This window comes from Hyphococcus sp. (assembly GCF_041986965.1).
Lineage (GTDB): Bacteria > Pseudomonadota > Alphaproteobacteria > Caulobacterales > Parvularculaceae > Hyphococcus.
This window is the reverse complement of record NZ_JBHIXB010000004.1, coordinates 1-111153: the sequence shown is the minus strand read 5'-3', so window position 1 is coordinate 111153 and position 111153 is coordinate 1. Positions and strand designations below refer to the sequence as shown.

The 111153-nt window shown below is 58.9% G+C and carries 115 protein-coding genes; 70 read left to right on the top strand and 45 right to left on the bottom strand.

The features are described 5' to 3' along the window. The first annotated feature begins 211 nt into the window (after positions 1-211). Positions 212-622, top strand: a complete 411-nt coding sequence (locus tag ACFC5L_RS17015) for a RidA family protein (RefSeq protein WP_375203889.1) — start codon at positions 212-214, stop codon at positions 620-622. 217 nt (positions 623-839) lie between these two features. Here ACFC5L_RS17015 and katG read toward each other — a convergent pair whose 3' ends face one another. After that, positions 840-3008, bottom strand: coding sequence for a catalase/peroxidase HPI (gene katG, locus ACFC5L_RS17010; protein WP_375204074.1), 2169 nt, complete (start codon positions 3006-3008; stop codon positions 840-842). 470 nt (positions 3009-3478) lie between these two features. Between katG and ACFC5L_RS17005 the strand changes: the two genes are divergently transcribed. Continuing rightward, entirely contained in the window at positions 3479-4282 is an 804-nt protein-coding gene (locus ACFC5L_RS17005; protein ID WP_375203888.1) for a glutathione S-transferase family protein, read from the top strand. A 22-nt stretch (positions 4283-4304) separates the two neighbouring features. Here ACFC5L_RS17005 and ACFC5L_RS17000 read toward each other — a convergent pair whose 3' ends face one another. After that, entirely contained in the window at positions 4305-4991 is a 687-nt protein-coding gene (locus tag ACFC5L_RS17000) for a glutathione S-transferase family protein (protein ID WP_375203887.1), read from the bottom strand. A gap of 93 nt (positions 4992-5084) precedes the next feature. Between ACFC5L_RS17000 and ACFC5L_RS16995 the strand changes: the two genes are divergently transcribed. Both ACFC5L_RS16995 and ACFC5L_RS16990 read left to right on the top strand, forming a co-directional pair. Continuing rightward, the gene (locus ACFC5L_RS16995; protein WP_375203886.1) at positions 5085-5648 is read left to right on the top strand and encodes a TetR/AcrR family transcriptional regulator; all 564 of its coding nucleotides are present in this window, start codon (positions 5085-5087) and stop codon (positions 5646-5648) included. Then, positions 5649-5954, top strand: coding sequence for a GFA family protein (locus tag ACFC5L_RS16990; protein WP_375203885.1), 306 nt, complete (start codon positions 5649-5651; stop codon positions 5952-5954). Positions 5955-5966: 12 nt separating this feature from the next. On the opposite strand, the gene ACFC5L_RS16985 is transcribed toward ACFC5L_RS16990, so the two are convergent. The 5 genes from ACFC5L_RS16985 to ACFC5L_RS16965 all read right to left on the bottom strand — a co-directional run bounded on the left by ACFC5L_RS16985 (position 5967) and on the right by ACFC5L_RS16965 (position 10021). After that, positions 5967-7454 (bottom strand): replicative DNA helicase, encoded by a 1488-nt coding sequence (locus ACFC5L_RS16985; RefSeq protein WP_375203884.1) that lies wholly within the window; start codon positions 7452-7454, stop codon positions 5967-5969. Positions 7455-7567: 113 nt separating this feature from the next. Beyond that, positions 7568-8167 (bottom strand): 50S ribosomal protein L9, encoded by a 600-nt coding sequence (rplI, locus tag ACFC5L_RS16980; protein WP_375203883.1) that lies wholly within the window; start codon positions 8165-8167, stop codon positions 7568-7570. Positions 8168-8172: 5 nt separating this feature from the next. Next, complete coding sequence (rpsR, locus tag ACFC5L_RS16975; RefSeq protein ID WP_375204073.1) at positions 8173-8400, bottom strand: 30S ribosomal protein S18; 228 nt, start codon at positions 8398-8400, stop codon at positions 8173-8175. 15 nt (positions 8401-8415) lie between these two features. Next, positions 8416-8808, bottom strand: coding sequence for a 30S ribosomal protein S6 (gene rpsF / locus ACFC5L_RS16970; RefSeq protein ID WP_375203882.1), 393 nt, complete (start codon positions 8806-8808; stop codon positions 8416-8418). 184 nt (positions 8809-8992) lie between these two features. Further along, a complete protein-coding gene (locus ACFC5L_RS16965) occupies positions 8993-10021 on the bottom strand; it encodes a glycosyltransferase family 4 protein (protein WP_375203881.1) in 1029 nt (342 codons plus the stop codon). 238 nt (positions 10022-10259) lie between these two features. Between ACFC5L_RS16965 and fabD the strand changes: the two genes are divergently transcribed. The 8 genes from fabD (at position 10260) to ACFC5L_RS16925 (ending at position 17035) form a co-directional block, all read left to right on the top strand. After that, positions 10260-11195, top strand: coding sequence for an ACP S-malonyltransferase (gene fabD / locus ACFC5L_RS16960; protein ID WP_375203880.1), 936 nt, complete (start codon positions 10260-10262; stop codon positions 11193-11195). A 221-nt stretch (positions 11196-11416) separates the two neighbouring features. Further along, the gene (gene fabG / locus ACFC5L_RS16955) at positions 11417-12154 is read left to right on the top strand and encodes a 3-oxoacyl-[acyl-carrier-protein] reductase (protein WP_375203879.1); all 738 of its coding nucleotides are present in this window, start codon (positions 11417-11419) and stop codon (positions 12152-12154) included. Positions 12155-12339: 185 nt separating this feature from the next. After that, positions 12340-12576: an acyl carrier protein gene (locus ACFC5L_RS16950; protein WP_104832297.1), complete on the top strand. Its 237-nt coding sequence runs from the start codon at positions 12340-12342 to the stop codon at positions 12574-12576. A 141-nt stretch (positions 12577-12717) separates the two neighbouring features. Next, positions 12718-14004 (top strand): beta-ketoacyl-ACP synthase II, encoded by a 1287-nt coding sequence (gene fabF, locus ACFC5L_RS16945; RefSeq protein WP_375204072.1) that lies wholly within the window; start codon positions 12718-12720, stop codon positions 14002-14004. A 39-nt stretch (positions 14005-14043) separates the two neighbouring features. Continuing rightward, entirely contained in the window at positions 14044-15096 is a 1053-nt protein-coding gene (mltG, locus tag ACFC5L_RS16940) for an endolytic transglycosylase MltG (RefSeq protein WP_375203878.1), read from the top strand. 13 nt (positions 15097-15109) lie between these two features. Further along, positions 15110-15997, top strand: coding sequence for a YicC/YloC family endoribonuclease (locus ACFC5L_RS16935; RefSeq protein ID WP_375203877.1), 888 nt, complete (start codon positions 15110-15112; stop codon positions 15995-15997). A gap of 9 nt (positions 15998-16006) precedes the next feature. Then, the gene (gene gmk, locus ACFC5L_RS16930; RefSeq protein ID WP_375203876.1) at positions 16007-16651 is read left to right on the top strand and encodes a guanylate kinase; all 645 of its coding nucleotides are present in this window, start codon (positions 16007-16009) and stop codon (positions 16649-16651) included. Positions 16652-16690: 39 nt separating this feature from the next. Further along, the gene (locus ACFC5L_RS16925; protein ID WP_375203875.1) at positions 16691-17035 is read left to right on the top strand and encodes a hypothetical protein; all 345 of its coding nucleotides are present in this window, start codon (positions 16691-16693) and stop codon (positions 17033-17035) included. Positions 17036-17238: 203 nt separating this feature from the next. Here ACFC5L_RS16925 and ACFC5L_RS16920 read toward each other — a convergent pair whose 3' ends face one another. The 4 genes from ACFC5L_RS16920 to carB all read right to left on the bottom strand — a co-directional run bounded on the left by ACFC5L_RS16920 (position 17239) and on the right by carB (position 22547). Next, positions 17239-17715, bottom strand: coding sequence for a nuclear transport factor 2 family protein (locus ACFC5L_RS16920; RefSeq protein WP_375203874.1), 477 nt, complete (start codon positions 17713-17715; stop codon positions 17239-17241). A 21-nt stretch (positions 17716-17736) separates the two neighbouring features. Next, a complete protein-coding gene (locus ACFC5L_RS16915; protein WP_375203873.1) occupies positions 17737-18357 on the bottom strand; it encodes a DUF1579 family protein in 621 nt (206 codons plus the stop codon). Between the two features lie 201 nt (positions 18358-18558). Further along, positions 18559-19032 (bottom strand): transcription elongation factor GreA, encoded by a 474-nt coding sequence (gene greA / locus ACFC5L_RS16910; protein WP_375203872.1) that lies wholly within the window; start codon positions 19030-19032, stop codon positions 18559-18561. A gap of 209 nt (positions 19033-19241) precedes the next feature. Beyond that, positions 19242-22547 carry a carbamoyl-phosphate synthase large subunit gene (gene carB / locus ACFC5L_RS16905; protein WP_375203871.1) on the bottom strand — a complete coding sequence of 1102 codons (3306 nt, stop codon included), beginning with the start codon at positions 22545-22547 and terminating at the stop codon, positions 19242-19244. 237 nt (positions 22548-22784) lie between these two features. On the opposite strand from carB, the gene ACFC5L_RS16900 reads away from it, so the two are divergent. The 4 genes from ACFC5L_RS16900 (at position 22785) to ACFC5L_RS16885 (ending at position 25144) form a co-directional block, all read left to right on the top strand. Beyond that, positions 22785-23108 carry an ArsR/SmtB family transcription factor gene (locus tag ACFC5L_RS16900; protein ID WP_375203870.1) on the top strand — a complete coding sequence of 108 codons (324 nt, stop codon included), beginning with the start codon at positions 22785-22787 and terminating at the stop codon, positions 23106-23108. Continuing rightward, complete coding sequence (locus tag ACFC5L_RS16895; RefSeq protein WP_375203869.1) at positions 23105-23527, top strand: SRPBCC family protein; 423 nt, start codon at positions 23105-23107, stop codon at positions 23525-23527. The genes ACFC5L_RS16900 and ACFC5L_RS16895 overlap by 4 nt, the downstream gene beginning before the upstream one ends. A 97-nt stretch (positions 23528-23624) precedes the next feature. Next, complete coding sequence (locus ACFC5L_RS16890) at positions 23625-24623, top strand: Vgb family protein (RefSeq protein ID WP_375203868.1); 999 nt, start codon at positions 23625-23627, stop codon at positions 24621-24623. A 5-nt stretch (positions 24624-24628) separates the two neighbouring features. Beyond that, positions 24629-25144, top strand: a complete 516-nt coding sequence (locus ACFC5L_RS16885; protein ID WP_375203867.1) for a choice-of-anchor V domain-containing protein — start codon at positions 24629-24631, stop codon at positions 25142-25144. A 153-nt stretch (positions 25145-25297) separates the two neighbouring features. On the opposite strand, the gene ACFC5L_RS16880 is transcribed toward ACFC5L_RS16885, so the two are convergent. From ACFC5L_RS16880 to carA, 5 genes are all read right to left on the bottom strand, one after another. Continuing rightward, entirely contained in the window at positions 25298-26029 is a 732-nt protein-coding gene (locus ACFC5L_RS16880; RefSeq protein ID WP_375203866.1) for an MBL fold metallo-hydrolase, read from the bottom strand. Between the two features lie 38 nt (positions 26030-26067). Continuing rightward, complete coding sequence (locus ACFC5L_RS16875) at positions 26068-26487, bottom strand: PaaI family thioesterase (RefSeq protein ID WP_375203865.1); 420 nt, start codon at positions 26485-26487, stop codon at positions 26068-26070. Between the two features lie 49 nt (positions 26488-26536). Beyond that, the gene (locus ACFC5L_RS16870; RefSeq protein WP_375203864.1) at positions 26537-26785 is read right to left on the bottom strand and encodes a hypothetical protein; all 249 of its coding nucleotides are present in this window, start codon (positions 26783-26785) and stop codon (positions 26537-26539) included. Between the two features lie 6 nt (positions 26786-26791). Next, a complete protein-coding gene (locus ACFC5L_RS16865; protein WP_375203863.1) occupies positions 26792-27271 on the bottom strand; it encodes a hemerythrin domain-containing protein in 480 nt (159 codons plus the stop codon). 64 nt (positions 27272-27335) lie between these two features. After that, positions 27336-28502, bottom strand: a complete 1167-nt coding sequence (carA, locus tag ACFC5L_RS16860; protein ID WP_375204071.1) for a glutamine-hydrolyzing carbamoyl-phosphate synthase small subunit — start codon at positions 28500-28502, stop codon at positions 27336-27338. Between the two features lie 249 nt (positions 28503-28751). Here carA and ACFC5L_RS16855 point away from each other — a divergent pair, with 249 nt between their 5' ends. Then, positions 28752-29219 (top strand): GatB/YqeY domain-containing protein, encoded by a 468-nt coding sequence (locus ACFC5L_RS16855; protein ID WP_375203862.1) that lies wholly within the window; start codon positions 28752-28754, stop codon positions 29217-29219. Here the strand turns inward: ACFC5L_RS16855 and ACFC5L_RS16850 are convergent. The 3 genes from ACFC5L_RS16850 to ACFC5L_RS16840 form a co-directional block, all read right to left on the bottom strand. After that, positions 29216-31750: an HWE histidine kinase domain-containing protein gene (locus ACFC5L_RS16850; protein ID WP_375203861.1), complete on the bottom strand. Its 2535-nt coding sequence runs from the start codon at positions 31748-31750 to the stop codon at positions 29216-29218. The two genes, ACFC5L_RS16855 and ACFC5L_RS16850, sit on opposite strands and share 4 nt — an antisense overlap. Beyond that, complete coding sequence (locus tag ACFC5L_RS16845; protein WP_375203860.1) at positions 31743-32330, bottom strand: biliverdin-producing heme oxygenase; 588 nt, start codon at positions 32328-32330, stop codon at positions 31743-31745. Before ACFC5L_RS16845 ends, ACFC5L_RS16850 begins: the two co-directional genes overlap by 8 nt. A gap of 93 nt (positions 32331-32423) precedes the next feature. Further along, on the bottom strand, positions 32424-33281 hold the full coding sequence (locus tag ACFC5L_RS16840) for a LytR/AlgR family response regulator transcription factor (RefSeq protein ID WP_375203859.1): 858 nt from the start codon (positions 33279-33281) through the stop codon (positions 32424-32426). Positions 33282-33489: 208 nt separating this feature from the next. Between ACFC5L_RS16840 and ACFC5L_RS16835 the strand changes: the two genes are divergently transcribed. Then, positions 33490-34659: an acyltransferase family protein gene (locus tag ACFC5L_RS16835; RefSeq protein WP_375203858.1), complete on the top strand. Its 1170-nt coding sequence runs from the start codon at positions 33490-33492 to the stop codon at positions 34657-34659. Between the two features lie 154 nt (positions 34660-34813). Next, on the top strand, positions 34814-35998 hold the full coding sequence (locus tag ACFC5L_RS16830; RefSeq protein WP_375203857.1) for an FAD-dependent oxidoreductase: 1185 nt from the start codon (positions 34814-34816) through the stop codon (positions 35996-35998). 25 nt (positions 35999-36023) lie between these two features. Here ACFC5L_RS16830 and typA read toward each other — a convergent pair whose 3' ends face one another. Continuing rightward, positions 36024-37862, bottom strand: a complete 1839-nt coding sequence (typA, locus tag ACFC5L_RS16825; protein ID WP_375203856.1) for a translational GTPase TypA — start codon at positions 37860-37862, stop codon at positions 36024-36026. A 219-nt stretch (positions 37863-38081) separates the two neighbouring features. On the opposite strand from typA, the gene dnaG reads away from it, so the two are divergent. The 7 genes from dnaG (at position 38082) to ACFC5L_RS16790 (ending at position 46673) form a co-directional block, all read left to right on the top strand. Beyond that, positions 38082-40085 carry a DNA primase gene (gene dnaG / locus ACFC5L_RS16820; RefSeq protein ID WP_375203855.1) on the top strand — a complete coding sequence of 668 codons (2004 nt, stop codon included), beginning with the start codon at positions 38082-38084 and terminating at the stop codon, positions 40083-40085. A gap of 12 nt (positions 40086-40097) precedes the next feature. Then, positions 40098-42092 (top strand): RNA polymerase sigma factor RpoD, encoded by a 1995-nt coding sequence (gene rpoD / locus ACFC5L_RS16815; protein ID WP_375203854.1) that lies wholly within the window; start codon positions 40098-40100, stop codon positions 42090-42092. Between the two features lie 132 nt (positions 42093-42224). After that, a complete protein-coding gene (locus ACFC5L_RS16810) occupies positions 42225-42659 on the top strand; it encodes a hypothetical protein (protein ID WP_375203853.1) in 435 nt (144 codons plus the stop codon). 202 nt (positions 42660-42861) lie between these two features. Then, entirely contained in the window at positions 42862-44130 is a 1269-nt protein-coding gene (locus ACFC5L_RS16805; protein ID WP_375203852.1) for a serine hydrolase domain-containing protein, read from the top strand. A gap of 74 nt (positions 44131-44204) precedes the next feature. After that, positions 44205-44684: a nuclear transport factor 2 family protein gene (locus ACFC5L_RS16800; RefSeq protein WP_375203851.1), complete on the top strand. Its 480-nt coding sequence runs from the start codon at positions 44205-44207 to the stop codon at positions 44682-44684. Between the two features lie 145 nt (positions 44685-44829). Next, on the top strand, positions 44830-45129 hold the full coding sequence (locus ACFC5L_RS16795; RefSeq protein ID WP_375203850.1) for an aspartate decarboxylase: 300 nt from the start codon (positions 44830-44832) through the stop codon (positions 45127-45129). Between the two features lie 98 nt (positions 45130-45227). Beyond that, entirely contained in the window at positions 45228-46673 is a 1446-nt protein-coding gene (locus ACFC5L_RS16790; protein WP_375203849.1) for a M48 family metalloprotease, read from the top strand. Positions 46674-46677: 4 nt separating this feature from the next. Here the strand turns inward: ACFC5L_RS16790 and ACFC5L_RS16785 are convergent, their stop codons facing one another. Both ACFC5L_RS16785 and ACFC5L_RS16780 read right to left on the bottom strand, forming a co-directional pair. Beyond that, the gene (locus ACFC5L_RS16785) at positions 46678-47811 is read right to left on the bottom strand and encodes an alpha/beta fold hydrolase (RefSeq protein WP_375203848.1); all 1134 of its coding nucleotides are present in this window, start codon (positions 47809-47811) and stop codon (positions 46678-46680) included. Continuing rightward, entirely contained in the window at positions 47812-48684 is an 873-nt protein-coding gene (locus ACFC5L_RS16780; protein ID WP_375203847.1) for a MerR family transcriptional regulator, read from the bottom strand. Between the two features lie 199 nt (positions 48685-48883). On the opposite strand from ACFC5L_RS16780, the gene ACFC5L_RS16775 reads away from it, so the two are divergent. From ACFC5L_RS16775 to ACFC5L_RS16765, 3 genes are read left to right on the top strand one after another with little or no spacing between them, the layout of a single operon-like run. Continuing rightward, the gene (locus ACFC5L_RS16775; RefSeq protein ID WP_375203846.1) at positions 48884-49180 is read left to right on the top strand and encodes a hypothetical protein; all 297 of its coding nucleotides are present in this window, start codon (positions 48884-48886) and stop codon (positions 49178-49180) included. Between the two features lie 8 nt (positions 49181-49188). Further along, on the top strand, positions 49189-50568 hold the full coding sequence (locus tag ACFC5L_RS16770; protein WP_375203845.1) for a hypothetical protein: 1380 nt from the start codon (positions 49189-49191) through the stop codon (positions 50566-50568). Continuing rightward, positions 50565-51350: a PepSY domain-containing protein gene (locus ACFC5L_RS16765; RefSeq protein ID WP_375203844.1), complete on the top strand. Its 786-nt coding sequence runs from the start codon at positions 50565-50567 to the stop codon at positions 51348-51350. The genes ACFC5L_RS16770 and ACFC5L_RS16765 overlap by 4 nt, the downstream gene beginning before the upstream one ends. On the opposite strand, the gene ACFC5L_RS16760 is transcribed toward ACFC5L_RS16765, so the two are convergent. Continuing rightward, positions 51347-51694: a hypothetical protein gene (locus ACFC5L_RS16760; RefSeq protein WP_375203843.1), complete on the bottom strand. Its 348-nt coding sequence runs from the start codon at positions 51692-51694 to the stop codon at positions 51347-51349. The genes ACFC5L_RS16765 and ACFC5L_RS16760 overlap by 4 nt on opposite strands. Positions 51695-51881: 187 nt before the next feature. Continuing rightward, positions 51882-52997: an alanine dehydrogenase gene (gene ald / locus ACFC5L_RS16755; protein WP_375203842.1), complete on the bottom strand. Its 1116-nt coding sequence runs from the start codon at positions 52995-52997 to the stop codon at positions 51882-51884. Positions 52998-53133: 136 nt separating this feature from the next. Here ald and ACFC5L_RS16750 point away from each other — a divergent pair, with 136 nt between their 5' ends. From ACFC5L_RS16750 to lipA, 3 genes are all read left to right on the top strand, one after another. Continuing rightward, entirely contained in the window at positions 53134-53586 is a 453-nt protein-coding gene (locus ACFC5L_RS16750) for an Lrp/AsnC family transcriptional regulator (protein WP_375203841.1), read from the top strand. Positions 53587-53823: 237 nt separating this feature from the next. Further along, positions 53824-54549, top strand: a complete 726-nt coding sequence (locus ACFC5L_RS16745; RefSeq protein WP_375203840.1) for a hypothetical protein — start codon at positions 53824-53826, stop codon at positions 54547-54549. A gap of 78 nt (positions 54550-54627) precedes the next feature. Beyond that, complete coding sequence (gene lipA, locus ACFC5L_RS16740) at positions 54628-55581, top strand: lipoyl synthase (protein WP_375203839.1); 954 nt, start codon at positions 54628-54630, stop codon at positions 55579-55581. Between the two features lie 76 nt (positions 55582-55657). On the opposite strand, the gene ACFC5L_RS16735 is transcribed toward lipA, so the two are convergent. After that, complete coding sequence (locus tag ACFC5L_RS16735) at positions 55658-56302, bottom strand: hypothetical protein (RefSeq protein ID WP_375203838.1); 645 nt, start codon at positions 56300-56302, stop codon at positions 55658-55660. Positions 56303-56362: 60 nt separating this feature from the next. Next, positions 56363-56590, bottom strand: a complete 228-nt coding sequence (locus ACFC5L_RS16730) for a hypothetical protein (RefSeq protein ID WP_375203837.1) — start codon at positions 56588-56590, stop codon at positions 56363-56365. Between the two features lie 181 nt (positions 56591-56771). Between ACFC5L_RS16730 and ACFC5L_RS16725 the strand changes: the two genes are divergently transcribed. From ACFC5L_RS16725 to ACFC5L_RS16715, 3 genes are read left to right on the top strand one after another with little or no spacing between them, the layout of a single operon-like run. Beyond that, positions 56772-57458: a glutathione S-transferase N-terminal domain-containing protein gene (locus tag ACFC5L_RS16725; RefSeq protein WP_375203836.1), complete on the top strand. Its 687-nt coding sequence runs from the start codon at positions 56772-56774 to the stop codon at positions 57456-57458. After that, positions 57455-57907 (top strand): type II toxin-antitoxin system RatA family toxin, encoded by a 453-nt coding sequence (locus ACFC5L_RS16720; RefSeq protein ID WP_375203835.1) that lies wholly within the window; start codon positions 57455-57457, stop codon positions 57905-57907. Before ACFC5L_RS16725 ends, ACFC5L_RS16720 begins: the two co-directional genes overlap by 4 nt. 50 nt (positions 57908-57957) lie before the next feature. Next, entirely contained in the window at positions 57958-58401 is a 444-nt protein-coding gene (locus ACFC5L_RS16715) for a hypothetical protein (RefSeq protein WP_375203834.1), read from the top strand. A 20-nt stretch (positions 58402-58421) separates the two neighbouring features. Here ACFC5L_RS16715 and ACFC5L_RS16710 read toward each other — a convergent pair whose 3' ends face one another. From ACFC5L_RS16710 to ACFC5L_RS16695, 4 genes are read right to left on the bottom strand one after another with little or no spacing between them, the layout of a single operon-like run. Further along, the gene (locus ACFC5L_RS16710; RefSeq protein WP_375203833.1) at positions 58422-58919 is read right to left on the bottom strand and encodes a CinA family protein; all 498 of its coding nucleotides are present in this window, start codon (positions 58917-58919) and stop codon (positions 58422-58424) included. Then, on the bottom strand, positions 58916-59158 hold the full coding sequence (locus ACFC5L_RS16705) for a putative signal transducing protein (RefSeq protein ID WP_375203832.1): 243 nt from the start codon (positions 59156-59158) through the stop codon (positions 58916-58918). The genes ACFC5L_RS16710 and ACFC5L_RS16705 overlap by 4 nt, the downstream gene beginning before the upstream one ends. 7 nt (positions 59159-59165) lie before the next feature. Continuing rightward, positions 59166-59399, bottom strand: coding sequence for a hypothetical protein (locus ACFC5L_RS16700; protein ID WP_375203831.1), 234 nt, complete (start codon positions 59397-59399; stop codon positions 59166-59168). Between the two features lie 3 nt (positions 59400-59402). Beyond that, positions 59403-60590: a bifunctional 2-C-methyl-D-erythritol 4-phosphate cytidylyltransferase/2-C-methyl-D-erythritol 2,4-cyclodiphosphate synthase gene (locus tag ACFC5L_RS16695; protein WP_375203830.1), complete on the bottom strand. Its 1188-nt coding sequence runs from the start codon at positions 60588-60590 to the stop codon at positions 59403-59405. 259 nt (positions 60591-60849) lie between these two features. Here ACFC5L_RS16695 and dusB point away from each other — a divergent pair, with 259 nt between their 5' ends. From dusB to ACFC5L_RS16645, 10 genes are all read left to right on the top strand, one after another. After that, positions 60850-61857, top strand: a complete 1008-nt coding sequence (gene dusB, locus ACFC5L_RS16690; protein WP_375203829.1) for a tRNA dihydrouridine synthase DusB — start codon at positions 60850-60852, stop codon at positions 61855-61857. 207 nt (positions 61858-62064) lie between these two features. Then, entirely contained in the window at positions 62065-64350 is a 2286-nt protein-coding gene (locus ACFC5L_RS16685) for a sensor histidine kinase (protein ID WP_375203828.1), read from the top strand. A 27-nt stretch (positions 64351-64377) separates the two neighbouring features. Next, on the top strand, positions 64378-65766 hold the full coding sequence (gene ntrX, locus ACFC5L_RS16680) for a nitrogen assimilation response regulator NtrX (RefSeq protein WP_375203827.1): 1389 nt from the start codon (positions 64378-64380) through the stop codon (positions 65764-65766). A 44-nt stretch (positions 65767-65810) separates the two neighbouring features. Continuing rightward, positions 65811-67184, top strand: coding sequence for a Trk system potassium transporter TrkA (trkA, locus tag ACFC5L_RS16675; protein WP_375203826.1), 1374 nt, complete (start codon positions 65811-65813; stop codon positions 67182-67184). A 6-nt stretch (positions 67185-67190) separates the two neighbouring features. Then, positions 67191-68582, top strand: coding sequence for a potassium transporter TrkG (locus ACFC5L_RS16670; protein ID WP_375203825.1), 1392 nt, complete (start codon positions 67191-67193; stop codon positions 68580-68582). A 4-nt stretch (positions 68583-68586) separates the two neighbouring features. After that, complete coding sequence (locus ACFC5L_RS16665; protein ID WP_375203824.1) at positions 68587-69441, top strand: D-amino-acid transaminase; 855 nt, start codon at positions 68587-68589, stop codon at positions 69439-69441. Between the two features lie 137 nt (positions 69442-69578). Beyond that, a complete protein-coding gene (gene hfq, locus ACFC5L_RS16660) occupies positions 69579-69818 on the top strand; it encodes an RNA chaperone Hfq (RefSeq protein WP_375203823.1) in 240 nt (79 codons plus the stop codon). Between the two features lie 93 nt (positions 69819-69911). Further along, positions 69912-71279, top strand: a complete 1368-nt coding sequence (hflX, locus tag ACFC5L_RS16655) for a GTPase HflX (RefSeq protein WP_375203822.1) — start codon at positions 69912-69914, stop codon at positions 71277-71279. Next, positions 71276-72085 (top strand): inositol monophosphatase family protein, encoded by an 810-nt coding sequence (locus tag ACFC5L_RS16650; protein ID WP_375203821.1) that lies wholly within the window; start codon positions 71276-71278, stop codon positions 72083-72085. The genes hflX and ACFC5L_RS16650 overlap by 4 nt, the downstream gene beginning before the upstream one ends. Before the next feature lie 77 nt (positions 72086-72162). Then, positions 72163-72915 carry a MauE/DoxX family redox-associated membrane protein gene (locus ACFC5L_RS16645; protein WP_375203820.1) on the top strand — a complete coding sequence of 251 codons (753 nt, stop codon included), beginning with the start codon at positions 72163-72165 and terminating at the stop codon, positions 72913-72915. Here ACFC5L_RS16645 and ACFC5L_RS16640 read toward each other — a convergent pair. From ACFC5L_RS16640 to cysD, 3 genes are all read right to left on the bottom strand, one after another. Continuing rightward, positions 72912-74039, bottom strand: a complete 1128-nt coding sequence (locus tag ACFC5L_RS16640; RefSeq protein WP_375203819.1) for a serine hydrolase domain-containing protein — start codon at positions 74037-74039, stop codon at positions 72912-72914. The genes ACFC5L_RS16645 and ACFC5L_RS16640 overlap by 4 nt on opposite strands. Positions 74040-74136: 97 nt before the next feature. After that, positions 74137-76041 (bottom strand): sulfate adenylyltransferase subunit CysN, encoded by a 1905-nt coding sequence (gene cysN, locus ACFC5L_RS16635; protein ID WP_375203818.1) that lies wholly within the window; start codon positions 76039-76041, stop codon positions 74137-74139. Next, positions 76041-76946: a sulfate adenylyltransferase subunit CysD gene (gene cysD, locus ACFC5L_RS16630; protein ID WP_375204070.1), complete on the bottom strand. Its 906-nt coding sequence runs from the start codon at positions 76944-76946 to the stop codon at positions 76041-76043. The genes cysN and cysD overlap by 1 nt, the downstream gene beginning before the upstream one ends. A gap of 440 nt (positions 76947-77386) precedes the next feature. On the opposite strand from cysD, the gene ACFC5L_RS16625 reads away from it, so the two are divergent. From ACFC5L_RS16625 to ACFC5L_RS16525, 21 genes are all read left to right on the top strand, one after another. Further along, a complete protein-coding gene (locus tag ACFC5L_RS16625) occupies positions 77387-77962 on the top strand; it encodes a GbsR/MarR family transcriptional regulator (protein ID WP_375203817.1) in 576 nt (191 codons plus the stop codon). A 105-nt stretch (positions 77963-78067) separates the two neighbouring features. Continuing rightward, positions 78068-78583, top strand: a complete 516-nt coding sequence (locus tag ACFC5L_RS16620; RefSeq protein ID WP_375203816.1) for a DUF3429 domain-containing protein — start codon at positions 78068-78070, stop codon at positions 78581-78583. Between the two features lie 123 nt (positions 78584-78706). Further along, on the top strand, positions 78707-79075 hold the full coding sequence (locus tag ACFC5L_RS16615) for a hypothetical protein (RefSeq protein WP_375203815.1): 369 nt from the start codon (positions 78707-78709) through the stop codon (positions 79073-79075). Between the two features lie 90 nt (positions 79076-79165). Next, entirely contained in the window at positions 79166-79498 is a 333-nt protein-coding gene (locus ACFC5L_RS16610) for a hypothetical protein (RefSeq protein WP_375203814.1), read from the top strand. A 109-nt stretch (positions 79499-79607) separates the two neighbouring features. Beyond that, positions 79608-80351: a sulfite exporter TauE/SafE family protein gene (locus ACFC5L_RS16605; protein WP_375203813.1), complete on the top strand. Its 744-nt coding sequence runs from the start codon at positions 79608-79610 to the stop codon at positions 80349-80351. A gap of 79 nt (positions 80352-80430) precedes the next feature. Continuing rightward, positions 80431-81474 carry an acyltransferase family protein gene (locus ACFC5L_RS16600; RefSeq protein ID WP_375203812.1) on the top strand — a complete coding sequence of 348 codons (1044 nt, stop codon included), beginning with the start codon at positions 80431-80433 and terminating at the stop codon, positions 81472-81474. A gap of 182 nt (positions 81475-81656) precedes the next feature. After that, positions 81657-83198, top strand: a complete 1542-nt coding sequence (locus tag ACFC5L_RS16595; protein WP_375203811.1) for an MmgE/PrpD family protein — start codon at positions 81657-81659, stop codon at positions 83196-83198. A 19-nt stretch (positions 83199-83217) separates the two neighbouring features. Next, positions 83218-84393: an acyltransferase family protein gene (locus tag ACFC5L_RS16590; RefSeq protein WP_375203810.1), complete on the top strand. Its 1176-nt coding sequence runs from the start codon at positions 83218-83220 to the stop codon at positions 84391-84393. Further along, positions 84390-84848: a nuclear transport factor 2 family protein gene (locus ACFC5L_RS16585; protein ID WP_375203809.1), complete on the top strand. Its 459-nt coding sequence runs from the start codon at positions 84390-84392 to the stop codon at positions 84846-84848. The genes ACFC5L_RS16590 and ACFC5L_RS16585 overlap by 4 nt, the downstream gene beginning before the upstream one ends. Then, complete coding sequence (locus tag ACFC5L_RS16580) at positions 84845-85342, top strand: YybH family protein (protein WP_375203808.1); 498 nt, start codon at positions 84845-84847, stop codon at positions 85340-85342. Before ACFC5L_RS16585 ends, ACFC5L_RS16580 begins: the two co-directional genes overlap by 4 nt. A 33-nt stretch (positions 85343-85375) precedes the next feature. Then, positions 85376-85864 (top strand): DUF3291 domain-containing protein, encoded by a 489-nt coding sequence (locus tag ACFC5L_RS16575; RefSeq protein WP_375203807.1) that lies wholly within the window; start codon positions 85376-85378, stop codon positions 85862-85864. 33 nt (positions 85865-85897) lie between these two features. Then, positions 85898-86809, top strand: a complete 912-nt coding sequence (gene prpB / locus ACFC5L_RS16570; protein ID WP_375203806.1) for a methylisocitrate lyase — start codon at positions 85898-85900, stop codon at positions 86807-86809. A 193-nt stretch (positions 86810-87002) separates the two neighbouring features. After that, positions 87003-87338: a hypothetical protein gene (locus ACFC5L_RS16565; RefSeq protein WP_375203805.1), complete on the top strand. Its 336-nt coding sequence runs from the start codon at positions 87003-87005 to the stop codon at positions 87336-87338. A 318-nt stretch (positions 87339-87656) separates the two neighbouring features. Then, positions 87657-87989 (top strand): antibiotic biosynthesis monooxygenase family protein, encoded by a 333-nt coding sequence (locus ACFC5L_RS16560; RefSeq protein ID WP_375203804.1) that lies wholly within the window; start codon positions 87657-87659, stop codon positions 87987-87989. A 14-nt stretch (positions 87990-88003) separates the two neighbouring features. Beyond that, positions 88004-89140 carry a bifunctional 2-methylcitrate synthase/citrate synthase gene (locus tag ACFC5L_RS16555; RefSeq protein ID WP_375203803.1) on the top strand — a complete coding sequence of 379 codons (1137 nt, stop codon included), beginning with the start codon at positions 88004-88006 and terminating at the stop codon, positions 89138-89140. 8 nt (positions 89141-89148) lie between these two features. Continuing rightward, a complete protein-coding gene (gene folE, locus ACFC5L_RS16550; protein WP_375203802.1) occupies positions 89149-89745 on the top strand; it encodes a GTP cyclohydrolase I FolE in 597 nt (198 codons plus the stop codon). 24 nt (positions 89746-89769) lie between these two features. Further along, on the top strand, positions 89770-90546 hold the full coding sequence (locus ACFC5L_RS16545; RefSeq protein ID WP_375203801.1) for an enoyl-CoA hydratase: 777 nt from the start codon (positions 89770-89772) through the stop codon (positions 90544-90546). 22 nt (positions 90547-90568) lie between these two features. After that, the gene (locus ACFC5L_RS16540; protein WP_375203800.1) at positions 90569-92488 is read left to right on the top strand and encodes a cation:proton antiporter; all 1920 of its coding nucleotides are present in this window, start codon (positions 90569-90571) and stop codon (positions 92486-92488) included. 91 nt (positions 92489-92579) lie between these two features. Beyond that, positions 92580-93488 (top strand): sensor histidine kinase, encoded by a 909-nt coding sequence (locus tag ACFC5L_RS16535; RefSeq protein ID WP_375203799.1) that lies wholly within the window; start codon positions 92580-92582, stop codon positions 93486-93488. Then, a complete protein-coding gene (locus tag ACFC5L_RS16530) occupies positions 93475-95187 on the top strand; it encodes an ATP-binding protein (RefSeq protein ID WP_375203798.1) in 1713 nt (570 codons plus the stop codon). Before ACFC5L_RS16535 ends, ACFC5L_RS16530 begins: the two co-directional genes overlap by 14 nt. Positions 95188-95245: 58 nt before the next feature. Beyond that, positions 95246-96259: an isoaspartyl peptidase/L-asparaginase family protein gene (locus ACFC5L_RS16525; RefSeq protein WP_375203797.1), complete on the top strand. Its 1014-nt coding sequence runs from the start codon at positions 95246-95248 to the stop codon at positions 96257-96259. 9 nt (positions 96260-96268) lie between these two features. Here the strand turns inward: ACFC5L_RS16525 and ACFC5L_RS16520 are convergent, their stop codons facing one another. The 6 genes from ACFC5L_RS16520 to sfsA form a co-directional block, all read right to left on the bottom strand. Beyond that, entirely contained in the window at positions 96269-97378 is a 1110-nt protein-coding gene (locus ACFC5L_RS16520; RefSeq protein WP_375203796.1) for an endonuclease/exonuclease/phosphatase family protein, read from the bottom strand. A gap of 61 nt (positions 97379-97439) precedes the next feature. After that, positions 97440-98366, bottom strand: a complete 927-nt coding sequence (locus ACFC5L_RS16515; RefSeq protein WP_375203795.1) for a 1-phosphofructokinase family hexose kinase — start codon at positions 98364-98366, stop codon at positions 97440-97442. Positions 98367-98378: 12 nt separating this feature from the next. Further along, the gene (radC, locus tag ACFC5L_RS16510; RefSeq protein ID WP_375203794.1) at positions 98379-99104 is read right to left on the bottom strand and encodes a RadC family protein; all 726 of its coding nucleotides are present in this window, start codon (positions 99102-99104) and stop codon (positions 98379-98381) included. Positions 99105-99185: 81 nt separating this feature from the next. Further along, entirely contained in the window at positions 99186-100433 is a 1248-nt protein-coding gene (locus ACFC5L_RS16505) for a PAS domain-containing protein (RefSeq protein ID WP_375203793.1), read from the bottom strand. A 151-nt stretch (positions 100434-100584) separates the two neighbouring features. Then, entirely contained in the window at positions 100585-101430 is an 846-nt protein-coding gene (gene map, locus ACFC5L_RS16500) for a type I methionyl aminopeptidase (RefSeq protein WP_375203792.1), read from the bottom strand. Next, complete coding sequence (gene sfsA, locus ACFC5L_RS16495) at positions 101427-102152, bottom strand: DNA/RNA nuclease SfsA (protein WP_375203791.1); 726 nt, start codon at positions 102150-102152, stop codon at positions 101427-101429. Before sfsA ends, map begins: the two co-directional genes overlap by 4 nt. Positions 102153-102331: 179 nt before the next feature. Between sfsA and ACFC5L_RS16490 the strand changes: the two genes are divergently transcribed. After that, the gene (locus ACFC5L_RS16490; RefSeq protein WP_375203790.1) at positions 102332-103708 is read left to right on the top strand and encodes a TadE/TadG family type IV pilus assembly protein; all 1377 of its coding nucleotides are present in this window, start codon (positions 102332-102334) and stop codon (positions 103706-103708) included. A gap of 32 nt (positions 103709-103740) precedes the next feature. Here ACFC5L_RS16490 and ACFC5L_RS16485 read toward each other — a convergent pair whose 3' ends face one another. Further along, positions 103741-103953, bottom strand: a complete 213-nt coding sequence (locus ACFC5L_RS16485; protein ID WP_375203789.1) for a hypothetical protein — start codon at positions 103951-103953, stop codon at positions 103741-103743. On the opposite strand from ACFC5L_RS16485, the gene ACFC5L_RS16480 reads away from it, so the two are divergent. Then, the gene (locus tag ACFC5L_RS16480; RefSeq protein ID WP_375203788.1) at positions 103928-104686 is read left to right on the top strand and encodes a competence/damage-inducible protein A; all 759 of its coding nucleotides are present in this window, start codon (positions 103928-103930) and stop codon (positions 104684-104686) included. The two genes, ACFC5L_RS16485 and ACFC5L_RS16480, sit on opposite strands and share 26 nt — an antisense overlap. Then, positions 104687-106063 carry an L-serine ammonia-lyase gene (locus ACFC5L_RS16475; protein WP_375203787.1) on the top strand — a complete coding sequence of 459 codons (1377 nt, stop codon included), beginning with the start codon at positions 104687-104689 and terminating at the stop codon, positions 106061-106063. On the opposite strand, the gene ACFC5L_RS16470 is transcribed toward ACFC5L_RS16475, so the two are convergent. The 5 genes from ACFC5L_RS16470 to ACFC5L_RS16450 form a co-directional block, all read right to left on the bottom strand. Further along, entirely contained in the window at positions 106064-106582 is a 519-nt protein-coding gene (locus ACFC5L_RS16470; RefSeq protein ID WP_375203786.1) for a PH domain-containing protein, read from the bottom strand. It abuts the gene before it with no gap. A gap of 26 nt (positions 106583-106608) precedes the next feature. Further along, entirely contained in the window at positions 106609-107043 is a 435-nt protein-coding gene (locus tag ACFC5L_RS16465; protein ID WP_375203785.1) for a phasin family protein, read from the bottom strand. 91 nt (positions 107044-107134) lie between these two features. Next, entirely contained in the window at positions 107135-108370 is a 1236-nt protein-coding gene (locus ACFC5L_RS16460; protein WP_375203784.1) for an oxidoreductase, read from the bottom strand. 103 nt (positions 108371-108473) lie between these two features. Next, positions 108474-109022: a VPLPA-CTERM sorting domain-containing protein gene (locus ACFC5L_RS16455; protein WP_375203783.1), complete on the bottom strand. Its 549-nt coding sequence runs from the start codon at positions 109020-109022 to the stop codon at positions 108474-108476. 206 nt (positions 109023-109228) lie between these two features. After that, on the bottom strand, positions 109229-109645 hold the full coding sequence (locus ACFC5L_RS16450) for a group II truncated hemoglobin (RefSeq protein ID WP_375203782.1): 417 nt from the start codon (positions 109643-109645) through the stop codon (positions 109229-109231). Between the two features lie 660 nt (positions 109646-110305). Between ACFC5L_RS16450 and ACFC5L_RS16445 the strand changes: the two genes are divergently transcribed. Continuing rightward, positions 110306-110698, top strand: a complete 393-nt coding sequence (locus ACFC5L_RS16445; protein ID WP_375203781.1) for an endonuclease domain-containing protein — start codon at positions 110306-110308, stop codon at positions 110696-110698. The last annotated feature ends 455 nt before the right edge of the window (positions 110699-111153 follow it).

The following is a 111153-nucleotide window of genomic DNA, read 5'->3' as shown; positions in this document are numbered from 1 at the left end:
CGCACACTGCGATCCGGATTAGTGGGAAGGGCAGGCCTACCGCCTCTCAATATCCGGACTAGGGGCAGTATAAGGCCGTCAGAAAAGTCGTGAAATTTTATCCACGGGGTTCGGTTTGGCCTTATACTACGGCCCGCCGCCGTTCGCCGGAGGGCGGCGCATGCCGAACGATCGCTTCGGCCCTTTTCGCAAAGCCAGAAGGAGCCCGTTCATGGCGTCTCATTCTCCTGCCGCAACTTTCTCCAATCCGCCCGGCCTCATCGACCCGACGCGATTTCATTTCTCGCAAATGGCGGTGGTCGAACCTGGCGCCCGGATGATTTTCCTCGCCGGGCAGGGAGGGTTTTCGGCGGATGGAAGTTTGTCGCCGGATTTCGGCGACCAGGCAAAGCAGGTCTTTGAGAATATAGCTGTTGCGCTGGAAAGCGCCGGCGCGCGCAGTGAAGACATCGTTCGCCTTACAGTCTTCATCGTCGGTTACGACATGGAGCGTATGAAGGTTTATCATGACGCGCAGCTTGCGGCGCTTGGCGAACACCGTCCGGCGGCGACGCTGATCCCGGTGACGCAGCTCGCCTCGCCGGAGATGCTGATCGAGATTGAGGCGACGGCGGCGGCTTGAGTTTTCCTCCCCCGCTTGCGGGGGAGGTGTCCGCGAAGCGGACGGAGGGGGCTCTGCGCGACACTTGCCCCCATCCCCGGCTTCGCCGGTACTTCCCCCGTAAACGGGGGAAGAGAAACCACACTGCGTGAGTTTAGCATCGCAAAAGTCCATATAAAGAAAACGCCCGGCGTAAGTTGCGCCGGGCGTTCTTCAAGCTCGTCGCGTTGATCGCGCGTTAGCTGCGGTCAAAGCGGTCGGCGTTCATCACCTTGGTCCAGGCGTCGACAAAGTCATTGACGAATTTGTCCTCTGCGCCATCGAAGGCGTAGACTTCAACCACGGCCCGGAGTTCAGCGTTGGAACCGAAGACAAGGTCGTTCTCTGTCGCCGTCCATTTGAGATCGCCGGTCTGGCGGTCGCGGCCTTCGAACACATAAGGTTCATTCGACGGCGCCCATTTGGTCGACATGTCGAGGAGGTTGACGAAGAAATCATTCGTCAATGTTCCCGGCGTGTCGGTGAAGACGCCGTAGTCAGTTCCGCCGGCATTGGCGTCGAGGGCGCGCATACCGCCGACCAGCACCGTCATTTCAGGCACGGTGAGGTCCAGAAGGCTCGCCCGGTCCACCAGAAGCGCCGACGGCGACTTGTCCTGCGCGCCGCCGATATAGTTGCGGAAGCCGTCCGCCTTGGGTTCCATAACGGAGAATGAGCTCACGTCCGTCTGGTCTTGCGAGGCGTCCGTACGGCCGGGCGTGAAGGGCACGCTGACCGGATTGCCCGCATCTTGCGCGGCCTTTTCAATGGCGGCGTTGCCGCCGAGGACGATGACGTCGGCAAGAGAGACTTTTTTGCCGCCGCTTTGCGCCGCGTTGAAGTCCGTTTGAACCTTCTCCAGCGCGGTGAGAACCTTCGACAGCTCGGAAGGATCATTGACCGCCCAGTCTTTTTGCGGGGCGAGGCGGATGCGCGCGCCATTGGCGCCGCCGCGCATGTCCGTGCCGCGGAAGGTCGAGGCGGACGCCCAGGCCGTGCGGACAAGCTCAGGAACCGTCAGGCCGGAAGCGAGGATGTCAGCCTTGATCGCCGCGGCGTCGCTCGCGTTGATCAGCGGGTGATCGACGGCCGGGACCGGGTCCTGCCAGATCAGTTCTTCAGCAGGAACTTCCGAACCGAGATATCGCGCGCGCGGGCCCATATCGCGGTGGGTCAGCTTGAACCAGGCTTTCGCAAAAGCCAGTTCGAACTCTTCCGGATTTTCAAAGAAGCGCTGTGAAACTTTCCGGAATTCCGGATCCTCTTTCAGCGCAAGGTCGGTTGTGAACATGATCGGTGCGTGACGCTTGGTTGGATCATGGGCGTCGGGCGCCAGTTGCGCCGCCGCTTCATCGGTCGGCACCCATTGAATGGCGCCGGCGGGGCTGCGGGTTTGCTCCCATTCGAAGTTGAACAGGTTGCTGAAATATTGATGCGTCCACTCGGTCGGATTCATCGTCCATGAGCCTTCGAGGCCGCTGGTGATCGTGTCTTCCGCATTACCCTTTCCGCACTTGTTCACCCAGCCGAGGCCTTGTTGCTCCACGCCGGCGATGGCGGGTTCGGGGTCAAGACATTCATCCGGTTTGTGCGCGCCATGGGCCTTGCCGAAAGTGTGACCGCCGGCGATGAGCGCAATCGTTTCTTCATCCGTCATCGCCATGCCGCGGAAGGCCTGGCGGATGTCATGAGCGGCAGCGAGCGGATCGGGATTGCCGTTCGGCCCTTCCGGATTGACATAGATGAGGCCCATCTGTGTCGCCGCCAGCGGTTTGGCGAGTTCCCGGTCGCCATGGAAGCGCTGATCGCCGGCGAGCATGGTGTCTTCCGTACCCCAATCGACGACTTCGGCTTCCCAGTCGTCTTCGCGGCCACCTGCAAAGCCGAAAGTTTTGAAACCCATGGATTCCATCGCGACGTTGCCGGTCAGCACCATGAGGTCCCCCCAGGAAAGGGCGCGGCCATATTTCTGCTTCACCGGCCAAAGGAGGCGCCGCGCTTTATCGAGGCTGACATTGTCCGGCCAGCTGTTCAGCGGCTCGAAACGCTGCTGTCCGCCGCCGGCGCCGCCGCGGCCATCATACATGCGGTATGTGCCGGCTGCGTGCCAGGCCATGCGAATGAAAAACGGTCCGTAATGTCCGTAATCCGCCGGCCACCAGTCCTGCGAGTCCGTCATGACGGCTTCGATATCTTGTTTCACTTCGGCGAGGTCGAGTTTCTGGAACTCGGCGGCGTAATCGAAATCATCGTCGAGGGGATTGGAGGCGGCGGCGTTGTGACGAAGGGGGCTGAGATCGAGCGCATCCGGCCACCAGAATTCATTTGTTTTTGATTCGCCTTCCATCGGCGCCGCATCGTCGTTCATGGAAACGGTTTCGCCGGCGTCGTCTTCGACCGCTTCAGGCGTCGGGGTGGTGACTTCGCGCGATTCATTCTGACCGCCGCAGCTTGCCGCCAGGGCTAGCGTGAAGACGGCCGCCGTCGTCAGCAAAACAGATTTGGGGGTTGTTTTCATGTTTCCTCTCCGGTGCAGGATTCAGAAGACGCGATCTGGATGCGCGGTAACGCCGCCAAACTTTGTCTTCGACAAATGGGACAACTACGTTCGAGACCAAATTTCACACAATTGTCACGGCTGTTTCAGGCTCACCGCGCCAGTGACGATCGCATTACGAGAGGGAACCTACGGGCGTCCGATTTATATGTAAAAAAGATAATATTCATGGCCGAAATTAGGAAAATCGATCACCCGGAAAGCAGCGCACAATAACGGCTTCGGGAATAGTGTGGCGGCCCGGTTATTTTTCGTATGATTTGAGTCAAAAGGAATCTGCTTTGCTTGAACTTTATCATCACGGCTCGTCAGCCTGCGCCGCGAAGGTGCGTTTCGCACTTGCAGAAAAGGGCCTCGCCTGGACTGGCCGCTATGTGGATATTCTTAAAGGCGAGCAATTCGATCCGTCTTACTTGAGAATCAATCCTAAGGCGGTGGTGCCGGTGTTGGTGCACGACGATGTGGTGATTCCGGAATCGACAATCATCTGCGAGTATCTGGAAGACGCCTTTCCCGAGGCGCCGCCTCTTTATCCGCGGACCCCGCTTGGGCGAGTAAAAGCGCGGCTCTGGACCAAAGCGGTGGATGAGGAGCTTCATCCCGCCTGTTCGGCGCTCACCTATGTGCTTTCCCATCGTCACACCATTCTGCGCAACGGCGCCGGTTCTTTCGACGACTTTCTGAAAGGGGCGGGCCCCGACGGGCGCGCCGCGCGCGAGCTTAAATGGAAATGGATTCATGAAGGGCTCGCGGCGCCCGGCGCGGCGGACAAGATCCGCGTCTATGACAGCTATCTGAAAAAGATGGAGACGGCGCTTGAGCGTCATCCATGGCTCGCCGGCGAGGAGTTCACCATCGCTGATGTGGCGCTGGCGCCATATCTCAACCGGCTGGCCGCGCTTTCCTGTGAGGGCGTTTGGCGTGACGGTCGTTTGCCGCGCGTCGAAGATTGGTTCGAACGCGTAAAGGCGCGCCCGACTTTTCACCCGGCGTTTGTCGAATGGATGCCGCAAGAGCTGACGGCGCAGATGCGCGCCAATGGCGCGGCGTCCTTGCCGGAAGTGAAAGCGCTGCTCGATTTTTGAGGATCGAGCATGAGCCTCAAAGTTATTGTTTCCGCCGGCTGATGTCTTCGGGCAGGAAATCCTGGCCGCTTCGCGTCTTCACCGCGGGCAAATCCTTGACGCGTGATCGCCATCCCGCAAGTGCTGCAAGATTGGGTGCGATCTTGAGGCCTGCGCCTTTCGCAAAATCCAGAGCGGCGAGCAAGGTGATGTCCGGCATGGAAAAGCGCCCGCCCGCGAGGAAAGGGGTCTCGTTCAAAATCCCATCCCAGTAAGGGAGGTTCGCAACGGCGTAGGATCCGCGCCGTTCGGCCCAGTCTTTTGCGCCCGCCCAGTCGGGCATGCGCCACGGTTTCAGAGCCGCTCCGAGCCCTGGTGTCGCATAGTGAAAATAATCGTCGATTGGCTCCATGAGCATGATCTCCACGCGCCGCTGCATCATGTGAATGACAGCTTTTTCTCGCGGCGTCGCACCGGTCAGCGAGGGCGCGCCATCGAGATTGTCGAGATATTCCGTGATGGCGGTGCACTCGCTGATGCAGAGCCCGTCTTCGAGTTCAAGCACCGGCGTCTTGCCGATCGGGTTCATTTTCAAAAACGCGGGCTGCTTCTGTTCCGCCGCGATGAGGTCCACGGTGACGAAGTCGACGGCGTCATCCAGATTTTTCTCGGCGAGCACAATGCGAATGCGGGCCGCGTTCGGCGTTCCCTGACGGTCATAAAGTTTCATGGCGGATACCTATCAAGTGATAGGTAGATATATTCATTTTGCCTTTACGCTGTCAATGTCTATCTATCGGTAGATTGATGAAGGAGCAGGCAAGTGCACGATAAGCGTGAGGAGATCCTGACGGTTGCAAGGGCGGCAGCGCAAGCTCATGGTTACAATGGTCTCAATTTTCGCGAACTCGCCAAGGCGGTTGGCGTCAAAAGCGCAAGCGTTCACTATCATTTCCCGACAAAGGCCGATCTCGGCGCCGAACTGGCGCGGCGCTACCGAGAGGAAGCGGAAGCGACGCTGGAAAGCATCTCGGCGTCTTCCGCCGATCCTGCCCGGCGTTTGCGCAACTATGTGGGCGTGTTCCGTCTCGCGCTTGAGAATAACAACCGCATGTGCATGTGCGGTCTTATGGCGGCGGAAGTCGACGATCTGCCGGATGCGGTGAAGGCTGAAGTGAAGTTGTTCGGTGACGTCAATGCCGCATGGCTCGCCAAAACCCTGGGTGAAGCGTCTGAAGGGCGCAGTTCGAAAGCGAACAGGCGGCGCGCGCTCGCTGTCTTCGCTGCTGTGAGCGGCGCTCAACTCATCGCGCGCGGCCGAGGCGACGTTGCTGTCTATGACGACATCGTCAACGCCTATCGCGCGTCCGGCCTGATCCCTGCGTAGATGACAGACTTAATATCCGCCGCCATAACGGTCGTCGGCGAGGTCAAAAGCTACGCCCATCCAGCCGATAGAGGCAATAAGGTTGCGCGATCGTCCTGTCCGGAATGCGGCTGCGCGATCTATTCGAAAAACTCCGGCGTGCCGGGAATGATCTTCCTGCGGGCGTCGAGCTTGGATGATCCCGATCAGGTGACGCCGCAAATGATTGTCTATGCCAGCCGCGCGCCGAAATGGGATGTGATGGACGCATCTCTGACAAGTTTCCCGGAAATGCCGGAAGGCGGTGCGCAAGCGGCGATGAAATAAACCCTGTGCGGGTTAGTACCCGCCGCCGCCGCCATAACGGTCGTCGACAAGGTCGGAGAACTTCGTGAATTTTTCTTCGAAGTGGAGATCGACCTTGCCGATAGGGCCATGGCGCTGTTTGCCGATGATGACTTCGGCCGTGTCGCCGACCTCATCAAGACGCGCAAGCCATTTCATATGTTCTTCGGTGCCTTCGCGCGGCTCCTGACGGCCGAGATAATATTTCTCACGATAAACGAACAGGACAACATCGGCGTCCTGTTCGATGGAGCCTGACTCGCGGAGGTCGGAGAGCTGCGGACGTTTATCGTCGCGCGCTTCGACCTGACGTGAAAGCTGGGAGAGGGCGATGACCGGCACGTCGAGTTCTTTCGCCAGCGTTTTCAGCCCCTGCGAAATTTCGGTGATTTCCTGAACGCGCCCGTCATTGCGGCGGCCCGACCCGGTGAGGAGCTGAAGGTAGTCGACGACAAGCAGGCCAAGCCCGTGCTGGCGTTTGAGGCGGCGGGCGCGGGCCGCGAGCTGGGCGATGGAAAGGCCGCCGGTGTCGTCGATATGGAGCGGCAGTTTTTCCAGCTCGCGCGCGGCATGGTAAATCTTGTCGAACTGTTCCTGATCGACCTCGCCGCGGCGGATCGCCGAGGACGAGACTTCCGCGACTTCCGCGATAATGCGCGTCGCAAGCTGCTCGGCGGACATTTCCAGCGAGAAAAAGCCGACAACCGCGCCTTCGACCGTTTTCATTGTGCCGTCGGGCTGTTTTTCGGTCTTGTGCGCTTTCGCCGCGTTCAGTGCGATGTTGGTTGCCAGCGAGGTTTTGCCCATGGATGGGCGGCCTGCGAGAATGATGAGGTCCGACGGATGAAGCCCGCCGAGCATGCGGTCAAAATCCCGCAGCCCTGAGGAGACGCCCGCCAGCCCGCCATCGCGTTTGACGGCGGCGTTTGCAAGTTCAATCGCTTCGGTGATGGCCGAACGGAACGTTTTGAAGCCGCCGCCATATTTTCCGGTTTCCGCGAGTTTGTAGAGCGCCTGTTCCGCGTCCTGCAATTGCTGCGACGGAGAATCTTCGAGCGTTGCGATTTTCGCCCGCTCGGACATTTCCGACCCGATGGACATAAGCCCGCGACAGACGGAGAGGTCGAAAACAATCTTGGCGTAGTCGGTTGCGCCGGCGGTTGATGGTACGTTCGCCGCGAGCGATTCAAGATACCGTTTGCCGCCTGCGTCGAGATAGCCTTGCTTGGTCGCCAGATAGGTGTCGATCGTCACCGGCGAGCCGAGCCGGCCGGAATTGATCAGATCGCCCGCCGCTTCAAAGATCAGCTGATGAACAGGGTCGAAAAAATGTTCGGGCTTTAAGAAGGTCGAGACGCGGTAATAGATTTCGTTATCGAAAAGGATCGCGCCCAGGATCGCTTGCTCAGCATCGAGGCTGACGGGGAGTTTATCCTCCGTACCCTGATTTTTCGTAGGTGCATTGGTTGCGCCGTCGGCCATCTGAGACTTAGATCAAAAAAAACGCCGGCTGAGAAGCCAGCCGGCGTTTATATTTTTCCACCTTGAGGGTGGGGAGAGCGTTCGCTGTTGCAAACGCTCTTTATGTTATTTTGTTATTCTTCGGTTTTTTCTTCGTCCGACGCTTCAACAGCATCGCCGGCGCCTTCGTCGAAGAATTCAGGCGCGGCTTCCGCCGCTTGTTCTTCTTCGGCCTGATCTTCAGGGCGGGCGAGGACGTTTTCACCGCGGGCCTGACGTTCGGCTTCATCTTCCGAACGCGCGACGTTGATGTTGATCTTCACGTCGACTTCCGGATGGAGGACGACGCGGACCAGGGTCAGGCCAAGCGCTTTCAAAGGCTTGTCGAGACGCACTTGTGCGCGTTCGATGCTAAAGCCGCCTTCGGAAGCGGCTTCTGCGATATCGCGGCTCGAAACCGAGCCGTAAAGAACGCCCAACTCCGAAGACTGGCGAATAATGACAAAGGATGCGCCGTCGATTTTTTCGGCGACCTGTTCAGCTTCCTTCTTGCGCTCGAGGTTGCGCGCTTCAAGATCGGCGCGTTGAGCCTCAAACACTTGTTTGTTGTCATCATTGGCGCGCAGCGCCTTTTTCTGGGGCAACAGGAAGTTCCGGGCGTAGCCGGCCTTCACTTTGACGACGTCGCCCATCTGGCCGAGATTCTCGACCCGTTCGAGGAGAATGACTTCCATCGTGCTTACTCCGATACGTAAGGAAGAAGCGCAAGGAAACGGGCGCGCTTGATGGCGCGCGCGAGTTCGCGCTGCTTCTTGTGAGAGACGGCGGAAATCCGCGACGGAACGATCTTGCCGCGTTCGGAAACGAAGCGTTGAAGCAGCTTCGGATCCTTGTAGTCGATCTTCGGCGCGTTGTCGCCGGAGAACGGGCAGGTTTTGCGGCGGCGGAAAAACGGTTTAGCCATGATTGATCCCTTTCCTCGTTACCGGCGGTCGCCGCGGTCGCGGCGGTCGCCACGATCTCCGCGATCACGATCGCCGCGGTCATTGCGGTCGCGGCGCGACAGCACCGGGGACGGCTCTTCATTATGTTCTTCGACACGCACGGTGAGGGCGCGCAGAATATCGTCATTGAGCTTTTCCTGGCGCTCAAGTTCGAAAATGGCGTCCGCAGGCGCTTCGATATTGAAGAGGCTGTAATGGCCTTTGCGGTTTTTCTTGATTTTGTACTGGAGATTGCGAAGGCCCCAATATTCGGACTTTGCAATCTTGCCGCCATGGTCGGTGACGACCTTGGCGAGCGTTTCGGTCAGACCCTCGACCTGCGCGGGCGAGATATCCTGACGCGCAACAAAGATGTGTTCGTAAAGCGGCATGTAGCCAGCTCCTTATAGGGCGACGGAGACTCTCTGGATCTGCTGGCGATCCGGCAAAGCCTGTGGCTCATGAAGCTAAGGGACCATCCCTTGAACCCGACCCGAAAGCCGAGCGCCCATGACCATCGCTCGTGAAGGCGCGGGAGATAGCCGAGCAAGGGGGGCTTTGCAAGGTTAAACGCCCTTATTTTTCGCCGAACCAGCGGGTGAGGACGGCTTCGAAAAAGGCGATGGTTCGGGCCTCGCTGCATTTGGCCTCGGCGTAGTCCTGGGCGGCCTCGCCAAGCCGGGCGGCGAGCGCCGGGTCGGCCTCAAGCCGCCGTACCGCCGCGGCGAGGGCGGCGGCGTCTCCTGCGGGAACTAAAAGCCCCGTCTCGCCGTCTCTGAGATAGTCTGCGGCGCCAGCAGCATCAGTGACGATCTGGGCCTTGCCGAGATGCATGGCTCCCACAAGGCTCACAAGCCCGCACGGGGTCTCCCGCGAGCGCAGGGGCACAATCGCGGCTCTTGCATGCTGGATGACGCCCCACGCCTCCTCGAAAGGCAGGTTGAAGCGGACCTCGAGGTTTTCAGGCGGGGCCAGCCCGTCGAAATTATGGGGCCGGGCGACGGCGACAAAGCGGGTCTCGGGAAGGGCCCGGGCCGCCTCGCACAGCACCGCATAGTCCCGCGCCTCACCGCCGAGGGCGGCGAAATAGTCCCCCTCGATCAGCCGGGGCTGTACAGCCTTCAAAGGTGGGGCGACCCCCCAGGGCGCGCGCAGGAATTTGGCTCGATCAATTCCGAAATAATTGGCGTAAAGCCCTTGTTCCGCATCGGTAAAGACAGAGAAAGCATCAACCTGCCTGAAGGCGCGGCCCATAACCGCCTTGCGCGGACCGGTGGGCAGATCCGTAAAGTTGAAGGAGAAGGCGAGGTGCTTTGCGCCGTTCTTTTTCGGTCCGGCCATCCATTCCGTCCAGGCGGTGATCCAGGGGCCGTGGCTGACGATCAGGTCATAGGGCGTTCGGGCAGAATCACGGGCCAGCATCCGTGCGCCGCGCCAGCGGGCGCGAAACCGCGGATCGCTCCCCTGCTGCGCCATGGAATAGGCGGTCCACTCAAGCCGCCTTCCCCCGATCTCGAAATCGGCGGGCATCAGGTCCCGGATCCACGCCCAGTCTGGGGCCGGGGTCTCGGAAACATTGGCGATGCGAAGGGGCGGCTTGGTCATTTGCTGGTCAATCTCGGCGGCTTGCACCCTCTTCCCCCGTTTACGGGGGAAGTGTCCAGCCGCATCTTGTTGATGCGGATGGACGATGGGGGTGTTTGCACCGAAAAGGCCCCCTCCGTCAGCTTCGCTGACACCTCCCCCGCAAGCGGGGGAGGAAGTTCTTTCTGCGCCTTGCCCTTGCGGGCCAGCGTCGCTATGTCCGCGGGCCTGATTAACTTTAAGGAGCGGCGGCGCGGCGATGACGCGAGCTTTTGTATTTCCCGGACAAGGCAGCCAGGCGGTGGGCATGGGCGCGAGCCTAGCCGACGCCTTTCCGGCGGCGCGTGAAGTCTTTGAAGAGGTGGATGAGGCCCTCGGCCAGAAACTGTCCAAGCTGATGCGCGAAGGCCCCATGGAGGAGCTGACGCTGACCGCCAATACGCAACCGGCGCTCATGGCTCATTCCATCGCGGCGATGCGCGTTCTGGAGACTGAGGCCGGCGCTGACATTTCCAACGCTATGTTCGTCGCCGGACATTCTCTCGGCGAGTATTCCGCCCTGTGTGCTGCGCGGGCGATCAGTCTTTCGGATACGGCGAAGCTCCTGCGCATTCGTGGCGAGGCGATGCAGGCGGCCGTTCCTGTCGGCGAAGGCGCCATGGCGGCGCTGATCGGCGTCGATCTCGAAGCGGCGCAAAAAGCCATAGACGCCGCCGAAGGCGAGGGCGTGTGCGAAATCGCCAATGACAATGCGCCCGGACAGGTCGTGATTTCCGGAGAGAAAGCCCGCGTCGAAGCGGTTTGCGCCGGCGCGAAAGAATTCGGCGCCAAGATCGCGAAATTGCTGCCGGTTTCGGCGCCGTTTCACTCGTCATTGATGACGCCCGCCGCCGAGCGCATGAAAGAAGCGCTGGCTGAGGTGAAGATTGTTGCGCCTGCGACGACCCTGGTCGCCAATGTCACGGCGAAAGACGTCGCCAATCCGGCGTCCATCCGCGATCTTCTGGTAAAGCAGGTGACGGGCCGTGTGCGCTGGACCGAAAGCGTCAATCATATGGCTAAAGACGGTTGCGAACTCTTTGTCGAAGTCGGCGCCGGCAAGGTTCTTTCCGGGCTTATCAAACGCATCAACCGCGATGTGCAGAGCCTCAATGTGAGCGAGCCGGGCGATATAGAAGCTTTCGTAAAAGCTTAAGAGCCCAAGCGACAATGCAACAATGGAGCAGATATCAGATGGTCAGACGTCAGCCAGCCTCAACACGATAAGGGCGCGGGTTCTTATTCTTTGATTATAGAGCCCGAGACGCATCGTGTTCGGGCGGTCGAACGTCTGATAAACCCCGTTTCCAGGGTGTTGTTGAATAGGAATTCGGGCTCTGAAGCGAAGTTCTCCGTACTCAAAAGAAAGGATGCGGAATGTTTGATCTTTCGGGCAAGCGGGCGCTTGTCACCGGCGCCACCGGCGGCATCGGCGAAGCGGTCGCCAGAGCGCTGCACGCACAAGGCGCCGCCGTCGCTATTTCCGGCACGCGGGCGGAAAAACTTGAAGCGCTGGCCGGCGACCTTAAAGAGCGCGTTCATGTGACGCCATGCAATCTTTCCGATCTCGATGCGGTGGATGCGCTGCCGAAAACGGCGTCCGAAGCCATGGGCGGGCTCGACATCGTCGTCTCCAATGCGGGCGTCACCCGCGACACCCTGATGATGATGATGAAACCCGACATGTGGGAAGAGGTCATCAAGATCAATCTCACGGCCTATTTCCGTCTGGCGAAGGCGTCTCTGCGCGGCATGACCAAGCAGCGTTTCGGCCGCATCATTGGCGTGACGTCGGTTGTCGGCGTCACCGGCAATGCGGGCCAGGCGAATTACGCCGCCTCGAAAGCCGGGATGATCGGCATGTCGAAATCGCTCGCGCAGGAAGTCGCAAGCCGCAATGTCACCGTCAATTGCATCGCGCCGGGCTTCATCGCCACCGCCATGACCGACGCCCTCAATGATCAGCAGAAAGAAGCGATTCTCGGCAAGATTCCGGCAGGCGCCATGGGCGCGCCCGAGGACATTGCTGCAGCTGCGATTTACCTCTCCTCGGACGAGGGGCGCTATGTCACCGGCCAGACTCTCCATGTAAATGGCGGTATGGCGATGTTATAGATCACAGAAATGGCTTTGCCTGCGGCGGTTTTGGCGTTGCAACAATCTGCAATATGCCGTAATCCGCCCTCCGAACCCGCTCCAAGGGAGTTTTCCCGGGCGGCCCCGTTTAACCCCCGATGAGAAACCGTCTTTCAGGTTTCATCTGAAAATCGTAAATAACCGTTTTTACCAAGGAGCGTTGAATGTCTGATCTTGCAGAACGCGTGAAGAAAATTGTTGTCGAGCATCTTGATGTGGATGCGGCCAAGGTTGAGCCGAAAGCCAGCTTCATCGACGATCTCGGCGCCGACAGTCTTGATATTGTCGAACTCGTGATGGCGTTCGAAGAAGAATTCGATGTTGAGATTCCCGATGACGCCGCCGAGACCATCCAGACGGTCGGCGACGCCATCAAATTTATCGAAGAACAAAAGTCATAATCGACTGTTCTTCCCGATAACGAGCCGACAGGGCCGTTTCGCCTGGCGGCGCCGTTGACGGGTTTTCAAGAAAACCGCATCGGCGTCAGCCATTCCCAGCGCAAAGGCCCGTCGGCTTCCCCAAGTCCGGAGTTGGTCTTTATGCGCCGCGTTGTCGTTACAGGAATGGGATTGGTCACGCCTTTAGGGGCGGGGCTCGATTCCGTATGGCGTCGTCTCATCAATGGCGAAAGCGGCGCCGGACCCATCGAACAGTTTGACGCGTCAAACCTTCCCTGCCGCATCGCCGCCTCCGTTCCGCTGACGGACGGAACCCGCGGCGGCGACAAGGCGGGCGACGCGGCGTTTAACGCCGATGAATGGGTCGAGCCGCGCGAACAGCGCCGCATGAATCCGTTTATCGTCTTCGGCATGGCCGCCGCGCAGATGGCGTTTAAGGATTCAGGCCTGGAATTCAAAAACGAAGAAGAGCGCGAACGCGCCGGTGTTATGACCGGCTCGGGCATTGGCGGTCTTTCGGGCATCGAAGACGAAGTGCTGGTCCTGAACAATAAAGGCCCGCGCCGGGTCTCCCCGTTCTTCATCACCGGCAATCTTATCAATCTCGTGTCGGGTCAGGTCTCGATCAAGCTTGGCATGAAAGGCCCGAACCACGCGGTGGTGACGGCTTGTTCATCGGGCGCACACGCGATCGGTGACGCGGCGCGGCTGATTGCGCTGGGCGACGCAGACGCCATGCTGGCAGGCGGCGCGGAAGCTGCGATCTGTCCGATCGGCATTGCAGGCTTTTCGTCCTGCAAGGCGCTCACAACGCACTTCAATGATACGCCGGAAAAAGCCTCGCGTCCTTATGATAAGGACCGCGACGGCTTCCTCATGGGCGAAGGCTCCGGGTTCGTCATGCTTGAGGAATATGAAAAGGCGAAAGCGCGTGGCGCGAAGATCTATGGCGAGATCATCGGCTATGGCCTTTCCGGCGACGCCTATCACATCACTTCGCCTGCCGAGGACGGCAATGGCGGTTACCGCTCCATGGAAATGGCGCTGAAACGCGCCGGCGTTTCTCCCAAAGATATCGACTATGTCAACGCGCATGGCACATCGACGCCCGTTGGCGATGAAATTGAGCTGAAAGCGGTGGAGCGGCTTTTCGGCGATGCGGCGGACGGGCTCGTCATGTCTTCCACCAAATCCTCTATCGGCCATCTGCTCGGCGCCGCCGGCGCGGTGGAGGCGATTTTCTGCCTCCTCGCCATGCGTGACGGCGTCGCCCCGCCGACCCTTAATCTTGATAACCCTTCAGTGGCGACGCCCATCAATCTCGCCGCCAAAGAGGCGGTCAAAAAGCCGATTAACGTGGCGTTATCCAATTCCTTCGGTTTTGGCGGCACAAACGCCTCTCTGGTGATGCGGCGCGTTGACGGCTAAACTCCCTCATGAATCGAGCGGGAGCTGGCGGGAGACGGGATGTCCAGTAGAGATCAGGCAGGGAGCGCCCAGCGCAGAACAAGTCAGCGTGGGGGCGCGGTGAAAAGCTTTCTCTTTTTTATCGGCGGGCTTGGCCTGCTGGCGGCCATCGCGCTCGGCGTGGGCGGCTATCTCGGCTATCGCGAGGCTGTGAAGCCCGGCCCCTTGCGCGAGAGCGCGATCGTTCTCTTGCCGCAGGGAAGCGCGGTCTCGACCATTGCGCACCAGCTGGAGGACAAAGGCGTCATCGAGCACCCGGAAATCTTCATCGCCGCGGTGCGCCTCCGCGGCGTGCAGAGCGAAATCAAGGCGGGAGAATATGAAATTCCGGCGCGCTCAAGCGTGATTGAAATCATCGATCAACTGCGCGAAGGCAAAAGCATTCTCCATTATTTCACGGCGCCGGAAGGGCGCACCACAGCGCAGATCATCCGCCTGTTGAATGAGAACGAAGTTCTTGAAGGCGACATCACGATTGAACCGGGTGAGGGCGAGCTCTTGCCGGAAACCTTCGCCTTCACCCGCGGCGAAACGCGGGACAATCTCGTGCGCCGGATGATGAAGGATCAGGATGCGCTGATCGACGCTCTCTGGGACGGGCGCGCCATGGAGCTTCCTTTTTCAACGCCGGCCGAAGCGATCATTCTTGCTTCCATCGTTGAAAAGGAAACAGGCGTCGCCGAGGAGCGTCCGCGCATCGCCGCCGTCTTTGTGAACCGCCTTAAAAAGGGTATGCGGCTGGAATCCGATCCGACCATCATTTACGGGCTGACGGGCGGCGAACCTCTGGGACGCGGCATTCGGCTGAGCGAGCTACGCGGTGAAACGCCTTACAACACCTATGTTATTCGCGGACTGCCGCCGACGCCTATCGCCAATCCCGGTGAGGCGTCGATTGCGGCCGTTTTGAACCCGGCGGAAACGGACGATCTGTTCTTTGTCGCCGATGGAACGGGCGGCCACGCCTTTGCCGCCACCTTGCGCGAGCATCAGGCCAATGTGTCGGCCTGGCGCCGGGTGGAGCGCGACCGGGCCGCGCAGGGCGGCAGATGATGGGCGGTCGTTAGTGGTTGGCAATATTTCTTCCATGACCGGCTTCGCCCGGATCGAAGGCGCATATGACGGCTGGCGTTACATCTGGGAAGTGCGTTCGGTCAACGGCCGCGGTCTTGAATGGCGCGCCCGTCTGCCCGCCGGCTTCGATGCGCTTGATCCGGAGATGCGCAAGCTCGCAAAACAAAAACTGGCGCGCGGCACGCTCAATATCGGCCTGACCCTGAACAAGGACGGACAGGACGCCGGATATACGATCAATGAGGCGATGCTCGACAATGTTGTCGCCATGATCGATAAAATCCGCCTGCGGATTGATTGCGCGCCGCCGCAGGCGGAAGGATTGCTGGCGCTGAGGGGCGTCATCGAGCAGGCCGAAGATGAAATGAGCGTAGAGACGCGCGAAGCCTTGTCGGCCGCGCTCCTCAAATCCTTTGCCGAAGCGCTGGACGGCCTCGCCGCCGCCCGCCGCAAGGAAGGCGTCGCCATGGGCGAGGTGCTCGCGGGGCATTTCGACACGATCGAGAAATTGACCGGCGCGGCCGCCGCCAACGCCGACGCCATGCCGGGCGCCATTCGTGACCGCATCGCCGCGCAGTTGAAGGAATTGCTGGACGGCGCTGTCCCTGAGGATCGCCTTGCGCAGGAGGCCTCGCTCCTCGCCATCAAGGCCGATGTGCGCGAGGAGCTCGACCGGCTGTCCTCCCATGTGGGCGCCGGCCGCGCGCTTCTCGCGAAATCAGGTCCCGTGGGTCGCGATCTCGACTTTCTGACGCAGGAGCTCAATCGCGAGGCGAATACGCTCTGCTCCAAGGCGCAGGATATGGAGTTGAAGCGTATCGGCCTTGACCTCAAGCGCGTGATCGATCAGGTCCGGGAGCAGGTTCAGAATATCGAATAGGGAAGACCAATGATCGGCGGCGATCTTAAAGTGGCCCGCAGGGGCCTGATGTTCATCCTGTCGAGCCCGTCGGGCGCCGGCAAGACGACGCTGGCCGAGCGGCTCCTCACCAAGGACGGGGAGATGGTCTTGTCGATCTCGGCCACAACCCGTCCGCGCCGCCCCGGGGAAGCCCACGGCAAGGATTATTTCTTCGTCTCCGAAGACGAATTCAAACGCATGCGCGACAATGGCGAGTTCATGGAATGGGCGAATGTCTTCGGCCACTATTACGGCACGCCGCGCTCACTCGTCGAGGACACGCTTCGTCAGGGCAAGGACGTTCTGTTCGATATTGACTGGCAGGGTGCGCAACAACTGGATGAGGTTGCGGGCGAGGATGTCGTGAAGGTCTTCATCCTTCCGCCGTCACGCGAAGAGCTTGAGCGCCGCTTGCGCCAGCGCGCCCAGGACCCTGAAGAGGTCGTGCAAAAACGCATGGCGAAAGCCGACGCCGAAATGTCTCACTGGGCCGAATATGACTACGTCATCGTCAATTACGATTTGAACGAGTCGGAAGAGTTACTGCGCTCAATCCTCTTCGCCGAACGCCTGAAACGCCGCCGCCAGGTCGGCCTCGCCGCCATCGTCAAGGAGATGATCGGCGAGGGGTAAAAAGCATATTCAGTGTGATTAAGTTGATAGAATATGAGAATGGACACGCTCTATCGAATGATCAAGGTTTTGTGGCCGCATACAATATCGGTCACTGACGGCGTGATATACGATCAGAAGCGGGGCCTATTCCCCACATTATCCAATATTTGGGAGAAGATTGAGATATCAGTGCCGTATTCGGACCATTGGCGACAACTTGGTGTTTTTGCGTTTTTCCAAGCGCTTCACGAAGAAGCAATTCGCGCTCGTTCTATGGGCCGTGTCGAGATTAAATCTAGCGAGATCGGTGTTGCTAGGTTTGACTATTATCTCAGACGCAGCCTTGAAAGCGAAGACTGGCGACTTGAGAGGCGCATATACGAAAAATCAAATGCTATTTAGTGATAAATCTATGTGAGTTACATGCTATAAAACGCGCCTCTCATTCGAAAAGCGCGTTTCCATTAGCGCAAAATTATCGGCGCGCAGCGCTTAGTTGAACACGACTTTCGCGATTTCATAGGACCGGGCGCCGCCGGGCGCTGAGCCGCCGCCAAGTTGGTCTCGCCGCCACCGTCAAGGAGATGATCGGCGAGGGGTAGGCGCTATTCTTCGCTTTCTTCGTCTGGGGGCGTAAACGCGACGGTCGTCGCTCTGATTTTCCACTGACCATCGACTTTGATCAGATAGTCCGTACCGGCATAATAAACAGTGCGCGGAGAGCCGTCCGGATTGCGTAACTCTTCAACCGCATTGAAGCGCGCGAAGGCCGTATTCCCGTAGACGGTGATGTCAGCGAACTGCGCAGTGTAAGAAATGACTTTGGCGCCTTGGCCGATAAAGTTGCGCACGCTTTCCATATGTTCGGGCTTTTTCCGAACCGAAGGCTGTCCGGCGAACCAGACTGTCCACTCTTCATGAAACTTGTCATCCCAGTCCTCGAAATTGGTCTCGATATTCATCGGGCCGTTTTCAAGGAGCTCGGCAATCGCCTGTTGTTCCGGCGTCCATTTTTGCTGTTCCTGCGCCAGCGAGGGGGAGAAAAATAGTATCGTTGCAGCCAACAGGGCGAGAATGCGCATGGTTTTGCGGCCTTTTTGAAGTTATTGGACGGGCGTATATTTCATTTCGAAATAGGGCAGCCATGTTGCGCCGCCGTCCGAAGTCATCAAGACATCGAAAGTCTTCACTGGTGAGTTGAGCGACCACTGCAGCATGAAATGCAGCCGTCCGCCGTCGTCGCCAAAAGGAAAGTAGGTGTCTGCGCGGAGATTGGTGACAGAGAGAACGCCCTTATCGTTGAAACGGCCTTCATAAATATCCAACAGGCCGAATGTGTCGTCCAAAACGCTGACACGATAGAGTTGCCGATAGGGATCATAGCTAAAAGTGGTGAGCAAAGTGACGGGCTCTTCCATGCCCATATCGACTTTTACTTTTTCCTCCAGGCCAAAGCCGTTCAGGATATAGTCGATCTTTGCAGTATTTTCCTGAAGCGGTATTTCGCCATCCTGCGTGTAGCGGACGCCTCCAGCCGTATATTCCCCGACAAGGGGCGCTAGCCGCTGCATGGCGGCTTTATGAAGATCTTCGGGCGACTCTTCAGAAAATGCCGGAGCAGCGAAAAATGCGCATAGGGACAGACCAAAGACGAATACAGCTCGGCGCAAGCGAAATGCGGCTGATAGAAATGCGGCTGATAGAAATGACATGAAATCCCCCATCTCGGTTCAGAACGATCTGGTCTGGTCATACTGGCCCAGACCCATCCGGGGGAGCATGGATTCCATCAGCTAGACGCGAAAACGGGGCAACTGATCTCAAATCAAGGCAGGCGCCGGGAGATTGTTCTTCCGACATGAAAAAACGCGCCTCTCTTGCGAAAGGCGCGTTTTCAGTAACTCAAAATTCTTGGCGAGCAGCGCTTACTTGAACACCACTTTCGCGATTTCATAGGACCGCGCGCCGCCGGGGGCCGCGACTTCGACGCTGGCGCCTTGCTCCTTGCCGATCAGGGCGCGGGCGATGGGCGAAGAAACGGAGATGCGGCGTTGTTTCACGTCAGCTTCAAGGTCGCCGACGATCTGCCAGATCTTTTCTTCCTCGGTGTCCTCGTCGATGAGCGTGACGATGGCGCCGAACTTGACGCTATTGCCGTCGAGTTTCGACACGTCGATCACTTCGGCGCGGGTGTATTTGTCTTCCAGATCGAGGATCTGGGATTCAATCCAGCCCTGTCGCTCTTTCGCGGCGTGATATTCGGCGTTCTCGGAGAGGTCGCCATGGGCGCGGGCTTCCGCGATCGCCTGGATCACGGCCGGGCGTTCTTCATTCTTCAGTTTTTTCAGGTCGGCTTCGAGCTTTTGATAGCCGCCGAGGGTCATTGGAAATTTTTCCATCGCTGGCCCCTTTCTCTCCTCAAATGGGGCGAACCCGGATTGGCTCGCCTGACCGGTCCTCTTGACCGTAAAACGAAAAAAATAGCGCGGCCGGGCGGTTTCGCCGGGCCGTCGCTCATTTTCGGACCGGTTATTTAAGCTCGCTATGCGGGAAATTCAAGGGGATTCTGGTTGAAATCCGCGTAACTTGTTGAAATTTAATAGATTTTCTATATCGCCGCGAAGTAGGCCTGAAGCGGCGCAACCTCCAGGCTGCCGGTCCGCATGGCCTCAATGGCGCGGACCGCAGCCCGGGCGCCGGCGGCCGTGGTGATGCAGGGGATCTTCTGGGCGAGGGCTGTGGTCCGGATGGAGCGCGAATCCTTCACCGACTGCGCGCCTTCGGTGGTGTTGAAGACGAGATGGACTTCGCCGTTTTTAAGGGCGTCGACGATATGCGGGCGGCCTTCAAGCACCTTGTTGACCTTGGCGACGTCTAACCCTTGCGCTTTCAGGTAATCCGCCGTGCCGCCGGTGGCGATAATGGTGAATCCCATATCGAGGAGCTTGCGCGACGCGTTCACCATCTGCGCCTTGTCTGAGTCTTTCAACGAAACGAACACGCAGCCCTTCATGGGGATGCGCGCGCCGGCGGCGATCAGGCTTTTCGCCCGCGCCTTGTCGAAATTGACGTCGATGCCCATGACTTCGCCGGTGGAGCGCATTTCAGGGCCCAGCACCGTATCGACGCCCGGAAAACGGGAAAACGGAAAGACGACTTCCTTCACCGCCACATGGGTGAATTCCGGCCATTTGAGATCGAGGTCCTTGATCTTTGCGCCCGCCATCACTTTTGCGGCGATGCGCGCCACGGGAAGGCCGACGGCTTTCGCAACGAACGGCACCGTGCGCGAGGCGCGCGGGTTCACTTCGAGCAGATAGATGACGTCATCCTTGATGGCGTATTGCACGTTCATCAGGCCGACAACGCCAAGCTCCAGCGCCATGCGCGTGGTCTGTTCTTTCAACGCCTCGATCATGGCGTCGGAGAGTGTGTAGGGCGGGAGCGAGCAGGCGCTGTCGCCGGAATGGATGCCCGCTTCCTCGATATGCTCCATCACGCCGGCGATGAAGACACCCTCACCGTCGCAAATGGCGTCGACATCGACCTCGACCGCGTTTTGCAGATAATGGTCGAGCAGCAGCGGTTCGTCTTCGTTGATTTCGATCTGGGCTGTGGCGAGGTAATGGGCGAGCCCGGCCTTGTCGCGCACGATCTCCATGGCGCGCCCGCCAAGGACGTAAGAAGGACGCGTCACCAGCGGATAGCCGACTTCTTCGGCGGCTTCGGCGGCCGCCTCGCGGCTCGGGGCCGTGGCGTTTTTCGGCTGCACCATCCCGAGTTTTTGAACGAGTTTCTGGAAACGCTCGCGGTCTTCGGCGAGGTCGATAGCGTCATAAGGCGTGCCGAGAATGGGAACGCCTTCATCTTCAAGGATGCCGGCGAGTTTCAGGGGCGTCTGTCCGCCATATTGCACGATGACGCCGAGAAGGTCGCCTTTCTCGCGTTCTTTTGCGACAATCTCAAGGACGTCTTCGGCGGTCAGGGGTTCGAAATAAAGACGGTCTGACGTGTCGTAATCGGTGGAGACGGTTTCCGGGTTGCAGTTCACCATGACCGACTCGACGCCGATATCGGCGAGCGCAAACGCGGCGTGACAGCAGCAATAATCGAACTCGATGCCCTGACCGATGCGGTTCGGGCCGCCGCCGAGAATGATGACTTTCTTCCGGTCAGACGGACTGGCTTCGCAAGCTGGCGCGCCGGCGAAAGACGGTTCGTAGGCGGAATACATATAAGGCGTTTTGGCGGCGAATTCCGCGGCGCAAGTGTCGATGCGTTTGAAGACGGGATGGACCTTGCGCGTGCGCCGGTGGTCGCGCACTTCTTTTTCTGTTCCCTCGCACAATTGCGCGAGGCGCTTGTCGGAAAAGCCCATGGCTTTGAGCGTGCGAAGCGCCTCGGCGTCATCGGGCAGGCCTTCGCGCTCAATCTGGCGTTCGGCGGCGACGATTTCTGCGATTTGCTCCAGAAACCACGGATCATACTGAGTGATGGAGCGAATCTGCTCCAGCGGTAGTTCATGGCGGAACGCCTGCGCCGTGACGCGCAACCGGTCCGGCGTTGGCGCCGCCAGCGCCGCGCGAAATGCGTTGGCGTCATCGCCTTCGCCAAGACCCGGGATCTCGATGGGATCGAGACCACAGAGACCGGTTTCGAGCGAGCGCAAGGCCTTTTGCATGGATTCCGCGAAAGACCGGCCGATAGCCATGGCCTCGCCAACGGATTTCATGGCGGTCGACAGCGTTGCTTCCGCGCCCGGGAACTTTTCGAAGGCGAAACGCGGAATTTTCGTGACGACATAATCAATGGTCGGCTCGAAGGCCGCCGGCGTCGCGCCGGTGATGTCATTGTCGAGTTCGTCGAGCGTGTAGCCGACGGCGAGCTTCGCCGCGACGCGCGCAATCGGGAAGCCGGTGGCTTTCGACGCCAGCGCCGAGGAGCGCGAGACGCGCGGGTTCATTTCAATGACGACGAGGCGGCCATTGTCCGGATTCACAGCGAACTGGACATTCGATCCGCCGGTCTCAACGCCGATCTCGCGCATCACGGCAATCGAGGCGTTGCGCATGATCTGAAATTCTTTGTCGGTGAGGGTCAGCGCCGGCGCCACGGTAATCGAATCGCCCGTGTGAACGCCCATGGGATCGACGTTTTCAATGGAGCAGACGATGATGCAGTTGTCCGCCTTGTCGCGCACAACCTCCATCTCGAATTCTTTCCAGCCAAGCAGGCTTTCATCGATCAGCACCTGGCCCACAGGCGAGGCTTCAATGCCGGTGCGGACGTAGTGTTCGAATTCTTCGCGGTTATAGGCGACGCCGCCGCCCGTGCCGCCAAGCGTGAAGGCGGGACGAATAATCGCGGGCAACCCGATTTCGTCGAGATATTTCATCGCATTGGCGACGCCCGAGGCGCGGTCATAGCTGATGGTTTTGCCTTGATCGTTTTTAACCGCCGGAGATGCGGCGATGGCCGAGCGCGGATTTTCGAGCCCGATCTTTTCCATCGCGACGCGGAATTTTTCGCGGTCTTCGGCTTTCTCGATGACGTCCGCGCGCGCGCCGATCATCTCCACATTGTATTTTTCGAGAATGCCCGCCTGTTCCAGGTCGAGTGCGCAGTTGAGGGCTGTTTGACCGCCCATGGTGGGAAGCAAGGCGTCAGGGCGCTCCTTGGCGATCACTTTTTCCACGAATTCCGGCGTGATGGGCTCCACATAAGTGGCGTCGGCAAGCTCCGGGTCGGTCATGATCGTCGCCGGGTTCGAATTGACGAGGATGACCCGGTAGCCTTCCTCTTTCAGCGCTTTGACCGCCTGCACCCCGGAATAGTCGAACTCGCAAGCCTGGCCGATGACGATAGGGCCGGCGCCGATGATGAGGATGGAGGAAAGGTCTGTGCGTTTCGGCATTACGTACTCGCGCGCAACCCCGCACATGCGAGCAAAACCGGGGCGGCCGCTCGCGCGCGGGAATCTGTGGAATCAATTGTCGGTTAAAGCGCTCTCTTAGGGGAAGCAGTCGCGAAGCGAAAGGGGCAGAGGGAAAGAGTTTTCAAGTTCTTCAGCAGCTTTTTTAGGCGCGCTTGACATAACACCAAAAGGTTTCATATAAAGCGAAACCATAAGGTTTTATTTTGAGGCCGAAAAATGCTCGCTTCCGATCCCGCCCAGCCCGTTTTCCGTGCGCTTGCCGACCCGACCCGCCGGGCGATCATTTCCATGCTGTCTGACGGGCCGCGCCCCATCGCCGATATCGCCTCTGAGTTCGACATGACGCGCCCCGCCATCGCGAAACATCTCGCTATCTTGAAGGAGGGCGGGGTGATTTCGGTCGAGACAAAGGGCCGGGAACGCATCAACCGCCTCAACCCCCAAGCGCTCAAGACCGCCGCTGATTGGCTCAATGTCTTCGACCGCTTCTGGGATGACCGCCTCGCCAAACTCAAAACCGTCGTGGAGAAATCAACATGAGCACTATGAAAATCGTCAAAACCCTTTTCCTGAAAGCGCCGCCGGAGCATGTCTGGAAATTTCTGACCGAGGCTGACCAGCTTGCGCTGTGGTTCCATGAAGGCGCTAGCGATCTTGAGGAGGGCGGCGATTACAGCCTTCTCACCAACACTTACGGCAAGGAAGGTGAAAAGCTTTGCTGGGGAAAAGTGCTGGAAATGAAAAAGCCGGAACGCCTCGTGCACAGCTTTACGCACAATTATCTGCAAGGGGTGGAAACCACCTGCACCTGGACCCTTGAGGCCGTAAACGGCGGGACAATTCTGACACTCGTCCATGAGGGGTGGGAGAAGGTCGAGGAAAACGCCTTCAACATGGCCGCCGATCACGACAAAGGCTGGGACGAGCATTTCAGCCGTCTTCGCCGGGTGGCGAACTAGGCAAACTAACGAAAGTTTTATGTCCCTGCCGGCCTTCCCGGGCGCGGCGCATGCTATGAATGCGTCATAAATCGCCGGGGGAGGCTGGGAGGTTCAAATGAAGCTTTTCAAAGCTGCCGCGGCGCTATGCTTTTGCATTTGCCCTGCTGTCGCTGCGGAAACAGTCGACATCCGCGAGTGGAAAGTCCCTTATGAGAGTTCGCGCCCGCGTGATCCGTATGCGGAAAGTACGAGTTCCGTATGGTTCGTTGGCCAGCGAACCGGTTATCTCGCCAATCTCAACACGGAAACGGGCGAGATCTACAAGGTCGATCTGAAAGAAGGGTCGGGCCCGCATAATCTCATTGTCGGGTCGGACGGCGTCGTTTGGTATGCCGGCAACCGCAATGCGCTGATCGGGCGTTTCGATCCGAAGACGAAAGAGATCGAGGAAATCGCCATGCCGGATGCGGCGGCGCGCGACCCGCATACGCTCATCTTCGACGAAGGCGAAAAAAATATCTGGTTTACGGTGCAGGGCGGCAATTTCATCGGCCGCCTCAATATCGAAAGCCGTGATGTGGCTTTAATTCCCTCGAAAACCGAACGCTCGCGCCCTTATGGAATCAAGATCGCGCCTGACGGATCTATCTGGGCCGATCTCTTCGGGACCAACAAGCTTGCGCATGTTGATCCTGAAACGCTTGAACTCACGGAAATTGAATTGCCGCGTCAGGAAGCGCGCCCGCGCCGGGTGGAAGTCACAGCCGATGGCCGCGTCTGGTACGGCGATTACGCAAAAGGCATGCTTGGCGTTTATAACCCGAAAACAAAAAAGTTTAAGGAATGGGCGATGCCGCAAGGCGAGGGCGCACGTCCCTATGGCATGGCGACCGACGGCCAGGGCCGGATATGGATGGTCGCCACCGGCGTCGAGCCCAATGTCTTTACTGGATTTGATCCGGAAACGGAGGAATTTTTCTCTGAAACGAATGTACCCTCGGGCGGCGGCAGTATTCGCCATATGCATTATTACGCGCCAACCGGGGCTGTCTGGTTCGGCGCGGACACAAATTATGTGGGCCGCGCCATCGTCGACCCGCCGGTGACGGATTAGACGCCATGAAAACGCTTTTCAGCATGACGGCCGCGGCTGGCGTTTTGGCGGGGGCGGCGTTCGCCTATCCCGAAGGCGCGCCCTGGGGCGCTGACGATCTCAATGGCGCACAAAGTTGCGTCACCTGTCATTTTGACTTCGAAGCGGAAGAAAATTCCACCTTCGTGTCGCTTGATGGTCTGCCGGAGACGGTTGAGCCCGACGAAACCTATAAGCTGACGCTTCATTTCGCGCCGAGCGGCGCCGAGATCGCCGGTTTTCTGTTGAGCGCCAGCGCCGGCGTTTTTCATCACGCCAAAAAAGGAACGGAAGCGAACGAACAGGATGTGCGTTCAACAGCGCCGCTTCCGGCGAAAGAGGGCGTCAGCTGGACAGTGACCTGGACCGCGCCGGAAGACGTGGATGATGACGCCGACAGCGAGATTATTTTTTACGCCGCCGTCAACGGCGCCAATAACGACATGTCGTCTTTTGGCGACCGGGTTTATTTCAGGACGTTTGTTGTACAGTTAAGCGACTGAGCCTGAATTTAGTAATGTCATCCCGGAAAATGCTGAAAGCATTTATCCGGGATCTCGTGACTAACATTCATATTGCTGGAGATCCCGGCTCTCAGCCCGGAGTAAATCCGGTCTTCGGCCGGGATGACATTTAATAAACCGATACGGATCGTTTTACTGCCAGCGCTTTGACAGTTTCTGATCCATCTCATTCGCCGGCTTGGTCGCTGCGCCGCCATAGCCTGTGACGCTGTCCGCGACGAAGGGATTGTTCTGGCGTTCGCGGTTAAAGGTGGAGGCGGGGCCGTGCCCCGGCACGAATTGCACGTCGCCAAGCGGCCACAGTTTCTGCGTAATGGAATTGATCAGCGTTTCATGATCTCCACGGGGAAAATCCGTCCGGCCGATGGAGCCTGCGAAAAGAACGTCGCCCACAAAAGCGATATTGGCGTCCTGATTGTAGAGCACCACATGGCCGGGCGTGTGGCCGGGCGTTGTGACGACATGAAATTTCAGCCCCTCAAGCTCGACTTCATCGCCGTCATCGAGCCATTTGTCCGGTGTGCAATTCTCGCCCATGCCGGGATGGCCGTATTTGGCCCAATGATCGGCGATCTCGTCGAGCCAGAAGGTGTCTTCCTTGTGGGGACCGATAATCGGCGCGCCTGTAGCGCGTTTCACCGCCATGGCGCCGCCCGCATGGTCGAGATGACCATGGGTGATCCAGATCTGTTCAATCTCGGCGTCGAAGTCTTTCGCCGCCTGGAGAATTTTCTCCGGCTCGCCGCCGGGATCGACAACCGCCGCCTTGCCGTTTGGCGCGCGGATAATCGAGCAGTTCTGCTGAAACGGCGTCACGGGCACGATGCGGACGGTGAAGGGCGGCGCTGGTTGGGACTGGCTCATAGTCCATACCTAAGCGCGCCAGGGCGGGGTTGCCAAGGCTAAAGCGAAATCGATTTGAGGGTGACAAGCGCTGTCGCCACCATTTCGCGCTTGTCGCCGGTTTCCGCCCACACATCGGAGCGGATGACCCCGATGGAGCGGCCGCGGGAAAGCGCCGTCGCCTCGGCGACCAGCATGTCGCCTTGTGCGGGCTTCATGAAATTGATCTTGAGTTCGATGCTGAGGCACGCCTTGCCTTCGGGCAGAACAGACGCGTAACACGCGCCGGCGGCGTGATCGGCGAGACCCGTGACCACGCCTGCATGAACATAGCCCATGAATTGAACGAGCGATTCTTTGGGCGCCATCTCCAGCGCCACGAAACCTTCCCGGAAGTCGCGAACGTGAAAGCCGGATTCCTTGGTGAAGCCGCGGCCGGTGGTGAGCTTTTCAAAGGTGTCTTTAAGATCGCTGCGCATGGGCGAACGCTAGCGGGCTCGCCGCGCCTGCGCCAGCCTCTTGTGCAGTCTATGATCCGGCGGGCTTTTCCCGGATCAGGTAGCGGTAGACGCCGAGAAGATTGATGCCCGTCAAAGCGAGATTGGTGACCAGAAGCCCGTGATCATTCTCCATCGCCGCAAATGCAATCCACAAAAGCGACGAGATCGTGAAAATGACAAAGGCGATTCCGGTCGCCTTCTGGCTGATATGGGCGGCGATCGTACTGGCGGCGACGATGGTGAGCAGCGTCGCCGTCCACTGGATGAGCGCATTCACGAGAGGTTACGCCGCCTGTATTTCGTCTTCATCTAAGGGCATGATCGCCGCAAGGACGATTTTCTTGCGCGCATCGAAGCGTTCGCCCATGAGATCCGCCTGTTCTTTTGACAACAGCTTGCGCGCTTTCGGGAAGAAGTCTTCTTCTTCCTCGTCCATGTGATGTTCAATCAATTCAGAAAGCGCGCCAAATTTGACGCCCCACTCGTCGCTGGTGACGGGAAAGGTGTCGAGTTCTTCGAGAAGCCCATTGGCGACGTGATGTTCGTTGAGCGCCTCATAGGAGTCCTTGCTCATCTTGGTGTCGTCGCGCAGGAAAGAATAGAACACGGCTTCCTCGACCTTGTGGTGGGCCCACATGTCGAGCTTGAACTTGGTGAACAGTTCCAGCCGCGTTTTTTCCGCCCGCGCGGTTGTATCCTTCAGCTTGTCCATGACGTCGCGGGCGTCGTCATGGTCTTTCTTGATGCGGTCGTAAATATTCACGGTGTCCTCCAACCTTTGTTCGGGCAGGAAACACCGGGAAAGCCGCTTGGTTCCGCGGAGGGCGTCAGGCCGCCTGTTTCAGGCCGTCGAGGAACCGCCTGAAAATATAAAAGCTGTCCTCCGGGCCGGGGGAGGCTTCGGGGTGATACTGCACCGAAAAGGCCGGGGCGTCTTTCAGCGCGATGCCGGTGTTGGTGCCGTCGAACAGGGAAATATGCGTTTCCTCCACATTGGCGGGGAGGTTGTCGCCGTCGACGGTGAAGCCGTGATTCATGGAAACGATTTCGACCTTGCCCGTGGAAAGGTCTTTCACCGGGTGGTTCGCGCCGTGATGGCCCTGAGGCATTTTCTTGGTCTTGGCGCCGGCGGCAAGCGCCAGCATCTGGTGGCCGAGGCAGATGCCGAGGATGGGCACTTGCGCCTCGATCAGCTTACGGATCACCGGCACGGAATAAGCACCCGTCGCCGCCGGATCGCCCGGACCGTTGGAAAGGACCACGCCGGCGGGGTTCTTTTCCATGATGTCTTCGAAGCTCGCCTTCGCCGGAACGACGGTGACGCGGCACCCCTCGCTGGCAAGGCGGCGCAGAATATTTCGTTTCACGCCATAATCGATGACGACGATATGCGGGCCGGAGCCGTCATGGGCGAGATAGCCCTTGTTCCATTCCCATCCCTTTTCATCGGATGTGTAGCCTTGCGCCGGGCTCACATCCTTGGCGAGGTCGCGGCCTTCAAGCCCCGCCCAGTCGGCGGCGCGCTTTTGCAGATCCTCAAGGTCGAAGCGGCCCGAGGGCGAGTGGGCGATGACGCCATGGGGCATGCCGAGCTCGCGGATGCGCGCGGTGAGGGCGCGGGTGTCGACGCCGGCGATGCCGATAATGCCGCGGCGGCGCATCCAGGCGGAAAGGTCGAGCTGCGCGCGGTAGTTTGACGGGCTTGTCGCCAGGGCCCGGAAGATCGCGCCGCGCGCCGCGGTCGCCGACGTCGGGGAGGCGTTTTCAACATCCTCGGCGTTAACGCCCACATTCCCGATATGGGGAAAGGTGAAGGTGATGATCTGGCCTGCATAGGACGGATCGGTCAGGATTTCCTGATAGCCGGTCATGGCCGTGTTGAAGCAGACCTCGCCCACGGCCTCACCCACGGCCCCGAGACCCTGTCCGTAAATCACTGTTCCGTCAGCCAGAACCAGGGCGGCGGTGGGACGGTCGGCGGAAGCTTGACTAATTTTCATCTATAATTATCTCTTCGCGGCCTTGTTGCATTGCAAGATTGCGCGATGGCGCTGGCGATTAGCGGCTCTGTCTCGCAGGAAAGCTGGCCCGCGCGCAAATTGCGCCGGAAGCTAGGCGAAGGGACCACCAGGGTCAATAACGGATAAGCCAAGGATTATCCTGATAAAACAATCTCTTATGGCGGAGATCAAAAAGGCGGCGCGGATTTTGAATCCACTGGCGCGCCTGTAATGGAGAATCAGATGCTCAGAGAGCAAATCGACACGAGCTTAAAGACGGCTATGAAAGCCGGGGACGCCAAGCTTCGCGTCGCGACCCTGCGGCTCATCAACGCCGCCATCAAGGACCGCGACATCGCCGCCCGCGCGGAAGACCGCTGCGACGGCGCCACAGAAGAAGAGATCCTCGCCATCCTCACCAAGATGGTGAAACAGCGCGAAGAAAGCGCCGCCGCCTTTGAAAATGGCGGACGTCCGGACCTGGCCGAAAAAGAGCGCAGTGAAATCGAGGTCATCCGCGAGTTCCTGCCGCGTCAGCTTTCCGACGACGAAATTCAGTCCGCCGTCACTGATGTGATCAAGGAATATGACGCATCCGGATTGAAAGACATGGGCAAATGCATGGGCGCTCTGAAAGAGCGCTATAGCGGCGCTATGGATTTCGGCCGCGCCGGCAAGCTTATGAAAGAAAAGCTGACCTCGGCCGCCTAAAGCTTGCTCAACGCTTCCGCGATCGATTCGGCGTTGTAAGGCTTCGACGCGACCGGGGCGTCAGGATAGCCGTCAGCGGCGAGCGTGTCTTCGCCATAGCCGGTCGTGAAAATGAAAGGAACGCCTTTTTCGACAAGCTTCCTGGCGATGTCCAGTCCGCTTTCATCTCCGAGATTGATGTCGAGAATGGCGTAGTCGAATTGATGATTATCTAGCGCGTCGAGCGCGGCTTTCACATTCGAGACGAGTTTGACGTCGTCGGCGCCAAGCTGCGTGAGAATGCTTTCCGCCTCCATTGCGACGATCACATTATCTTCGATAATCAGAGCGCGGCCTTTCATGACATCTCCAAGCTTAGATTTTATCCGCCGCTGCAAAGGCTTGGACGAAGGTGAAGCGAAACAAGCGACGTAGTTTTCGGGGACGCTGAACGACGCTTTGACGCCATCCGGTTCGTAAATGATGCTCGCGTCGCCTTTGAGGTCGTAAGGCACCGAGCGTTCAATGATGGTCGAGCCGAAGCCGCGCCGGGTCGGCTTCTTGACCTTTGGTCCGTTCCGCTCCCGCCAGTTGATGGCGAGGCCGCCGCTCTTTTCCTCGAGCGCAACCAGCACTTCGCCCTTACGGTCTGAAAGCGCGCCGTGCTTTGCGGAATTGGTGATGAGTTCATGGAAAACGAGCGCCATGGTGGTGAACGCTTCCGGGTGAAGCATGGCGTCCGGGCCGGAGAGGCGCACGCGCATTTTCTTTTCGCTGAGATAGGCCGCCGCCTCGGTCTCGATGAGTTTGTAGACCGAGGCGGGGCTCCAGTTCTCTTTCGTAATTTGATCGTGCGCCATTGCGAGGGATTCAATCCGGGCGCCGACAATATCGGCGAACGCTTCAACCGAGGCGGTCTGACCGCGTGACTGATTCACAAGTCCCTTGATCAGGTTCAAAATGTTGCGCACCCGATGATTAAGCTCGGCGATCAGGAATGTTTGTTGCTGTTCTGCCTTTTCGCGATCCTGGCGCGCGGCCTCGGTAAGCCTCAGCACCACTTCAAGAAGAGTGATGCGCATGGCGTCCGCCGCGTCGAGTTCGCTTTCTGTCCAGGGCATGCTTTGTCCCCGGACTTCTTCGCGCCAGAGCTCAAAACTTTTACGCGGTGTCAGGCGTGCGCCATTTGGACCGAGTTCGGCCGGTTTGGCCGGGTCGCCGGCCCAGTTCACCATACGGACGAGTTCTTTGCGGAATAAAATGATGTAATCGCGCGGTTCCCGCGAGACAGGCAGCGCGAGCACGCCGGAAGCCGTGGCGGCGTATTCGCGCGCGGGCTCATACGCCTCGCCAAGACGGTCGGTGGAGAAGACGCGGGCAGGCGCTGCGGTGTTCAAAAACCGGGCGAGTTTGCAAAAATCCTCGCGCGGCGGTGTTTCCCCTATGGTTGTAGTATCGTCGCCAATCACAGCGGCCGCGCCATCGTGGGAAATCACCTGCTGAAAGTGCCGGCTCACATCCTTGAAATTATTGGCGAGCGATGTTTCGCCCGCAAATTGCTGCATGAGCGTTGTGTGAATGGCGCGCGCCTTCTGGCTATGCGCGCGCTGGAGGTCGGCGGTGCGCTGCGCCAGAACAGCAGAGAAAAGTTCGCCAAAAAGTTCGGCGCCTGTGCGCACATTCTGCGGCAGCACTTTTGCTGACATATGATGGCAGGCGAACAGCCCCCAGAGTTTTCCGTCCTGCAGGATCGATATGGACAGGGATGCGCCGACGCCGATATTTTTCAGATATTCGATATGGATCGGCGAAACAGACCGCAGAAGGCTGAGGGAAAGGTCCAGCGGTTCGCCTTCGGGACTGAGCGCTGGCGATATTGGAACAGGCGACGCGTTGACGTCGGAAATGATGCGCAGCAGATTGCGGCGGTAAAGCTCGCGCGCCTGTTTGGGAATGTCTGACGCCGGATAATTCAGGCCAAGATAGGATTCGAGATCGTCACGCCGGCTTTCCGCGATCACGGCGCCATGTCCGTCCGGGTTAAAGCGGTAGACCATGACGCGGTCGAATTGCAGATAGTCCCGCAGTTCGTCCGCCGCCGCTGCGCTGGCGCTTTCGATCGTATCGCAGGATTTGATAGCGTCGGCCATGCTGCGGATTTGCGCAATACGATGACTGGCGCTTTCATCCGCCGGTTCGGCCTCAATGATGATGCTGTCGCCGGACCGGTGCACGGCGACGTCGTATTCGCCGGCCTTATCTGACAACCTTGCCGACCGGACGCACTGGATGCTGTCAGCGGTTTTTAAATTGTGAAGGCTGTTGCGAAGCTGAAGGATTGCGGCCTCGGTGAAGATTTCGGGCAGCCGCCCGCCGATCACCTCTTCGGGTTCGACGCCGAGAAAATCGGAAAGATTTTGCGAGGCGTGTTTGACGATCCAGTCCGGCGTCACCGCCAGAAGGAATCCAAATTGCTGAATCGCGCCAAGCTGATGAATGGGCTCGCGATCACAATTTGTGAGGTCGACCTGAAACTGGTTCTGATCAGACATCGGATGCGAGGGGCGTGGCGGCTGTGCAGGCCGTTTCGAAAAGGGCGAAGGCTTCAAGGGCTCCTTTTAAGATGAGATCCCGGTCGAGTGCGCCGTCTGCCAGGGCATTGAGACGGCCGCAAAAGGTTCGCCAGTCACCGAAGAGATTATCATGGTTGAGATAAGCGCTTGAAAAGCGGTTGTCGGGCCATTCATCGCGCCATTGCCGCGCGATCACTTTGGCGCCGAGACGCGATCCGGCGAGCGTGTATGCGGCGCCGGCGCATTCTGCGGCCGTTAAAAACCCGTCAGGGGGATGCGGCGTTGGCGTCTTCAGGCCCAGCGCCTGCAAGTCGCGATTTAATAAAGCGGTGACGAGGGCCGGGCTGAAATCCGGTGCAAAAGGCAGGGTCGGCTGCATGCGGATGCGAAAACACAGAGCCGGCGCAGACAAGGCATGCGCCGCAAGCAATGTTGCATAGCCTTGTGCGCCTTCCTGCAGAAGCGCGCCAAAGGTCGCGTCCGCACGATCATGGGCGGTCCGTGTTTTTGAGCGCAGCCAGTCCCGAAGAGACGCGTCACTCAACTCAACATCAATCATCAGTGGCTTAAAGCCCCCGCAAATAAATCTAGCCGTTTCCGGCTAAAGCGCGCCCAGCGCCTTGCAATCTGCGGAGGCTTGCGGGGGCTGTCCTTAACTTAGGTTAAGGTTGCCGCGATAACGGCGGCTGCCGGGGACGGTGGCGCCGTCTTTCATCTCAATTTTCAGGTCGCCTTCGCCCGTGGGTTCGATGCGGGATATGTAATCGGCATTCACAATCCAGGAGCGATGGACGCGCACGGCGTTCGCGCCCGCGTCACCCAACTGACGTTCGATCGAGGCGAGCGTCGCGCGGGCGAGGTGTTCAGCGCCCGGCGTTTTCACCTCAACGTAATTCGAAGCAGACTTCGCCCAGATCACATCGGACGCGTCGACAAAGATGGAACGCCCGCCGCATTTCAGGGTGAGGCGATGAGACTTCTTTGCATCCTCCCGGGCGGCGGCGAGTTCACGGCGTTTTTGTTCCAGCTCCCGGCCGAAGGTGATGGCAAAAAGCACAATGCCATAGGCCAGGACGCTCTTGCGGTATTCATAGATAAAATCGCGGGCCAGATTGTCGGTGAAAAAATAAGGCTCGCCGAAAAAGACCGGAACCAGCGCTTTTCGCAACAGGACGAACAGGCTGACATGAAGAATGACGACGCCAAGGCTTGCGGCAAGGTGAACGGGGATTACCTGCCGCCAGGAATGCTGGCCGGGCGTTGAGCGGGTCACCAGCCAGGCGATCAGCGGAAACATCGCCAGAAATGACAGGAAGCCGGTGATTTCGTAAAGGACGACCTTGCCGACGGGGAAAGCGCTGTTTGCGCGTTGAAGCTCGGTCGCGGCGGACAGGATCGTCACGGTCATCCCCGCGAAGATGAACGCCGCCGTCCACAGAAAGGTCGTGCGGTCCGCCCTCGCATCGCCTCGCCGCGCGTCAGTCAGTTGGGTGTTCGCTGGCTTCGTCATGGCGCTCTTTTTATGGCGCGCCGAGCGGGAACGGCAATGCGCCTGGCAGCCCGGCGTCGAGATTCGTCCCATTTCCGCCGCCGCTTGTCCCTTGGCGCTTGTTTTTCCGGCCATTTGTCACACCGCGCCGCCGGACGTGGCTTGTGTGTGGCGTCCGCCGTCTGGTCCTCGCAAACAGGTCGCCGACCTAGTCGGAAGGAGGCCTGTCATGGCGATCGCAGAAACATCAGGCGTTTTTGAAACCAGTCATACCCGCCGCTATGATCTTGACTGGCTGCGCATCATCGCCTTCGGCCTCCTGATTTTTTACCATGTAGGCATGTTCTACGTGCCTTGGGACTGGCATGTGAAAAGCGTTTATGCCGGGCCCGCCGCCGAGCCGCTGATGCTCATTGTGAACCCGTGGCGGCTGGCGCTGCTTTTCTTCATTTCCGGGGTCGCGGTGCGATTCGCCTCGGACAAGACGCCGGCAGCCCGTTTTGCCGCCTCGCGGCTTTACCGGCTCGGTCTGCCGATCCTTATGGGCATGATCGTCATCGTTGCGCCGCAAAGTTATTTCCAGCTGCGCCAGCCCGGCGCGATCGATCCCGGCTATCTCGCCTTCTGGGGTAATTACCTGAAGCTTGAGCAGCTTTATCCCATGATTACGCCCACATGGAATCATCTTTGGTATGTGGTCTATCTGCTCGTCTATATCCTCCTGATGGTGCCGTTTCTGCCGTTTCTTCGCCGGCTCGCCAACGGGCCGGGCGCTCAGGCCCTCAACGCTGTCGCCGGCGGCCCGGTTCGACTGCTTGTGTTTCTTGTCATTCCGTTTGTCATCTATGTGCTGGTCCTGTCATCCCGCTTCCCGACCACGCACGCTCTTGTTGATGACTGGGCGAACCATGCGCACCGCTTCACGATTTTCATGCTCGGTTATTTTGCGGCCAAGCATGACGGTTTCTGGCGAGCGGTGGATCGGGCGCTGCCGCTGGCGGCGGTCCTCGCCATCGGGCTCGCCGCCGCCCGGATTTACGCCCGCGCCTATCATCATGAGTTCTATGCAAGTTTGTTTGAGGGCGCCTCGGCGCCGGTCATGACCGCGGCGCTGACGCTCTATGCATGGAGTTCTATTGTTTTTCTTTTCGGTCTTGCCCAGCGCTTTTTAAACCGGCCGTCAAAAGCGCTCACCTATCTCACCGGCGCGGTGTTCTGTTATTATATCCTGCACCAAACGATTACAGTGATTGCCGGATATTATCTCACCCGGCTTGAGCTCGGCGTCTGGACTGAATTCATCTTTGTCGCGACGATTACAATTGGCGGATGTATCGCCGGTTATGAAATTCTTCGCCGTATTCCGCCGCTACGGCCCTGGTTTGGAATTAAACGCTAAGTATGCGGAACATTATACATGCCTGATACGTTATGCGATCACATAACGCTGCACATGTCGTAAAAATTACGCATTGTGAAACGAGTTTCACTATCGACAAAAATTGCGGATTGGGGTGTCTTGCTGTGCTTCGGGGAGAGAAAGCTGAGCGCCGATGAGAATCGCCATTGGGGGGGCGGGCATCGCGGGATTGGCCGCTGCCGCGTTTTTTGCGCGCGTAGGCCATAACGTTTTAGTTTACGACAAGGCGCCAAAACCGACGCCCGTTGGATCCGGGCTTATTATTCAGCCTACCGGGCAAGCCGCGCTGGCGGCGCTTGGAAGTCTGGATGATCTTGCAAAATGCGGCGCAAGGCTTGAGCGCCTTGACGGCCGGCTGGAATGCGGCCGCAAGGTGCTGGATGTGCGTTATGACGCACTCGGGCCGGATATCTTCGGCCTGTCGGTTCACCGGTCCGCATTGTTTGACTGTCTCCATGACGCTGCGCGCGAGGCTGGCGTTATTTTTTCTTATGGTCAGGAAGTTGTTGGCGCAGAGAGCGTTGGCGACTCCGTGCGCTTGCGGTTTGCGGACGGCGAAGTTTCGCCGTCGGCCGCACTTGTCGTCGATGCGCTCGGCCTGCGCACGCCCTTTGTTGAACGCGAAAATTGTTATCTCGACTACGGCGCACTCTGGGCGAATGTTCCGTTTCCATCCGTAGGCGGATTTTCAGAGCGCGCCCTGGCGCAGCGTTATCAGGGCGCAAGCATCTCCGCCGGCGTGATGCCGATCGGCGCCTTGCCCGATAGTGACGGGCCCATGGCGGCGTTTTTCTGGACCTTGCGTCCTCAAAACTATGAATCCTGGTTGATGACGCCGCTACCACGTTGGAAAGACCGCGTGTTGACGCTCTGGCCGGAAGCAGCGCCAGTGCTTGATCAGATATCGTCGCATGAAGACTTTATCCTCGCGCAATATGCCCATCACACGGCGCCGGCGCCGGTGAACGGCCGCATCGTGCATATCGGCGACGCCTGGCACGCAGCGAGCCCGCAATTGGGGCAGGGCGCCAATATGGCGCTCCTTGACGCGTGGGCGCTCTCACTGGCGCTGGAGCGGCACGAGACTGTTGAGGCGGCGCTCGCTGCATTTGCCAAAATGCGCGGGCGCCATGTGTGGCTGTATCAGACGATCAGCCGCCTCTTTACGCCGGTATATCAATCGGACTCGAAATTGCTGCCGGCCTTGCGCGACAAGCTCGCCGAGCCGCTGTCCGATTTCTGGTTCATGCCGAAACTGCTGGCGTCGATGGTGTCGGGAACGCTTGGCGAGCCATTGAAGGGGCTGAAGCCGAGTTAGCTGACATCTCTGAGCGGGAAGAGAATTAAGCCGTCTCTTTCGCCCGCTTTTTCCTTAAATGCGGCTTCAGCGCAATCTTCCGTAAGCGGATCGATTTCGGCGTCACTTCGACCAGCTCATCGTCGCCGATATAGGAAATCGCCTGCTCCAGCGACATGCGGCGCGGCGGCGTAAGTTTCACAGCCTCGTCCTTGCCGGCGGCGCGGATATTGGTGAGCTGTTTTGCTTTCAGGGGATTGACGTCGAGATCGTCCGGTTTGGCGTTCTCGCCGACGATCATGCCTTCATAAACGGCTTCACCCGGCGAGATGAACATGACGCCGCGTTCTTCGAGATTCCAGAGCGCATAAGGCACGGCCGTGCCGTCGCCATTGGAAATGAGAACGCCATTGCGGCGGCCTTCAATCGCGCCTTTGTGGGGCTGGTGCTCAAGATAGGATCGGTTCATGACGCCGGTACCGCGCGTGTCGGTGAGGAACTCGCCGTGATAGCCAATGAGCGCGCGCGACGGAGCGTGCAGGACAATTCGCGTCTTGCCGGCGCCCGCCGGTTTCATTTCGGAGAGTTCGGCTTTTTTCTGGGACAGCTTTTCAATGACGACGCCGGAATAATCGTCATCCACGTCAATCACGACTTCCTCAATAGGCTCAAGCACCTGGCCGTTGTCATCCATGCGCGTGACGACCCGCGGGCGCGAGACCGCAAGCTCGAACCCTTCGCGGCGCATGTTTTCAATCAGGACGCCAAGCTGTAACTCGCCGCGTCCGGCGACTTCAAAGGCGTCCTTGGCTTCGGTCTCGGTGACGGAGATGGCGACGTCGCCTTCGGCCTGCCGCATCAGCCGCTCGCGAATGACGCGGGACTGGACCTTGTCGCCTTCGCGGCCGGCAAGCGGTGAATCATTCGGGGCGATGGTGATGGAAAGCGTCGGCGGATCGATCGGCTGAGCGGGAAGGGGCTCGGTCGCGGTCAGATCGCAAAGCGTGTCGGAAACGGAAGCTTTCGAAAAGCCGGCGATGGCGATGATGTCGCCGGGATAGGCGTCCTCGACCGGCTGGCGTTTCAGGCCGCGGAAAGCGAGCACTTTTGTCACCCGCGCCTGTTCGACGGTTTTGCCGTCCCGCGACAGCGCCTTCATGGTGACGCCGGGTTTGGCCGTGCCGGAAACCACGCGGCCTGTCAGGATGCGGCCAAGATAGGGATCGGCTTCAAGCGTCGTCGCCAGCATGCGGAATGGCGCATCCGGTCCTTCGGCGATTTCAGGCGCCGGGACGTGGTCGACGACGGTTTCAAACAGCGCGTCGAGATTATTGCGCGGGCCCTCAAGCGTTTTATCGGCCCAGCCGTCGCGGCCGGCGGCGTAAAGAACCGGAAAGTCTAGCTGTTCGTCATTGGCGCCGAGAGCGGCGAAGAGATCGAAGGCGGCGTCGAGCGCTGCGTCCGGGTCGGCGCTTGGCCTGTCCACTTTGTTGAGGACGACAACAGGTTTCAGGCCTAGCGCCAGCGCCTTTGAGAGCACGAATTTGGTCTGGGGCATGGGGCCCTCGGCGGCGTCGATCAGGAGGAGGCAGCCATCGACCATGGAGAGAATGCGCTCCACCTCACCGCCGAAATCGGCGTGGCCCGGCGTGTCGACGATGTTGAGCCGGATCGGCTCGGAACCCTTCTCCCAGACGACGCTGGTGCATTTGGCGAGAATGGTGATCCCGCGCTCGCGCTCGATGTCGTTGGAATCCATGGCGCGCTCGGCCATTTCGGCGTTGTCGCGCACGGCGCCGGACTGGCGCAGCATTTCATCGACGAGCGTGGTTTTGCCATGGTCGACATGGGCGATGATGGCGATATTTCTCAGAGCCGGGGTCATGAATTTACAGCGTCCTTTGGATCCCGTGTGGCTTCACGCCGGAGAGCGGGGCTCTGATGGGATATTGCATTGCGGTATACGGGCGGTATTTGCCGGGCTCGTTGCGCGGTTTTTGCGGCTTTGGCAAGGGGGCGAGTGGGGAAAAGCCGTTAAGACAAATGCTAGGCGAGGCTCGCCGGGCCCCCTATATCTCGAGGCCGCCCTATATAATAAGAGCCCATGGCCCGTTTCACCCCGGAATTCCTCGATGAGTTAAAGGCGCGATTGCGCCCGTCCGACGTCATCGGAAAGCATGTGAAGCTCAAAAAGCGGGGCAACGCCTGGTGGGGCCTGTCGCCCTTCAAGCCGGAAAAGACCCCGTCCTTCACGGTGGACGACCGGCGCGGGAGCTATCACTGCTTTTCGACCCAGAACCATGGCGACATCATCACCTTCCTGATCGAGACCCAGGGACTGACCTTTCCGGAAGCGGTGGAGCGGCTCGCCGCCGATGCGGGGCTCGCGCTGCCGACCGAAAGTCCGGCGGAGGCGGCGCGCGCGGAAAAGGCGAAAGGGCTCGCCGAGGCGTCGGCCGCGGCGGCGAAGTTCTATCAGGCGATGCTCCATCGCGCCGACGGCCGGACCGCTATGGAATATTTGCGCGGGCGCGAGATTACGGATGCGCAGATCGAGGCGTTCGGCATCGGCTTTGCGCCCGCGGGCCGTCATGCGCTCAAAGATTATCTCTTGAACAAGGGCTTCACTGACGACGTGCTTGTTGAAGCCGGCCTTCTCATCAAGCCGGAAGACGGCGGCGCAACTTATGACCGCTTCCGCAATCGCATCATGTTCCCGATCCTCGGCACACGCGACCGCGTCATCGCTTTCGGAGGGAGGGCGCTCGATCCAAACGCCAGGGCGAAATACCTCAACTCGCCGGAAACGCCGCTCTTTCATAAAGGGTCGGTGCTCTACAATTTTACGAACGCCCGCGCCGCGGCGGCGGACGATAAAAAGCCTTTGATCGTTTGCGAAGGCTATATGGACGTGATTGCGCTTTGGGGGGCGGGGATCAAACGCGCCGTTGCGCCGCTGGGCACGGCGCTGACTGAAGACCAGTTGGCGTTGCTCTGGCGGTCGTCTGACGAACCGGTTTTGTGTTTCGATGGCGACAGCGCCGGCGTCAACGCGGCGCACCGTTCCATCGATCGCGCGCTGCCGATGCTCAAGCCCGGCAAGTCGTTGAATTTCGCCTTCCTGCCCGAAGGTCAGGACCCGGACGATCTGTTGCGGGCCGAAGGCGTCGGGGCGATGAATGATGTGCTCGAAAAAGCGCGGCCGCTTGTCGATGTTTTGTGGTCGCGGGAAATCGCCGCCCGCGAACTCGACACGCCGGAGCGGCGGGCGGCCTTGCGCTCTCACCTGCGCGATCTCGTCAAGGAAATCGCTGACAAGGATGTGCGCGGCGCCTATGGCGAAGAATTATCCCAGCGGCTCAACGCCCAGTTCCAGCCCGCCCCGAAGTCAGGCGGCTATGGGCAGGGCGCTGCCGGCCAGGGCGGCTATGGACAGGGCGGCTATGGGCAAGGCGGCGCCAATCCGTTTCGCCAGACCGGTCAATGGGGCGGACGTCCCCGGGGCGCAGGCCGCAATCAGGGCTTCCGGTTTGCCGCGCCCGCCCGGCCGACCCCGGGCCTGAAAAGCCCCTCTCAATGGGTGCGGGAGGCGAGCCTAATCCTCGCCGCCATCAACCATCCGGCCCTGCTGGAACGCCATGAGGCGGCTTATTTTGAGCTCGATCTGGCCGATCCGGGGCTGAAAGCCCTTCTCGGCGAGGTACTTTCGGCAATTTCCACAGACCCGGCTCTTGACAGCGCGGGGTTGAAAAGCCATCTCACCAAGACTGGCGCGGCAGGCACATTGGAGCGGGTGACACATGATCCCCAGCTCGGAAAACACAGATTCCTCCGCCCCGAGACTGAGATTGACGAGGTAGAGCAGGGGTTTCGAAACGCCCTGGCCCATCATCTGTTTGAATCGACCCACAAGCAGGAGGTGGCCCGCTCGGCGTCTCAGATATTCACTGATGGCGATGATGCGTGGAAAGCGGCGGCGGCCGCGCGCGAGGAGTTAATCAATTCGAGCAAGCCGGAAGAAGAAGGGGATGAGGGCGATTCCCCCAAACGGTTCACGGATGCGCTCGAAAGAATGAAACAGACCGTAGAGAAAAAATTCGGTCGGTAAGGATTTTACGGCATGGCGAAAAAAGCGGCGGCGACGAAAGAGACGGAAGCGGCGGAACCGGCGGACGGCCCGATCCTCGATCTGACGGATGCGGACGTCAAGAAACTGATCAAGACGGCGAAGTCCCGCGGTTACGTCACCTATGACGAACTGAACAAGGTGCTGCCGTCTGAAGAGGTCTCTTCAGAACAGATCGAAGACATCATGGCCCAGCTTTCCGAGATGGGCATCAATGTCGTTGAGCATGAAGAAGACGACGATGATGATGGCGCCGACGCCGCTAATGACGACGAGAGCGAAGCTGCGCCGTCGAAGTCCAAAGCGGTCGCCGTCAAGGACGAGAAAAAAGGCGGCCAGGTTGTCACCACCAACACCGGCGCCTCCGCCGACCGGACGGATGATCCGGTGCGCATGTATCTGAGGGAAATGGGTACGGTCGAGCTTCTCTCCCGCGAGGGCGAGATTGCGATCGCCAAGCGTATCGAGGCCGGCCGCGAGACCATGATCAAGGCGCTTTGCGAATCTTCGCTCACCTTCGAGGCCATCACGGTCTGGCGCGACGAACTTCAGGAAGGCCGTGTCCTTCTGCGCGACATTATCGACCTCGACGCCACTTACGGCGGCGGGCCGGAATCGCGTCCCGACATGACCCAGCCGGAAGTCGCCGAACGCGTGAACCGCGAAGAGGCGGAAAAGGCCGAGAACGCCGAAGACGACGAAGACGATTTCGATGAGGGCGCGTTGTCGCTGTCGGCCATGGAAGCCGAATTGCGCGACGGCGTCATGATGACTTTCGACGATATTTCCAACGACTATAAAAAGCTGCGCCGCCTTCAGGACATCATGATTGAAGAGCAGCTCAAAGGCGAGGACCTTTCCTCGTCGCAATCGCGTCGTTTTAAAAAGTTGCAAAAAGACATTGTTGAGCGCGTGCGTTCCGTCCGCCTCAACAATCAGCGGATCGAAGCGCTCGTGGAACAGCTTTACGACATCAACCGCCGCTTGATGGCGCTTGAAGGCAAGCTCGTGCGCCTCGCGGATTCCTATGGCGTCAATCGCCAGGAATTTCTCGCCGACTATATCGGCGCGGAACTCGATCCCGAATGGTTTGACCGCATCTCCGCAAAGACCGGCAAGGGCTGGCAGAACTTCGTCAAGAAAGCCGAGACTCAGGTCGTCAATATCCGCGACGAAATCGGTGAACTGGCGACCGAAACCGGTCTCACGGTTCAGGACTTCCGCCGCATCGTCTCCATGGTGCAAAAGGGCGAGCGCGAAGCGCGCATCGCCAAGAAAGAAATGGTCGAAGCGAACCTGCGCCTCGTCATCTCCATCGCCAAGAAATACACCAATCGCGGTCTGCAATTCCTCGACCTTATTCAGGAAGGCAATATCGGCCTCATGAAAGCGGTGGACAAATTCGAATATCGCCGCGGCTACAAGTTCTCGACCTATGCGACCTGGTGGATCCGTCAGGCGATCACCCGATCAATCGCCGACCAGGCGCGCACCATTCGTATTCCGGTGCACATGATCGAGACGATCAACAAGATTGTGCGCACCTCGCGTCAGATGCTCCACGAAATCGGCCGCGAGCCGACGCCCGAAGAGCTGGCTGAGAAACTTTCGATGCCTTTGGAGAAAGTCCGCAAGGTGATGAAAATCGCCAAGGAGCCGATCTCCCTCGAAACGCCCATTGGCGATGAGGAAGACTCCCATCTCGGCGATTTCATTGAGGACAAGAACACGATCCTGCCGATCGATGCGGCGATCCAATCAAACCTGCGCGAAACGACGACGCGGGTGCTCGCCTCGCTCACGCCGCGCGAGGAGCGCGTGTTGCGTATGCGCTTCGGCATCGGCATGAACACCGACCACACGCTTGAAGAGGTCGGCCAGCAGTTCTCGGTGACGCGCGAACGCATCCGTCAGATCGAGGCGAAGGCGCTCCGCAAGCTGAAGCACCCGAGCCGGTCGCGCAAGCTGCGGTCGTTCCTCGACAACTAATCTCATCGGCCAAAACGTCCGGACCGGGAAATCCATTTCATAAACACGACATGCGTCTGAGCTATCAGACGCATGTCGTGTTTATGCGCGAAATTTTCTGATCTTGCTCATCACAGAACCTGGAGAGAGACAGTGCGTTCCGAACTGATCGTGCGTTATGGCCTGTGGATCGGCGGCGGCGTCATCTTCATGATCGGCCTCGGCCATATCTTCATGCCCGCCTATGGGTATCCCGCTAACGTGACCGACGGATGGAGCGCCGCAGCACTCGATCACTTCTATTACCTTGCCACCTACAGCATTTGCGGGTTTCTGCTCGCCATCGGGGCGTTATCATTCCTGCACGGGGCTGGCGCGGTCACAAAGCTGACCGCATGGTTCGCCAGCATCATGAGCGTGCTCTGGGCGCTGCGTCTCGTGCTTGAGATTAAATATCCCGTCGCCATACCGATCAATTTTGTTGAACAGCCTCACGCGCCGATTGTCGCCGCCATTACGATAGCAACCTTCGCCTATCTCGCCTCGGCCATCGCCGCTTGGCGCTGTCTATTGAGGAATGAAGCCTGAGGACGCCGGCTCGCCGCTGAAGCGCGCGGGCGCCTCACGGAAGTTCACATATTGCGTGAGGAACTCGGAAAAACACCCTCTATCTGCGAGGTTTGTCTTGTCTGGCGCCGCCGGCGACCTATCTTGTCCTTAAACAAACAAACGCCGCGCTAAAACGCATTGATAGTCTTGGCGCGGTTTTAAAAAACGCTGACGGGGCAAAATGAAAATTCTAAAAATCGGCGCATTTGCGCTCGGCACGCTTGCAGTGATCGCAGCCTGGTGCGCGCTTTCTGTCTTCCTGGGCTTGTATGGCTGGTGGATGAAGCCGATCGCTGACAAGGGCGATCATGCAGCCTTTTTCGCTGAAGCGACGCAACGGATCGATGACAACAACGCCGGAAATGCAGCCTTCATCCTCATCCGAGACGGCGACGTCGCCGGTGAATATTATGTGCGGGATGAACGCGATATTAGCGCGCAGACGGTGTTTCCGACATCATCGTTCAGCAAGTGGATTACAGCCTTTGGCGTGATGAAGCTCGTCGAGGAAGGCAAGATCGTCCTCGACGATCCTGTATCCTCATACCTGACGCGGTGGCGCTTGCCTGACAGCCAGTATGACGAAAGCAAGGTCACGGTTCGCCGGTTGTTGAGCCACATGGCGGGTTTGACGGACGGGCTCGGATTTGATGACTACGCCGCCGATGAAACACTGCCGTCGCTGGAGGAAACGCTGGCGAAGCCGCGCGCATCATCCGGCCGCGACGTCAGGATAGAAGTGGGCGCGGCGCCCGGCGAAGAGTTCGCCTATTCCGGCGGCGGTTATCTGATCCTGCAATTGCTGATCGAGGAAGTTTCCGGTGAGGATTATGAAAGATTCATTCGCGACGCTGTGCTTGCGCCGCTGGCAATGACGCGATCTTCCTTTGAGTTTATCGGCGATGTTGAGGGTGCGTCGCAGTCGTTTGACGCCGCGGGCGAGGCCGCGCCGCAATATCAATACGCTGCGGCCGGCGCCACTGGCTTTTCAAGCTCGGCAGGCGACTTGCTTCAGCTCGTAAAGGCGTTGACGAGTGAAAATGCAGATTTCGTTTTACAGCCTGCGACGATCACCTCCATGCGTCAGCCTGAGGCCTATGTCTTCGGAAGCCCGATTTGGGGGCTGGGAACCATGTTGTTCGCACCGACAAATTCCGGCGATTTCGTCTATGGCCATGACGGCGCCAATGAGCCGGCGATCAACGTCTCGGTGCGCATCAATCCCGACAATCATGACGCCTATATCATGCTGGTGAACGGACATCCGTCACTGGCGTCCGACATCGGCGGGGAATGGGTTTTGTGGCAAACTGGCGTGCCGGATATCCTTTCAACCGAAAGGGCGATCAAAAGCGCGCTTATTCCTGCAGCTCTTGGCTCTCTCATTATTCTGATTTTGGCGGTGTTCCTTTTCAGACGTCTGTTTTCCGGAGCAGGGAGGTCAGCTTGACACCCAAAACGACACTTCGTTTGATGCGCTCCTGGTGATCGGCGGCGATCGCAACAATCGGGGGAGAAATAGAAATGAGATTTTTCGTAATATGCGCCGGGCTGTTCGCGCTTGCGGCATGTTCATCGGAAGCTGATACGGATGTATTGGAGCGCAATAAGGAAACTGCGCGCAATTTCTACCAGGATTTATGGTTCACGGATAACACTGACCGCTATTCGGAATATGTCGCGGACACCTATATCGTGCATGACGTGGGCCCGCGAAAAGGCGTCGAAGAGCCGGCGGTGGAGCAGAAGAACATCGCTGACCTGTTTCACGGGTTCGGCAAGATGACAGGCAAGATCGACTATCAGATTGCTGAAGGCGACAAGGTCGCCACCCGTTGGTGGATTTATCTTGAACCCAATGAACAGGCGCTGGCTATGGGCGTTACGCCAGTCGATGGCGTTGCGATCATCAACGTTTTTCGGTTCAACGACGACGGCAAGATTGTTGAAGTCTGGAATCATCGACATGATGTCGAACTGCCGCGGCCTCCGCAGGATTACTGAAAACAGGCCCGGCGGACGGCTCCCGCTCAATTCGGGGTAGTGTGATCGGGCAGGCGGCAAGCCTGTTTCCCCGCTGGGCATAACGGCGCGGACAAAGGGGAGCGAATCACGCAACAAGCGGACGCTGTTTCAAGGATGCTCGCCCATGACCGCGCCGAATATCGGATCGAAAGCCAACCCGTCGCAATTCGATTGTTATGATGATCTCGCCGGGGACGAGCCCTATTTTGTCATCCGCGCGGATGATCCGCTCTCAGACGCGTTGATCGAGCTTCACGCCTATATCGGCGCGGGCCAGTCCGGCGCGGCGCACAACAAGCTTGCCGAGATCATGGAGCTGACCCGCGACCGGCCGCCGCGCCCGTCGGATTCGCCCAAATATCGCGAGACTTTCGCCATCTCCCAGGCGATGGAAAGCTGGCGCCGCCGCAAACCCAGGACATAAGCTGCGCCTTTTTCTGCAACCTTCCTGTGCTAGACTTGTTTCCAACAGGGTGCGCGCCTGTCCGTTCATGGCGCGCCGCACGAAATCGGGAGGGTGCTATGGGGATCTTTAAGTCGACATTTCGCAAGATTATCGTCGGCGCGGCGGCGGCGGCGCTGGTCGCCTGCGCGGCGACAGGCGGGCCGCTCGGGCTCTCGGATCAACAGGGACTGGCGCTTGGCGATCAGGAGCATCCGAAAATCGTCGCGGCCTTTGGCGGAGAGCTGAACGATCCACAGCTGACCGCCTATGTGCAGCGCATTCACAATAAACTTGTTTCATCGTCGACGGCGCCAAGCCCCGAGCTGCAGAATATTGAGCTGACAGTGCTCGACAGTCCCGTCGTGAACGCCATGGCGCTGCCCGGCCATGTTTATGTGACCCGCGGGCTTCTGGCGCTGGCGAACAGCGAGGCGGAAGTCGCCGGCGTCATCGGCCACGAGATCGGTCATATCCATGAGCGCCATACGGCGGAGCGGGTGAGCCGCGGCAATCTCGCCGGGATCGGCGCGGCGGCGGTGGCGATCCTCACCGGCGAACAGGATATGGCGCAGCTCGCCGGTCAGGCGGCGCAGCTTTACCTTATGAAATTCTCGCGCAGTCAGGAATATGAAGCCGATTTGGTCGGTGTGCGGATCATGGACCAGGCCGGATATGATCCCATCGGCCAGTCGGAGTTTCTCGACACGCTTGGCAAATGGTCGAGCCTTGAGAGCCGGATTGCCGGCGTCGAACGCCCGCCGGAATTTCTGAACACGCACCCGAATACGCCGGAGCGCGTTCGCCGTGCGGCGGCGGAGGCGCAAGTACTCGGTGCCGGTTCGGGCGAGGGGCGCAATCGTGATACCTATCTCGCCAATATTGACGGGCTTCTTTATGGCGATGATCCGGTGAAACAGGGTTTTATCCGCGGGCGTGATTTCATTCATCCGGGGATCGGAATCGCCTTCACCGTGCCGTCCGGATTTGAGCTTCAGAACTCTTCAACGGCGGTTATCGCCCGCTCGTCGCAAACGGGCGCGCAGATGCAGTTTACTGGCGCCAACTCAGCCGAGAGCCCGCAGGCGATCATCAATGGTCCCCTGTCCGAAAGCCTTGGCGTCAATCTCGGTCAGGCGCAGGCGATGACGGTCAGCGGCCGTCCGGGCGCCGTTGGAACGGCCCGCGCCAATACGCAAAGCGGCGCTGTTGATATCGCCGCCTATGTGGTGAAATGGCAGGGAAACACCAATTACATTTTCCTGTGGGTCGCCCCGGCGGGATCATCGTCACAGTCTACCTTTACCGCAAGCGTGCGCTCGTTGCGGACGATTTCCCTGCAGGCGGCGAACCCGCCCCCGGCGCAGCGCGTCGATGTGGTGACGGTTCAGCGCAATGACACAGCAGCGTCACTCGCGCGCTACATGGCGTTCGATCAATATAAGGAAGAGCGCTTCCGCATTATGAACGCTATTGAACCTAACGAAGCGGTGCGGGCCGGCGAGCGGGTGAAGCTCGTCCGCTGAGGAATTATCTGATCTTTTCAAGCCAGTTCAGAACGACATTGGTGCTCTGCTCCCACACTGGTTCGCCGCCTTCCATTGTGTAGGCGGCGATGATGTCGTCATAGCGCATGTCGCTGTGGCCGACATTGTCCTGAATGATGAAGGTGGCCGCGCCGGGGCGGAGCCGGTTGACGGTGTCGGCGATGAGTTTGTGACCGTATTCCGCTTCGAACTGGTCGAAGGCGTTGTAAATGACCAGCACCGGGGCATCGACCGCCGCCCAGGCCGCGAGAAAATTCTGTTTCGCCGCCTGTTGATGCCAGGCGAAGGGCCGGCCGTAATGGTCTTTCTCGCCCATGCCGAGAATATCCGCGCGCACCGCGGCCATGGCGGCGCTGTCTTTTGCGACCTCGTCCGGATGACGGTCGTTGACCAGATACTCGTAGTGAAACTTCGCGCGGGCGATAATCTCGTCGTGAATGTCTTCGGGCGCCACCTCATCGGGACGGCGTTCGAGATAGATGCGGTCAAAACTCAACATGCGTTCGTAATAAGTTTCGCCGCCGCCGCCCTGAATGGCGATCCCGGCGATGTCGTAGCCTTTCTTCTGCAAGGCATGAGCCACCAGCGGCGCGGTTGTTGACCCCAGGCTGCTGCCCAGTATGTAAATCTTGCCAGCATTGATGCGCTCATCCTTAAGCAGCGCCTCGAACGCCTCTATGTAGTGGGTGACTTCAGTATCGTAATCGAGCTTGTCGCAAGCAGGTCCAACGCTGTCGCCATCTGAGGAGCGTTCAACGCGAAGAAGCGCAAGACCGCTCTCACGCGCCAGTTTCGCCAGGCTCTCGCGCGATCCGCTGCCTTCGCGATATTCGATTGAACCGCAGGAGACCCATTGCGTGAAGAGGAGAGGGTGCAATGGTTCATCGGCGCCTTCGGGAAGGGCGATGATGGTGCGCAAGCGCGCGCCGTCGGATGTTTCCACAACGCCATAGTGGGACGTCACACCCTCAATTTTTTCCAGCGGGCGATCGGCGGCGCGGGGCAGTCCGGCAACCATGGCCGTGTTTTCGTTGACGCTATTCTGCGCTGCTATTGTTGTCGACGTTATTGCGTAGAGACAGGCGCCGATTCCAGCCAGATGGATCCCAATGCGCATTTATTCATTCTCCCTGGAGGTTAAGTCGAGACGGATGGGAATTAGCAATTCGGTGAGATAGTCGCGGGCGCTCCGCGCCGTCATTTTCGAAGGCAGCCGGTAGTCTTCCTGATCGGCGCCAAAACGATGATAGATTTCGTGTAAAGGTCCCGCGGCTTCGAGGTTTGCCCCCGCCATCCAGTCAGACATCTGGGCAAAGATCCGGTCGGTCTTGAAATAGCCGCCGCCATAGACGACCGAACAGGCGATGGCGGCGCCTTGAATGATGGTGACGGGCAAATCGCTTTGCGTTTCCTCTGTCACCGGAATGCAGACTTCGACATCGAGCTCTTGTTGGGCGCCGGGGGGCGTATGAAAGATCAGAAACGGCGCCGCCGTCGCGCGTGCGCCAATGTCGGCGACGCACGCTTCGGCGGTTTCGAACATTTCCTTGATTGCGTCGCCGGGATGCGTGATCTGTTTTCTCAGCGCATAAACACGCTGATCAGCGACGGGCGCCAGCTTCAGGGAGGGAGGCGCCTCGGTTTCGGCGGCCGACCGGGCCAGAATCTCGGCGATCTTGATCTTGGCTGCGATCTCGCCCTGTGCGCGTTTTAAATCCCGCTGTTTTTTCTCAACCGCCGTCCTGATTGTCTCGGGGCCGACGTCGCCGGCGGCGAGAATGGCGGCAATCTCTGTTATGGAAAAATCGGCGAAGCGCAGATTGGTGATGATCGCGAGCTGCGCGGCCTGTTCAAGCGTATAATATCGATAGCCCGTGTGGGGATCGACATGTTCCGGGCGCAACAGCCCCTGGTCGTCATAGAACCGGAGCGCCTTGACGGATACGCCGCCAAGCCGCGCCAGCTCACCAATCTGCAACAGGCCTTTCATGGCGCTGAAGGTACCGTCTCCCCTAAGAGGAGAGTCAAACCGCCGATCGCGCGAGGGCTTCGTTTCGCCGATATTATTTGTCTGGTATTTGTTCCGGGGGGCTGCGCCTGCCTCTTGCGCCGTGATCCCCAATCGCTAAGGTCCGCCAAGAGTTTAACCCATATCCGCGCCTGATTTCGCGGACCTAAAGGAGGAATTTATGGCTGTTGACGGCAAGTGGAACATCACGATCAAGACCCCCATGGGCGATCAGACCGCGACCCTGACCCTGAAAGAAGAAGGCGGCGCGCTGACCGGTGAAATGTCCGGCGCGGCCGGCACATCGCCGATCGAAAACGGCAAGGTTGAGGGCGACACGCTAAGCTGGGACGCCAAGGTGACGAATCCCATGCCGATTACGCTGTCCTTTACCGGCAAAACCGAAGGCGACAATATTTCCGGTAATGTGCAACTCGGCGCATTCGGCACGTCGACCTTTTCGGGCGCCGCCGCTTAGGCCTCCGCATGATCAGGTTCGCCGCTCTTCTCGCCGCAGGCGTTGCGATTGCCGCCTGCGAACCGCGGAAGGCGGACCCTGACGAAGTCGAGCGCCTCGTCAATGTGGTGCTTGAAAACGCCGATCGCAGCGCTGACAAAACCATTGCTGCAACGCAGGAAGAGGCGGCGAGCCTGGATACGCTCGCCGTCGAATTCGTGAAGCTTGCGCTGGCGGTCGGCCAGCATGATCCGGCTTTCGTTGACGCCTATCATGGCCCCGCGGATTGGGCGGAGCTGGCCGAGACAGAGCAGCGCCCCCTTGATCAGCTTGAGGCGGACGCACAGGGGCTTCTCATTTCGATCCGCCGCGCCAACCGCGAAGGCTGGAGCGTTCGCGGCGAGATGCTGGAAAAACAGCTCCGCGCCGCACTGACGCGCATTCAGATGGCGCAAGGCAGAAGCTTCGCCTTCGACGAAGAAACCCGGCGCCTCTATGACGCCGTCGCGCCGCACTATGACATTGCTGAATTTGATGCAGCGCTGAGCAAGATTGATGCGTTGTTGCCGGGAGATGGGCCGCTGTCAGAACGCGTTGAGGCGTTCCGGAATTCCCTCGCCATACCGCAGGAAAAATTGCAGGCGGTTTTTGACGCCGCCATCGCGGAATGCCGCAAACGCACCCTTGCCCATTATGACCTGCCGGAGGCGGAGAGTTTCCGCATGGAGTTTGTCACTGACAAACCGTGGAGCGGCTACAACTGGTATCAAGGCGATTACGAAAGTCTGATTCAGGTCAATACGGATTTCCCGATTATCATCGACCGCGCCGTGGATCTTGGCTGTCATGAAGGCTATCCGGGTCATCATACCTGGAATGTTTTTCTGGAGCGCGACCTTCTCGAAGGCGCCGGCTGGATCGAATATTCCGTCTACCCCCTGTTTTCGCCGATGTCGGTGACGGCCGAAGGCTCCGCCAATTACGGCATTGAGCTTGCTTTTCCGGGAAATGAAAAGATCGCCTTTGAACGCGATGTTCTGTTTCCGCTCGCGGGGCTTGATCCTTCCATGGCCGAAACGCTGGAAAAGCTCAACGATTTGCGCCGCAAGCTTTCCCATGCGCGCAACATGATCGCGCGCGACTATCTTGACGGAAAGATAGACCGTGAGACAGCGATTGAACTGTCCATGAAATACCGGCTCGAATCCCGGGAACGGGCGGAGCAGTCGATCCGGTTTATCGAGACCTATCGCGGCTATGTTCTGAATTACAATGTCGGCCGCGATCTCGTCGAAGGTTTCGTGGAGCGCGAGGCGGCGAAAAATGGCGGCGACCGCTGGAGTGCTTTCGCCATACTCCTGACCACACCGCTTTCCGCCTCGGATATTGCAACCGGCGGCGGCGAATGAAAGTCAAAACCTGGATTCAGCGCATCCATCTCTGGGCGGGACTGATCCTCGGCGTCCAGGTGCTTTTGTGGATGGCGTCAGGCGTCGTCATGAGCTGGTTTCCAATCGAGCTTGTTCGCGGGGAGAATGCGTCCTTTGTCACGCCGCCCATTGAACTCGAGGCGCAAGCTTACGCCTCGCCCGGCGGCGTCATCGCGCAGGCGCCGGGCGCGACCTCAGTGGAGCTCAAACGCTTTCTCGGCCGGGTTGTCTATCTTGCTTCCAATGCAGACGGCGCCATGGCGATGTTTGACGCTTCGACAGGCGAAAGGCTGACGCCCTTGAAAGAGGCGGATGCGCGGCGCATCGCCAAGCAGGATTTTATCGGCGACGGCGAGATCATCAGCGCGCGCCTGATCAACTTTCCGCCGCAGGAATATCGGCGCGAGACGCCGGTCTGGCGCGTCGATTTCGACGACAAGCGAAATACGCGGCTTTATATCTCGCCCGACAGCGGGGAAGTGCGCGCGCGCCGCAACGATGTCTGGCGGCTCTACGACTTTTTCTGGATGCTGCACATTATGGATTACGAGGAGCGGGAGAACTTCAACAACCCGCTGGTGATGACCGCTGCGGCCGCGGGATTTGTCTTTGCCCTGTCAGGCATGATCATAGTGATCATGAGGCTCACGCGCGGGCGCTATAAGCACGACCTGATGCTGTTGGCGCACGCAAAGCCCCGCAAGCGAGAGGCGCCATCTACGAAAGCCGAAATTTCAGGTGGTCGGGAAACCCGGGACTAGAACGCGAAATAAATCGGCTCAGGACCTTGAGGCGCGTCCTTGTCGCTCTTTTCGTCTTTCTCAGACTCAGCGAGCTTGGTTTTCTTTTCTTCCGGACATTCGTTTTTGCTGGTCTCGACAGCGGCCGTGGCTGTCGTCTCGGTCGCCTCAATGCGGATGAAACGTTCCATCATGCTTTCAAGCGCTGAGCTGGCCCGCTCGCGGGAAATATCCGATCCGCTCTCGGCGAAAAGGGCGGACCCTCCGCCAAGGGGCAGGGAAGGTGCGGCGTGCGCCTGAGCGAGGCCAGCCGCCAACCCGAATGCGGCTGCGGCGGCAAAGCTTTGCATTGTTGATCTGCGCATGGACGGTCCCTCTCTCCGGCGCGAATATGCCCCTGATCGCGCGCTGACAGCAAGCATTAATCCGGAGGAGAAAAGCCGGAATTACTTACGATCAGGTAATATTTTCGCGAGCGATTGGCCGCTTTTTTCCTGCAGGCGCCCGGCGCCCGTCAAAATCCGGGGCCGGAAGGCGGAAAGACATGGTTTTTCAGGATTTTAGCGCATCCGCGGCAGGGGTGTAGTCAACACCGAGCGCCTCGGCGACCGCCTTATAGGTGACCTTGCCCTTGTGAATGTTGAGCCCGTCCTGGAGATGCGGATTGTCCTTCAGCGCCTCAAGGCCCCGATTGGCGAGCTGCAGGCCGAAGCCAAGAGTCGCATTGTTGAGGGCGTGCGAGGAGGTCAAGGGCACCGCGCCAGGCATGTTGGCGACGCAGTAATGGATGACATTCTCAACCACATAGGTGGGGTCAGCATGCGTTGTCGCGTGGGAGGTCTCAAAGCAGCCGCCCTGATCGATGGCGACATCGACGAGCACTGCGCCTTCTTTCATGCCTTTCAGCATCTCGCGGGTTACGAGTTTCGGCGCTGAGGCGCCGGGGATGAGGACTGCGCCGACAACGACATCGGCGACGTCGGTTTCCTCATCGAGCGCTTCGTAAGTGGAATAACGCGTCTTGGCGCGGCCCTCGAATAGCTCGTCGAGCTCTGCGAGGCGGCGATTTGAGCGGTCGAGAATGGTGACATCGGCGCCGAGGCCCACGGCCATACGCGCCGCATGGGTGCCGACCACGCCGCCGCCGATGACGAGGACTTTGGCCGGCAACACGCCCGGCACGCCGCCCATCAAAAGGCCGCGCCCGCCCTGATGGGCTGTCAGCGCATAAGCGGCCGCCTGGATGGACAGGCGTCCTGCGACTTCGCTCATGGGCGCGAGAAGGGGAAGGCCCCCGAAGGGATCGGTGACGGTTTCATATGCGACGGCGGTAACGCCGGATTCCATCAGGCCGCGCGCCTGATCCGGATCGGGCGCAAGGTGGAGATAGGTGTAAAGGATCTGGTCTTCGCGAAGTTGCACCCATTCTGTCGGTTGGGGCTCTTTCACTTTGACGATCATGTCGGCTTTTTCGAAGACGGTTTTCGCATCCGGGGCGATTTTCGCGCCTGCGGCGACGTAATCCTGATCGCTTGCCTTGATGCCGGCGCCGGCGCCCGTCTCTACGAGCACGTCGTGACCGTTCTGCACATATTCGCGGACGCTGCCGGGCACGAGGCCGACGCGATATTCGTGATTTTTGATTTCCTTCGGAACGCCGACAAGCATGAGACCCTCCATTTGGTTCGGTTGCGGCGGATTATATTCAGATTTTGCAGGATATTTTTGATATTTTACGCCATATTTGATATTTGAAAGAATATCATATCGAATTCGGTTGTATTTTGAGAATGGAATTCACACCATGGACAGGTTCGACACGGCCATTTTGAATGTTCTTCAAGAGGACGGACAAACGCCGTTCACGGAGCTTGGGGAGCGGGTGGGGCTTTCGCCTTCGGCCTGTCACAAGCGGGTAAAGGAGCTCTGGCGGACAGGCGTCATTACGCAGCAGGTGGTGATCGTCGATGAGCGCGAGGCCGGGCTTGAAACATCCGTCTTCGTTCAGGCGACTCTAAAAAATCAGCAACAAGCCACGCTCACCGCTTTTGAAAAAGCGGTCATTCGCCATCGCGAAATCATGGAATGCTACCTGATGGCCGGCCTGTCGGATTACCTGTTGCGTATTCTTTGCCGCGACGGCGCCGATTATGAACGTATTCACACGGAAATTCTGACGAGTCTTCCCGGGGTTGACCGAGTGATTACAAATTTCGCGATCCGCAAGGTTTTCCGCCGGACAGCCGTGCCGCTCTGAAAACTTTAAGGCGGAAACGGCGCCGAATTAAGGCGAAAATACGGCGGGCGTTAACAATACAATCCCTTGCGGCGCTTACTTTCTGACAATGAAAATAAATTTGGCGTTAACGCCTTAAACGGACGGTTAAACTTTGGCGCCATCGTCATCCTCGGAGTTATGTTTAGTCGCGCTTTCGGGCCGAAAACCGGTGTCCACTTTTCGGGGAAAGCGCTTCGGGTTTTAAGTGAGGATGACATGCTTACCACTGCGCGTGTTGATATTCCCGCTCCTGTTGTTGCGCGTCTCAAGCACGCTGCGGATTACTCCGACAATGTGAATGATTATGCGCGCGAGGATCTGATCGGGTTCAAACGACCTATTGCGGCGACCTTTGCGCTTCTTGCGCCATTGGTGCTCGCGTTCAACTATTATACGGCCGGGCTGATGGCGACGGTTCAGGTCGGCGGCATGATGATTGTTCTTGTCGCCGGCGGTTTGGTTGTGATCGGCCGTCAGGAATGGCCGAACATCGTCGCCGAGTTTCAAGGCTGCGTCATGGCCAAGCGCAAGGCGATTGCTGATCTGAGATGCGGCTTCGGGGAATCGTCTTTCCTGAGCAATGGCCGCGCCCCGGCTTTTTATGAACATGCAAACGGCGTGCTTGTGCTTGCCGATGCGGGCGATCTGAAAACGCTTTTCTTCGATGTGTCGAAGGACGGCTCCGATCCGCGCTGGGAGCTTTATCAGAGCGGTGAAATGCGCCGCCGTGTCTGGCGCTGGCTGCGCCTGCCGGTTTCGCGCGAGGTGGTGAAATTCTCCACCGAAGGCGCGCGTCTCGCCCGCGTCAGCGACGCCCCGATGATTCCCTCCGTGGAGGCCTGGGAGGCGATCAATGTCGCCCTTGGAGAGCCCATGGATGGCGCCATTATCCATCGTTCCTTCGATGAGATCGTCGACGACGTCAAACGCCTGATGTTCTAGGCGGTTTTTTGGGTTCCCTGCGCCCACCCTGGCGGCGCCCCCTTACAAAAAGGGGGCGCCGCTGCTACATGGACCGCCATGGCGACGCTTATTGACACGATCGGCGGGCAAAAGCCCCGCCATCCGGAAAAACAGAAACGCGAGGACAGTCCGATCCAGCGCAAGCCCGAATGGATTCGGGTAAAGGCGCCGGTTTCCAAGGGCTATTCCGCGACGCGCGACATTGTGCGCTCGAAGAACCTGCATACGGTTTGCGAAGAAGCGGCGTGTCCGAATATTGGCGAGTGCTGGGAAAAGAAGCACGCGACCATGATGATCATGGGCGACACCTGCACACGCGCCTGCGCCTTCTGTAATGTGAAGACCGGCCTGCCGGCTCCGCTTGATGTCAACGAGCCGGAAAATGTCGGGGCGGCCGTCGCCGAAATGGGCCTCAATCATGTGGTCATCACATCCGTAGACCGCGACGATCTCGAAGATGGCGGGGCCGAGCATTTCGCGAAAGTCGTGCACGCTATTCGCGCCGCTGCGCCCGGAACCACCATTGAAATTCTGACGCCGGACTTTTTGCGCAAAGACGGCGCCGCCGAGATCGTCATCGATTCACAACCTGACGTCTTCAATCACAATCTCGAAACCGTGCCGCGGCTTTACCTATTGATCCGTCCCGGCGCGCGCTATTATCATTCCATGCGCCTCCTTGAAAAAGTGAAGGAGCGTGACCCGCAGATGTTCACAAAGTCCGGCATCATGGTCGGGCTTGGCGAAACGCGCGAGGAAGTGATGCAAGTGATGGACGACATGCGCTCCGCCGGCGTCGACTTCATCACCATCGGTCAATATCTCCAGCCGACGCGAAAGCACGCGCCCATTGACCGTTTCGTCCATCCCGACGAGTTCAAGTCTTATGAAACCCTCGCGCGCGCCAAGGGCTTCTTGATGGTCTCGTCTTCGCCGCTGACGCGGTCATCGCATCATGCGGGCGAAGACTTTGCCCAGCTTCAGGCGGCGCGCGCGGCCAAAGGCGCCTAGATCATCAATAGATGATCTAGTTTTTTTGGTCGCGCCACTTAAGCAAAAAACCGGCTACCACTTTTTTACGTGGCGCTTAGCAGGTCGGGCAGGCGCGCCGGCATTGGGAAGTCAGCAGCCCTTTAACATCGCCGCAAACCTTCAAGACATCCTGATCCTCGATCCGGTCGCCGGTCTGGGCGTCGTTTTCCTGCCGCTGGTCGTTATTCTGGGTCATCGTGTTTTTGTTGTTCACGATGAGGGCGGGCTTGGGTTTGCCTTTATGCCCGTGACCGGCGTGTTTTTTGTTTTCGATGCGGCGGAGATCCTCCGCAAGGTCTGAAAAGCGGCGTTCGGCGTCCTTGCGGTCGCTTGCCGCCATATAGCACTTCGCCTCGTCGTAGCGCTGCACTTCGAGGCAGTGCATGTGCGTCTTGCAGCGCTGCACCACGGCGTTATAGGCGGCGTTCACCTCGGCGCGGAAAGCGTCCAGCGGCGCCTTGCTGGCGTTGGGATTGCTGCGTCCCGCGGCGATGGCGGTTTGCGCGGCTGATAAATAATTCTGCTTTCCGGCGGTGTATTGCGCTTCGCAGGTTTCTGCGGCGATGTCGCGGCGTTCTTGCGGCGCGCCTGCAGGAATAATGGTCTGGTTGCGGACCGTGATGTCCTCCACGTCGACCTTGTGCGTACAAGCGGAAAGCAATGCGGTGAGACAGATTAAAAACGACAGATAAACTTTCATGAGAACCCCCGTTAATGGCTGGTGTGGCGCAGTCGGTTGCATGTGGAAGACGGCTGGCGGTCAGCCTTCGAAATCGAACTGAAGCTCAAGCGGGCCGACGCAGCAGGGCGCGGCGAAATAGCCCGCCTTGAGGCCGGCGCAATAACCAATGCCGAGAAGAAGAACGGTGACGAGAACGCTGACCCCGATGATCATGGTTAGGCTGGTTTTCTTTTCCGGCGCCGACGATTTCTTCTCAATATTGAAAAAAGCAATGTCCTGATAGGATCGTTTTGCCCCTAAACTCATCTTTTCCCCTCCAGTTAAAGTAAAGAACAAATGAAAAACATTTCTGTATTACACTCTATAGTTGCGGCTTGTCGAGTCTTCTCGTCTATAGGGAAGGGGCGGCGGATTGCGCGTCTTGCGGGGGGCGGGGCGCGCGGTTATGAGACGGGCGGGCCGCTTCAGGGCTCGCCGGAACCCCGCTATGGCCTTGAAATTATACGATCTTGCGCTCGCCGACCCCGACATACGGCCGAGTCCGTTCTGCTGGATGGTGAAATTCGCGCTGCTGCACAAAGGGCTGGAATTCGAGACTGCGCCCGTGGGGTTCGCCGACAAGGCGAACTATCCAGATCCTGAATATGGCCGTGTCCCCGTGATTATCGACGGCGAAGAGACGGTGAAGGACAGCGCCATGATTATGGCGTGGCTCGACAAGGCCTATCCGGAAAATCCGCTCGTCGCGACGGACGGAGAAGCGGCGGCGGCGGAGTTCTCTCGCGCCTGGTTGTTCTCTTCCTTTTTTCCGGCCGTTTCCCCGATGCTGGTGGCGCGCATTCACGCGCTCGCGGCGGATGACGACAAACCCTACTTCCGGGCCTCCCGTGAGGAACGGTTTGGAAAAACGATTGAAGAACTGGCGGCAACGACGGGGCAAAAAGAAAAAGTTGAGGCGTCGTTACAGGTTCTGTCGGCGCCGCTTGGCCGCTACCGTTTTCTTGGCGGGGACGCGCCCAATCTCTGCGATTATTATGTCATGGGCGCCTTTATGTGGCCGCGGCTGTCGACGTCTGAAGACATCTACGAAGCGCCGCAACCGGTGGCGGCGTGGATCGAGCGAATGCTCGATCTTTTCGATGGTTATGCACGCAAAGCGAAACGGCCGTCGTGACGTCGAGGCATACGCAGACCGAAGTTCCTTATTCGGCCGACCAGATGTTTGCGCTGGTCGCCGATGTGGAGAGATATCCGGAGTTCCTGCCCTGGTGCGTCGGGCTTCGCGTGATCGAGCGTAGCGAGACGAAGATCACGGCCGACATGATTGTCGCCTATAAAGTGTTTCGCGAGCGCTTCCGCAGCCGTGTGACGCTCGATCCTGAGAGCAGGCGCATCGATGTCGCCTATGTGGACGGACCGTTCCGCAATCTCGAAAACCGATGGCGTTTCACGGACAAGCCAAGCGGTGGGCCAAGCAGCGGGTCTGTGATCGACTTCGACATCGAGTTCGAATTCAGGAATTTTCTGCTGCAAGCAACGGCGCAGGCTGTTTTCGACAAGGCCTTTGCACGGATGAGCGAAGCCTTTGTGAAGCGGGCGCATGAGGTTTACGGTATAAAATAGTCCGCATTGGTGAAATGTCGAAACAACTTTAAATACTTAAAAGCACAAAAATGAACGCATATCGAATTCGTGGAAATACATTTAAACTTAGCGAAACAAACAATTGGCCGGCTTCGGATGTGCTCAAAAATGAGCCAGGCATTTATGAAATTCTTTCTGTCGATCATAATGGAGATCCATTATCCATAAATAGGTTTTGTGGCGTCGATAAATTCGGCGTTCTTTATATTGGTCGTAGCTTTCATATGAGACGACGATTGCGAGCATTTGCAAATATGATTTTGAATAATTCAAAAAGAGGGCACGTTGCGGGACGTACTTATCGAACAAGCCCAAAAATAAAGAAGATTGCTTCGCCAGAGTCTTTAATATTTTGCTTTAAGCATTTGGATGACGTTGCATCTGAAGAGTCGAGCTTATTGAAAGCCTATGTTAACAAGTTTGGGGAAGTACCGCCTCTTAATGGGCGTGCAGAATTTATTTCGAAACTGTAGCCAATTTCTTATAAACAAACCTAACGTCCAAGCGCCGTCAGCATCAAGTGCAGCGCGGTTTCCGTCGCCTTGGTGCGAACGAAATCGCGCCCGCCTTCGGCGAAGACCCGGCGCTCGACGCGGGTGACGCCGTTTTTATCCGCCAGGCCAAACCAGACGAGGCCCACAGGCTTTCTTTCCGTACCGCCGGATGGTCCCGCAATGCCGGTGACGGAAACGGCGATATCGGCGCGGGAATTTTTGAGCGCGCCTTTCGCCATGGCGCGCGCCACGGGCGCGGAAACGGCGCCGTTTGCCGCAATGACGCTTGCGGGCACGCCGAGCATCTCTGTCTTGGCTTCATTCGTGTAAGTGACGAAACCGCGCTCTACGACGGCGGAGGAGCCGGGAACGTCGGTGAGGGCCGCGGCAATCATCCCCCCGGTACAGCTTTCGGCGGCGGCGACCATCATCCCTTCGGCGCCCGCCTTGTCGATGATCGCCTGCGCCAAAGACCAGATGCGATGGGTCTGGGTCACTTCTGATCCTTCAAATGGGTGCGGCTGATTTCGTCGCCGAGCTCCGCCTCCCGCATTATCCGGATCGCCTGATTGAAATCATCATCAGGGACCAGAATGCGCCGGGGCAGGGCGCCAATGGAGCCGTCCATGACGCTCGCATGCTGATCAGCGAGGAGATAGTCGATATCCGCCTGGCTCATCAGGTTCTCAACATAGTTGATCAGCGCCGGATCGTTGGTGCGCAGGAGTTCTTTCATCGGATGCTCACTCTTGAAGGCCAAGACGTTTTTTGGAGTAAACGCGTTTTTCAAAGCCGATTTCAATCAACATATCACGGGTGTGTTCCACGTCGTTCTCGGCCACCAGTAAACTTGGGCGACGACCGGGTGAATGGTCATTGCCTGCCACGCGAAACAAAATGCTTTCCGACCGGAGCACGCTTTCCACAAAGCTTATCGAAGCCGCATCCTCAAAGGTCATGACCTCAACCAAACTCATGCCTTACTCCGAAACGGGAAGTGCGACGCTCGCCGTCGCCATGGCGGCTATGCCTTCGCGTCTTCCGGTAAAGCCCAGTTGTTCGGTGGTGGTCGCCTTGACGGAAACGCGCCGCTCGTCGATGTCGAGAATAAGCGCGAGCGAAGCGCGCATGCGATCGCGATGTGGGCCGATTTTCGGCGCTTCACAGATCAGCGTGACGTCGCAATGGGCGATCTTGCCTTTCTGTCGGGCGACAAGGTCGCGGGCCTTTTCCAGAAAGACATGGCTCGGCGCGCCTTTCCATTTAGGGTCCGACGGCGGGAAGTGATCGCCGATATCGCCTTCGCCGATGGCGCCGAGAATGGCGTCGGTCAGCGCGTGCATTCCGACATCGGCGTCGGAATGGCCTTTCAGTTTTTTGTCGTGCGGAATTTCGACGCCGCAGAGGATAACCGCGTTTCCTTCCTCGAAGGCATGGACGTCGAAGCCGTGACCTGTGCGATATTCCATCTGTTTATCTTTCCGGCCGAGCAGGGTTTCGGCCATGCCGAAATCCTCGGCCTGGGTCAGTTTCATATTGTCGGGCGAGCCGGGAACGAGCGTCACCGAAAGTCCTGCGGCTTCGGCGACAGCGGCGTCATCGGTGAGCTGCTTTCCTTCGGCGTCGCGATGGGCGGCGACAATCTTGTCGAACTGAAAGCCCTGGGGCGTCTGCGCCCGCCAGAGCGCTTCGCGCGGTACGGTCGCGGCGATCTTGTTGTCTTGCCCCGCGCGCTTGATGGTGTCGTGAACGGGCAGGGCGGCGATGGCGCCGTCCGCCGTGTCGAGCGCATTGATGACGCTGGTGATGGTTTTTTCGTCGATAAAGGGACGCGCCGCGTCATGGATCAGGACGCGTGATGGATGGTTCCCGGCGATGCTTTCAAGGCCAAGCCGTACAGAGTCCTGGCGCTCCGCGCCGCCGGTGACGGGATCGAGCAGTTTCTTGTGTTTCAGGAGCGCGCCCATGGCGGCGTCATATTCATCGCGGTCGTCGCGGTGGATGATGACGCGCACGCCGTCGATGTCGGGATGGCCAAGAAACGCTTCCGCCGTTCGCGCGATGACGGCCCGGCCGGCAAGCAGGCGATATTGCTTCGGGCCGCCCGCGCCGGCGCGGTTGCCGCGCCCGGCGGCGACAATGATGGCGATGGTGTTCAGCTTAACCATTTGATCCCCAGAGCCTTATATTCGGGCGTACACAAGTTCCCGGAGAATAGAAGATCAGACGTATGAATCCCCGACACGATGCGGTTTCGGCTCTGTCTTATTAAGAACTGAGAGCCGTAAAGGCGTCGGTGTCGGGCTGGCGAACGTCTGTCCATCTGATTCCCATAGGTGCTGGAACTTGAGAAGTTAGGCTCTCGGCGGTTTGTAAGTTCCTGCTTTAGCGGGTAAACAGCCGCCAAGCCAACAAGCTTGATGAAGAATGATTTCGATCGCCGACATAAATCTCAAAAACACCGTTGCGCTGGCGCCGATGTCAGGCGTTTCCGACCTGCCGTTCCGGCGGGCGGTCGCGCGCTTTGGCGCGGGACTGGTCGTGTCGGAGATGACCGCCTGCGAAGAGCTGGCGCGCGGGCGTCCCGACGTTGTGCGCCGGGCCGAGGGCGACGGCGAAATTTTTCCGTTCGTGGTGCAGCTTGCAGGGCGCGAGGCGCGCTGGATGGCGGAGGGCGCCAAGCTGGCTGAGGCCGCCGGGGCCGATGTGATCGACATCAATATGGGCTGCCCGTCGCGGCAGGTGACGGGCGTTCTGTCGGGGTCGGCCTTGATGCGCGACCTTGACCATGCGCTGACCCTGATTGAGGCGACGGTGGCGGCGACGTCAAAACCGGTGACGCTGAAAATGCGCCTCGGCTGGGACTGGAATTGCCTGAACGCCCCTGAGCTGGCCACTCGCGCTGAAAGCGCCGGTGTTCAACTGCTCACAGTGCATGGCCGCACCCGCAATGATTTTTACAAGGGCGAGGCGGACTGGGCCGCCGTGCGCCCTGTGAAGGACGCGGTTTCGATCCCTGTCATCGTCAATGGCGACATCGTCGACGAGGCAACCGCGCGGGAAGCCCTGACGCAATCCGGCGCTGACGGCGTCATGATCGGCCGCGCCGCGACCGGCCGCCCGTGGCTGCCCGGGGCAGTTGCAAATGCGCTTGAAACTGCCGGCGACCTGATCGCGCCGCCGCTTGAGGCCCAGCGCGACGCGGCGCTCACCCATTATAAAGAAACCATCGATCATTACGGCGCACCGCTGGGCGTCAGGATGGCGCGCAAGCATCTGGCCGCGACCGTGGATCACGCGCCCCTGGACCTCGATCCGGCGCTGCGCCGGGCCTTCCGCGCCGAACTTTGCCGGATCGCCTCGCCGGAAAAAGCAGTTGAAGCGCTGGCCGGTTTTTTTGAGGGCGACGCCCGTGTCGCCGAGCGCGCCGCCTGAGATTTTCCGGCTCTTTCCCGATCCGGTATTTACCCTGTTTCATTTTGGCAACAAAAGTGTTGATTTTCTGCAACAACGGAAGCAACATCCCCCACGGTTTGGGGAGATTACGCCGCATATGGCGGTCCTGGCGCGGGGAGAGCGCCTGGCGGCTGGATGACGGCGGGCAGGACTTCGGGTCAAAGAGCCCCTCAGGATGGCGTCGGGTTGAGTATAAAAAAACAACATTTCGACACTCCGGACAGCGTGCGCTCCAGCACGGCGGCGCGCCGATTTGTTCCGCAATGGCTACTTTCCAACACCACTGTTGCGGCCGCGCTGATTGGCGCGGCGGCCGTCGCCTTTCTCACCACCTGGTTTTTGATGTCGCCTTTGGTGGAGCGGGTCGACCGCTCCTTCCTGATGTGGATGATTATCGGCAACATTATGATTGCCGCAGGTTTTGCGCTGCTTGTTGGCGTGCGCCTGTTTCATGTCTGGTCCAACCGGCGCCATCAGCTGGCCGGTTCGCGAACCCATATGCAGCTTGTCTGGCTGTTTTCGGCGGTCGCTGCGATCCCCGCAGTCATCGCCTTTCTGTTTGCTTTCACGATTTTGCGCGCCAGCCTCAACGATGTCTTCAGTGAACGGATCGACCGCTATCAGGAAACGGCGCGCGATCTTGCCCGCGGCCTGATCGAGTTCAATTCGGCCGAGGCCCAGCAGACCATTCGTGAAATCGCCTATGACCTGCATCGTCAGGAAGTGGACGGCATTGGTTTTGAACAGACGCCGATTTCTTTCCGGCGCTATGTGTTTGCGCAGGCGCAGGTGCGCGGCCTGTCGGCGCTTTATCTTATTGACGGCGACATGAATCTTCTGGTGCGCGCCGAGCTTGAACACGGAAACTACAGCCTTCCGTCAGCGGAAATCTTCAAGCAGATCGAGGAAGTCGATGCGCCGGGCGGTCAGTTCGTTTTTGGCGTCAATGACGATGAAACCTATAATATGTTCCGGGGCACGCTGCCTATCGAGGATTATGGCGGCGGCTATCTCATCGCCTATTATCGGATCGATCCGAAGACGACGGCGCGGATCATCTCCGCGCGAAATGTTGTAGCCGATTGGGAGGAGGCGAGGCTTGGCCGTGCGCGCCTCGAACGGGTGTTCCTCTCCGGCTATGTCGTGCTCGCCATTATCATTCTCTTCGGCGCCATCTGGCTTGCGCTCGTCGCCGCAACGCGGCTCGTTCAACCGATCGGGCGTCTCGTAAAGATGTCCGAGCGGGTTTCCAGCGGCGATCTCGGCGCCCGCGTTGAAGTCTATAAAGACGACGGGGAGCTTGGCGCGCTCGCCCGCTCCATGAACCATATGACAGCGCAGCTGCAAACCCAGCGCGATGACCTGATCGACACCAACCGTCAGTTCGACGAACGCCGCCGCTTCACCGAAGCGGTTCTTTCGGGCGTATCGGCCGGCGTGATCGGTCTTGCAGGCGATGGGCGCATCACGATTTCGAATAGTTCGGCTGCGGATCTGATCGGTGAGGACAGCAATCGTCTGACCGGACAGAACATCAAGGAGATCATGCCGGAACTGGGCGGGCTGCTCGACCTTGCTGCGTCATCCAGTGAAAACGAAGTCGGCGATCAGATCGATGTTACTCGTCACGGCCGCACACGAACGCTTAATGTGCGTATCGTGAAAGACGCCGCGGGTCAGGGCGACCGCTATGTTGCGACTTTTGATGATATCACCCAGTTGATCTCGGCGCAGCGCAACGCCGCCTGGGGCGACGTGGCGCGCCGCATCGCCCATGAGATCAAGAACCCGCTGACGCCGATCCAGCTTTCAGCCGAGCGTTTGCGGCGCAAATATCTCGGCGAGATCCAGACCAATCCGGAAGTCTTCGAACGCTGCACCGATACGATTATCCGTCAGGTCAGCGATATTGGCCGCATGGTGGACGAGTTTTCCTCTTTTGCGCGTATGCCCAAGCCGGTGATCGGGCGTGAGGATTTGCGCGAACTCATCAAAGCGGCGGTCTTTCCACAGAAAGTCGCTTTCGCCGAAGTCGATTTCACGGTGGAGACGCCGGACGGGCCGGTGCTTTCGGAATGCGATGGACGCCTTATCGTGCAAGCGCTCTCCAATCTGTTGAAGAATGCGGCGGAGTCCATCGGCGCGCGCCTTGCGGCGAATGAGGACGGTCCGGCGGGCCGCATCATCGTTCGCCTTGAGGGGGATGGGCCGCTGGCGCGCATCCATATTATCGATAACGGAGTGGGCCTGCCGAAAGCGGAGCGTCACCGTCTGGCGGAGCCCTACATGACAACCCGCGCCAAGGGCACCGGGCTGGGCCTCGCGATTGTGAAAAAGGTCGCCGAAGAACATGGCGGGTCGCTTGAATTCGCCGATGATGCAAGCCTTGGCGAAACAGGCGCGCGGATTACGATTTCATTGCAGCGGGCAGGGGCGGAAAGCGCGGCGCAAATCGCCGCCGCGGCGGAATAGAAACAGGGAAGAAGGCGTAGGGATTATATGAGTATTGATGTTCTCGTCGTTGACGATGAAGAAGACATTCGCGAGTTGATTTCGGGCATCCTTGAGGATGAGGGCTTTGCGCCCCGAATGGCCGCGAACTCAACGGCGGCGCTCGCGGCGGTGCGCGATCGCCTGCCGTCGCTCGTCATTCTCGATGTCTGGCTTCAGAATTCGGAAATGGACGGGATCGAAATTCTTGAAGCGCTGAAAAAGCTTCATCCCGATCTTCCTGTCGTGATTATCTCCGGGCACGGAACGATTGAAACGGCGGTGGCGGCCATCAAGAAAGGCGCTTATGACTTCGTTGAAAAGCCGTTCAACGCCGACCGGCTGATCCTTGCGGTTAATCGTGCGCTTGAAGCGGCGCGCCTGACCCGCGAAGTTTCCGAGCTGCGCGAGCGTGCGCCCGATTGGGGGCTGATCGGGTCTTCCGCTGCGGTTGCGTCCCTGCGCAACGTCATCGAGCGTGTCGCCGACGCCCGTTCCCGCGTTCTGATTTCAGGTCCTCCGGGGTCTGGCAAGGAAATGATCGCGCGATTGCTGCACGCCCGGTCAAACCGCCAGAACCGTCCTTTTGTCGTCGCCAGCGCCGCCTCCATCGCGCCTGACCGCATGGAGGAGGAACTGTTCGGCATCGAAGGGGAAGACGGCGACACACAGATGATCGGCCTGATGGAAAAGGCCCATGGCGGCACGCTCATGTTCGATGAGATTTCGGACATGCCGCTGGAAACCCAAGGCAAGATCCTGCGCGTTCTGGTGGAACAGCGCTTCAAACGTGTCGGCGGCCAGAAAGCGGTCGAAGTTGACGTGCGTATCGTTTCAACGACTTCTAACGATCTGCTCGGGCTCGCTACGGAAGGCAAGTTCCGCGAAGATCTCTTCCACCGTCTCAACGTCGTATCCATCAATGCGCCGGGTCTTGATGAGCGGCGGGAAGACATCCCGGCGCTCACCGCCTTTTTCGTCGATCGCATCGCGAAGTCTTCGGGTCTGCCAAAGCGGCCCTTGTCGGCGGAGGCCATGGCCGCGCTTCAGGCGTGTGCATGGCCCGGCAATGTGCGCCAGCTTCGGAACGTGATCGAAAGGACCCTTATTCTGATGGGGCGCGATCCGGAGATCGAAATCACCTGCGAGCATCTGCCGACGGAAGTGATGGATTCAGGGCTGACGATTCCCGCGGGTGAAGGACTTGAGCAAATCATCACACTCCCCCTGCGTGAGGCGCGCGAACGGTTTGAGCGTGAATATTTGATTGCGCAGATCAACCGATTCGGCGGCAATATCTCCCGGACGGCGGCCTTTATCGGCATGGAGCGGTCCGCGCTCCACCGGAAGCTCAAAGCGCTCGGCGTCAACGGGCAAATGCGCGTGGAAAGCGCCTGACATCCGGCTTATAAGGTCAGGCGAAATATGAGGAATAAAAGATCATGCGCGTGATCGTTTGCGGCGCCGGCCGCGTTGGTGTCGGCATCGCGCGGCGTCTTTCCGCAGAGAATAATGAAGTGACGGTCGTCGACCAGTCGAAGGAACTGGTGCGAGCCGTCACCGAGCGGCTCGACGTGCGCGGCATTGTCGGCAATGGCGCTTATCCGCAGACGCTCGAAGAAGCCGGCGCCCGCGAAGCGGACATGGTGATCGCCGTCACCTTCTCCGACGAAGTGAACATGGTGGCGTGTCAGATCGCCCATTCCCTGTTCAACGTGCCGACGAAAATCGCGCGGGTGCGGGCGCAAGGTTATCTCGACCCGAGCTACTCTGACATTTTTTCACGCAATCACCTTCCCATCGATGTCGTCATCTCGCCGGAGCGTGAAGTCTCCGAGGCGATTATCCAGCGCATGATCACGCCGGGCGCTTTCGAAACCAAATCCTTTGTCGACGGACGGGTGTGGGCGGTGGGTGTGAAGCTGCGTGACGACTGTCCGATCGTGAACACGCCGCTGCGTCAGGTGGCGGAGCTGTTTCCCGATCTCAAAATCACCATTGTCGGTATAAAGCGGCGTGACAGCCTTTGGCGGGCGCATTCCGGCGATATGCTGGAGCCGGGCGATCGCGTCTATTTTATTGCTGACCGCAATGACGTCGCGCGCGCGCTTGAGATCATGGGCGAGGCGGGGCGCGTTGCGCGCCGTGTTATTATTGTCGGCGGCGGCAATGTCGGCCTCTTTGTCGCCAAGGGGCTTGAGAAGACCGGCAATATGAAAATCCGCCTTATCGAGCGCGATAGAAAGCGCGCCGAGGAAATCGCCGAAGAACTTGAACGCACGATTGTGTTGCAGGGAGATGGTCTCGACCGCGCCATCCTGCGCGAGGCTGGCGTCGCCGAGGCCGAAACCGTCGTTTCCGTCACCGACAACGATCAGGTCAATATTCTGACCTCGGTCGTGGCCAAACGTGAGGGCTCGCGCCGCTCTCTGGCCCTGATCAATGATCAGGATTACGGCCCGATTACAGAGGCGGTCGGTGTTGATCGCTATGTGGATCCGCGGGCAACCACGATCTCGACGATCCTCCAGCATATCCGCCGGGGGCGCATCAAGGGCGTCTATTCCCTGTCCGATGGTGATGCGGAGCTGATAGACGCCATTGCGCTCGAAACCTCACCGCTTGTGGGCAAGCCGTTGCGGGAAGCCAATCTGCCCGAAGGGGTCATGATCGGCGCGGTCTATCGCGACAATGAAGTGCAGATGCCTACCGGCGAGATGGTGATTAACGCTGGCGACCGGGTGGTGCTGATGTCCATGCGCGACAATGTGAAAGATGTGGAGCAGATGTTCCGCGTCAGCATCGAATATTTCTAGGCCGGCATGGCGCTAACCAGCATTCTACGCACAACGGCGACCCTGTTATTCATCATCGCTGTGGCCATGCTGGCGCCCCTGCTGCTCGCATTGGCTGGCGCGGAAGAAACCGCCGGCGCCTATCTTTTCGCTGTCTCTACATGTCTGTTGTTCGGCGCCGGCGCTTATGTGGCGTCTATGGGCAAGCGCTATCCGTCCGGTTTTCGCGGCGCGCTATCCGTCATTCTGCTCTGGTGGGCGCTGATTCCCGCCTTTGCATCACTGCCGATCATGGCGGAGGGGCTTTCTTTCGCCGACGCTTATTTCGAGTCCGTCTCGGCGATGACCACGACCGGCGCCTGGCTTTCCCATGACGGCGCTGTCGCGAGTCCCGCGGGCGCGCTCTGGCGGGCGGAGTTGCAATGGCTTGGCGGGCTCGCCTCGCTCGCCATTGCCGCTGCGATTTTCATTCGCCCCGCCTTTATCGGCATCGACACATTGTTGCCGCCCTTTTCGCGCGGCGACCGCAATTCCTATATCAAGCCGCTGCGGAACGCCGTCATCTCCTTCGCCGGCATTTACGCAATCGTCACCCTTGCCGCCTTCGCTGCGATTGCGATCGCCGGCGCCCCCACTTTGGACTCCGTAATCATGGCCATGACCACCGTGGCGTCCGGCGGGTTCATCCCGCATGATGACGGCATCGTCAGCTATGGCGCCAATGTCGAAGTGGCGCTTTTCTTTTTCACGCTTCTGGGCGGCGTCAACTTCATCCTGATCGCGCGCGTGATGAAGGGCGAACGCGAAAAACTGCGTGATATCGAAACCGGCGCCTATCTGATGATCGTTATCTGGGCGGCGGTCCTGTTCTGGGTGACGGCGGGGGCGGGGGATATCGTTCTTCTCGGCCCGCAGCTTTTCAACGCAGCGTCCCTCGTGACGACCAACGGCTACATGATCGGCGAGCCGCCGCCGCTCCTGACTTGTCTTGTCACCGCAATCATCGGCGCCGCTGCGGTGTCGACCGCCGGCGGGTTCAAGGTTTTGCGCTGGCTCGTGATCATGCGCCGCGCGCGCGAGGAGCTTCGTCGGCTGATCAGTCCCGGGGCCGTCTTTGGCCGCCGCCGGGTCGCGAATGAACTGGGCGTCTGGATTCATTTCCTTGTTTTCACGATGACGCTGGCGTTTCTCTTGATGGCGCTTTCGATCGGCGGCCATCCCTTCGACCTTGCGGCGGCGGCGGCGACCGCGGCGCTCGCGAATGCCGGCCCGCTGATCTCTCTTGCCGCAGATCATGCAGACGGTTACGCCGTCTTTGAGGAGCCGCTGCGCTGGCTGCTGATTGTCGGCATGATCCTCGGCCGGCTCGAAGGCGCCGTGGCGCTGGCGCTGGTTAATCGTGCGTTCTGGAGATGGTGAACTGATGCCTCACATCGCTTACGTGAACGGCCGTTACGTCCCGCAAAGTGCGGCCATGGTCCACATCGAGGATCGAGGATACCAGTTTGCTGACGGGATTTACGAGGTCTGTGTCGTCGTCAATGGCCGCTACTGGGATATGGGGGGCCATCTCGCCCGGATGCAGCGCTCCTTAAACGAATTGGAGATGGCTGCGCCCATGGATATGCGCGCTCTTAAAGTGGTGATGGGCGAGGTCGTGCGCCGCAATCGCCTCAAGGATGCGCTCGTTTATATGCAGGTGACGCGCGGGGTCGCACCCCGCAACCACGCTTTCCCGCCCGAGGGAACGGCGCCCTCCCTGGTCATCACCGCGCGGCGGTTCGATTTCGATCAGTCAGACGAGAAAGCCAATCAGGGGATCGCCGTCATTTCCCAGCCAGACATCCGCTGGGGCCGGGTCGATATCAAGACCGTGGGATTGCTCCCTAACGCGCTCGCCAAGGAGGCCGCGACCAAGGCCGGTGCGGCGGAAGCGATCCTCGTCAGGGATGGTTTTGTCACCGAATGCTCCGCCTCGAACGCCTGGATGGTCGATGAAACCGGGGCTATCGTCACCCATCCGAAGACCAATGAGATTCTCGGCGGCATCACCCGCCAGACGGCCATCGCCTGCGCCGAAGAGCTTCAGATCAAGGTGATTGAGCGGCCTTTCACCCTCGAAGAGGCCAAGGCCGCGCCGGAGGCGTTTTTAACTTCGGCCACGTCCTTCGTGATGCCTATTATCTCCATCGACGGGGCGCGAATCGGATCCGGAAAGCCCGGCCCGGTGGCCCTGCGGCTTCGCGAAGCCTACAAGGCGCGCGCGGCAAAGGGTTGAAAAGCCGGGATTTCCACCCGATTTCAGGAAATGAGACACAACTGGGCGCGTAAACCTGTTGCCAGTCCTGTTATTCCGCGCCATGATGAATGCTGCGCTGCAATAAAAACACGAACCGACTCGGAGAAGCGGGACCAATGAGCGAGAAGAAACAAAACTTGCAGGACACGTTCCTGAACCATGTTCGCAAGACCAAGATCCCGGTCACGATCTTCCTTGTGAACGGTGTGAAATTGCAGGGCATCGTGAGCTGGTTTGACAATTTCTGCGTGCTTTTGAAGCGCGATGGCCATGCCCAGCTTGTTTACAAGCATGCGATCTCGACGGTCATGCCGCAATCGCCCGTGATGCTTTGGGATGGTGAAGACGGCGAATAGGCCGCGCTCACCGAAGACCCGGCCTGCCTTTCATGGTAGAAACTTTATGTCGCGCCCACGCGTTGCCGCTGTGGGCGCTTGAAAGCGTATGTAATGTCAGAACCCAATATTTCTGAGAATCTTTTTGCGATTGTCGTTCACCCCGCCTTGCGCGGCGAGGAAGGATTGCGTGCGCCGGAAGCGCGTCTTGAGGAGGCTGTTGGGCTTTCCGCAGCGATCGATTTGCAGGTCGTCGACACGATGATTGCGCCGGTGCAGAAGCCACGCCCGGCGACGCTGCTTGGCGGCGGCAAGGTGGAGGAGATCAGGGCGCGCCTTGACGCTCATGACCCGCGTCCTGCGCTTGTCATTGTCGACGGCGCTTTAAGTCCGGTTCAGCATCGCAATCTTGAAAAGGAGTGGGATGTTAAAGTGCTCGACCGCACGGCGCTGATTCTGGAAATTTTCGGCGACCGCGCCCAAACGGCGGAAGGCCGGTTGCAGGTCGATCTCGCCCATCTCGAATATCAGCGCTCGCGACTGGTGCGGTCATGGACCCACCTTGAACGCCAGCGCGGCGGCGCGGGTTTTCTTGGCGGTCCCGGCGAACGGCAGATCGAGAGCGACCGCCGCGCCCTCGACGACAAGATTGTGCGTCTCAAGAAAAAGCTTGAGGAGGTGCGCCGCACACGGACACTGCAGCGGGCGAAAAGAAAACGCGCGCCCCATCCTGTCGTCGCGCTGGTGGGCTATACAAACGCCGGTAAATCGACGCTGTTTAACCGCCTGACCCGGGCGGGCGTTATGGCGGAGAATTTGCTCTTCGCAACACTCGATCCGACCATGCGGGCAATCGATTTGCCATCGGGCGTGAGGCTCATTCTTTCCGACACGGTTGGCTTTATTTCCGACCTGCCGACGCAGCTTGTCGCGGCGTTTCGCGCGACGCTTGAAGAAGTGCTCGAAGCTGACGTCATCATCCATGTGCGCGACATCGCCCATGAGGACAGCGACGCCCAGCGCGCGGATGTCATCAAGGTCCTGGGCGAGCTCGGACTGAAAGGCGACGACGGGCGGCCGGTGATTGAGGCGCTCAACAAGGTTGATCTTCTTGACGGCGATGACCGTCTCGACGCGGAAGCGATTGCGCGCTTGAGCCAGACCGGCCGGATCGGTACGCTCGCCGAACCTGTGCGCGCCGCCATCTCCGCGGAGACGGGTGAGGGCGTTGATCGTCTCCTTGCGCTGGTTGAAGAGGCGTTGACGGCGGAGCATGAGCGGATCACCGTCCGCCTGCCGTCTCCTTTCGGCGCCGCCCGCGCCTGGCTTCATAACCGCGCAGAAATCATCGAGGAAACGCCGAGCGGTGATGACATGATCGTCACGGTGAGGCTTTCGAAAAAAACCGAAGGCCAGTTTTTCAAACAGTTTCCGGCGGCGAGCGCCGCTGTTGTAGAAGTGTTGAGCGAACAGCGCGCATGATTGTCGATCCGGAAAAAGTAGCGGGGTTGATCGCCGAAATCGCTGAGGAAGAAATCCTGACCCGGTTCGGCGCGCTCGCCGAAGGCGATATCGACACCAAGTCAGGCCCCAATGACTTCGTCACGGCCGCCGACCACGCCGCTGAAGCGCGCCTGAAAAAAGCATTATGCGGCCTTTATCCCGCGGCGGATTTTATCGGTGAAGAAAGCGCGGCGGCGAACCCGTCTCTGACGGCGCGCCTCGATACGGAAGACCGCGCGTTCTGGATCGTCGACCCCCTCGACGGCACACGCAATTTCGTTCACGGCCGCGAAGAATTCGGCACAATCGTCGCGCTCATTGAAAAGGGCGAGATCCGTCAGGGCTGGATTTACGCCATTCCTGACAAGGGTTGCGCTATCGGATCGAAAGGCGACGGCGCGACATGGCGCGGCGAGGCGCTGTCACATCCAGCGCCTAAACAAACAGGGCTTGCGGGGTATCGCGGCGTTGGATCGTTACAAGGCCCATGGAAAGAAGACTGGCTGCCGCGTTTTCGAGAAAACTTTGAATCGGAACCCGCACGCTGTTCTGCTTACGCCTATATCAACCTGGCGCGCGGCATTCGCGATTTCTCGGTCTATTCTCGCGTCTACCCTTGGGATCACGCGGCGGGGGTGTTGATCGTGCGCGAGATCGGCGGCAAGGCGGCCTATCTTAGCGACGGCGCGCCTTACCGGCCGAGGGTGACCGTTGGAACGCCGCTCCTCGTTTCGGGCCATCAAGACCTGTGGGATTTTATCCGGACTGAGACAGGCCTTTCCTGATTCTTCCGGGAACTTTTGGCCGCGCAGAAGCGTTTCTGAAGACAAGGGAATTTTGTCAAAGGGAATAAGCTGCAAGCATGAACACCGAAAACACCACCGGCGAGAAACGCGCCAAACTTTACCGCATGGTGACGCCCGATCATGTCTGTCCCTTTGGCCTCAAGTCCAAGGCGCTGCTTGAGCGCAAAGGCTACAAGGTTGAGGATTTTCACCTGCGCTCGCGCGAAAGCACGGACAAATTCAAAGCCGAGCACAATGTGGAGACGACGCCCCAGACCTTTATCAAGGGCGACCGCATTGGCGGTTATGACGCGCTGAAGAAATATTTCGGGCTCGACGTCGAGGACCCTGACAAAAAAACCTATACGCCTGTGATCGCGATTTTCGCGATGGCGTTTCTGATGGCGGCGGGGGCGCATTTTGCGCTGACCGGGAGCGTTATTGGCCTCAGAACGCTCGAATGGTTCATCGCTTTTTCCATGTGCCTGTTGGCGGTGCAGAAACTGCGTGATTTGAGCAGCTTCTCAAACCAGTTTCTCGGTTATGATCTCCTGGCGCAGCGCTACGTTCCCTATGCTTATGTCTATCCCTTCGCCGAAGCGCTGGCGGGCATATTGATGATCGCCGGGTTCATGATCTGGCTGGCGGCGCCAGTGGCGATTTTTATCGGGACTGTCGGCGCCGCTTCGGTCTTCAAAGCCGTTTACATCGACAAGCGGGATTTGAAATGCGCCTGCGTCGGCGGAAATTCCAATGTGCCGCTCGGTTTTGTCTCGCTCACCGAAAATCTGATGATGATCGTCATGGGCGTCTGGATGCTGGTGCGCTAGTCGGCGCGCGCCTTTAATGCGTCCAGCGCCGGAAAAATATAGGCTCTGAGATCCGCGTCCTCATCATTCGTGACGAATAAAAGCGCCTGATTTGTGTCGGGGAAAAGCAGGAGTGCAGAGCGGAAACCGTCATCCCAGCCGAAATGGCGGATCATGCGCGTGCGACCAGGCCTGTTTTCGACAACCCAGCCCATCGCGCCAGATTCCGCTTTTTCTTCGTCCATCACCCAGCGCGGCGCCCACATGTCGTTCAGCGTTTTCGTGTCAAGAATATGCGCATCATTAAGGGAGCCGCCGGAAAGCAGGGCCTGCGCATATTTCGCCAGTGATGTAACGCTTGTATTCAAAGTTGAGCTTGGCGCATGGCGGCGATTATACGGGTAATGCTCGATCTTATGTTTTTCGCCTTTGTCGCCGGCATGTCCGACGGTGCGCAGGTCAATATCTGTATCCGGGTACAAGAAAGTGGCGCCGTCCATGCCGAGCGGCTCGAAAATATTGGCGCTCATATAATCTTCAAATGACATGCCGGAAATGCGTTCGATAACCGCGCCAAGGACTTCATAGCCGACATTGGAGTATTTGCGTTCGGTTCCCGGATCGAACAAAAGCTCTCGGGGAGAATCCGTCAGGGCCCAGCGCGTGAGCGCTTCACTATCATACTCCGGTTTGTCCCAATTATAGTTTTCGACATCGGGAAGGCCGGACGTGTGCAGTAAAATCTGCCTGATCGTAATGTCCCGCTGGCGCGGATCAGTGATGTGGTAGTCGGAAAGAATGTCGGCGAGCTTGCCGTCGAGATTGAGTTTACCGCGCTCTGACAGCTGCATGATCGCTGTGGCGACCAGCGGTTTGGATACGGAAGCCCAGTGGAAAATATGATTCGGTGTGATTTGATCCCCGGCGCCGAGTTCGACGTTGCCGAAGCCGTGAGCGTAGACAAGCTCACCATCGTCAATGAGCGCCATAGCGAACCCCACGGCCCCGTCCTCCAGCCGCGCGGTTTCGAGTACGGAAGTCAGTTCCGGGATATCGGGCGCCGGCTTCGGCGGCGTTGACGCGCAAGCCTGCGCGAGCAAGGCCGCGATTACGGACAGTAAAAAAGTTCCAGCAAACCTGATCATGTCGCCTCCAGCGCTATCCATCCTTAGTTATAGCGCTGGAAGGGGGGAGCAATCCTTATCTGATGAGCCGTGGCTTGTTCGGGATAGGCTGTTGCGCCTAGCCCGCCAGATAGCCATTGCCTTCCAGATACGCGACGATCCGCTTAGCGGCTTCTTCAGCGGCGATTTCCGCTGTATTGAGGTCGATTTCGGCTTTTTCCGGCGGTTCATAGTCGCTGTCGATGCCGGTGAAGTTTTTAATCTCGCCGCGGCGCGCGCGGGCGTAAAGCCCTTTCACATCACGCTGTTCGCAAACTTCCAGCGGCGTTGAGATATAGACCTCAATGAACTCGCCATCTTCGAGAAGTTCGCGCGCCATGCGCCGCTCGCTCTGGAAAGGCGAGATGAAGGAAACGAGCACGATAAGACCGGCGTCGGCCATGAGGCGCGCCGACTCACCGACGCGGCGGATGTTTTCCACCCGGTCGGCATCGGTGAAACCGAGATCCTTGTTAAGGCCGTGCCGCACATTATCGCCGTCAAGCGTATAGGTGTGGCGGCCCATATCATGCAGCCGTTTTTCGACGAGATTGGCGACCGTCGATTTGCCGGAGCCGGAAAGTCCGGTGAACCACAACACGCAAGGCCGCTGATGTTTGGCGCTGGCGCGGGCGCGTTTATTGACGTCGAGATCCTGCCAGTGGACGTTTTTCGCGCGGCGCAGGGAAAAGTCGATCATGCCGGCGCCGATGGTCGCGTTGGTGCGCCGGTCGATCAGGATGAAAGCGCCGGTGCGACGGTTATCCTTATAGGCGTCAAAAGCGATGGATTGCGCCAGGTTGAAATTACAGAAGCCGACTTCGTTCAATTCCAGCGTCTTCCCCGACATATGTTCGAGCGTATTGACGTTCACCTTGTGCTTCAGCTCCGTGACGGTCACGGGAACCATGCGGTTGGCGGTTTTCAGGAGATATTGCCGGCCCGGATAAAGTTCTTCTTCCGACATCCACAGAAGGTGCGCTGCAAACTGGTCCGTTTGCTCCGCTGGCGCCTTGCCGGCGCAGATGATGTCGCCGCGGGAAATGTCGACTTCATCTTCAAGGGTCAGCGTCACCGCCATATCGGGGCGCGCTTCGGTCAACTCGCCATCCATCGTGACGATGGATTTGACTTTTGAACGTTTGGCGGAGGGCAGGACGACAATGTCATCGCCCGGGTTAATTGTCCCGCTCGCCACCGTACCGGAAAAGCCGCGGAAATCGAGATTGGGACGGTTCACCCATTGCACGGGAAGGCGGAAAGGCTTTTCGGCAAGCGCGCCGCGCACCTTGACCGTTTCAAGATAGGGAAGCAGGGCGCAGCCCTGATACCAGGAGGTTTCGCTGCTTTGCTTCGTGATGTTGACGCCTTCGAGCGCCGACATCGGGATGCAAGTAATCGACTCGAAACCGAGATCCTTGGCGAAGACGCGGTAATCGGCTTCGATCTTGTCGAAAGTGGCTTCGGAGTAATCGACGAGGTCCATCTTGTTGATGGCGACAACGATATGGCGGATGCCGAGCAGTGACGCGATGTAGGAGTGGCGTCGCGTCTGGGTCAGCATGCCCTTGCGCGCATCGACGAGAATGACAGCGAGGTCGGCGGTTGAGGCGCCGGTCGCCATGTTGCGCGTGTACTGTTCATGGCCGGGCGTGTCGGCGACGATGAATTTACGCTTTTCGGTCGAGAAGAACCGGTAGGCGACGTCGATGGTGATGCCCTGTTCGCGTTCGGCGGCGAGACCATCAACGAGAAGCGCGAAATCAATCTTCTCGCCCTGCGTGCCGTGCTTTTTGGTGTCACTTTCAAGCGCCGAAAGCTGGTCATCGTAAAGCATTTTGGAATCAAAGAGGAGACGGCCAATCAGGGTCGATTTGCCGTCATCGACAGAACCGCAGGTAATGAAACGCAACATGGATTTGCGTTCATGGGCGGCGAGATAATCGATGACATTGTCGGAGGGTTTTAAGGTCGAAACAGACATTAGAAATAGCCCTCCTGCTTCTTCTTCTCCATGCTTGCCGCCTGGTCATGGTCGATGACGCGGCCTTCACGCTCCGAGGTGGTTGCAAGCAGCATTTCCTGAATGATTTCCGGCAGGGTGGTCGCCTTGGAGCGCACAGCGCCCGTGAGCGGGTAACACCCCAGTGTGCGGAACCGAACCATTTCCAGTTTCGGTTGTGCGCCGTCGAGAGGCATGCGTTCGTCATCGACCATGATTAGCGCGCCATCGCGCTCCACGACCGGACGTTCGGCGGCGAAATAAAGCGGCACGATGGGGATGTTTTCGCGATAGATATATTGCCAGATGTCCAGCTCGGTCCAGTTGGAGAGGGGAAAAACGCGAATGGATTCGCCAGTGGCGATGCGCGTGTTGTAAAGGCTCCAAAGCTCCGGACGCTGATTTTTCGGATCCCAGCGATGTTCGCGCGAGCGGAAAGAAAAGATACGCTCTTTTGCGCGGGATTTTTCCTCGTCGCGCCGCGCGCCGCCAAACGCCGCATCGAACTTGTATTTGTCGAGCGCCTGTTTCAGCGCCTGTGTTTTCATAATATCGGTGTGAAGCTGTGAGCCATGCGTGAACGGGCCGACGCCCTGTTCCACGCCTTCCTCATTGATGTGAACAATGAGGTCGAGACCGAGCTTCGCAACGGTTTCGTCACGAAATTTGATCATCTCACTGAACTTCCAGGTGGTGTCCACATGCATCACCGGGAAGGGCGGTTTCGACGGGTAGAACGCTTTCATGGCGAGATGCAGCATCACCGCTGAATCCTTGCCGACGGAATAGAGCATCACAGGGTTTTCCGCTTCCGCGGCGACCTCGCGCATGATGTGGATCGATTCCGCTTCGAGCCGGTCGAGGTGGGTCATCGTCTCGGACGGTATGGCTGGCGTTTTTGAGGGCTCCTCGTCATTGGCGGCGAGCCTAGGCGCGGGCGCCGCTGACGGAGCTGCGCCGGCTTCTATTTCCGAAAGCCGGGTCCGCGCGGTCTCAAGCGTTCTCAACGTGCATTGTCCACCGGCCTCCAGCCGGGCGATGGCCTTGCCGTCATTGAAGAGCTTGCGGCTCACGGTGGAGAGGGAAAGGCCGGTTAAATCTGCAGCGGCCCGGGCGCGGGAGATAAGGGTATCGATCTCTGACATTGGGAACCTTCCCACGTAAAATGATTGTGCGCTGCGGTATCCGACCACAGTTTCGTGGGAGGCGCAAGCAATCCATAGTCAAAATGGGGTTATCCAGGGTCGATTTTTTCAGATAGTGGGGATTGCCCCATCATCTTCATTGTTTGCTTGACATTGCCCCGTTTTCTTCATAAATTTCTGTGATGACAGAAATTACTGTAAATAGGCTCAAAACAAGCCCGGCGATCCAGCGCTTTATTCTCCATTGGGGCGATATGGGCGGGCAGTGGGGCGTCAATCGCTCGGTGGCGCAGATCCATGCGTTATTGCTGGTCAGCGATCGGCCTTTGAACGCTGAAGAGATCGCCGACACGCTCGGGATCGCCCGTTCGAACGTCTCCAACTCCATCAAGGAATTGCTGACCTGGAAGCTCGTGAATCGGGCGCCGATGGCGGGCGACCGCCGCGACCATTACGAGGCGGAAAGCGACATGTGGGAGATGGTTTCGCGCATCGTCGCCATGCGCAAAGCGCGCGAACTCGACCCGGCGGCGCAGGCGCTCGACGCTTGTCTTACTGACGCAAAAGAAGACCCGAATGCTGGCGAGGCCGCCGTGCAACGCCTTAGCGACCTTCAGGAACTGATCGGACTGTTGAACGGCTGGTATGAGCAGATGAACAAGGTGCCGAAGTCGCGGCTTGCGCCGCTGTTGAAACTAGGCGCGCGCGCGGTCGATCTGCTGGCGCCGTTCACAAAGAAAGAAAAGGCTGGTCGCTAAGCATTTTCAAGCGAAGTGGGCGCCGGTTCGCGTGAAGAAAATGCGGCAAGCAATGACGACGCACTAACGCGCCGCCGGAGCCCGACAATGCCAAAGGAGGCTGTCATGGGGTACACGGACGTTCTCGAACTACGCCGTTTCGGACGCAGGAATAATGTAAAGCGCTCTAAGGCGGCCGCCGGGCCGGACACAGGCGCCGCCCAGCTGCTCGCTTATCTGGCGTCAGCGCCGCTGATCGCCGCCGCACTGGTCATTGTCGCAGGCGGTGAGCGCGTGGAGCTGGCCGCTTATTTCATGACCCTTTACGGCGCAACGCTCATCATCTTTTTCGGCGGCGTTCGCTGGGGCGTTGCGGTTATGAAGGAGGGCGGACCGAGCTTGCGCGCGCTTTTCGGCGCCGGATTGCCGCTCATGCTTGCCTTGCCGATCCTCACGCCCATTGGCGGGCTCTACTGGAAATTTGCAGCGATCATGGCTGTGATTGCGCTTCTCCTTGTTGATGACCTTAAAGCGACGCGGCGTGGATCGGGCGCGCCGCACTGGTATCTCGCTGTGCGCTTGCCGCTCACCGTGCTGGTTGAGCTTGCCTTTATCGTCGCCATTGTGGGGGCGATGAGATGAGCGCTAGCGAAAGTTCCGGCGAAGCAGCCGTCATTCCTACAAACAGGAATAGCAGCGGCCGAAAGGCGGCGATCTTTGTGGTGTACTTTCTTCTGGGCCCCCCCGATTGGCGGATTGTTTTTAGTGGCGGCGGTGATCGCCATAGGCGTCGCCGATGCTATCACTGATGGAAATCTTTTTCATCAGACTGCTGGCTGGGGTGAGATTGTAGGTCCGTTCATCTTTTTGACTGTAATTGTGATGGTCTGGAGTTACGTAGTCGGCGGCTTTCAGGCGGCGGCGACGGGTCTCATCATTGCGGTTTATGCGCATAAGGACGGGCGGTTCGGCTATCCCATGGCGTTCATTGCGCCTTTGGCGCCAAGCATCGTCGGCGCCCTCATTTTCGCGCGAGACAGTCTTGGGTTCGCCGTCATGCTTGTTTTTCTCGGCGTTGCTTCAAGTCTGATGCTGCGATTTCTCTTTAGGGGGATGTTCCGCGATCCTGAATAAACGCGGGTGACGAAATTTCGTTCAGTTTTTCTCGGAACAGATGACAAGAGCGGCGTGTTTGTCATGTGAGGCATCCTTGAGGAGACTCAAATGACGCTAAACAGTCCTTCCCACACTGTCAGCGAAACGGGGAAACACCGCCGGCGGGCCTATGTCGTCTGGATCGGCGCCATGATCGCCGCCTTCGCTTTCGTCCTGATTGCGCCCGCATTGGCGCCCATGCTCGGCATATCCGCGCCCATCATCGGTTCGCCATTGCCGTTTTTCATGATCGCGCTCACGCTTTTCGGGGTGATCTGGCTGGCTTTTTACGTGTTTGGAAGGCCCCGCAAAGCCGATCCCGACTATAAGCGCCGTCCTGCGGTCTCTGATCCGCCGCCGCCAGCGCGTCAAAGCGACGACCGGAAGAGTGCAATTGGCTGATTAGCGAGAGGACGAATTTCCGGGACGGGGGAGACCGTTCCTTTTCTCACTATCTGTTGACCGCAAATTTTGGCATGACCGTTTCCGCTCAGTTTAACAGGGAGCGGAGATGGACTGGATTGCCGCTATAATTTTATTCGCCGCCGGAGTCGTGTCAGGCTGGATCAATGTCATGGCGGGCGGCGGGTCTATTCTCACCGTGCCGGTCATGGTGTTTCTCGGCATGCCGGGGCCTGTCGCCAACGGCACCAACCGCATCGGTATCATCGCGCAAAACATTTCCGCGGTGACCGGATTCTTCCGCAAAGGCTTTTCCGACTTCAAATTAAGCGCATCGCTTGCCGCCTGCGCAGCGGTTGGCGCCTTTTTCGGCGCCAATGTGGGTGTGAAGCTCGATGGCGTATGGTTTGAGCGGACCCTCGCTCTCGTGATGATTGGCGTGATGGCGATCATGATGACGGGCGCCGGCCAAAAGCCGGTGGAGGCCGGCGGGAAACCCAAGAACGTCGTGCTTGGTCATGTGCTTTTCGTTGGCGCAGGCTTTTGGGGCGGTTTCATCCAGATCGGCGTCGGTTTTCTCATGATGCCGATCCTCAACCGGGTGATGGGGTTCGATCTTGTCCGCACCAACATGCACAAGGTTTTTGTAGCGCTTTCGTTTTCCATCGTGTCGCTCGCCGTTTTTGCGAGCCAGGTGAAAATCGAATGGGCGCTGGGGCTGGCGCTTGCCGCCGGTTACGCAGTGGGCGGCTGGCTTGGAGCGCATTCGGCGGTCACCAAAGGGGAGGCGCTGATCAAAAAGGTCTTTTATCTCGCGCTCATCGCCATGGCGGTTAAGCTTTTGTTTTTCTGATGCGGCGACGCTGGAGAACCGTGACGGAACACCGTCCCGGAAACGATGCGGCGCCGGAATGAGTCAAAGCAAAATAGGGATGGGTGCGCCGGAATATTTTCCGGCTTTTGACTGGCTTCGCCTTGGGCTGGCGCTGACGGTGGCGCTTTTTCATGCCGGGGCGGTGACCGATGAAAATATCGGAAACTTCGCCGTTCAGGTGTTCTTTGCGCTGAGCGGCTGGCTCATTGGCGGCATTCTGCTCGACAGCGATGCGTCCGCATTGCCGCGTTTTTATTTCAACAGGGCGGCGCGAATATGGGCGCCTTATTTTTTCGCTGTCGCCCTGGTGTTCGGCATGAGCTTGATGAGCGAGCCGGCCGACGCGCACTGGTTCGAATATCTTTTCTATGACGTCACTTTCACGCATAACTGGTTTATCTCGCCGCGCATTGAAGAGATCAATGCGGACCTGCCGCTTCGCGGCGCGGGCATTATCTTCTGGAGTCTCAGTGTCGAAGAGCAGTTTTACCTGTTTGCGCCATTGATGATCCTGTTTGCGCGTTGGGGACGCATGCCGACGATGTGGGCGGCGCTCGCGGTCTTCGCAATTGTCCTTGAAACATTTTACGGATCGATTGCGCTTGGCGTTCTTGCTGCGGTGCTGCGTCGGCGTTTTGGCGACTGGCATCTCAAAGGGATGGCGCCGGCGTTGTTTGCGGCTGTATTTCTCCTTTGCGTTTTTCTCTATGCGCGCTTTCCTGAAGAATATTTGCGCATCGCGCCTTTTGCAGCGGTTTCGGCGGTTCTCCTGTTGGCGCGAGCGGGAAAAAAATCCCGGATCGGCGCCTTCGCCGGCGGCGTGTCCTATCCGCTTTATCTCAATCAATGGATCGGGGTGTTTTTCGCGAGGGAGATCGCGCTGGACTTTCCCGACCACCAGCTGATCGTGACCGTGTTGCTCAGCGTCATTCTCAATCTGGCGATCGCGTCGCTTTTGTACCTTGCGATCGACGCGCAGGTGCGCAAACGGCGCAATGAATGGTTCACCCCCGCACGCGGGCGCGCCGCGGCCATGATCGCCTATGGTCTGATAATCCTCGGCGGCGTCGGCGGGCTCCTGATCGCCTTGATGCGTCTGTAGCCGCTGCGCCGGGTTTTTCATTAACATGCTGATATTTATGGAAAAGTTTTCCAGAGGCGTTATGCCGCCGTTTTCCACACCCTCGATCCTTTGACAGCTTGTCGCAGGCGGCGCAGATAGCGGCCAGTCATTTCCGGGCGCCGAACCCCACGCGCCCCAAGTCCAAATCAAAGAGGTTTTGCATGGAAATCCATGACGTCCGCGCCCATCGCTCCAAGGACAATCTGAAGCGCGAAGACCAGCTCGCCTGGAAGATCGCCGCCGTCGCCGCCGACCCCGTAGAGGTCGACGCCGAGGCGACAGACATGATCATCAACCGCATCATCGACAACGCCTCGGTCGCTATCGCATCGCTTAATCGCGGCCCGATCAAATCGGCGCGCGCCATGGCCAATACGCATCTTCGAGCTGGCGGCGCGACGCTGTTCGGCTTGCCGGCGGAACACACTGTCTGCGCCGAATGGGCAGCCTGGGCCAACGGTACAGCCGTGCGTGAGCTCGACTATCACGACACGTTTCTCGCCGCTGACTATTCGCATCCGGGCGACAACATTCCGCCGACGCTCGCCGTTGCGCAGCAATGCGGGAAAGACGGCAAAGCGCTCGTTCGCGGGATCGCCACCGGCTACGAAATTCAGGTGAATCTCGTCAAAGCGATTTGCCTGCATGAACACAAGATCGATCACATCGCTCATATCGGACCATCGGCGTCTGCGGCCGTCGGCACACTGCTCGGGCTTCCGACAGAAGTGATCTATCAGTCGGTGCAGCAAGGTTTGCACACGACAGTGACCACGCGTCAGTCGCGCAAGGGAGAAATCTCTTCCTGGAAAGCCTTTGCGCCAGCCTATGCGGGCAAGCTCGCCATTGAAGCGGTGGACCGTTGCATGCGCGGCGAGGGTGCGCCGTCGCCGATCTATGAAGGCGAAGATTCCGTCATCTCTTTCATTCTCAATGGACGCACCGCGCGCGACAAAGGCGAAAGCCCCTATGAGCCGACTTACCATGTTCCACTGCCGGGAGCGGGCGAGGCGAAGCGCGCCATCCTTGAGACCTATACGAAAGAGCACTCAGCGGAATATCAGTCACAGGCCTTGATCGACCTGGCGTTCCGTATGGGCAAGGAAATCGAAAACCGGGGCGGCTTCGACAAGGTGAAGTCGATCGTTCTGCACACGTCCCATCATACGCATTATGTGATCGGCACCGGTTCGGGCGACCCGCAAAAGATGGACCCGAACGCCTCGCGCGAAACGCTCGATCACTCGATCATGTATATCTTTGCCGTCGCGCTTCAGGATGGCGAGTGGCACCATGTTCGCTCCTATGCGCCCGAACGCGCCCAGCGCCCGGACACGGTGAAGCTCTGGCACAAGATCTCGACGACGGAAGATCCGGAATGGACGCGCCGCTACCACAGTCAGGATCCCAACGAAAAAGCATTCGGCGCGAAAGTCGTCGTGACGTTTGAAGATGGGTCGGAGCTAGTCGATGAGCTCGGCATCGCCAATGCACACCCCTTTGGGGCGCGTCCCTTTGGCCGGGCCGAATATATCAAGAAGTTCAAGACCCTGACCGATGATATTCTGGACTCATCGGAGAGCGGCCGCTTCCTCGACCTGGTGCAGCAATTGCCGAACCTTTCCGCCGAACATGTGAAGCTGCTCAATCCGGTCGCGCCGAAGGGCTATTTGGTCGAGAATCCGGCTAAGGGCATTTTCTAAGCCACAGCCGGAGCATTGAATGCCCTATTCGGGAAACAGAAGGCTGGACGTCGCGCCGACTGCGAAGCTTCCCCTCCTTGGGCTCCTTGCCGGGGCGGGAAGCTTTGCATCCGAAGAGCGGAGGGAAAACAACCTGACGCTTTTACGGCTTGTGGCGGCGGCGGCCGTTCTGTTTTCCCATAGCTGGCCGTTATCGTCAGGCGCACGCGCCGTTGATCCGGTGACCGCCTTTCTGGGCGAAGTCACCGGCAGCGCGCTTTCGCTCGCCGGGCTTGCGGTGAACGCTTTTTTTGTGATCAGCGGCTATCTCGTCACCAAGAGCGCAATCCGCAGCAAGGCGCGGCCTTATTACTGGTTGTCGCGGGTGTTGCGAATTTACCCGGCGTTGATCGTCAATGTTCTCATCGTCGCGCTCGTGCTTGGGCCAGCTGTCACTGCCTTGCCATTGAGTGAATATTTTCGCGGTGAGAAGCTCAGTGAATATCTCACCAATAATATATTGATGTGGAATACAGTTTATCATCTACCGGGCGCCTTTGAAGACAATCCCGAAAGCGCAGTGAACGGATCGCTCTGGACCTTGCCAGTAGAGTTGCGGTGCTATGTTGCTGTCGGGCTTATGGCGCTCGCCGGCGTTTTCAAATTCCGGCTTTTAGCGTCGGCGCTGTGCGCGGCTATATTGCTCTTTGGCTTTTTAAGCGAGGACTATGCGCCCTTTGGCAATTTGGCCGTGCTTGAGAATGTGGGTTATTTCATTCTGGGCGCGCATTTTTTCATGTATCGCGACATCATCCCCGCGTCGCCGTTCGCCGCCTTATTGCTGATCATCGGCGGGGTCTGGCTGCCGCTTGGGGCGGTTGGCGCTATTGCCGCGGCGGCGGGGTTTGCATGGCTAATTTTGTGGGCAGGCCTGGCGGCGCCGCGCGTCGTCAACATTGAAGGCCGCCTCGGCGATCCGTCTTATGGCATCTATATCTGGGCGTTCCCCATTCAGCAGGCGCTTGTGCAGGCGCTCGGCGGCGACGCGCCCTGGTTGATCGTTGCGATTGCATTCCCGTTAACGGTCATTATGGGCGTCGCATCATGGCGGTTTATCGAAAAGCCGGCGCTGTCGAAAAAATCCGTAGCGGCGAGTTTTTCGATGGAGCGAATGAAATCTCTTGGTGGAGTTTTTAACAAGGGAAGATCAGCGTGACACAACCGCATTCTAAAACCGAGCTAAACGGCCTCAGTCCTGTTTGTAAAAACGCGTTCGCGCGATGGCATGAAATGGCTGCATCGCGTGATCTTTCAAAAGTCGGTGAGATTGCACGCGATGACGTGGCTTTCCGGTCTCCCGTCGCCCATACGCCTTATATCGGCCGCGAGGCGTTGACGCTTGTTCTGTCGACGGTGATTGGGGTTTTTGAAGATTTCACTTATCACCGCCAGTTCGCCAGCGATGACGGTATGAGCGTCGCGCTTGAATTCAGCGCGCATGTAGGCGGCAAGGAATTGAAAGGCGCCGATTTTATCCGCTTCGATGAAGATGGCCTGATCGCCGAGTTCGAAGTGATGATCCGCCCCGCAAGCGGTCTGATGGCGTTGGGGCAGGCGATGGGCGCCGCCCTCGACGGAAAACTTGATGCTTTTAAGGGAAAACAGTCATGATGAAACGCACGCTTGTTTCGGTTCTTGCTTTGTTGCCATTGCTGGCTTCATGCGGTGGGAGCGGGGATGGCGCCGGCGCGTCCATCGACCGCGATGCGGCGATGGCTGAAATTGATACGCTGCGCACGCAATTTGAAAAAGCTGTGTCTGATTACGATATGCCGGCTCTGGGCGCGTTGGTTTCGCCGGAGGCGGTCTTATTGCAGCCCGGCTCAGCCGACTGGAAAGCCATGCAGGCGCTTGCAAACGGCGCCCCTTTTCCGATGGGCGCCGAGATCCACATCACGCCTTTTGAAACAGTGATTATGAATGAGGAATGGGCGTATGAACGCGGCGCATCCAAAGTCACTTACGCAGATCCCGAGACCGGCGATGAAATTGTCCTGCGTGATGCTTATCTCCTGATTTTTAGAAATGAGGGCGACGGATGGAAGCTTCATCGCGAAGTCGCCAGCGCCAGCGAGCCGCCGGAAGGGTGGCCCGCGGCCGAGTAAGGCAGATTTATCAGGTCAACAAGGATATTGGATATGACAATGCATCTCGCCGAGTTGAATATTGGCCGCCTGCTGGCGCCGACGGATGACCCGCGCGTCAAGGAATTCATGGATAATCTCGATCGCATCAACGGGCTGGGAAAGCGCATGCCTGGCTTCGTCTGGATGATGGAGGGGTCTGGCGAGCCCGGCAAAGGTAATACCGAAACCAAGATCGGCGGCGACCCGCAATTTGTGTCGAACATGACGGTCTGGAGAGACGTTGAAAGCCTCGAACGTTTTGTATGGGGCACAATTCATCGGAAGTTCTATGAACGCCGCGAGGAGTGGTTTGAAGTGCTCGGCAAGATGCATTTCGTCATGTGGTGGGTCCCGGCGGGTCACCAACCGACCCTGGAAGAAGGTCTGGCGCGCCTCGATCTGTTACAGCGCAATGGCGACAGCGACGACGCCTTTGGCTGGAAATGGTTGAAAGAAGCAAAGATGCACAAGACGCATTCCTGCCGTCCAAGCGCGGCCTGATCACGCGCAGCGAACAGAAAGACAGAGGTTGAAATGTTATTTACAAAAAAATCCGCAGCGGAAAAACGCGCTGATTTCAGAAAAGGTCTCGCTTCAGGAAAGCTTCTTCAATATCCGGGCGCATTCAATCCGTTATGTGCGCAGATGATCGAACAGAAAGGGTTTGACGGCGTCTATATCTCCGGCGCGGTGATGGCTGCTGATCTATGCCTGCCCGATATCGGCATCGCCACCATGACGGAGTTTGTTGAGCGGGGACGGCAAATCTCGCGCGTCACCGACCTTCCGTCCTTCATCGATATTGACACCGGTTTCGGCGAGCCCATGGCGGCGGCGCGCACGGTGATGATGATGGAGGAGGCGGGGCTTTCCGGTTGTCATATTGAAGATCAGGTCATGCCGAAACGCTGCGGCCATCTCGATGGTAAGGAGATTGTTTCTACCGACGTCATGGTCCAGCGCGTCAAGGCGGCGGCCGAAGCCAAGCGCGACCCTAACTTTGTCTTGATTGCGCGATCCGACGCCCGCGCCGTAGAAGGGCTCGAGGCGTCCATCGACCGCATGAAAGCTTATGTGGACGCCGGCGCCGACATGATCTTTCCGGAGGCGATGAAATCCGAGAAGGAGTTTGAGGCGGTCCGCAAAGCGATTAAAGCGCCGATCCTCGCCAATATGACGGAGTTCGGTAAAAGCCGCCTTTTGAATAAAAAAGAGCTTGAGGCGCTGGGGTTCAATGTTGTGATCTATCCGGTGACAACCTTGCGTCTTGCGATGGGCGCCTGCGATCGCGGTCTCGACGCGATTTTGAAAGACGGCGATCAGAACGGCATTCTTGATCAGATGCAGCACCGCCGCGATCTTTATGACCTCTTACGCTATCACGACTATAACAAGTTTGATGAGTCGATTTACAATTTTCAGGTTGGCGATACGCCATTGGAATAAGGGCGGAAATTCGCAGTATTAACAACGTACCCTGAAAATTCAGGGTATTCCGGGGCTTGGATGAAGTCGCCCGGGGAAAGGGTTGGTCTGTAAGGCTTGTTAAGGTTCGCCGTCGCCTATATTTTCTACATCTCGGGCAACGCTGCTTTTGTGCCTTTTACGGGGGCGGGGCGGCTGATATTGGAGGGTCGAGATGAAAATAAATACTGGCGTACTTATTTCTTCATTTGCAGCTCTTGTGCTTGTTGCTGGTTGTGCAACGACGGGTACGGAACAAAGGCTGACAGTTGCTGAGCGGCGGGCGGCGGTTGATGAAGCGCTGACTCAACCGGATGCGGAACAAAAAGCGATCTCGGATCCTGACTATGATCCGAATGAGATCATTTGCAAAACAATAAAGAAGACAGGCACCCGTTTGGGTAAATCAAGAGACTGCCGCACGGCTGAACAATGGCGCGATAGCATGACCAACAGCGTGCGCGGCATGAGTGAATTCAGAGACAGTAATCAGGGCGCGCGACTTGAATAGGCTAAAATATCGCCGCCGCGATTAACGACGTGACAGGCGGCTGAAATGCGGGGCGGAAAGCTCATAAAAAGACCCGGCCATGTCGGGTCTTTTTATTGTGATGTCTCGTGGCGGCGACAAAACCGAGGCAGCGATGTTCGCGGCGCTGGCGGATTCAGCCTGCGCAAATCTATAGGGTTTCACTGGGGCGCAATAGGGTGTGGGCGAATGCGCTAGGTAATCTATAAAGCTAAGTTAAATCTGCTATTTATGGCGTGAAACACCCTGTGAATCCGGGCTTTTTTTGTGGCTGATTTTGTTGCATAAGATCGCGCAACCATGACAAATTCCCGCGCCCTGACGCCCCCCTATTACGCCGTGATTTTTTCAAACCAGCGCACGCCGGGCGACAATGGTTACGCGGAGACGGCTGAGCGAATGGAGACGCTGGCGAAATCAATGCCGGGCTATCTCGGCATTGAGTCGGTGCGGGGCGAGGATGGTTTCGGGATAACGATTTCTTACTGGCAATCCGAAGAAGCGATCGCCAATTGGAAAAAGAACGCTGAACACGAAGCGGCGCGAAGCCGGGGCCGCGCCGAATGGTATGAAAGTTTTGAGTTGCGCGTCGCCAGGGTTGAGCGCGCATATGGTATGGATAAGGCAAGGTAGGAGAACATAAAAAGATGACAAACGCAGAAGTACAATACGGCCTTGCGGGAGTTTTGGCGGACGACACGGCGGTGTCGAAGGTGATGCCGGAGATCAATTCGCTGACCTATCGCGGCTATAAGGTGCAGGATCTGGCGAGCCAATGCCGGTTTGAGGAAGTCGCTTACCTGATCTGGCATGGCGAGCTGCCCACGCAAAGCGAGCTCGACGCCTTCAATGCGGCGGAGAAAAAAGAGCGGGGGATTTCCAGAGACCTTCTCGACGTCATGGCGAAATTCAACAAGCGCGCGCATCCCATGGACACGCTGCGGACCGCGGTGTCGTTTCTCGGCCAGGAAGATGAGACCACGGAAGATTCCTCGCCCGACGGTCTGATGGAAAAATCCATTCGCATGTATGCGCGCATTCCCGAAATCGTCGCGGCGGATTTCCGCCTGCGCAACGGCAAGACGCCGATCCCGACCACCAAAGATCTCGCCTTTTCCGAAAACTTCTTTCACATGTGTTTCGGCGAGGTCCCGGCGCCGGAGATCGTCAAATGTTTCGACATTTCGATGACGCTCTATGCCGAGCACTCCTTCAACGCCTCGACCTTTACCGCGCGGACCATCGCGTCCTCGACCTCCGACATCTATTCGGCGGTCACCGGCGCCATCGGCTCGCTAAAGGGCCCGCTCCATGGCGGCGCCAATGAGGCGGTGATGCACATGCTGAAAGAGGTGGGCTCGCCGGAAAACGCGAAGGAATGGATGCTCGACGCCCTCGCGACCAAGAAAAAGATCATGGGTTTCGGCCACCGGGTCTACCGCTCGGGCGACAGCCGTGTGCCGACCATGACCGACGCCTATAAAAAAATGGTCGATGTGATTGGAACTGATGAGGCGCAAAACTATTGGGAGATGAGCCGCATTCTCGACGAGACCATGGTGGCGGAAAAGGGGATCTATCCGAATCTCGATTTCCCGGCCGGTCCGGCCTATTATCTCATGGGCTTTGAGATCCCCATGTTCACGCCGATCTTCGTCGTGAGCCGCATCACCGGATGGACCGCCCATGTCATGGAGCAGCTCGCCAACAACAAGCTGATCCGGCCGCTCTCGAACTACACTGGCGTCGCTCAAAGAGATGTGACGTCGCTTGGCGAGCGATAGGAGGAAAGATGGCGGGAGAACCGCGAAAAAGGACTGAGGAAGAGCGTGAGCGCGCGCTTGAAGCCGTGCGCGAGCTCATTCGCTGGATCGGCGACGACCCGAAGCGTGAAGGTCTGAAGGACACGCCGCGGCGGGTTGTCGACGCTTATCTTGAATATTTTCAAGGTTACGATGAATGCCCGGAGACTTATCTCAAGCGGACATTCGAACAGGTCGGCGGATATGACGAAATTGTTCTCCTGAAGGACATTCCGTTTCACTCCCATTGCGAACACCACATGGCGCCCATTCATGGCAAGGCGCATGTGGCTTACCTGCCGACCGACAAGGTGGTGGGCATTTCAAAGCTCGCCCGCGTGGTGAAAGCCTATGCCCGCCGGTTGCAGGTGCAGGAGCGGCTGACGGCGGAGATCGCCGATTGCATCCAGAAGGTTCTGGAGCCCCAGGGCGTCGCTGTTGTCATCGAAGCGAGCCATGCCTGCATGACGGCGCGTGGCGTCAATACGCCGGGTGTTTCCATGACGACGAGCCGTATGATGGGTGTTTTCCGCGACGACCAAAAGGCGCGGGAAGAACTCGTCAAGCTGATTGGCCTCGGCGCTTAGACAATTCCAACCCAGGATAAAATTATGCCGTATGAATGTATATTGACTGAAACCGACGGCGCCGTGGGGATCATTACCCTTAACCGGCCGGACGCACTGAACGCGTTTAACCGCCAGCTCATGGATGAACTGACCGATGCGGTGAAGGCGTTCGAGGCGGATGACGCCATCGGCTGCATGGTGGTGACCGGTTCTGAAAAAGCCTTCGCCGCCGGCGCCGACATCAAGGAGATGGCGTCGAAAGATTATATCGACGTTCTCAAGGAAGACTTTATTACCGCGAACTGGGAAGCGGTCAGCCGCACGAGAAAGCCGATCATCGCAGCGGTAAACGGCTACGCTCTCGGCGGCGGATGCGAACTTGCACTGATGTGCGATTTCATCATCGCCGGCGACACCGCCAAGTTCGGCCAGCCCGAGATTTCCATCGGCGCCATGCCCGGCGCCGGCGGCACCCAGCGTCTGGCGCGCTTCATCGGAAAGTCAAAGGCTATGGAAATGTGTTTGACCGGCCGCATGATGGACGCCGAAGAAGCTGAACGCTGCGGTCTTGTCAGCCGTATCGTGCCCAAAGCGGAGTTGCGCGAAGAGGCGCTCCGCGTCGCCAAACAGATCGCCGGTTTCTCCCGGCCCATCGCCATCCTCACCAAGGAGTCGGTGAACCGGGCTTATGAAACGACGCTGTCCGAAGGCGTGCGTTTCGAACGCCGCGTCTTCCATTCCGTATTCGCTTTTGAGGACCAGAAAGAGGGAATGGCGGCCTTTGCGGAAAAGCGCAAACCGGTGTTCAAAAACCGCTAGCGGCGGCTAGACGGGAGACGGCATGGAAAACCTGGTTCTCGCCTTTGCGATTATTGGCGCGCTTGGCATTGGCGCGCAGTGGCTTGCATGGCGATTCAATCTACCGGCCATTGTGCTGATGGCGGTGGCGGGTATCATCGCCGGTCCTGTCCTTAACATTTTCGCGGCGCCGGACGCGGCTCCCGGAACGCCGCCCATGGAGGCGTTATTCGGTGAGTTTTACCGGCCGATCATCGCCGTCGCGGTCGCCGTCATCCTTTTTGAAGGCGGGTTACAGCTGAACTTCTCCGAACTGCGCGGGCTGACGCGTGGCGTTCGGCGTCTTGTCTTTCCGGGGGTGCCGATTGCGTGGTTTCTTGCAGCGGCGGCCGCATATCTGATCGCCGGGCTCACCTGGCAAGCGGCGCTTCTCTTCGGCGGGATCATGGTCGTCACCGGCCCCACGGTGATCATCCCGCTTCTGCGCCAGTCGAAACTCAATCCGCGGCCGGCGACACTCCTCAAATGGGAAGGGATCGTCAACGATCCGCTCGGCGCGCTCCTTGCGGTGCTGGTTTATGAATTTCTGCTGCTTGGCGACCATGGCGGCACATCAGTGGACATTATCAGTTCGCTGATCCTGGGCTCGGCGCTTGCGCTCGGGTTTGGATACGCTTTCGGACGATTCACGGCGACGACCTTTCGCCGCGGCTGGGCGCCCGAATATCTGAAGCCGCCGATCCTGTTGGCGCTGGTCCTGATCTGTTTTGAGTTCGCCAATCTGATACAGGAGGAGGGCGGCCTGCTTTCCGTGACGGCCATGGGAGTCACGCTCGCCAATTCACGCATCGCCAGCATCAATGACCTGCGTCTTTTCAAGGAAAACATAACAATCGTTCTTGTGTCGGGCGTGTTCATCATCCTGACGGCGAATTTGACCATGGACTCCTTGCGCGCGCTTGACTGGTCGGCCTTCTGGTTCCTGGTGGCGATGCTGTTTGTCGTTCGCCCCCTGACGGTCTTTCTGTCGACCATCGGGTCTGGCCTTCCCTGGAAAGAGCGATTGCTTGTGGGCTGGATTGCGCCGCGCGGCATCGTCGCCGTCGCCGTTTCAAGCTTCTTTGGCGCTTCGCTCACCGCCGCCGGGTATCTCGATGGCGACAAGCTGATCGCGCTTGCCTTCGCCATGGTCTTCGCCACGGTTGTTCTGCATGGTTTTACCATCTCGCCATTGGCGAAAGCGCTGGGCCTTGCTTCGCGCGAGCGGCCGGGCGTGTTGATTGTCGGCGCGTCGCCTTTCTCTGCGGCGCTTGCGGCGAAGCTGAAAGAAATGGAAGTGCCGGTGACCGTAGCGGACGCCAGCTGGCGTCGTCTGCGGCCGGTGCGCCTCGCCAATGTGCCGACCTATTACGGTGAAATCCTTTCCGAAGTGACCGAGCATCATGTCGATCTCAACCGCTTCGGTTATCTGCTCGCGCTTGGCGGCAATGAAGCTCATAATGCGCTTGTGGCCACTGACCTTGCGCCCGAGATGGGACGCGCGTCGATTTTTCAGGTGAACGCCCGCGGCAAGGATGAAGAAGACCGCAAGGCGCTTTCCTACACGTTGCAGGGGCGGACCTTCCTTCATTCCGGCGTCGCCCTCGATGAACTTGTGCGCCGGCATTATTCCGGCTGGATTTTTCAGCGCACCAAGATTTCCGAGGAATATCCGCCGGAGCAATACAAAAAGGATCTGGGTGCGGAAAATGAGGTCATTCTGATTATCCGCAAGGGCGAGATCATGTTCGCCTCGCAGGAGGCGCCTTTAAAACCCGATATTGGCGACACCGTGCTCGCCTATATTCCAAAGCCGCCGGAACAAAAAGCGGAAAAGGCGAAGGAAAAGGCCAAGGCGAAGGAAAACGCCGAAAAGGCGAAGGCGGACGCCCCTCCGGCCGATGGCGGTCCCGCCAAAGCTTAGGGATTTTACTCTCTTTTAACCCTGTTTCCCCGTGCGAATGCTTAACGGCGCGTTAGCGCTTCGAGGCTAGGATTTGCGGGAGGAACTGGACATGCCCGCGCCCAAGTCACGATCAGAATCATCCGGCTCACGGCTCGCCGAATATGGCGCGCGTATGGGCGAATTGATGTTCCGCCGCCGCGCCGAACTTGAGGCGCGCGCGGCGCGCATCGAGGCGGAGCTCGCCATTAAGGCGCGTTCGGAATTCCTCGCCAATATGAATCACGAACTGAGGACGCCTCTTAACGCCATCATCGGTTTCGCCACCATGTTGCGCGACGGTGAGGATTACAGCCTCGGCGCCGAACAACAGCGGACATACGCAGAATACATTCTTCAGTCCGCCGACCTTCTGCTCGGTCATATCAACACGCTTCTGGAAGTGGCGGCGCTCGAAAGCGGCCGGGTCGAGATCAATGAAGGCCCCATCGATTTTGCAGCGCTTCTTGATGAGGCCGTCGATCGCGCGCAGGTGCGCGCCGAGGCCGCGGGCATCAAGATCAAGCGGCAGGGCGCCCGCGCCGACCTTCTCGGATGGGGCGACGCTGAACGGTTTTCCCAGGCGGTGGACCATCTTATTCAAACGGCGCTCAAACTCAGTCATGAGGGCGGGCAGGTCCATGTCAAAGCGTCGCGAACTGGACCCGGCTGGGCGGAGATCGCCGTTCGCGATGAAGGCGACGGCTTCACGGATGAAGAGCTCAGCGAGGCGCTGGAAGCGTTTAAAGAGCTTCATCGCGGCCTCGACCGGTCATTCCTCGGACCGGGGGTCGGCTACGCGGTCGCGAAAACCTTTGTCGAGATGCAAGGGGGACGGTTCTATGTGGAGAGCCGGCCGGGACAGGGAACCCTTGCGCGGATTTCCTTGCCGCCGGCGGATGCGCTTTATGCGGAGCCCCCTCAGGAAGAAGATGAAAGCGGCGTAGAAAACACCGCGGAGCGAGACGATGACGCCGCATAAATCCCATAAAAAATCGCCGTTCAGCCGGAAGGGCGGCGCGGCCCCGACCGCTGAAGCCTTCGACATGGCGTTTCAGGATAAGCCGCGCGTGGGGACGGTTGTCTCCGTCACCGGCTCCCATGCGCTTGTCATGCTTGATGAGGACACGCCCGATTCCGACCGTTCGTCCCGTCCGCAGTTGGGCGCGATTATGAGCGTCGACGCCGGTTCGTCGATCGTGCTTGGTCTTGTGTCGGCCATGACTAACCCGGCGCCCAGCCTTGATCCGGCGGTCGCCGAGATGCGGATCATTGAGATTGAACTTATCGGCGAATTTACCAAGCCGACGATCAATGCCCCGGCCCGGTTCCGACGCGGGGTGTCGGCCTATCCGACCCTTGGCGACAATGTGCATGTGGCGACGCGCGACGAATTGACGGCGCTCTTTGCTGTCAACGGCGCCGCGAGCGTGCGCGTCGGCGTCGTCAAACAGGATGCTTCCATTCCGGCCACTGTCAATGTGGATGAAATCTTCTCGCGTCATTGCGCGGTTCTCGGCACCACCGGCGCGGGCAAGTCCTGTGCGGTTGCGCTGCTCCTGCGCGCGGTGCTTCAACGCTTTCCTCATGCGCATATCGTCATCCTCGATCCGCATAATGAATATTCGAAAAGTTTCGGCGACGGCGCCGTTGTCTTCGACCCGACAAGCTTCAATTTGCCATACTGGATGCTGACTTTCGACGAGCTGGTGGAAGTTCTCTATCCCGGCCGCTCGCGCGACAGTGAGGAAATCGAAATCCTCGCAGACCTTCTGCCGGCGGCGAAGCGGATGAATATGGGCGGCTCCGGCCGGGCGAGCCGGCTGCGCACCGACGGAACCGCCGTTACGGTGGACACGCCGATCCCCTATCGGATTTCTGAGCTTTTGGGTCTGATTGACAAGGCGCTTGGCGGGCTCGACAGCGGGCGCACGGGCGCGCCCTATAAACGGCTCCGCAGCCGCATCTATGCCATCAGCCAGGATGCCCGCTATTCGTTTATGTTTGGCGGCCTGACAGTTCAGGACACGCTGAAGGACATGCTGAGTGAGCTTTTCCGGATTCCGGTGGACGGCCAGCCTGTGAGCGTCATCGAGCTTGGCGGTCTGCCGGCGGAAGTCGTTCAGGTTGTGGTCTCCGTGGTTTCGCGTCTCGCCTTTGAATTTGGTCTGTGGAGCAATGGCGCGGCGCCGATCGCGCTCGTGGTGGAGGATGCGCACCGTTATGCGCCGGCCAATCCCGAAGACGGTTTCGGTCCGACACGCCGCTCGCTTGTCCGCATCGCCAAGGAAGGCCGCAAGACCGGCGTTGCGCTCTGGATCGCTTCGCAGCGTCCCACGGAACTCGATCCGACGGTTCTTTCCCAGTGCAATACCATCTTCGCCATGCGTCTCGCCAATCAGGCGGATCAGGACGCATTGCGCGCCGCCGTGCCTGACGCGTCGACCAGCCTGCTAAGCTGTCTGCCGTCGCTGGGCCTCGGCGAAGCGATCGCCGTGGGTGAGGGCGTGCCCATGCCGACGCGAATCCGTTTTGATGCGCTTCCCGCAGAGGCGGTGCCGCGCAGCCTCACCGCCTGCTTCACCGACGGCTGGTCGGTGGAAATCGAGGACAACAGCTTCATCGACCGGATTGTGGAGCAATGGCGCGCCCAGCGCATGCTGACGCCCGACTTCGAATAAAACCGCCCTTGATTGCGCCCGCCGCCGCTTCCACAATGATGGAAATGGGAGGCGATTCATGCGGATTTTTCTGACGCTTGCGGCTATTTTCTTTGCCGCTCCGGCAATGGCGGAACATCACGAGGCTGCGCCGGTGACGCCAGTCACCATTGTCATTCATGGCGGCGCCGGCGCGCTGGCGCCCGGGCGGTACTCGCCGGAAGAAGAAGCCGCTTTCCGCGCGAAGCTGAATGAAGCGCTCGACGCCGGCTATGCCGTGCTTGAGAGCGGCGGCGCGGCCCTCGATGCGGTCGAGGCGGCCATCGTTCTCATGGAAGATGCGCCCATGTTCAATGCGGGCAAGGGCGCCGTTTTCACGCGTGACGGAAAGAACGAACTCGATTCCTCCATCATGGACGGCGCCAATTTGAACGCCGGCGCCGTCGCCGGAGTCACGCGCGTTAAAAACCCGATCAAGCTCGCCCGCGCGGTGATGGAGAAATCGGACCATGTAATGTTCGCCCGCGACGGCGCGGAAAAGTTCGCCAGGCAAAATGATCTGGAAATGGTCAAGCCCAGCTATTTTAAAACCGAGCATCGCTGGAAAGCTTACAAGCGCGCCCTCAAGGCTGAAAAAGAAAAACAGAAAGACGCGGCGCTGTTTCATGATTTCAAATATGGCACCGTCGGCGCGGTGGCGCTCGATGCTGAAGGCAATCTCGCCGCCGGCACGTCAACGGGCGGGATGATGATGAAGCGTTATGGCCGTGTCGGCGATACGCCTATCATCGGCGCGGGGACTTTCGCCGACAACAAGTCCTGCGCCGTCTCCTCCACCGGCTGGGGCGAATATTTTATCCGTCTGACCATTGCGAGGGACATCTGCGCGCAAGTGGAATATCAGGGCAAGACGGTTGAAGAGGCGGCGGATGACGTGATCCACCACCGCTTGCAGGAGACCGGCGCCGATGGCGGCGTTATTGTGCTCGGGCCGGACGGCTCTTACGCCATGACCTTTAATTCAAAAGGCATGTTCCGCGGCGTCAAAAACGCTAAGGAACACATGATCGCGATCTATGGCGAGGAGGAATAGGGCCTAGTCCTAAAACGCCTCGCGTTTGTTTTTCAGGAAGTCTTCGGAGCTGTCGATTTCCAGTTCGAACCAGATCGGGAAGTGATCGGAAAGCTGGTTCTTGCGCCATGGATGTTTGAAATATTTCGCCTGGTTGGCCGGGTCCGTCATATCTTTTTCTCCTGTATAGTCCTCGACCATTTCCGCGCCGTAAGCCTCGGTCTGCGCATCCGTATAAACGAATTGAAAGGGGTCGAAGACGCCGCCATTCATGCGGCCGTCCGGGCGCTCCACAACCCGGAAATATTCGTTCGTGCGGATGAACATGCGGTCATAGGCTTGTGTCGCTGACGCATTGGTGTCGAGACCGATCAGGCTGTCCACTTCATAATAGCCCGCTTCGGTGAAAAGCTCGACGGCCCCGTCATCCTTGTCATCGCCTTTGTAGAAATTGAAGTCGCCGGCGATCACCAGGCTCGATGTCCAATGCTCGCTGATTTTCTCCTGAAGCGCGGTGAGGAGAAGCGAGACTTCCTCCCGCCGGTAATCCACATTCTCCGGCTTGTCGCCGGGCTGAAGGTGAACGCTGAGCATGCCGAATTCCTTCCAGCCTGCTTTAAACCCGGTGAGATAGGGCGTGCGTTTCAACTGTTGTATGTCGGCGCCTTGTGTGATCGCCGGCCACAGCACGAGCTCGCCAACGGTGCCGGACAGTTTCACGCGAGAGGAGTTATAAAGATAAGCCGAGCGTTCGGAGTTGCCGTCGACGCCGCTGGTGATGTCGTTCACAACATATTCCCACTCACTGCCGAGCAGGCGCATGAGAACCTGAAGATCGCGCAAGGTGGATTTCACCTCCTGAATAACCACCAGGTCAAACCGCGCAATGATTTCCGCAATATAGAAATAGGCTTCAGGCAGACGTTGCGTGGTGTGTCCGAACTCCTTGATGTTCCAGCTCGCGATCAGAATGGTTTTGTCCGTGCGCCGCGGCGGAATGAGATTGTCGAGGCCGGTTTTCAAGGCGAGGATGTTGTCGATCGCGCGGATCTTCTCCGCATCGCGCATCTCCGGAAAAACCAGCGCGTAGCCTTTTTTCTTCAGATCCGTGTCGGGCCTAAGGTCATTGTAATATGGCATCGTGCTCTCCCCAGTTGAGGACAGCAGCATAGGCGCGATTCGATGATGGTTTCGTGTTTGGTCAGGCCTTCGTCGACGCCATCAGTTTTTTGACGTCGGCAGGGTCGAAAAGAGCGGTGCCCTCGCTCATACGCGTCGCGCCAGCGGCCGCCATACCGAATTTGAGCGCCTCGGTTTCGCTATCGCCGCGCGACAGCGCCGTTAAGAGCCCGCCTACGAAACTGTCCCCCGCACCGACGGCGCTCGAAGCGCGCACCTTGAAGGAAGGGGCCGTGAAAACGCCGTCTTTCGTCGCCATCAGGGAGCCGTCGCCGCCATGGCTCACCACCATGGCCTGCACTTGCCCCTTGGTGACAAGATCTTTGGCGTAGGCTTCGATCTCGCCGGGCCAGGTCAGTTTCTTTCCGGAGACAGCTTCATATTCATGCTCGTTCTGGCGCAGCATATAGACGCCTTCAGACAGCGCCGCGTCGAGACCGCTTATGGAATCGAGCACGAAGCGGGCGCCCTGGTCCTTGGCGACGCGCGCCGCCTGCGCCCAGAGGTCGGGCGGCGCATCAGGGGGCAGGCTGCCGCTCGCGACGACAAAATCGCCGGGTTCGGCCTCCTCGCGTATGGCGGTGAGAAACCGGGCGATTTCATCTTCGCTCATCTTGGCGCCGGGAAGATTGAAACGGTATTCGTTGTCATCCCTGTCATTTTTCACGTGAAAGGCGAGGCGGGTCTCCCCCGTGATCGGAATCATCCGCATGGGAACATTTTCGATGGCGAGTGATTTGACAAGCGCATCGCCATAAACGCCGCCGGCGGTGAAAATCGCCAGCGTATGCGCGCCGAGGCGCGAGCAGGAGCGGGCGACATTGATGCCGCCGCCGCCGGGATGCATTTGCGGATCGCGGCAGCGCAGTTTGCGGTTCGGCTCAACGAAATCCGCGGTGACCGCATAGTCGAGGGCCGGGTTCGGGGTGAGGGTGATGATACGGGTCATTCGTGTGCGCCTCTATAAAAGTCCGAGGGATTTGAAGCTCGCATGTTGATCGTGGCCAATAACCAGATGATCATGAACGCGAATATTGAGCGCGGCGGCGGCTTTTACGATTTTGTTGGTCATGTCGACATCGGCTTGCGATGGGGTCGGGTCGCCCGATGGGTGGTTATGGACGAGAATGATCGCCGAGGCGCCAAGCTCCAGCGCGCGCTTTACAACTTCACGGGGGTATACTGGCGTGTGGTCCACGGTGCCGCGCTGTTGAACTTCATCGGCGATGAGGATGTTTTTCTTGTCGAGAAAAAGAATGCGAAAAAGCTCCGTCTTTTCGTCCGCCATGGATGCGCGGCAATAGGAAAGGAGGGCGTCCCACGACGAAATGACGGGACGCTTCAGGACGCGCGCCTGGGAAAGCTTGATCGCCGCCGCCTGAACGATTTTCAGCTCCTGCGCCACGTTCTCCGAAACGCCTTTTATCTCCATCAGGCGCTCCACCGGCGCGGCGATAACCTGGGGAAATCCGCCAAATGTCGCGATCAGCTCTTTCGCCAGCGGCTTTACGTCCTTTCTGGGAATGGCTCTGAAGAGAATAAGTTCCAAAAGCTCGTAATCCTGGACGCCTTCGACGCCGGCTTTTTTAAACCGCGCGCGCAAGCGTTCGCGATGGCCTTTCGCGTGGTCGGCGGCGTGTTTTGTCCGTTTGTCGTCAGGAGCGTCGATCTTCAAGCCCGTGTCCATATGCGTGGCGCCGCAATGGCGAGGGCTACAGAATTGAACAGTTTACGGCTCGACGCAACCGACAGATAGGAGAGGCAGGCGTCAGGCGGCGCGTTCCGCCTGCTTGCGAAGGATATCCGTTTCCTGCTGGATCAGCGTGTTTGTATGTGTGAGCGTCCGCAGCGCGCCTGTGACGGTCCTTTGATAGGTTTCAAGCTTGTTGAGAAGGTCGTCGACGCGGTCTTTGACGCCCAGATAGTTGGAGCACTCGACCTTGCCGACGACGCGCATCACTTCAAGGCCTGTCGCAAGGCGATCAAGATCGAGACAGGTCCTGCGGAAGCCGTTGCATTTTATGGATATGTCGCTCAGGCTGTCTTGCGCTTTGGCCACATATTCCGCTTGCTGACGGCGCAACAGGTCCATCTCGCGCTCGCGCACGGATTGATGGGTTTCGGTTTGTTCCTGACCGAAGAAGTCCAGCACCTCGCGCTGCACGCGCGCCGTGCAGACAAGAAAATAGCTGGTGTTGATAGCGTCAACAACACTTTGCGCCGAGGCGATAAAGCCTTCGACGAGAGTGTGCATGTCTTTCGACAAAAGGCTGTAATTATCGGAGATGACGCCGATCGCGGCGCCGTCATCGCCAAGCTGGGAGGCGAGAATACGGAAGTTCGTGGGAACAATCTCGCTCGCTTTATAGGCGGCTGCGATATTTTCCGCTTCTCGTAACAGCGACTGGGTGACTTTCAACAGCTGATCGAATCTGAGGATCACGCCGTCTTCATTACTTCCAAGATGATTGTCGCGCGACATGAGTTCTTTGCCGAGCGCGGCGGTCATGAACGCTGCGTAGTTATCGAACCCGAGTTCGTTGAGCTTGCTGAGCAGAAGCTTTGCGCTGTCTTCCGGGGAGAGGTTTTCGCGCCGCTCCTGTTCGGCGAGTGCCGGATAGAGGTTCTCGATGATCCCGAAAAACTCGCTGCTCGGGCGCAGCCGCACAGACAGATAACCGCCGTCCACTGGCGTCACCAGCGCGAACACCCAGTAATAGCGCCCGTCTTTCGCCTTGTTTTTTACGTAGGCGCCGATGGGCTTGCCTTCCTTGATCGTCTTCCACAACAGCCAGAACACCGCGCGGGGCGTGTCAGGATGGCGGACAATCTTGTGAGGCTTGGAAAGCAACTCCTCCCAGCTATAGACGCTGACGCGCTGGAAGACGCTGTTGCCGTATTTGATAATCCCGGCCAGGTCTGTTCGCGAGAAAAACAGCTCGTCAAAACCGAACGCGCTCTCGCCCGAATCGATGTCGCTATGGGAGGGATCGATAGAAGGGGTTGCGCGCGCCATGGCTGGAAGTCGGACCTTTTCTGGAATCTGTTCCAGAAGCATTGCGCCAGCGCTGTTAATAAACGGTCAATATTCGCAGCCGGTGCGGCGATAATCAGGCGCCGGAATGTCGCAAGAGCGGTTCAGCAAGCCGTGTTGGCGGGCGGGCGCTTTAGTAAGGAGGCTGGTCGAGGCCTTTGGGCGACTTTGTAAAAATCTCAAAGCCGGTCTCGGTGACGCCGATCGAATGCTCGAACTGGGCGGAGAGGGACTTGTCGCGGGCGACGGCGGTCCAGTTGTCTTTCAAGAGCTTCACGTCAGGCTTGCCCTCATTGATCATGGGCTCAATGGTGAAAAACATGCCGGGTTTCAGTTCCGTGTCCGGCGCTTCGTGAACGCCGCCCCAGCGGTCTTTATATTCCGCATAATGAACGACATTAGGAGCGTCGTGGAAAACCCGGCCGAGGCCGTGACCGCAAAAATCGCGCACAACGGAAAAGCCCTGTCCTTCTGCGATGGTCTGAATGGCGCGGCCGATATCGCGCAGGGTCGCGCCGGGCTTCACGGCGTTAATCCCGGCCATCATCGCGTCATAGGTCGTGTCAACGAGGCGGCGCGCCTTCACCTTGGGCTCGCCGGCGTAATACATCCGGCTGGTGTCCCCATGCCAGCCGTCAACGATGACGGTGACGTCGATATTCATGATGTCGCCGTTTTTCAAAATCTTGTCGCTCGGAATGCCGTGACAGATGACGTGATTGAGCGAGATGCAGCTTGCGTGGCGATAGCCGCGATAGCCGATCGTGGCCGAAAGGGCGTTGTGATCGAAAACGAATTTGCGGATGAGATCGTCGAGATGCTCCGTGGTGACGCCCGGCTTCACCTGCTCGGCGATCATGTCTAGCGCCGACGCGGCGAGCTGGCCCGCCTTGCGCATGCCGTCGAAATCCTCGGGCCCGTGCAGCTTGATAGCGCCGGGGCGGACGACGTCGTCTTCGTCAAGAATGGCTTCGGTCATCGGGACTCCAGTTCGATCTCCAGCGCCTTGCGCAGGACCGCCTCATTCGTGGTGATTTCGCAATCGTAGCACAAAAGTTCAACCCCCGCCGAGGCCGCGTCTTTCAGGGCCCTGGCGTAGGCGGGGTCGAGATCGGCGGCGGGCGCGAAACGGCGGCAGTCGCTGCGCTGGACCACAAAAAGCATGACGGCCCGCGCGCCCTCATCGGCCACCCGGGAGAGTTCCTGGAGGTGTTTCGCGCCTCTTTTGGTGACGCTGTCGGGAAATTCCGCAAGGCCCGGCGTGCGCGACAGGTGGACATTCTTGATTTCCACATAGCACGGCTTTTTTCGTCCTTTTCCTGATTTGGCGCCGGACAGGAGGAGGTCAATGCGGCTCGCCTCGCCATATTTCACCTCGCGGGCGATATCGCCATAACCGGAGAGCTCGGGGATGACGCCTTTATCGATAGCTTCGGGAACGATGCGGTTGGGGTTGGTGGTGTTCACGGGGATCAGGGTTCCGTCGATCTCCACCAGTTCCCAGGAAAAGGCGAGTTTGCGTTTCGGATCGCCATGCTCGTGAACCCAGACACGGGCGCCGTCCACAGCGACTCCGAGCATCGATCCGGGGTTGGCGCAATGGGCGACAACCTCCCGCCCATCGTCCAAAATAATATCAGAAAGAAAACGTTTGTATCTTTTTTTTAAACGCCCGGTAAGCAGCGGCGAGGGCAAGCGCATTTTGACATCCTAACCGGAACATGAGGTTAGGTGGTGAATTGAACGGTTTTTCCTAAAATTGCAAATAGCGAAATATATTCTCTGTTAACCAGTCTGAATAATACATTTTTATCTTCTTGAACGGATATTCAACAGCACGGCGGGGGAGAAAACTGCCGAGGCCAAGGGGGCCGTGCATTATGTTTGGATTTGCGAGAGACATAAAAGGCAATGTCGCCATGCTGACGGCGCTGATGACGCCGCTTGTGCTGGGGTTTGCAGGCGGCGGCGTTGATTTTTTCCGCTGGAATAATGAGCGCGCAAACTTAAAGCAGCTTGCCGACACCTTGGCGACGCGCGGCGCGCGCGAGTTTTTGCTGGCGAACGCTACGTCTTCCCAGATCGAAGCGGTCATCAATAGCGTGCTTGAGTCCGGCTATGCGCAGAATTATGGATTCTCCTCCGTCGTGAGCGAAGTCTCGACCGATTTGACGGAAGGCGCCGTCACCGTAAAGCTGACCATGCCGCCTTCGAAAGGGCTCATCCTAACGAATTACGTGCCTTTCAAACTCGACCATGACATTACCTCCACGGCGGTCGCCATGGGCGGCATGAATGTCTGCGTCGTTGCACTGGAAGATCTTGATCGCGGCGCCGTGTCGGCGACGACCAATTCGAAATTGCTCGCCGATGAATGTTCGATCATGTCGAACTCCATTTCGACCGAAGGCGTCGTCGCCAGCGGCTTTTCGAAAATTCAGGCCGGCATGATCTGTTCGGGTGGCGGCGCTTATGGCAACAGCAATAATTACGCGCCGATGCCGACGATGGATTGCCCCGCCTATGCCGATCCCTTGTCCGAGCGTGCGGCGCCGACTGTTGGCTCTTGCGACTATATCGACGCCGCTTATGGCGAGAAGATCACCGATCTCATCGACGCGGCTGCGGCGACTGTGACCAGCTCGGCGGGAAGCCTGATTTCACAGGCGGCTCAGGGGCTGGACGACGTGGCCGGCACTAACAGCCTCATCAACAGCGATGGCCTCAGTGAAACCACATACACACTCAATCCCGGCGTCTATTGCGGCGGCATCACGGTTGGCGCGCTGGCGAATGTTGAGCTCAATCCCGGCACCTATGTCATCAAGGACGGACCGTTGCTGGTCGGCATTGGCGGCAAGGTTTCGGGCGAGAATGTCTCCTTCTATCTTACCGGCGCCGACTCGACCTTCTTCTTCGGCCCGGAAGCGGTGCTGAGCCTGACCGCGCCGAAGGTAGGTCCGCTCGCCGGCATTCTTTTCTTTGAGGATCGCAGCGCCCCGGAAGGCCGCATGCACCGTATTCTGTCTGACGATGCGCGCGTCTTGCTCGGCACGTTCTATCTGTCGCGCGGCGTGTTGCTGGTGGCGAGCCTTCTGCCCGTCGCCGACCAGTCCGCCTATACGGCGATTGTCGCGAGGAAGCTTCAGATGGCGGGCAACCCGACGCTGGTGCTCAACGCCGATTACGCCGGCACCGACATTCCGGTTCCCGAAGGCGTGGGCCCCGTGGGCAGCACGGTTTTCCTCAGAGAGTAGGCGGCGAAGCGGGTCGGTCGGGCCCGCAATCGTCAGTTGAAAAGAGCCTTGAAGAATTCAACAGATGTGTTGAATTCTTCGTTTTTTTCCAGTGTTGGTGCAAAGTTATCCACGGGCTTCGGGGCCGGGCTATAGTCCGCCTTCGCCGCCAGCCGCCCCGGTTTGACCGCAGACCGGACGCGGCCTAGAGCCATGGAAAACAGATCAGGAAAGCAGGCCATGAGCATGCAGAAGACAGCCGCCATTCTCGCCATCGGCGATGAACTCCTTTCGGGGCGCACGCGCGACGCGAATATGCATTATCTCGCGGGCTGGCTGACCGAGCGCGGCGTCGCGCTGACGGAGGCGCGGGTCGTGCCCGACGACGCCGCCATGATCGGCGATGCGTTGAACGCCCTGCGCACGCGCTATGATTACGTTTTCACGTCGGGCGGGATCGGCCCTACTCATGATGACATCACGGTGGACGCCATTGCCGCCGCGCTCGGCGTCAAGGTGATTGAGCACCCCCGCGCCGCCGCCATGGTGCGCGCCTATTATAAGGGGCGGGATGTTGAGGTGACGCCGGCGAGAATGCGCATGGCGAGGACGCCGGAAGGCGCCGAGTTGATTGAAAACCCCGTCTCCGGCGCGCCGGGCGTCAGGATCGAAAACATTTTTGTCATGGCCGGCGTGCCGCGGATCTTCCAGGCGATGCTGACCGCCATCGAAGGCGCGATTGAGCATGGCGCCGTCATTCATTCGCGGGCCGCGACAGCCCGCAGCCTGCCTGAATCCACGCTGGCCGATCAGTTGCGTGACATCCAGTCCGCTCTGAAAAATGTCACGCTCGGCAGTTACCCCATCGATGGCGATGAAATGGGCGTCACGATCGTTGCGCGTTCGCCTGACGCGGCGACGGCGGAACAGGCGATCAATGCGGTCGCCGCCGCCATGCGCGCCCTCGGCGTTGAGCCGGAGATGGAAGACAGAAAGTAAATGCTCTCGGTCTTTGATATTTTCAAAATCGGCATCGGCCCGTCGTCGTCGCATACCGTGGGACCGATGCGGATTGCGCGGCGTTTTCTTGAAGAGGCGAAAGCGGAAGGCGTTCTTGATCGCGCGGCGCGGGTGAAAGTCGACCTTCACGGCTCGCTGGCGCTCACCGGCGTCGGCCACGGGACAGACACGGCGTCAGTCCTCGGCCTGCTCGGCTTCGAACCGGAGACGACGGACCCGAATGAAGCGGAACGCGCCATTGACAATGTGAAGACGCAAAAACGCATCGCGCTACATGGCGGGCCTGCGGTCGCCTTCGACTGGAAAGCGGATATCGACCTTATGGGCAATGTGGTCCCGACGGTCCATCCCAATGAAATGCGGCTGACGCTCTATGCCGAAAACGGCGCCGATCTGTTTTCGCAAATCTATTATTCTGTCGGCGGCGGCTTTATCGCCAGCGACAAACAACTGGCCGCGCCCGCCGAGGACGATCTGATTGCGCAAGCCCGCGCGGGCCGCCATCAGTTTGCGAGCGCGACGGAGTTGCTCGCGATCGCCCGTGATACAAATCTCGCCCTGCACGAGATCATCCTTGAAAATGAGGACGACCACCGCCCGCGCGCCGAGACGGAAGCGATGCTCGACAAAATCTGGGTCGCCATGCGCGATTGTATCGAGCGCGGTTTGAATACGCGCGGCGAGCTTCCGGGCGGGCTGAAAGTCAAACGCCGCGCGCCGTCGCTTTATGCAAAACTCGTCGAAGCGCCGCTCGCCAATGAACGCGAACAACTCTTCGACTGGCTCAATGTCTACGCCATGGCGGTGAATGAAGAGAACGCCGCCGGCGGGCGCGTCGTCACGGCGCCGACCAATGGCGCTGCAGGGATTATTCCCTCTGTGCTCAAACATTATTGCTGCGTCGACGGCGAAAACCTCCCGCAGATCCGCGTGTTCCTTCTCACGGCGGCGGGAATCGGCATGCTCTACAAACAGCGCGCGTCAATCTCCGGTGCGGAAATGGGTTGCCAGGGGGAGGTGGGCGTTGCTTGCTCCATGGCGGCAGGCGGGCTCGCCGCGGTCTGGGGCGGAACGCCGGGGCAGGTGGAGCACGCCGCTGAAATCGGTATGGAGCACAATCTCGGCCTCACTTGCGATCCTGTCGGCGGGCTCGTGCAAATCCCGTGCATTGAGCGCAACGCCATTGGCGCGGTGAAAGCCGTCAACGCCGCACGTCTCGCGCTGCGGGCCTCCGACGAACATAAAGTTTCGCTGGATCAGGTGATCGAGACCATGCGTCAGACCGGTCTCGATATGTCGCGCAAATATAAGGAAACTTCCGAAGGCGGACTCGCCGTCAATGTGGTGGAATGTTGATCAGGCGCGTTGTTTCGCCAGGCCGCGCGCAGTGATTAGCGCCGTCTCAATTTCCCGGCGCACGCGCATGGGACCGCCGACAACAGGAAACTCAACAACCGCGGCGCCAGTGCCGCGCACTTTAAGAGTGCCGTAGCCGAGGAGGCGGCCAAGAAAAGTTTGTTCGACCAGAACTTCTTCGATTTCATCCAGCATGACTTCGTGGCTGGTGCGCGCCACCATGCCGGTCTTGAGAATAAGACGCACGGAGGTGACGGCGATCACCGTCGTCCATTTATGCACATAACGCCGCAGACAGATGACAAGGCCGAGCATGAATGCGGCGCCGGCGACGAATAAAAACATATGTCCGTAAGGGTTGTGCGCGAAATAATCCCGCGCGGCGCTGTAGACCCACATGCCGGCGGGGATAGCGGAGAAGGCGAGCCAGAACCAGCTCTGAACATCATAGGTCCAGTTGAAATGCGCGCGGTAAAGATACTCCTCGCCCGGCGCGAGCGTTTCTTTCACATAAGGCATGTTATCTCGCTCGCCGCCGCAACGCCTTACGCCGCCGTTTCGCTTTGGGCGCCGCGTTCATCGAACTCCTCAAGGACTTCCTCGGTGCGTTCTTCCACCGGGGCGAGGGTGTGATTGGCGACGTCCGCCGCGATATGCAGCCATTTCGAGGCGGCGTCGGCGTAATCGCGCAGCGCTTGCTCAACAAACGTCGCCTGTTCGTGAAAAGCTTCATGGCTGGTCTTGGCGGTGATGACTTTTTGCGCGCCGGCCACATCCTTGGCGAGGCGCATATTCATGAAACCGACGACCTCCCAGTTGAGTTGCGCCGCACCGCCGAAACAGGCGCGGGCTGCGCGGGTCGCGAAATCGAGATTGCGCGCGCTTGCGCTTGCAAAATCGCCGGGATCGAACAGCGGGAAGGGGGTTACGGTTTTAGTGTCGGCATCTTCTGGGGTGGCGGCTTTTACGGACTCGGTCACAGGCAAACCTCCGATGTTAGACGCGTCATAAGTGTTAACGCTTTTACCAGACGCGTTTCAAGAGAAAGTTGACCTGCATCAACTTGCGTCGTCATGCGTCGCCAGCGTCGCGGCCCGCGTCCTGATCTGCCCTCTGATCTGCCCCCTGATCTACCCTCTGACCAGCCTTGTGGGCGTCTTCGATGAGGCTCGTTCCTTCGCCGTCAAAGGTTCCAAGATCAGACCGTAAAAATGCGCGCACATCGCCGAAACGGCTGGCGCGCACTTTGTTCACCCATTCCGGGTCGGCGATCTGGCCGCGCCCGATGGCGATGAGATCGAACTCGTCCGCGTTAAACCGCCGGAGAAGCTCGCGCATCCCGCGCTCCACATTACTTTCCGCCTCGCGGTCTTCGAGGAGCGATGACATGACGTCGATGTCGAAGCCGATGCTGCCCACGGTGATGACGGGCAGGCCGCCGACTTTTTTCGACCAGCCCGCGAGGTTCAAAGTCTCATCGCGGTCCGGCCATTCCGGTTCCCAGAACCGCCGCGTTGAGGCGTGGAAGATGTCGGCCCCGGCCTCGCGCCAGAGCGTCAGCATGGTCTCCAGCTCGTCCGGCGTCGCAGCGATCTTCGCCTCGTAATCGGCTTCCTTCCATTGCGAGTAGCGGATCGAAATGACAAAGCCGGGACCGCAGGCCGCACGCACACCCGCGATGATTTCCGCATGCAGCCGCGCGCGGTTTTCAATCGGTCCGCCATAGGCGTCGTCGCGGCGGTTCGTGCCCGGCCACAAAAACTGGTCGAGCAGATAGCCGTGACAGGCATGGATTTCGACCCCGTCGGCGCCGGCTTCCTGTGCGAGCAGTGCGCTACGGATAAACGCGGCGCGCAGATCGTCGATCTCGGCAAGGCTCGCCGCGCGCCCGTTCTCCTTGCCGGGAAAGGCGAGCCCCGAGGGCGAGAGCGTCGACGCATGTGCTTCGGCGCCCGTGCCGGCGTCTTCTTTCCGCAGCGCGCCCTCATGCCAGAGCTGGATCAGCATATATCCGCCTGCGGACTTTACCTCGGCGACGCAATCTTTCCAGGCGGGAAGCGTCGCCGGATTGATCCGCGCAAATTGCGGCACATTCGTCGCCGTCGGGTGGTCGACCGCACAGGATTCGGTGATCACCATGGCGACGCCGCCCTCGACCCGGCGGCGGTAATATTCCCCGAGGATGGGGAGCGGGGCGCCGTCCTCGCACCAGCTTCGTTGCATGCCGGGCATGATGAAGCGGTTGGCGAGTGTGACGCCGCCCAGCCGGAACGGCGTGAATAACGGCGCGGGGTCGATCCCGGTCAAAGCGCGTCTCCCTCCTCGGTTCGAGGCCCATGATGGGCCGCCGCCGCGGAAGATCACGCCACCATTGGCGCAAGAAAACGCAATCGCCCTTGCGGGTCGGCGTTCAGGCCGTCTTGCGGCGGCGCATCAGGCCGATGCCGCCGAGCCCGGCGAGGAACAACGGCAGTGCGGCCGGAAGCGGCACTTCGGACATCGCGCCTTCAACCGCGATCACGCTGAACGCATAGGCCGACATGTTTGAGTTCGTGACGGGCACGAGGTTGGCGTAATACATCCCCGCCAGAAACTCCGGTCCGTAGAGCGCCGCATCGCTGGAGCCGCCGGCCTCCACAAGATCATAGTTGGTTCCATTATACCGATAGAAGAACACGACCGTATCGACGCCCGACAGAATGTCGATATTGAGCGTGAAGGCGCTCGCCATCTCAAAGCGGATCGTGTCGCCCTCATCCGGACCGGTCGTGCCGGACGGGCCGCCGTCGAGCGTGCCGAGAAAGGTGTTGTTGCTGTCGGTCAGGAGACCGAAATCGACATTGCCGAGATCGCCGCTCACGGACTCGTCATAGATCACGGCGGCGTTGGCGGCGCCGGTCATGACTCCGGTGAAAACGAAAGCGGCGGCGACAGCGGTGATGGCGGATTTGAACTTCATGATCTCCCCCAAGAGGTTCGGGCCCGGGGCCGCGGCTGCGACCCCCTGAGCGTTCACCGCCAGCGTTAACCATCTGTTGCGCCGCGTCAACGGCTAGGGACCAGGTTAAGGCCCCGATTGGCCCGCAAATGGTGTGATCGCGCCATGCTTTTCCTTTCTACATGTGTCCTGCTGGGCGGTTTCACGGGCGGCCCATCAGCGCGGTGTCAGCTATTGACCATGCCGGCGCACATGCGGCGTAAAACCTCGATCATCTGTTTGGCGAAGTCCGGCTCGATCTCGCAGTCGTCGACGGCGCGGGCCATGGCGCCGGCCCACTCCTCCGCGAGCCCTTCGTCAATCGCGAGCGGGCGATGCAGCGTCATCATGCAGGTCTTTTCGCGATTGTCGAACCAGCCGCGCGGGCCGCCCATCCAGGCGATGAGAAAGCCGGTGAGGGAGGCGCGCATGGGCGCAAGGTCCGGCGCATGCATGGCGCGCAAGGCGGCATAGGCCGGGTCCGTCTCCACGAGGTCGTAAAACCGGTTGACGATGCGCGCGACCGGCTCGGCCCCGCCGATCATCTCATAAGCGGTCGCCGGTTTCGGTTTTTCCGCTTCGGTTACGCTCACATCTGTCGGCATGTCGTCGGACCCTTTCAATACGCGCAGAAACCTATGGGCGCCGCGCAGCGGCTTGGTTGATCTGGATCAACGCCATAGCCCCAATCTGCCGCGGCCGACTTCGGCGCGAGCGTATAAGACGGAGAGGCGCGGGGCGTGAAACGTCCATCGCACTTTTAAGTTTAAGGGCGCATCACGCCCCGCATTTGCAGCGTTGTTCAGCGTCGGCGGGCCCGGCCGTAATCATGACCGCCGGACGGTTTTACCCGCCAGACGTTGAGCCATGAGAAAGCCCGGGCGCTGCGACCGGCCAGCGTGAAAGCCTTCCGTGACGCCGCTCCCCCGGAATGAAAAAGGAGGAACGGCGAGGCTTGTCACCCTGCGCGCCGCGATCCGGATCAATGAGTTACGGCAGCGCTCACCGCCTCTCCCTATCCGGACTGCCGCGCAGTATAAGGCCATAAAAAAGGTGGTGAAATTTTATTCACGGGGTCCGGAATGGCCTTATACTCGGCCGGCCCCCATCACCCCTGTTGTTTCGGAAACCCCCATCGCCTCGCTCCGCTCGGCACTTCCCCCGTAAACGGGGGAAGAGGGAACACGCCTTACGCTCAGAGCTTCTCCTCCCCCATGTTAATGGGGGAGGTGTCGCGTAGCGACGGAGGGGGTTAAACTCTAACCATGCCAATCCGCAGACCCCACAGAAACGCACGCACGTTGCGTCAAACGATGCCCGAAGCGGAACGGCGTTTGTGGGCGCGTCTCCGCAACAGAGGGCTCGGCGGCTTTCGTTTTCGCCGTCAGCACACGGTCGGTCCTTATGTCGCCGACTTCGCCTGTGTTGAGGCAAGGCTTGTCATCGAATGCGATGGCGAACAGCATGGGTTTCCCGACGCGCTTAAACGTGACGCCGCGCGTGATGAATTTATGAAGAAACAAGGCTGGATTGTTTTGCGGTTCTGGAACAATGAGGTCTATGACAATATGGACGGCGTTCTGGAAAAGATATTGGAGACGGCGGAAAATTCTTCTCGCTTTTTGAAAACGCAAGCGCCTGACGATAACGCGGAGTAGCCCCCATCGCCGCCCCCGGAACAAGTCCGGGGTCGGCACTTCCCCCGTGAACGGGGGAAGAGAAACCAGCCTCATGCTCAGAGTTCCTCCTCCCCCGTTTACGGGGGAGGTGTCGAGGCCAAAGGCCGAGACGGAGGGGGCTCGCCTCATCGAATGGCAGGGCATTGGCCCGCCTATGAAGCGATAGCTGCTGCCTCAGAATTTTTGATTAGCCAGTCTACACCCGTAATGATGAGCTCTAATCCACTTGAGAACAAAACTATCAACAGAGCGCAAAGAAGAATCAGAATCGGAATCGTAAAGTATGTGGTTGAAAATCTGTCAGCTATGGCCTGACCCATCGAAGTGCTCCGAGCCATTTGTTAGACTCGGCGGGTTGTGGGGTGGCGCTCATGCCGCCACGCCCTGAGCGTAAGGCGGCATGAACGGTCTTGGCAAGACGGTTTTCGGCGCGG

What these genes read in the sequence shown, in the direction of transcription:
- ACFC5L_RS16850 (WP_375203861.1), bottom strand. Translation starts at nt 31,750, where the DNA reads ATGTCTGATCAGAACCAGTTTCAGGTCGACCTCACAAATTGTGATCGC.
- ACFC5L_RS16455 (WP_375203783.1), bottom strand. Translation starts at nt 109,022, where the DNA reads ATGAAGTTCAAATCCGCCATCACCGCTGTCGCCGCCGCTTTCGTTTTC.
- ACFC5L_RS16505 (WP_375203793.1), bottom strand. Translation starts at nt 100,433, where the DNA reads ATGGCGCGCGCAACCCCTTCTATCGATCCCTCCCATAGCGACATCGAT.
- ACFC5L_RS16565 (WP_375203805.1), top strand. Translation starts at nt 87,003, where the DNA reads ATGAAAATAAATACTGGCGTACTTATTTCTTCATTTGCAGCTCTTGTG.
- folE (WP_375203802.1), top strand. Translation starts at nt 89,149, where the DNA reads ATGGCGGGAGAACCGCGAAAAAGGACTGAGGAAGAGCGTGAGCGCGCG.
- ACFC5L_RS16915 (WP_375203873.1), bottom strand. Translation starts at nt 18,357, where the DNA reads ATGGGGGATTTCATGTCATTTCTATCAGCCGCATTTCTATCAGCCGCA.
- ACFC5L_RS16525 (WP_375203797.1), top strand. Translation starts at nt 95,246, where the DNA reads ATGCGGATTTTTCTGACGCTTGCGGCTATTTTCTTTGCCGCTCCGGCA.
- ACFC5L_RS16840 (WP_375203859.1), bottom strand. Translation starts at nt 33,281, where the DNA reads ATGACGAAGCCAGCGAACACCCAACTGACTGACGCGCGGCGAGGCGAT.
- rplI (WP_375203883.1), bottom strand. Translation starts at nt 8,167, where the DNA reads ATGGAAGTCATTCTCCTCGAACGGGTCGAGAATCTCGGCCAGATGGGC.
- ACFC5L_RS16520 (WP_375203796.1), bottom strand. Translation starts at nt 97,378, where the DNA reads ATGCCATATTACAATGACCTTAGGCCCGACACGGATCTGAAGAAAAAA.
- ACFC5L_RS16875 (WP_375203865.1), bottom strand. Translation starts at nt 26,487, where the DNA reads ATGCGCAGCGATCTTAAAGACACCTTTGAAAAGCTCACCACCGGCCGC.
- cysN (WP_375203818.1), bottom strand. Translation starts at nt 76,041, where the DNA reads ATGTCTGTTTCGACCTTAAAACCCTCCGACAATGTCATCGATTATCTC.
- dusB (WP_375203829.1), top strand. Translation starts at nt 60,850, where the DNA reads ATGATTTCGATCGCCGACATAAATCTCAAAAACACCGTTGCGCTGGCG.
- ACFC5L_RS16985 (WP_375203884.1), bottom strand. Translation starts at nt 7,454, where the DNA reads ATGGCCGACGGCGCAACCAATGCACCTACGAAAAATCAGGGTACGGAG.
- ACFC5L_RS17000 (WP_375203887.1), bottom strand. Translation starts at nt 4,991, where the DNA reads ATGAAACTTTATGACCGTCAGGGAACGCCGAACGCGGCCCGCATTCGC.
- ACFC5L_RS16890 (WP_375203868.1), top strand. Translation starts at nt 23,625, where the DNA reads ATGAAGCTTTTCAAAGCTGCCGCGGCGCTATGCTTTTGCATTTGCCCT.
- sfsA (WP_375203791.1), bottom strand. Translation starts at nt 102,152, where the DNA reads ATGCGCTTGCCCTCGCCGCTGCTTACCGGGCGTTTAAAAAAAAGATAC.
- ACFC5L_RS16885 (WP_375203867.1), top strand. Translation starts at nt 24,629, where the DNA reads ATGAAAACGCTTTTCAGCATGACGGCCGCGGCTGGCGTTTTGGCGGGG.
- ACFC5L_RS16640 (WP_375203819.1), bottom strand. Translation starts at nt 74,039, where the DNA reads ATGATCAGGTTTGCTGGAACTTTTTTACTGTCCGTAATCGCGGCCTTG.
- ACFC5L_RS16600 (WP_375203812.1), top strand. Translation starts at nt 80,431, where the DNA reads ATGGGTGCGCCGGAATATTTTCCGGCTTTTGACTGGCTTCGCCTTGGG.
- ACFC5L_RS16795 (WP_375203850.1), top strand. Translation starts at nt 44,830, where the DNA reads ATGACCGCGCCGAATATCGGATCGAAAGCCAACCCGTCGCAATTCGAT.
- ACFC5L_RS16485 (WP_375203789.1), bottom strand. Translation starts at nt 103,953, where the DNA reads ATGGCGGCTGTCTTCTGCATGCTCATGGCCTGCTTTCCTGATCTGTTT.
- ACFC5L_RS16555 (WP_375203803.1), top strand. Translation starts at nt 88,004, where the DNA reads ATGACAAACGCAGAAGTACAATACGGCCTTGCGGGAGTTTTGGCGGAC.
- ACFC5L_RS16580 (WP_375203808.1), top strand. Translation starts at nt 84,845, where the DNA reads ATGATGAAACGCACGCTTGTTTCGGTTCTTGCTTTGTTGCCATTGCTG.
- rpoD (WP_375203854.1), top strand. Translation starts at nt 40,098, where the DNA reads ATGGCGAAAAAAGCGGCGGCGACGAAAGAGACGGAAGCGGCGGAACCG.
- ACFC5L_RS16560 (WP_375203804.1), top strand. Translation starts at nt 87,657, where the DNA reads ATGACAAATTCCCGCGCCCTGACGCCCCCCTATTACGCCGTGATTTTT.
- katG (WP_375204074.1), bottom strand. Translation starts at nt 3,008, where the DNA reads ATGAACGACGATGCGGCGCCGATGGAAGGCGAATCAAAAACAAATGAA.
- ACFC5L_RS16575 (WP_375203807.1), top strand. Translation starts at nt 85,376, where the DNA reads ATGACAATGCATCTCGCCGAGTTGAATATTGGCCGCCTGCTGGCGCCG.
- ACFC5L_RS16530 (WP_375203798.1), top strand. Translation starts at nt 93,475, where the DNA reads ATGACGCCGCATAAATCCCATAAAAAATCGCCGTTCAGCCGGAAGGGC.
- ACFC5L_RS16765 (WP_375203844.1), top strand. Translation starts at nt 50,565, where the DNA reads ATGAAAGTCAAAACCTGGATTCAGCGCATCCATCTCTGGGCGGGACTG.
- ACFC5L_RS16545 (WP_375203801.1), top strand. Translation starts at nt 89,770, where the DNA reads ATGCCGTATGAATGTATATTGACTGAAACCGACGGCGCCGTGGGGATC.
- ACFC5L_RS16750 (WP_375203841.1), top strand. Translation starts at nt 53,134, where the DNA reads ATGGACAGGTTCGACACGGCCATTTTGAATGTTCTTCAAGAGGACGGA.
- ACFC5L_RS16480 (WP_375203788.1), top strand. Translation starts at nt 103,928, where the DNA reads ATGAGCATGCAGAAGACAGCCGCCATTCTCGCCATCGGCGATGAACTC.
- ACFC5L_RS16490 (WP_375203790.1), top strand. Translation starts at nt 102,332, where the DNA reads ATGTTTGGATTTGCGAGAGACATAAAAGGCAATGTCGCCATGCTGACG.
- ACFC5L_RS16895 (WP_375203869.1), top strand. Translation starts at nt 23,105, where the DNA reads ATGAGCACTATGAAAATCGTCAAAACCCTTTTCCTGAAAGCGCCGCCG.
- ACFC5L_RS16535 (WP_375203799.1), top strand. Translation starts at nt 92,580, where the DNA reads ATGCCCGCGCCCAAGTCACGATCAGAATCATCCGGCTCACGGCTCGCC.
- trkA (WP_375203826.1), top strand. Translation starts at nt 65,811, where the DNA reads ATGCGCGTGATCGTTTGCGGCGCCGGCCGCGTTGGTGTCGGCATCGCG.
- mltG (WP_375203878.1), top strand. Translation starts at nt 14,044, where the DNA reads ATGTCCAGTAGAGATCAGGCAGGGAGCGCCCAGCGCAGAACAAGTCAG.
- ACFC5L_RS16855 (WP_375203862.1), top strand. Translation starts at nt 28,752, where the DNA reads ATGCTCAGAGAGCAAATCGACACGAGCTTAAAGACGGCTATGAAAGCC.
- hflX (WP_375203822.1), top strand. Translation starts at nt 69,912, where the DNA reads ATGTCAGAACCCAATATTTCTGAGAATCTTTTTGCGATTGTCGTTCAC.
- ACFC5L_RS16700 (WP_375203831.1), bottom strand. Translation starts at nt 59,399, where the DNA reads ATGAGTTTGGTTGAGGTCATGACCTTTGAGGATGCGGCTTCGATAAGC.
- lipA (WP_375203839.1), top strand. Translation starts at nt 54,628, where the DNA reads ATGGCGACGCTTATTGACACGATCGGCGGGCAAAAGCCCCGCCATCCG.
- ACFC5L_RS16705 (WP_375203832.1), bottom strand. Translation starts at nt 59,158, where the DNA reads ATGAAAGAACTCCTGCGCACCAACGATCCGGCGCTGATCAACTATGTT.
- ACFC5L_RS16715 (WP_375203834.1), top strand. Translation starts at nt 57,958, where the DNA reads ATGAACGCATATCGAATTCGTGGAAATACATTTAAACTTAGCGAAACA.
- ACFC5L_RS16805 (WP_375203852.1), top strand. Translation starts at nt 42,862, where the DNA reads ATGAAAATTCTAAAAATCGGCGCATTTGCGCTCGGCACGCTTGCAGTG.
- ACFC5L_RS16650 (WP_375203821.1), top strand. Translation starts at nt 71,276, where the DNA reads ATGATTGTCGATCCGGAAAAAGTAGCGGGGTTGATCGCCGAAATCGCT.
- typA (WP_375203856.1), bottom strand. Translation starts at nt 37,862, where the DNA reads ATGACCCCGGCTCTGAGAAATATCGCCATCATCGCCCATGTCGACCAT.
- ACFC5L_RS16605 (WP_375203813.1), top strand. Translation starts at nt 79,608, where the DNA reads ATGGACTGGATTGCCGCTATAATTTTATTCGCCGCCGGAGTCGTGTCA.
- ACFC5L_RS16730 (WP_375203837.1), bottom strand. Translation starts at nt 56,590, where the DNA reads ATGAGTTTAGGGGCAAAACGATCCTATCAGGACATTGCTTTTTTCAAT.
- ACFC5L_RS16670 (WP_375203825.1), top strand. Translation starts at nt 67,191, where the DNA reads ATGGCGCTAACCAGCATTCTACGCACAACGGCGACCCTGTTATTCATC.
- ACFC5L_RS16925 (WP_375203875.1), top strand. Translation starts at nt 16,691, where the DNA reads ATGGACACGCTCTATCGAATGATCAAGGTTTTGTGGCCGCATACAATA.
- ald (WP_375203842.1), bottom strand. Translation starts at nt 52,997, where the DNA reads ATGCTTGTCGGCGTTCCGAAGGAAATCAAAAATCACGAATATCGCGTC.
- ACFC5L_RS16625 (WP_375203817.1), top strand. Translation starts at nt 77,387, where the DNA reads ATGACAGAAATTACTGTAAATAGGCTCAAAACAAGCCCGGCGATCCAG.
- ACFC5L_RS16770 (WP_375203845.1), top strand. Translation starts at nt 49,189, where the DNA reads ATGATCAGGTTCGCCGCTCTTCTCGCCGCAGGCGTTGCGATTGCCGCC.
- ntrX (WP_375203827.1), top strand. Translation starts at nt 64,378, where the DNA reads ATGAGTATTGATGTTCTCGTCGTTGACGATGAAGAAGACATTCGCGAG.
- rpsF (WP_375203882.1), bottom strand. Translation starts at nt 8,808, where the DNA reads ATGCCGCTTTACGAACACATCTTTGTTGCGCGTCAGGATATCTCGCCC.
- ACFC5L_RS16775 (WP_375203846.1), top strand. Translation starts at nt 48,884, where the DNA reads ATGGCTGTTGACGGCAAGTGGAACATCACGATCAAGACCCCCATGGGC.
- fabG (WP_375203879.1), top strand. Translation starts at nt 11,417, where the DNA reads ATGTTTGATCTTTCGGGCAAGCGGGCGCTTGTCACCGGCGCCACCGGC.
- ACFC5L_RS16445 (WP_375203781.1), top strand. Translation starts at nt 110,306, where the DNA reads ATGCCAATCCGCAGACCCCACAGAAACGCACGCACGTTGCGTCAAACG.
- greA (WP_375203872.1), bottom strand. Translation starts at nt 19,032, where the DNA reads ATGGAAAAATTTCCAATGACCCTCGGCGGCTATCAAAAGCTCGAAGCC.
- fabD (WP_375203880.1), top strand. Translation starts at nt 10,260, where the DNA reads ATGACGCGAGCTTTTGTATTTCCCGGACAAGGCAGCCAGGCGGTGGGC.
- ACFC5L_RS16645 (WP_375203820.1), top strand. Translation starts at nt 72,163, where the DNA reads ATGAACACCGAAAACACCACCGGCGAGAAACGCGCCAAACTTTACCGC.
- ACFC5L_RS16515 (WP_375203795.1), bottom strand. Translation starts at nt 98,366, where the DNA reads ATGACCCGTATCATCACCCTCACCCCGAACCCGGCCCTCGACTATGCG.
- ACFC5L_RS16665 (WP_375203824.1), top strand. Translation starts at nt 68,587, where the DNA reads ATGCCTCACATCGCTTACGTGAACGGCCGTTACGTCCCGCAAAGTGCG.
- ACFC5L_RS16800 (WP_375203851.1), top strand. Translation starts at nt 44,205, where the DNA reads ATGAGATTTTTCGTAATATGCGCCGGGCTGTTCGCGCTTGCGGCATGT.
- ACFC5L_RS16785 (WP_375203848.1), bottom strand. Translation starts at nt 47,811, where the DNA reads ATGCGCATTGGGATCCATCTGGCTGGAATCGGCGCCTGTCTCTACGCA.
- ACFC5L_RS16790 (WP_375203849.1), top strand. Translation starts at nt 45,228, where the DNA reads ATGGGGATCTTTAAGTCGACATTTCGCAAGATTATCGTCGGCGCGGCG.
- radC (WP_375203794.1), bottom strand. Translation starts at nt 99,104, where the DNA reads ATGGACACGGGCTTGAAGATCGACGCTCCTGACGACAAACGGACAAAA.
- ACFC5L_RS16745 (WP_375203840.1), top strand. Translation starts at nt 53,824, where the DNA reads ATGCTTACCACTGCGCGTGTTGATATTCCCGCTCCTGTTGTTGCGCGT.
- ACFC5L_RS16620 (WP_375203816.1), top strand. Translation starts at nt 78,068, where the DNA reads ATGGGGTACACGGACGTTCTCGAACTACGCCGTTTCGGACGCAGGAAT.
- ACFC5L_RS16470 (WP_375203786.1), bottom strand. Translation starts at nt 106,582, where the DNA reads ATGCCTTATGTGAAAGAAACGCTCGCGCCGGGCGAGGAGTATCTTTAC.
- ACFC5L_RS16965 (WP_375203881.1), bottom strand. Translation starts at nt 10,021, where the DNA reads ATGACCAAGCCGCCCCTTCGCATCGCCAATGTTTCCGAGACCCCGGCC.
- ACFC5L_RS16880 (WP_375203866.1), bottom strand. Translation starts at nt 26,029, where the DNA reads ATGAGCCAGTCCCAACCAGCGCCGCCCTTCACCGTCCGCATCGTGCCC.
- ACFC5L_RS16900 (WP_375203870.1), top strand. Translation starts at nt 22,785, where the DNA reads ATGCTCGCTTCCGATCCCGCCCAGCCCGTTTTCCGTGCGCTTGCCGAC.
- ACFC5L_RS16780 (WP_375203847.1), bottom strand. Translation starts at nt 48,684, where the DNA reads ATGAAAGGCCTGTTGCAGATTGGTGAGCTGGCGCGGCTTGGCGGCGTA.
- ACFC5L_RS16735 (WP_375203838.1), bottom strand. Translation starts at nt 56,302, where the DNA reads ATGAAAGTTTATCTGTCGTTTTTAATCTGTCTCACCGCATTGCTTTCC.
- ACFC5L_RS17015 (WP_375203889.1), top strand. Translation starts at nt 212, where the DNA reads ATGGCGTCTCATTCTCCTGCCGCAACTTTCTCCAATCCGCCCGGCCTC.
- ACFC5L_RS16450 (WP_375203782.1), bottom strand. Translation starts at nt 109,645, where the DNA reads ATGCCGACAGATGTGAGCGTAACCGAAGCGGAAAAACCGAAACCGGCG.
- ACFC5L_RS16760 (WP_375203843.1), bottom strand. Translation starts at nt 51,694, where the DNA reads ATGCGCAGATCAACAATGCAAAGCTTTGCCGCCGCAGCCGCATTCGGG.
- ACFC5L_RS16725 (WP_375203836.1), top strand. Translation starts at nt 56,772, where the DNA reads ATGGCCTTGAAATTATACGATCTTGCGCTCGCCGACCCCGACATACGG.
- ACFC5L_RS16695 (WP_375203830.1), bottom strand. Translation starts at nt 60,590, where the DNA reads ATGGTTAAGCTGAACACCATCGCCATCATTGTCGCCGCCGGGCGCGGC.
- ACFC5L_RS16990 (WP_375203885.1), top strand. Translation starts at nt 5,649, where the DNA reads ATGACAGACTTAATATCCGCCGCCATAACGGTCGTCGGCGAGGTCAAA.
- ACFC5L_RS16845 (WP_375203860.1), bottom strand. Translation starts at nt 32,330, where the DNA reads ATGATTGATGTTGAGTTGAGTGACGCGTCTCTTCGGGACTGGCTGCGC.
- prpB (WP_375203806.1), top strand. Translation starts at nt 85,898, where the DNA reads ATGTTATTTACAAAAAAATCCGCAGCGGAAAAACGCGCTGATTTCAGA.
- carB (WP_375203871.1), bottom strand. Translation starts at nt 22,547, where the DNA reads ATGCCGAAACGCACAGACCTTTCCTCCATCCTCATCATCGGCGCCGGC.
- ACFC5L_RS16595 (WP_375203811.1), top strand. Translation starts at nt 81,657, where the DNA reads ATGGAAATCCATGACGTCCGCGCCCATCGCTCCAAGGACAATCTGAAG.
- ACFC5L_RS16590 (WP_375203810.1), top strand. Translation starts at nt 83,218, where the DNA reads ATGCCCTATTCGGGAAACAGAAGGCTGGACGTCGCGCCGACTGCGAAG.
- ACFC5L_RS16610 (WP_375203814.1), top strand. Translation starts at nt 79,166, where the DNA reads ATGACGCTAAACAGTCCTTCCCACACTGTCAGCGAAACGGGGAAACAC.
- ACFC5L_RS16950 (WP_104832297.1), top strand. Translation starts at nt 12,340, where the DNA reads ATGTCTGATCTTGCAGAACGCGTGAAGAAAATTGTTGTCGAGCATCTT.
- ACFC5L_RS16830 (WP_375203857.1), top strand. Translation starts at nt 34,814, where the DNA reads ATGAGAATCGCCATTGGGGGGGCGGGCATCGCGGGATTGGCCGCTGCC.
- map (WP_375203792.1), bottom strand. Translation starts at nt 101,430, where the DNA reads ATGACCGAAGCCATTCTTGACGAAGACGACGTCGTCCGCCCCGGCGCT.
- fabF (WP_375204072.1), top strand. Translation starts at nt 12,718, where the DNA reads ATGCGCCGCGTTGTCGTTACAGGAATGGGATTGGTCACGCCTTTAGGG.
- hfq (WP_375203823.1), top strand. Translation starts at nt 69,579, where the DNA reads ATGAGCGAGAAGAAACAAAACTTGCAGGACACGTTCCTGAACCATGTT.
- ACFC5L_RS16475 (WP_375203787.1), top strand. Translation starts at nt 104,687, where the DNA reads ATGCTCTCGGTCTTTGATATTTTCAAAATCGGCATCGGCCCGTCGTCG.
- ACFC5L_RS16540 (WP_375203800.1), top strand. Translation starts at nt 90,569, where the DNA reads ATGGAAAACCTGGTTCTCGCCTTTGCGATTATTGGCGCGCTTGGCATT.
- ACFC5L_RS16920 (WP_375203874.1), bottom strand. Translation starts at nt 17,715, where the DNA reads ATGCGCATTCTCGCCCTGTTGGCTGCAACGATACTATTTTTCTCCCCC.
- dnaG (WP_375203855.1), top strand. Translation starts at nt 38,082, where the DNA reads ATGGCCCGTTTCACCCCGGAATTCCTCGATGAGTTAAAGGCGCGATTG.
- gmk (WP_375203876.1), top strand. Translation starts at nt 16,007, where the DNA reads ATGATCGGCGGCGATCTTAAAGTGGCCCGCAGGGGCCTGATGTTCATC.
- ACFC5L_RS16835 (WP_375203858.1), top strand. Translation starts at nt 33,490, where the DNA reads ATGGCGATCGCAGAAACATCAGGCGTTTTTGAAACCAGTCATACCCGC.